This window comes from Streptomyces albipurpureus (assembly GCF_023701525.1).
GTDB lineage: Bacteria > Actinomycetota > Actinomycetes > Streptomycetales > Streptomycetaceae > Streptomyces > Streptomyces albipurpureus.
Genome location: NZ_JAMQAW010000008.1, coordinates 99,957 through 195,070 on the forward strand (window position 1 = coordinate 99,957; position 95,114 = coordinate 195,070).

Consider the following 95,114-nt stretch of genomic DNA (forward strand, 5'->3'; position numbering starts at 1 on the left):
CTTTCACGAGACCTTGACGCTCCAACGCCCCCGCGACCGGCTGCGGGTCCTGTTCGAAGGGCGGGCCCGCGCTCGGTCCACCCCAACGGCAGTCCCGTGCCTCCGGCATCGCTGATCAGCGGATAGAGACGGTCCTACGGATACCGGGCGGCGAAATCCCGTACGCGGGCTAGATCCACAAGGTCCAACCGGCGTAGTTCCACCTCGGCGCCGGGCAGCCGCGGCGAATCCGCTCCACCGCCACCGCGCGGCGTTCCGCACTGCGGCAGGCGAGCACCCACCCGCGCACCCCTGCCGGCGAACGCCACTGCGGGCCGAGCCCGATTCCGCTGCTGGCGCTGGTCACCACGGTCGTACGCCCCCACTGATCCGATGTGTCTCCCGTGCTCCAGCCCGCCGACGGCTCGCCGCCCTCCGAGACCGTGCGTACCCCGGGACAAGGGGCACACCCCGGCTAGTCGGCCGAGGGACCGCCCCGGTGATCAGCCAGCCGTGCGGCAGGGGGTCGGGTAATGTGGCGCTTCCGCGTCAGGAACGCACTGAGGAGGTGAGACGCATTACCGCCGTCGTCACTCGGGTGCTCTCATTCCCTCGGTCCTGCGTCCGTCGACCCGGGCTCGGCTGAGCCGCAGAGCGCCCTTCGGTATCCCGAAAGGCCCTCATGCCCTCTCCGCTGTTTCCTTCCCTCGAAGAGATCGCCCACAGACTCCGTACCGCCGGATGTGTCTTCGCCGAGGACGAGGCGGAACTCCTGCTCTCCGCCGCGCCTGGGCTCGATGAACTCGCCGCCATGGTCGAGGGTCGGATCGCGGGCCGCCCACTGGAACACGTCGTCGGCTGGGCCGACTTCGCCGGGCTGCGCGTCTGGGTGGACTCCGGGGTCTTCGTCCCCCGTCGCCGATCCGAGTTCCTGGTCCGGCAGGCCGCCGCGCTCGCCGGCCCCGACACCGTCGTCGTCGATCTGTGCTGTGGCTCCGGAGCGCTCGGAGCCGCGCTCTCCCACGGCGGGGAGCGGATAGAACTGCATGCCGCCGATATCGACCCGCTGGCGGTGCGCTGTGCCCGACGCAATGTGACGGCGGTTGGTGGCCGGACCTACACGGGCGATCTCTATGAGCCCCTGCCGACCACCCTCAGGGGGCGGATCGGTGTGCTGCTGGCCAATGTGCCCTATGTACCGACCGACGAGATCGAACTGCTACCCGCCGAGGCCAGGGTCCATGAGGCACGGGTCGCGCTCGATGGGGGTGCGGACGGTCTCGATGTGCTGCGCAGGGTCACGGCCGCAGCCCCCGGCTGGTTGGCGCCCGGTGGCTCCCTGCTCTTCGAGACGAGCGAGCGGCAGGCGCCGACGGCGGTTCGGATCGCGGCGACCAGCGGTCTGGAACCCCAGCTGGCCAGATCCCATGAACTCGCGGCGACCGTGGTCATCGGCACCCGCAAGGAGTGAACCGGGGGCCATCCCAGCCGCAGGGCCCCGGTGCGCCCTGGCACGTGATGGGTGGACGGCGCACCCGTCTCCTCCATAGGGTCGCAACTCGTGCCCGACATATCGCTGACCAGCCTTGTCCTGCTCTGCCTCGCCGCCGCCGCGGCCGGTTGGATCGACGCTGTGGTGGGCGGCGGCGGGTTGCTTCTGCTCCCCGCGCTACTGCTGGGGCTGCCCCAGGCCTCGGCCGCCCATGTACTGGGCACCAACAAGGCCATCGCCATCGTCGGCACATCCGGCGCCGCGATCACCTATGTCCGCAAGGCCCCCGTCCCGGTGAAGACGGCGGTACGGATCGGTCTGGCCGCGCTGCTGGGGTCGATGGGCGGTGCGTTCTTCGCGGCGGGGATCAGCAGTGATGTGCTACGCCCGGTGATCATGGTGGTGCTGCTGGCCGTGGCCGCCTTCGTCCTGCTGAGGCCCGGCTTTGGGACCGCGTCGGGCGGCGTCGCGTCGCGGTCGGTGACCCGGACCCGCACCATCACCGCGATCCTCCTCGTGGGCGGTGGCATCGGCTTCTACGACGGACTGTTCGGGCCGGGCACGGGCACCTTTCTGGTACTCGCGCTGACCGCCGTCCTCCATCTCGATCTGCTGACCGCTTCGGCCACCGCCAAGATCGTCAACGTATGCACCAACGGTGGAGCGCTGGCCATGTTCGCCTACCAGGGCACGGTGCTCTGGAAGTTGGCCGCGCTGCTGGCCGTCTTCAATCTGGCGGGCGGGATGCTGGGGGCGCGCATGGCGCTGCGCAAGGGCAGTGAGTTCGTCCGCGGGGTGCTGCTCACCGTCGTCCTCACACTGGTCGCGAAGCTCGCCTTTGACCAGTGGAGCGGCTGAGGACAGGGGCTTCACCTACGCCGCTGGCTCCGGTGGTGCCGGAGCGGGTGCGTCTGGACCGGTTGGGGGATTCGGCGCGTCAGACGCGGTCGGGGGCCTGGTGCTAGGCCGGACGTACGCCGATGAGATGGGCGAAGGCCACCGCATTCCCCTGGTAGCCGGTCTTCTCGCTGAATCCGCCGCCGCAGGTGATCACCCGTAGCTCGGCCCGGCCCTTCGCTCCGTACACCTTCTGGTCCGGGAACGCGTCGGCCTCGTACACCTCGATGGCGTCGATGGTGAAGACGGCGGTGCGGCCGTCCGCGCGGGACACCTCGATGCGGTGTCCCTTCTTCAGTGCGCCAAGGCTGTAGAAGACGGCGGGCCCCTTGGCGTTGTCCACATGGCCGGCGACCACGGCGGTGCCGTCAGCGCCCGGGGAGGTGCCGCCGCCGTACCAGCCGGCCAGATTGCGGTCGGCCGCCGGCGGCACCTCAAGGCCACCCCGCCCGTCCAGGCCGAGCCGCATCAGCGGGGTGTCCACCTCGATGTCGGGGATGCTCAGCCGCAGCGGTGCGGACGGTGGCAGCGGATCGGCGGCGGCGTCGGTGTGCGCCCGGGGCCCGGCTGCGAACGCCTGCGCCGCGGAGGGCACGGGCGGGGTCAGGTCATGGGAGCCGTTCTGCACCAGCCAGACACCGGCGCAGACGGCGGCGGCCAGGGCCCAGCCCTTGGCCTTGGCGCTCATGGGACCTCCCGGGTGCCCTGGTCGCGGCTGTGTCCTGGTCGTGGCCGGGCCCGGCAGGCAGGAAGCCTGCCGGGCCCGGGGCGCGGGTCCTCCTCCGGCGATGCGGCCCGGGCCGCATCCGCTGGCTGTCCCTAGGTGCCGCTCGCCCGGCGCCGTAGGAACAGTGCCCCGCAGACGGCGGCAGCGGTGAGTACGGCCGCTCCTGCCGCGATCTGTGCGGTGTCGGGACCTACGCTGCCTCCGATACCGGTTCTGACATGGCCACTCGGCTGCTGGGTGTGGTGCTGCCCGCTCGACTGGTCGTCCCCGCGGTGCTGCACGGTGACATCACCGGTGGCCCGCTTGCCGTTCTTGCAGCGCACACTGATGCCGTAGGTCCCGGACCCGGTCCGCTCGGGGATGCGGAACTGGCCGACCACGGCCTCCTTGTGCGTCCCGGGGGAGAGATGGAACTCACCCGCACCGAGCGAGCGGGCATCGCCCACGGCGTGGCCGTTTCGGCCGCAGGCGGTGGTGTTCACGGTGACGGTGGCGCCCGGTTCGGCGGTGGCCGGGAAGACCTCCAGGGACTCGTAGTCCCCGGCGTGCGCGATGGGGCCACCGACGCATATGACGGCGGCTGCCAGTGAGGCACTGGTCAGCAGGCGGGCGGTCGTACGCATGGTGGTCCTCCGGGGAAACGCGGTGGTGAAGTCGTCTCCACCGACGAAAGCCGGAGTGCGTGCCGGGTGCCTGCTGATGATCCATCAGATCAAGTCGGCAGGTTCGGCGTGTCGCGCTGGACAGAATGGAAAGGTACAGGTCAAGGCGATTCTTCAGGTCGTCGGTGTCGTTCGTGGGTGGGCACTCTAAACGGGTGAGGGCCGGGTCGGGCGTGGTGAGGGGCGCTGTGCGGGGCCTGGTGCGGGGCGTTTGGCGGCTGGAGGGTTCGTCGGGTGCTCGGTGGAGTGGGGTGCTTCTCGTGCTGGGCGGTGCTGGTGCCGCGCTTCCCGCCGGGGCCTTCTGAGTACCGGCGTTTCCGCCGCTGGGTACGGGGTCGCCGGCCCGGATGGTCGTCACTCCCGCCCCGGTGGGTTCGTCAACCGACTCCGGGGCGGGGAAGCCCCCGGGGAGTGAGGCGGTGATCACTCGTCTGCGGTGCGGAAGGGTCTTGACCTCAACTGAACTTGAGGTATCACCCTCATCTTCATGGATCTCATCACTCGTGAAGACGCACAGGTCTCCACCCCCCTGAAGACACCGCTCAAGCTGGTCGTCATCCTCGCCAGCAATCGCGAAGGTCGGTTCGGTCCAGTCATTTCCGACTGGTTCTTGGAACAGACCGTGCAACGGCTGGACTTCTCCGTTGAACTGATCGATCTCCGGGCCGCGGACCTCGGCACCCACTTGGGCGCCAACCCCGCGCCCGAGGTGGGGGCGGCGCTCGCCGAGATCACCCCCAAGCTCGACGAGGCCGATTCCTTTGTCGTCATCACCCCCGAGTACAACCACTCCTTCCCCGCCTCCATCAAGAGCCTCATCGACTGGCACTTCAGCGAGTGGCGGGGGAAGCCCGTGGGCTTTGTCTCCTACGGCGGAATGTCCGGCGGGCTGCGGGCCGTGGAGCAACTGCGGCTCGTCTTCGCCGAGATGCACGCCGTGACCATCCGCAACACCGTCTCCTTCCACAACGCCCAGGCCCACTTCACCGACGAGGGCAGGCACAAGGACCCCGCCGCCTGCGACGCGGCTGCCACCGCGATGCTCGATCAGCTCGCCTGGTGGGCGCAGACCCTCAAGGACGCCAAGGTGGGACGGCCCTACGTCGGCTAGCGGCAACTCCCGTCGCCCCCGACGAGGCCAGCCGTTGGCCGGGCTCGGGGTGGGAGGGCGATGCCCGGATGAAGGCCGGGTTGCTGGAGGCGTAGCGCAGCAGCCCGGCATCACGGCATCACGGCATCACGGCGAGGGAAGCCGGTCAGGGCGGTGCCTTGGAGTGGCGCCCTGCCCATGAGAGGTTCGGCGAGGAGACGCCGTCGGCCGCCGACTGTTCGCTGACGCCGGTTCCGGTCGGCTCGCGCACGGTGATGCGTTCGGGCTACCCCCTCTGGGCGGTGGTGCGCCGCCCAGAGGGGCTGGCTGATGTCGTCGGTGCGCGGTACGACACTGGCGAACATCCTGGACTTCAGGCGCGGCGCCCCAGGAGTGCCAGCAACCTCGTCTGAGGACTATCGCCCGGGGGCGGCTCGACCGGCGGGGCGAAGAGGCCCGTCTGCGAGAGCGCCGACGCATACGGAGTGACTTCCTCCAGCGCGAAGTGCACCAAGGCGGCCGGCAGCCGTTCGGGTGCGCCGACGGCGCGCGACAGGTCCCAGCTGTGCACCACGGCATCCGTGATCATCTGTGTGCAGTAGGACACGGCCGGGGTCTCCCCGTACGAGAGCCAGACCGTACGTTGCAACGCACCAGGCTCGGCGAAAGCCTTCTTCGCGGCCCGTGAGGCGGCGTCCCAGGCGGCACGCGGGCGGGTGCCGAGCACATCGCCGTCGTAGGCATCGCCGACTTCCGCGATGGTGGCGCCCTCGGTCACCAGTTCAGGCACCCAGAGTTGTTCCGATGTCAGATGGTTCACGAGATCGCGGACGGACCACTCGGTGCAAGGTGTTGGGTCGTCCCACTGCTCAGCGCGTACCGCGTGCACTCGCTCGGTGAAGAGGGCGAGCGCCTCGGAGTGGCGAGTCAGGAGCGTTGCCACGTCGATTTCCATGCGCTCACTGTCGCGTCCCGCGGGAGGCTATGCGAGCCTTCCAGCGCGTGTCCCGACCACCTGTGACCCGACCTCCTGCGGCAGGGAGCGCGGAGCGTGCGCCGGGGCCGGGCGGGAAGGCGGATCGGTCATCGTGGGTCGGTCTCGGCACAGACCACCGACGGTCGATTCACGGGCCGATCGGGGCCAGCGCTTCCTGGACGCCTTTCTCCTTGGCGCCCAGGAACTGCGGGTCCGGTTCGAGTGCCACATCCAACGCGGCCTTGCCCGCCGCGAGCATCTCCCGCGCTCCGCCGTAGTACCACGTCGCGTCGCGCGGTTCGGCTACCCCGATGCCATAGGAATCGACGCCGGCCGAGCGGCAGAGCGTCAGGGCACGCCGGATATGGAAGCCCTGGGTCACCAGCACCGCCCGGTCGACCCCGAATATCTTCTTCGCCCGTACACAGGAGTCCCAGGTGTCAAAGCCCGCGTAGTCGCTGACTATCCGCCCGTCGGGGACACCGCGCTTGGTCAGATAGGTCCGCATGGCGTCGGGCTCGTCGTACTCGACCCTGCTGTTGTCCCCGGTCACCAGCACGACCTTGACCTTGCCCGTCCGGTAGAGCTCTGCCGCCGCGTCCAAGCGGTGGGCGAGATAGGCCGTCGGCCTGCCCTGCCAGAGACCCGCCCCGAACACCACGGCAACCTCCTGCGCCGGGACTTGGGCGACGGTGGTGACACGGCTGTCGGCGACCATATGCATCCAGGTCGCCGGAGCGAGAGCGATCACCGAAGCGACCATCGTCGCCTGCACCAGCCGGCGCTGGGACCGCCGGGAGCGTGGCAGGCCCGGCCGCGGCAAGCCGCGCGGTCCGGACAGCTTGAGCCAGCCGGGCGCGCGCAGCAGGATTCGTGGTCGCTTCATACCTGGTCAGACGACCGATGACGGGAAATGGTTCACCGACCTCCCGGGCCCGGGGGATCGGCCGCAGTCGGGTGGGCATCGGTCGACCAGGCCGCTGGTAGCAGGGATCGGACGGCGGCCGAGACATAGGTCGCGGCGGCCAGCCAGGCCGTGGCGAACCCGTCAGGGTCCGCCGGGAGCAGCCTGCCGAGCGCATCGTGGCGGCGCTCGGCCGCCGCCCCCAGCAGCGCCCGGGCACACAGTGCCCCTGTCGCGAGGCCCACTGACTCCAGCCGACGTGGGAGCTCGCCGTCGGCTGAGGCCGCGGTGACGCCCCGGCCGCCGGCGACCGCCCGATCCACAGTGCGCCTCAGGAGGTCCAGTTCGATCGGTAGCGCGGGTGGGGCGGACGAGAGGGAACCCGGGCGGCCAACGGGCGGGACGCAAGGGGTGCTCCCCACGGGTGGCTCTTCGAGTCCCGGTGCCGATGCGGGCGGTGGCGGGGGTTTCGGCGTTGTCCCGCTCGCGGGCCCCGTGGTCAGTGGGGGCCCGAGCGGTTGTTCCGAGGCGGGTAGCGGGTCGGACTCGGCGATCGTCACTCGGCCCTGATGGCCTTCCGGTTCGGGTGAGCCGCCCGGTCGGCCGACAGAGGTGTCGGACCGGTCCTCGCCCGGGGCGGGTCGGCCGACGACTCCACGCCCATCAGGCGGCTTGGGGGCGGGGATGTGCGAGCGATTGAGCCTACGCAGCCCCAGATCCGCCCGGAACCGCTCACCGTCGTGCCCGGTCCAGGAGGCTGCCAGGGCCTGGATCGAGCCCGGACGGTCGGGCACCACCCGGGCGATCAAGCGCAGTTCCAGCCCGGTGCGGGAGAGCAGCAGCCTGATGTTGTCCGCGTAGGCCAACTCCGAACGCTCATCCGGTGCGATCAGCTGTATCTGCGGACCGCCGGTGATCCGCAATCCCTCCTGGGTGACGGTCCCCGTCAGAAAGAGCAGATCGCCGCCGGCCGGGCGGATATCAGCGGGGTGCTCCAACCAGTCGAGGGCTCGGGCGAGCTGGTCGGCCGGCGGTCCCTGCCAGAGCGCGTCAAGAGGTGGCTGGTGCCAGGTGGCCCCCGCTGCCCGCACCGACCGTACTCGGGAGCCGCCGCCCACCCGGCCGTCAGCTGAGACGGTCGGGCCGGTCAGGATCACCGAGCCGCCGTTTCCCCACTCGCGCAGGGAGAGCGCGCAGCCACCGGGTACGGGTGCTTGGGCTGCCTGGATGGCTCGTTGGGGGTCGCCCGGAGCCACGTCGGAGATCGTCAGCAGGGTGCCGTCCGGCGCGAGCCCATAGGCGATCGCTCCTGCGTAGCCGGACGCCGTGACGATCGGTTCGGTGAAGAGCCCGTACAGCCTGAGTGGCCCGGCGGGCTGATAGGCACGACGGGCGGGGGTGACCGCATCCGCCGGTCCCTGGATGAGACCGAGCAGTCCGGCCAACTCCGCCGACAGTTCGGGTAGCCGGAACGAAGGCGCGTCCGAGCGGGCTTCATCGAGGCGCCGGGCGATCCGTACGGCCGCGGCGGCGGGCAGATGCAGTCCGGCGAGCCGCCCTGAGTGGGCGGCGTGCAGTAGCTCCGCCCGCTGCACGGCACCGGCTCCGCTGACCCCGCTGACCAGCACGGCTGTTGCCGCGGTACGGAGCGAAGCCAGGGCGGTGAGTTGGGGGTGGGTCAGCACGGGTGAGGCTGCGTCTTCGCTGTTCTCATCACAGGGCCGCGGACCTGTCGTACTCCCGGTTCTGTGCCGGGCGCTGGTTGCTCCTTTCCCTGGCAGGGTTGGTCCTTCACACGCCGAGTCCTGGATGGCCGGGTGTGCTGGAGGGCCCGCCGCGCTCTCTGCGGCCCGCGCGGTGGCCGCTGCCCCCGGAACTCCCTTGGGTGGGGGCGGTGCCTCGGTCCGGGCGGGTTCATCGACTTCCTCAGCCGGATCGGCCTGCTCCTGCGCGAGAGGGGCGCTCGAAAGAACCGCGGCCCGATGGAGACAGGCCGGGGCCAGCAGACAACTGCACACCGCGTCATCGGCGCGGGCCACGATCCCTGCGGTGACCTTCAAGGTCACCGAGGTGTCCTCGTCCACCACGATCCGGGCACCGTCGGGTGTTGTCTCCACCGGCCAGCCGGAGACCTTCCCCATCGCCCCATCGACGCGCTTGCGGAGTCGGGCCGGCAGCAGGTCCAGCGCCGCTGCCGCCACGGTTGGGGAAACCGGCGGCAGCCCTGGTGATGCTGTGGTCATCGGTGCGTACCTCCCACGCGTTCGCCGACCCAACGGGCCAGTTCCAGGGGACTCAGGGCGGCCACCGGCATTCCCGCGGCCACCAGTTGACCCGCGACCCCGGTCGAATACCGGGGTCTGCCCTCGTCATCGAGCGAGGCACAGCCCAGGACATGGCAGCCCGCGTCGACCAGCGTGCGCACCTCGGACAGCAACGGACCGATCGGGCCGCCCTCCTCGAAGTCACTGACCAGGACGACCAGCGTCCGCGAGGGCACGGTCACCAGTTCGCGCGCGTGGCGCAGCCCGCGTGCGATGTTCGTGCCACCCCCGACGCGGACTTCCAGCAGCAGGGCCAGCGGATCGTCGACATGATCGGTGAGGTCGAGCACCTCGGTGGAGAAGGCGACGAAATGCGTGCTGAGGGCGGGCACCCCGGCGAGAACCGATGCGGTGAGCGCCGACCAGATAGTGGAGGCTTCCATCGATCCGGACACGTCCACGACCAGGACCAGCCGCCAGTCGGTCGATCTACGGGCACGCGTACGGAAGACGGGACGCTCCGGAAGGACCGTCACCACACCGGTGTCCGGGTCCCGCCTGGCCGTGGTGAGGTTGGCCCGGAGGGTACGCGGTAGATCCAATGGACCGCCCGGGCGCCGGGTGGGGCGGGGATGGGCCAGCCCGGTGAGCGCGGGGCGCAGCCGGTTGGCGAGCGCATCCGTCAACTCCTTCACGAGTCGGGCCACCAGGGGCCGCAACCGGGCCAACTGCTGCTCCGGTAGCCCTCCGGCGAACGACAGGACCGTCCGCAACAACTCCACCGAAGGACGGGCGGCCGCCGGGTCCAGTGCGAGTGCCGCGTCGAGTCGCCCCGAGTCGGCTGCGGCGGCCAGCACCTCCTCCCGCACCCCTGGCCCGAACAGCGCGGCCAACTCGTCCGACCAGGCCCGTACATCCGGGTACGAGGCGTCCGTGCCGCCGCCCTGCCCATAGCCGTCCGCGCCGCGGGAGCCTTCGCCGCGCCCGCTGCCGTACAACTCATCGAGTGCGGTGGCATAGCGCAGTGCCGTGCCGCTCAACGCCTTGCCGCGTCCGAGGAGCAGTCGCCACCGCTCTCCCGCGGAGAGGGCGTGGGCTGCCCCGGATGTCGCACTGCTCCCCTCGGGCGCAGCGCCGACCGCCACGGCATCGTCTCGCCCGGTGGCTTCCGACACCGCGCGTCGGCGTCGGTCCGCTTCGGCGGCACCGGGCCGCGAAGAAGGCGCTGGGCCCTGTCCGCCCATTCCTCGCGCGGAGCCGGTACCGAGCGACGCCCATCGGACCGGATCCACCTGAAGTCCCCTGGACGCCAGGGCCTCCCCGCCGGCGAGATCCGCCATGGCCAGCCGAGCCGACATCGTCGGGTCGGTGATCCCACCCGACAGGGTGCCAGCCGCCGTGCCCGTACGGTCCTCGACCACTGTCAGCAGCCGTGCACGAGCCGCCGGGGACAGTACGTCGAAGCCCGCCCTCAGCGCCGGTAGCCGAGCCAGGAACGCTCGATCGGCCAGGGACTCCACCCGATCCACCAGAGGGTCCAGGGCGCGACCGGTCTCCAGGAGGGGACCGGCCGCCAGCAGTGCGCCGCGCAGGAATTCGGCCAACTGAACGCGGAGCTCGGGCGTGGCCGCGCCATCCGCACGCGATGCCAGACCCGTCCCGAAGGCGGCCGGGTCCCGTTGGCCCAGCAGCACGCGTGCCGCACCTGCGGCACCCCGCATCAGCGGTGTCGCCTGCGCCTCCAGCCTGCCGAGGGCGTCGGCCAGCCGCAGCCCACCGCCTGCCTGGGCCGCCTGTTCGGCCAAGGAGACCAGGGCATGGGCGTCGGCGGGTTCGGTCGAGCCGGCGAGCCCATCGAGGGCCCGGACTCCCGCAGCGGCCAACTCCTCCTCGGCGGCGGTCACCGCCGCCCGCTCCCACCCGGCGTCCAACCCCGGCACATGACCGGAGCGGATACGGTCCAGCAAGGCCATGCCGGAGAGCAGTTCGGGCAGGGTGCCGGTCGCGGGAAGCAGTTCGGCGGCCTCCACCAGCCGCTCCACGGCCAACGCCGGCAGCACACAGCGGGTCGCCTCCGCCAGGCCTGCGAGCGCCTCCTGCGCCGAGGGGCCGCCGCGCCGCCGCTCCTCGGTACGCCGCTGCCGTAGAAAGCCCTCGGTGGCCTGTTCGAGGGTCACTCCGTGCAGACCCGCCACATCGAGCATCGCGGCCGTCGACGGTGACCACCCGACGACCCAACGGGTCGTCAGAGCGGCCGCGTCGCCGACTCCGGCGACGCTGGACTCCTCACCGTAGGGGATGCGACAGACCGCGAGCCGCCGCAGCGTGATCTCCCGCCGCCGGTCCAGATCCGTACGGAGCATGTCCAGACGCAGCTCACGGCGATCCGCCTCCTCGGGCCGTGGCAGCTTCAACTCGGTCAACAGCGCCTCCACCGCCGGCCCGAGACCCGATCGGGGTGTTGTCGGTGCCAGCCGCCCCCGCCGCGCGCCGACCAGTACCCGCTCCATCGCGGCGGCCACCACCCGACCTCGGCCCAGCAGCCTGCCCTGAGTCAGCACCGTCTGTGCGGCCTCGGCCAACTCGCCGCGCCCGGGAGCGGGCAGTCCGCGCAGCGCCGCCAGGTCCCGGGCCATCCGGACCACTTCCCGTGCGTCGGCCGGTCCACTGGGATGCCCCGCGTCCCGGACCGCGGCACAGATCCGCACGGCGGTGGCGGTGAGTAGGTCGTCCAGCAGCCGTGGGTCCCCTGCCGCGGTGAAGACGCCGTGCTGCCACTCGGGGTCGCGGATTCCGGCCGGGTAGCCCGAACGCTCATCGAGGAGGGGGTAGGAGTACGGCACCAGGGAGGTGATGATGTCGCCGGTCACCTCGGCGGGTGCTTCATCGGACGGGGCGAGCTCATCCCAGCCCCGTAGCGCCGGTGCGTGGAAGGAGCCGATCACGGCCGCGGTCCTGCGGCCCCGGTAGCTGGCCAGCCTGCGCCGCATATGGGCCTCGCGCCGCAGGTCGTACTCGCTCACCGCACCCGAGTCCGCGCGCAGGGCCCAGCCGACGAGCAGCGCGGCCCGCCGCAGCGCCTCGGGTTCGCAGCCGGGCGCGGATGCCTCCACCAACCGGTCCCAGAGGTCGTCCCCGGCGCGGCCATGGGCGCGGGCGTGCAGGGCCGCGGTGAGTGCGCCGGACGGGGCACCGGACCCGTCCGGTTGACGCTCCTGTCCCCGCTCGGTACGTGCTCCGAGCGGGAGATCGAACGGCACCACCTCGACGCCTGCCTGCCGCGCCCAGCGGATCGCCGCCAGCTCCGGTGAGAAGTCCGCGAACGGCAGGAACACCAGCCCGCCGCCACTGCCCGCCAACGCGACGGGCGGTACGGTCGCCGGGTCGCCCAGATGGTCGAGCCAGGGCGCGAACTCCTCCGGCAGTTCGATCAACACGACCTCGGGGTCCGCCGCCGCCAGCAGCGCCGGAACGGCGGCGGCCAACGCGGGGGAGTGGTGCCGCACCCCGATCAGATACGGATCACGGCACCCCGCCAGCGCCGTCATCGCCGCCTCGGGCTCCGCGGCGCCCTCCAGCGCCTCGGCGGCGACGGCGACAGGGCCGAGGACTCCGGTGTCCGGGGCTCCCTCAGGGGCGATTGCTCCCCGAGGCGGTTCACGCCAGTTCATCACGGAGCTCCCACAGAGTCCGCCAGAGCGGCGCGCCGTTCTCGGCCCTCCGGCGTACCGGACCGTCCCAGTAGCCCAGCAGCCGGGCGTGGTCAGCCGGGTCGTCCTTGCGGACCGTGCCCAGCAGATGGCCGGGCAGCGTCCGCACCACATCGCGGCCGTCGCTGAGATAGGCCGCTCCCAGTCCCATCGACGAAGCGACGTGCACCGCTTCGGCCGTGGACATCACCGTGGAGGGGCGCTCCACCTCCCAGCCCTCGGCGCTGCGCCCGGATCGTAGGTCCCTGAACGCGGTGACCAGTGCCTCCAGCACCGCGTCATCGACTCCGAAAGCAGCCCCCGAGCGAGTCAGCGCCGCCGTGGCCTGGCTACGGACCAGGGCCACCTCCGCGTCGAGATCGGCGATCGGGCTGACTTCCTCGAAGTTGAACCTGCGCTTCAGCGCCGCGGACATCTCCGACACACCGCGGTCGCGCAGGTTGGCGGTGGCGATCAGGGTGAAGCCCGGCACGGCGTGCACCGTCCCGTCGGCGCCTTCGCCGGCGAGCTCGGGCACCGACATCCGGCGCTCGGAGAGCAGCGATACCAGTGCGTCCTGCACCTCGGGCAGACAGCGGGTGACTTCCTCGACCCGGGCCACCGCGCCCCTGGTCATCGCCGTCAGCACGGGCGACGGAACCAGCGCCTCCCGGCTGGGGCCCTTCGCCAGCAGCATCGCGTAGTTCCAGCCGTAACGCAGCTGGTCCTCGGTGGTGCCCGCGCTGCCCTGCACGGTCAGGGTGCTGCTGCCGCACACCGCTGCCGACAGCAGCTCCGACAGCATCGACTTGGCCGTGCCGGGCTCGCCGACGAGCAGCAGCCCACGCTCACCCGCGAGGGTCACCACACACCGCTCGACCAAGGCCCGATCGCCCACGAACTTCCGTGGCACCACCAGCTGCCGGCCGTCCGCGGTCCGCAACGGCTCTTGGCCCGAACCGCAGATGAACAGCACGACCGAGCGGGGTGTCAGGCGCCAACCCGGAGGCCGGGGACCGTTGTCGTAGCCGATGAGGAAGGCCAGCTCCTCCTGGTAGCGGTCCTCCGGAAGCTCCAGCTGCCGGTGCTCGCGGGCCGTCTCGTCATCTCGCTCGTACCCGCTCATCGCGAACCTCCCCTGGCATTGCGCCCCTTGAACTCCTCGAACCCCGGCGCGTCGCCGTTCACGACCCGCTGCCATGCCGCGGTGAACAGTTCTCCCACCGGCCGGTCCGGCGCCAGGAAACCGTCCTCGTGGTCGGGTAGCAGCGCCGTCTTCCAGCTCTCCAGCGGCAGCCTCGGCGCCTTGTGCTCCAGCCAGCCGCCAGGCAGGAAGAGGGAACGCCCGGCCCTGGCCCGCTTGCCCTCCACGACCAGATCGGTCGCCGCCACCTCAGCGCGGGCCTTCTTGAGCCGTGCGGGCTTCCAACCCGTCCACTCCGCCTGGTTCTTGTCGGTCGGATCGGGCAGCGCGAGCATCATCAGGTACAGCGTCGCCGCGTCCTCGGAGATCCCGAGCCGCTCCGCCGCCAGCGGCACCAACTCCGGTGCGCTCCGGGCGGGGCACTGGGCGGCGCCCGCCGGTCCATCGTGGGTCAGCAGCGCCATGAGCTCCGCGCCGAGCACCAGACGCAGGGCGACCAGGGCGTCCGATTCTCCCGCTATCCCCGCCAGCAGTTTGAGATCCGGATGATCGGGCCCCGCGGCCTCTCCCGTGACCAGAGGAGCTGACCTGACCCACACCGAGTCCCACTGCGGGCGGTACTTCATCGGCGTGAGCACAAGGGTGTCCGACACCTCGCACCCCCCGTCCTTGGCAGCGCTGCCGCGCGGACCGTGGCCGTGCGCCTCGCGCAACCGGACGGAGGTCGCCTTGCCCTGGTCATCCCAGTCCAACCCGAGGTCGAGCAGCAGCCCCGGGTCGGCGAGCCTGGTCCGCAGCATCCGCAAGGTGATGGGCAGGATCTCCCGGAGGGGATCACCGAGCGGCAGCCGATAGGCGAGCCAGCGCAGCATCCGCACATAGGAGACCAGCGTCTGCCCGGTGAGCAGCTTCTCTCGTTCGACCGGTGACACACCGTCGGAGCCGATCCGCTGCTCGGTGGTGCCGGTCAGTTCGGGTTGGGCTTCTGGGTTCAGCGCCGAATCGAGTTCCGTCCCCGGTCCGGTTTCGGCGATCGCCTTGCTGACCAACCAGGAGGGCGCGACCCGGCGCTTGCCACGTGCTGCCACCCAGGCCTCGATCAGTGGTTCAGCGGCGAACCCATCCGTCCACAACGCGTCCACGCGCGCGGGCTCCAGCGGCAGGAGCAATCCGGTGAACCGTTGCCGATCCCGCGCGGACAGCACTTCCAGGTGGGCGCGACCGGCCTTGGCGTCCGCGCTCTTGAGGCCCAGCGGCGCCAGGTACTGCGCTGACAGCAGCCCGTCGCGGCCATAGGAGTCCAGGCCGGGCAATCCCAACTGGAGCAGGGCGCCGACCACCGGGCTCGCTCCGACCCGATCGGCGAACTCCTGCGCCTGCTGCGGGTAATAGGGCAGCGGCCCCCGCTTCCGAGTGGTGTCGATCAGCCGTCGCACGGCGGCGGCCCGGATGGGGTCGTCCGCCGAACCCAGCACATCCGAGGCGATCTCGCTGTACCCCTCCCAAGGCCCGAATGTCCCGGCCGGGTCGTACTCGACACACGACCACACCGCGTGGTCGTCCTCCACCTCGGTGTTGGAGATCACCAGCAGTCGACGTGCTCCCGAGTGCCGAACCGTGCCGAGCATCTCCTCGGTGTCCACATCGGCTGACAGGTCCCACGGGGACTTCAACTCAACGATCCGCAGCCGTCCGCGCGGGTCGATCAGGACCGCCTCGCCGTCCGCCGAAACCGCGAGGGCGGCGTCGAGGAACTCCAGCAGCGCGTTCCTGTCCGCCTCCGAGGTCACCGGGGACGCGGCACGCACCGCGGCCGCGGCCAACCCCAGGCCCGACAGCGACAGCCAGTTCACCCCTGGCTCGTCGAAGCTCAGCTTCGCGTCGCCGCTACCGGGCTCCAGCAGGCTCCGTAGCGCCGCCAGCTGACCCATCACCGTGTTACCGCTCTCATCCCAGGACGAGTACCACCGACCGTAGAATCGGGCGCTGCTCAGCAGGCTGTTCAGAGCTTCCCGCAGCGGCCCGTCGTGTGCGTACCGCACGGTGGGACGGGCATCGGGCTCCGCTTGGGCGGCCCGCTCCGACAGGGTGGCGATCTGACCGGCCTGACGCGCCGCCTCGCCGACCAGAGCGGCCACACCGGCCACCAGGCCCGGGTGGGTGATGCCCGGCAGCAGCTCGCGTACCGCTTCCGCCGGCTGTCGGCCGTCCACCACCGTCTTGAGCAGCTCCGCGGCCAACTCGTCGGTGACCGCCCGCAGGACGAGGGAACCTCGCTCATCGCGCGGACGCAGCGCATGCCAGTACCCGAGCGGTGGGATCAGCGGAGTGCCGCCCGCGTACACCTCACTCTCCTCGCCCTGGGTCACCGTGGCGAGGCGCACCCCATCGGCGTCGAAGAAATCGAACCGGGACTGGTAGCTGCGGGACTCGCGTGGATGCAGCACCGCGCCACCGGGCAGTCGCATCGGCGGGAGCGGAACATGGGTGTTCAGATGCTCGGGTTTGGCGGCACCCGCCACCTCGACCGGCAGGCTGCGGGTCCCGTCGGTGGAACAGGCGGTGAGCGTACGGGCCGTGGGGTCGAACCGCACCCACCAGCCGACCACCCCGTGTGCGCTGCCGAACGGCGAGGACTCAAGCCCCGCTCGCGCGGGCAGCAGTTGGCAGTAGCGCTCCAGCAGGACCGCCCCGGTGCCCTCGGAGAGCGCCGAGTCAAAGAACGCGGGGACGGTGAGCCGGCCCCGGCGGGCCGACTGCGGGTCGTAGTCCCACCACTGGTGCTCATGCAGCACCCACAGGGAGATCCCGTCCGACGCGACCGGTCGGCACACGTCATCGAACGACGTATCGCCCGCGTGCACCGGCCGGCCGCCGAACGTACGGCTGCCATCGGGCAGTTCCAACGACGGAGTCCGGTGCGAGAGGTAGTTCTCCGTCGGTGTCCCGTCCGGTGTGAAGGCATCCGCGCCCCGGCCTGACCACCGGCCCCGGCACTCATCCCCGTACCCGTTGATGGTGAGCCACTGGCCGCCGACATAGCGGACGACCGGAGTGGACCAGGACCGGTTGGGTTGGCTGCTGGGGAAGGTGAGCGGCTGGCTGTCCACCACGGCTTCGGGACCCACCGCGGCAGCCTGACTGCCGCGCCGGACCACCAGCGCGGGCCAGGCGTCGGACAGCTTGACCTCTTCGTCGTCCCTCCTCCTGGCGGACTTGGCGGACTTGGCAGGCTTCGGGACCACCTTGCCCAACTTCGCCAGCGCCTCGTCGAAGGCGGCCCAACCCAGCTCATCCCAGACGCCCGAGCGCAGGGTCCGTGCCAGCGCCCCAGCAGGGGAGAACGCGGTGATGCGGGCGAGCGCGTCGGGCGCCGTGGACAGCGCGGGTCGGGAGGCGAACCCCGAAAGCCGCTGGAGGAGTTCGCTCAGAGCGGGAAGGCCGATCGAGCGGGTGAGCTCCTCGGCCCGGTCGGTCAGCCAAGCCGCGATCACCGTACACAGCGCCGGGTACCCGGTAGCCGGGAGGAGCCGCTGCGCCGCCGAGTCGCCGGTGCCCGCCAGCCGTTCGACCCCACTGCGCAGAATCTGGGCGAACCGGGGATCGGCGACCAGCGCCGCCAGGTCCCTACGCCCCTCACTCCGGTCGGAGAGCCAGCCGTCCAACTCCAGGCCCGCCATGTCGTACTCCGGAGGCTCGACCGGGATGCCCAGCGAGAGACAGAGGTCAAGGACATCCAGATCGACGGAGGTGCGCCAGCCACCGCGGAGCAACTTCACCGGTGTGCCATCGGCCTTCAGCCGGTCCGCCAGCCGTGCCACCAGGTCGAGTTCAACGTCGAGCCGCTTCATGCCACGCCAACCGCGATGCCGGTGAGCACTCCACGCGGTGAGCCAGTCCGCCACCGGGACGGTCCCGTCCAGCAGCAGCTCAAAGGCTCCACAGGCCTCAAGCAGCGACAGCCAGGACCGGTCGAACTCCTCCGTGTGGTCGCCACTGGTCTCCGGCAGCAGATTCAGCAGCCGCTCACGGATGGCCGCGTCTTCGGCGGCGACCACGGTGAGTGCTGGTAGCGCCGACTTCCAGAAGCTCCCCGCCGCGCGGTTCATCGCTCCCGTATGGACGATCTCCTTGAGCAGGGAGCGCTCCTCCGCCGCCGCGTCCAGCCCCGCACCGCGGGCGAGCCGCCGTAGATCCTCCAGCATGCCCGCGTAGGGAGTGAGCCCGGCGGAGCAGCGCTGCGATGAGACCACTCGGAACTCCGTGTACGCCTGCGAGGGGGGCAGCCGCTCGCCCAGCCCCTTCGCGTACTCCCGCAGTGCCTTGCCGCTGAGCGCCCCCGCGCCCGCGAACTCCAGGAACACATCCCGCAGCCGCTCCTCGTCCACCGGCAACGCGTGCCGCTGCTCGGCGGCGCGGGCCTTACCGAAGAACACCGATGCCTGCTGCTGTGCTTCAACGGCCAGGAACAGCCGCCCCACCTGCTCGTAGAACGTGGGCAGGAACTGCGGAACGGAACGGTCCAGCCGCTGCCCGATCTCGTCGAAGCCCTCCTTGGCCAGTCCCGGCTTGGTCCCCACCAGCCGGGTCAGCCGCTCCATCTCCTTCACCACGGCCAGGGCGTGATGGCCATGCTGGGGATCGTGCACCAAGGCCCAGGCGGGGAAGCCCAGCGACTGCGGCTTCACCCGTCCCACCGCGACCGACTCGCCACCGGAGAAGCCCAGATACTCCAGCGCCAGATCCTCGGCGGGACCGATCGCCTCCGGAACCAGCCGCACCACCGTGCGCTCCTCAAGCGCCGGATGGCCATACGACCGGGCCGTCAGCGCCACGCTCCGGTCCTTGTCACCAATGTCCGACCCTGGCTCGGGGGCGGTGGCCGCATGCAGGGGCAGTACCGCCCCGGCCTCCAGCATCGCCTGAGGCCCCCCAAAACCGTAGGCCGCCCCGTGTCCCTCGCGCCCGTTCACAGATTCCCCCACCGTGCTGTTCCCTTCGCTGCTGTGCACGCTGCTCATCGCAGTGCGTCCGCCTCGTCTTCCGCGACCTTGCCCGCGTACACCAGGGCGGCCATGCGCTCGCCCTCGGACCAGGCGACCGGTCCCACCTCGTCCAACGCCAGCCCGCGGCCGTTCTTGTCGCGCCACTCCAGCGAACCGGTCAGTGCCTCGGCGTCCGGGTAGTCAGCGCCCAGCCAGTACGTCGCCTCAAGCGCCCGGCCGCCCTCCACCAACGGGCACAGCACCTGGCCGCCCCGAACCCGATAGCCCAGCGACACCGCACGCGACGTCGCATGGCGCAGCTGCTTGAACTTCCCCTTGGCGTACTTCTGCGAGGTGTGGCCGCTGATCTCCGGGGGCCGCCGCCACACCTCGCGAAACAGCTGCTCCACCCGCTGCTCCACACCCAGCTCGACCGCGAATTCCCGCAGGTCGTCGAGGTCTTCGAGCAGGACCGGATGCGGAATCAACACGCTCTCGCACTCCAGCCACACCGAATCACCATCCAGATCCACCAGCCCCACCCCCCGCTCGGGGCTGACGTCCCGGAGCAAGCCGGCCCGCGCCATATCGGCCCCGCCGTCCGCTCCCACCGGCGCGATCACCAGATCGCGCAGGGCGGCCTGCCAGGCCGTGTCCGGCCAGACCCGGGCCAGCACCTCCACCGGCACCGGCAGCGAGCGCACCAGCCAGGTGTCCACCTGCTCCCGGCACTCGCGCTCATGCCGCTCAAGCCATTCGGACAACTGCCGCAGCCGCACCACGACAGCGTCATCCCGCAGTTTCGACGGCACCTGCTTCAGCTCACGCCCCGCCGCATTCCTACAGCGCAGGTTGTTGCCGTCCAATGTCACGGCGTAACTGCCGCCGTCTGTCTCGATCCAGCCCATGGCAAGACCGCCTCCCCGACGTACCGGTTTCGATGTCGATCACAGTAGGTGAGGGGTGTGACAACGTGCTTTTACGCCCCGAAACCTGTGGACAACCCCTACCCGGCCCGTCCCCGTCCCAGGGCCCCGCCGCCCTCCCCGACCGGTGTTCACCCCGGTTCCTGAGCGCCCCGCCCATCGTTGCACCGCCCCTGACCTGCACGATCAGCCCGAGTCCCGGAACCGGCCGAGTGCGATGGCCCGCACCCCGGCCCGTCGTACCCCCGGCGACTCGGCACCAGAACCCCGGCCGTCACCCGCACCGACCCCGACCGGGGGACCTCCCCGCGACACCCGCTTCCGCGCCCGGGGGACACCCCGCCGCGCCCTCCGCTTCCCCGGCGAGAAGTCGCCCCCAGCCCCTGGCGGTCCCCGCCCGTCCCCCACTCCGGCTACCTTCGGTGCATGGCAGGCACGACCAGCACCACCTCATCCGGGGCCACTACCCCCGACCTCTCCGGCATCGCCGGACCAAGCGGCGCCGACAGCGACCGGTACGACGACGCGGCCACCGCTCGCTGGGCCCCCGAGCCCGACAAGCGCCCCGGCCGCACCGCGTTCCAACGCGACCGCGCCCGCGTACTGCACTCCTCCGCGCTGCGCCGACTCGCCGGAAAGACCCAGGTCGTCACCCCAGGCACCCGCAACCAGGCCTGGGACGCCAGCCCCCGCACCCGACTCACCCACTCCCTGGAGTGCGCCCAGGTCGGCCGCGAACTCGGCGCCGCCCTCGGCTGCGACCCCGATCTCGTCGAGGCCGCCTGCCTCGCCCACGACATGGGCCATCCGCCCTTCGGGCACAACGGCGAAGCCGCACTCAACGACTTCGCCAAGGACTGCGGCGGCTTCGAGGGCAACGCCCAGTCGCTGCGCCTGCTCACCCGCATCGAACCGAAGCGGTTCATCCACAATGAGCACGGTGACCTGGTCAGCGTCGGCCTCAACCTCACCCGGGCCACCCTCGACGCCGCCACCAAGTACCCCTGGCCACGCGGCGAACACCCCACCGCGCCCGAATCGGTCAAATTCGGTGTGTACGAGGATGACCTGCCCGTCTTCGCCTGGGTCCGCGAAGGCGCACCGGGACACCGCACCTGCTTCGAGGCCCAGGTCATGGACTGGGCCGACGATGTCGCCTACTCCGTGCACGACATCGAAGACGGGCTGCACGCCGGACACATCGACCCCAATCTCCTGCTCGCCGAACCGGAGCGCGCTGAGATATGGCGGGTCGCGATCGGCCGCTACGTGCCGGTGGACACCGATCCCGAGGAACTGTCCGAGGCCCTGGACCGTCTCATCGGCGAGGAGTGGTGGCCCCACCACTACGACGGTTCCGCCCCCGCGCAGGCCCGGCTCAAGGACGCCACCAGCCAGCTCATCGGCCGGTTCTGTCTCGCAGCCGAGGGAGCGACCCGCCAGGCGTACGGCACCGGCAGGCTCACCCGGTACGCGGCCGAGCTGGTCGTCCCCAGGGAGGCCCGGCTGGAGTGCGCCGTCCTCAAGGCCGTCGCCGACTGCTATGTGATGCAGCGCGCCGAGCAGGAGACCCTGCGGGCCGATCAGCGCATTGTGCTCGCGGAGCTCGCGGAGGCGCTCACCGCGCGGGCACCCGACAGCCTGGACCCCCAGTTCCGCGCGCTCTTCCACGTGGCGAAGGACGACCGGGCGCGCGGTCGGGTGATTGTGGATCAGCTCGCCTCACTCACCGACGCCTCCGCCCGCACCCTGCACGCCCAGCTCACGGCCCGACGCTGAGCCCCCGAAAAGACACCGAAAGACGGCCCCGCGAGGACACGCCAGAACCACTGCCTCTTCCGCCGGCACGGTCCGTGCGGGACGCTCCCTAGGGCTACGCGGCACAGAGACGGTGGGAGAGCCCGCGCGTACCACCGTCAGCTACGCAGCGATGAGGCAGTACAGGCACACAAGAGGAGGCATCAAGTGGTCGACGGACATCGAACATTCGTCATCATCGGCGGCGGTCTCGCCGGGGCCAAGGCCGCAGAGACCCTCCGCGCCGAGGGGTTCACCGGGCGAGTGATCCTCATCGGCGACGAGAACGACCACCCCTATGAGCGCCCACCCCTGTCCAAGGGCTACCTCACCGGAAAGGAGAAGCGCGACAGCGTCTTCGTCCATGAACCCGCGTGGTACGCCGCGGCCGATGTCGAGCTGCATCTCGGCCAGACCGTGGTCTCCATCGACCGCGGGGAGAAAGCGGTCCACCTCGGTGACGGCACCGTCCTCCACTACGACAAGCTGCTCCTGGCCACCGGCGCCGAACCGCGTCGACTGGAGGTCCCGGGCACCGAGCTGGCGGGGGTCCACCATCTGCGCCGGCTCGCCCACGCCGACCGACTGAGCCGCGTGCTCGGCTCCCTCGGCCGGGACAACGGCACCCTGGTGATCGCCGGCGCCGGCTGGATCGGCCTGGAGGTCGCCGCCGCCGCGCGCGGGTACGGCGCCGAGGTCACCGTCATCGAACCGGAAGCCACCCCGCTGCACCAGGTCATCGGCCCTGAGCTGGGACAGGTCTTCGCCGAACTGCACCGCGACCGCGGCGTCCGCTTCCACTTCGGAGCCCGCCTCACCGAGATCATCGGCCACGAGGGCGCCGTCCTCGCGGTGCGCACCGACGACGGCGAGGAGCACCCCGCCCACGACGTCCTCGCCGCGATCGGTGCCGCCCCACGCACCGCCCTCGCCGAATCCGCCGATCTGGAGCTGGCCGAGCGGGCACACGGCGGCGGCATCAGCGTCGACGCGGCCCTGCGCACCTCCGACCCCGATATCTACGCCGCTGGCGATGTCGCCGCCGCCTTCCACCCCCTCCTCGGCATCCGGCTGCGGGTGGAGCACTGGGCGAACGCCCTCAACGGCGGCCCCGCCGCCGCGCGCTCCATGCTCGGCCAGGAGATCGCCTACGACCGGGTGCCGTACTTCTTCTCCGACCAGTACGACCTGGGCCTTGAGTACTCGGGTTGGGCGCCGGCCGGTTCCTATGACCAGGTGGTGCTGCGTGGGGACGTCGGCAAGCGGGAGTTCATCGCCTTCTGGCTGAAGGAGGGAAGGGTGCTCGCGGGGATGAATGTGAATGTGTGGGATGTCACCGCCCCGATCCAGGATCTGATTCGCTCGGGGGCGCGGATCGACTCCGAGACGCTCGGTGACCCCTCCGTACCCCTTGCCTCGCTCGGCAAGTGACCCTCCGGCGCTCCTGAACCGCCGCAGCAGGCACCCCACCAGGGACCGGGCGAAAGCCCCGTACAGCGGTACGTACGTGATCGGGGCGCCTTGCTGCGGCGGGAGTTGTCCACAGGGAGCAGGAGGTGTGAGCGGGCGGCCGTAGAATCCCTCACGTGGCAGGCAGGATCAACGATGACGACGTCAAGGCGGTTCGGGACGCGGTCCCGATCGACGCCGTCGTATCCGACTACCTCCAGCTGCGCGGCGCGGGTGGCGGCAATCTGAAGGGGCTCTGCCCCTTCCACGACGAGCAGACCCCATCCTTCCAGGTCAGCCCCAGCAAGGGCCTCTTCCACTGCTTTGGCTGCCAGGAAGGCGGCGACACGATCGCCTTCGTGATGAAGATCGACCACCTCACCTTCTCCGAGACGGTCGAGCGGCTGGCGGCCACCGCCGGAATCACCCTCCGCTACGAAGAGGGCGGGTACAACCCCAGCCACCAGCGGGGCGAGCGCATCCGTCTGGTCGAGGCGCACAAGGTCGCCGCCCAGTTCTACATCGATCAGCTGGAGAACAGCCCGGAGGCGGAGACCGGCCGCGCGTTCCTCGCCGACCGCGGCTTCGACCAAGCCGCGGCCCAGCACTTCAGCGTCGGCTACAGCCCCCAGGGCTGGGACCACCTCACCCGCTTTCTGCGCGGCAAGGGCTTCAGCGACAAGGAGCTCACCCTCTCCGGGCTCTCCCAGGAGGGCCGCCGGGGTCCCATCGACCGCTTCCGCGGCCGGCTGATGTGGCCGATCCGGGACATCTCCGGCGATGTCGTCGGCTTCGGAGCCCGCAAGCTGTACGAGAGCGACAACGGCCCCAAGTACCTCAACACCCCCGAGACCGGGATCTACAAGAAGTCCCAGGTGCTCTACGGCATCGACCTCGCCAAGAAGGAGATCGCCAAATCCAGGCGGGCCGTCGTCGTCGAGGGATACACGGATGTGATGGCCTGCCATCTGGCCGGCATCACCACCGCCATCGCCACCTGTGGCACGGCCTTCGGCGGCGATCACATCAAGATCCTGCGTCGGCTGCTGATGGACAATGCCACCGCCGAGGTGATCTTCACCTTCGATGGGGACGCGGCCGGTCAGAAGGCCGCGCTGCGAGCCTTCGAAGACGATCAGAAGTTCGCCGCCGAGACCTCGATCGCCATCACACCGGACGGTATGGACCCCTGTGACCTGCGCCTCGCCCAGGGTGATGACGCGGTCCAGAAGCTGGTCGAGACGCGCACCCCGCTCTTCGAGTTCGCGATCCGGCAGATCGTGCTCCGCCACAACCTGGAGACCCCCGCCGGTCGGGCCGCCGCGCTCGATGAGGCCGCGCCCATTGTCGCGGGCATCAAGAACGGGGCGATCCAGCATGAGTCGGCCGTGCAGCTGGCCGGGGTCGTCGGCATTCTCGACACCCAGTTCGTGGTCAAGCGCGTGGCCCAGCTGGCCCGTTGGGCACGGGATCGCGGCGGCCGGGGCCCGGCTCCCTCGCGCGCCAGCGCGAAACGGGACCAGATGCAGGCCGCCCCGACCTCCTCGTCCGGCCCCGCGCTCAATCTGCGCAGCCCGGCCCATCGCACGGAGCGCGAGCTCCTCAAGCTCGCCCTCCAGCGCCCCGAGCTGATCACCCCGGCCTTCGACGCCTATGGAGTGGACGAGTTCACCGCCCCTCCGTACGCGGCCGTCCGCCAGACCATCGCCGAATCCGGCGGCACCGAGCAGAGCCTGATCGATGCCTCCGGCTATCTCATTCGGGTTCGTGAGACCGCACCGGACGACACGGTCCGCGCGCTGGTCACGGAGCTCGCGGTCGAGGCCATTCACGCCAAGACGGTCGATGAGACCTATGCGGGCATGCAGCTGGTCCACGTCCGACTCCGAGCCGTGGACCGGCGTATCGCGGAGGTCCAGGGTTCCCTGTCCCGCCTGGGCCCCCATGCCGACCCCGAGCATCTCGCGGCCGTGCAGAACGAACTCTGGGTCCTCCAGCAGTACGGCCAGTCCCTGCGCAACCACGGGGCAGCAGCCCTCTAGCGCCCCCTTCCGACCCGGCCCTTACGCCGTTCGGGCACCCCACCGCGCCCGCGGTATCAGCCGTTCCGGCAGCCTCACCGCGCCCGCCGGGGGCATCGCGGCCAGTCCGCTCCGAGTGGAGCCTCTCCGTCCGCCTTGTCCCGACCCGCCCGGGCACGTCCCTGTTCATTCCCGCGCGGCCCGGCCCGATGGCGTACCGGGCGGTCGGATTTCAGCCGCACTCGGCAGCTGACGTCTTCGACCCGAAGAGCGTCCCCGACCTGCCTGAACGCCATTTCGGTAACCACTCGGTCACGCACGGGACGCAGAAAGTCACCGCACGCCCCTCGTGGCGGCTATGTGTCGTACCCCACACTGGGGGCGGTGCCTGAGTCTTCGGAGCGCGGCCGGCCCACCGATGGTGGGCCTCTCACCCCCGCGGATCCGCTCATCGTGTACGGGACGAATGGCGGCCCGGCCGCTCCCGTCCCCCTGCCGCACGCCCTTGACCCGGCAGCGATCACCCTGGAGGTCGCCCCCGTGCAGACCCAGACCCTCTCCGAGAGCCTGACTGAACCACCGACCGACTCCAAGTCCCCGGCCAAACCGAGCCCCCAGGGCAAGACCCTCGCCAGCGTTCCGGCTCAGGGTCCGCCCGCCCACCATCCCGAAGCAGCGCCCGACGAGATCCGGGATACGGCCCCGGACGAGTCGGCGAGCAGTGCCGCGATCGCCGGGCCCGCGCTGGTGGACGACGAAGAACCGCCCGCTCCAGAAAGAGAGGCCCGGGCCCCGCACGCCCCACCCGTCCCGCCCGAACCGGGATCAGGCGCTGCTGTCGGCAGGGTCTCCTATGACCAGATCCCCGACGACCCGATCGAGGACTCACCCGACCGCAGCCCCGCCGCCCGAGCCGAGAGCGGCGGACCCTCCTCCGATCTCTTCCGTCAGTATCTACGGGAGATCGGCAGGATTCCCCTGCTCAGCGCGGTAGAAGAGGTGGAGTTGGCCCGCCGGGTCGAGGCCGGGCTCTTCGCCGAGGAGAAGTTGAGCAACACCCCCGACATCAACAACTCCCGGCTCGCCGTCGACCTCGATCGGCTCGTCGTGATGGGCCGGATGGCCAAACGCAGACTGATCGAGGCGAACCTACGGCTCGTGGTCTCCGTGGCCAAGCGGTATGTCGGCCGTGGACTGACCATGCTCGATCTCGTTCAAGAAGGAAACCTCGGCCTGATCAGGGCCGTGGAAAAGTTCGACTACGCCCGCGGTTACAAGTTCTCCACCTACGCCACCTGGTGGATTCGCCAAGCCATGTCCCGTGCGCTCGCGGACCAGGCGCGCACCATCCGCGTCCCTGTCCATGTCGTCGAGCTGATCAACCGGGTCGTACGGGTGCAGCGCCGGTTGCTTCAGGAACGCGGCTACGAACCCACCCCGAGCGAGGTCGCCGGTCAGCTCGACCTGCCACCGGAGCGGGTCAGCGAAGTGCTGCGACTGGCCCAGGAACCGGTCTCCCTCCACGCGCCGGTGGGCGAGGAGGACGATGTCGCACTCGGTGATCTCATCGAGGACGGTGACGCGGCTTCACCGGTGGAGTCCGCGGCCTTCCTGCTGCTGCGCGAACATCTGGAAGCGGTTCTCTCCACCCTCGGGGAGCGGGAGCGCAAGGTGGTGCAGTTGCGCTACGGCCTCGCGGACGGCAGGCCACGCACGCTGGAGGAGATCGGCCGCATCTTCGGCGTGACGCGTGAACGCATCCGTCAGATCGAGTCCAAGACCCTCAACAAACTGCGGGACCACGCCTTCGCCGACCAGCTGCGCGGCTATCTGGACTGATCAGATCAGCTGCGGACTGGACTGGACCGGAACCGACTGGACCGGACTGGCCTGAAGTGAAGTGAAGTGAACTGAACGGAATCGATCCGGGCAGCGGTCGGGTCGCGCTCCCCGCCCACCCGATTGACGAACCGCCTCCCTCACCGCCCCACCCAACCGGCTGACACATCCGCGACACCAGCCCCCACCACACCAGTACCCGCAGGCAGAGCACAGAGCGGTCGGGAACCAGGGGGGTGCTGTGCCTTACCGCCCCTGGTCCCCCTACCGCCGTCACCGCATGTGCGCTGACGGCGGTCTCCGTACGGACGTCACCGCGTATGGGGTGACCTCTCCCCGCGCCCGAGCCCTCAGTCCACCTCGACGACCGCCTCCGCGAACTGTGCCGAGTACAACCGGGCATAGGCACCCCTGGCCGCCAACAGCGCGTCATGTGTGCCCTGTTCGACGATGGAGCCGTTCTCCATCACCAGGATCACATCCGCGTCCCGGATGGTGGAGAGCCGGTGGGCGATCACAAAGCTGGTACGCCCATGGGCCAGCCGGGCCATCGCCTTCTGGATCAGCACCTCGGTACGGGTGTCCACCGAGCTGGTGGCCTCGTCCAGCACCAGGATGACCGGATCGGAGAGGAACGCCCGTGCGATCGTGATCAACTGCTTCTCGCCGGCGCTCACCCCGGCGCCATCGGCCCCGTCGTCGGAGAGGACCGTGTCATAGCCCTCGGGCAGCGTCCGGATGAAACGATCGGCGTGCGCGGCGCGTGCCGCTGCTTCGATCTCTTCCCTGGTCACCGCGTGGGAGGCCCCGTAGGCGATGTTGTCGGCGATGGTTCCGCCGAACAGCCAGGTGTCCTGGAGGACCATGCCGATCACCGATCGCAGGTCTTCCCGTGACATCTTCGCGACATCGACCCCGTCGAGGCTGATGCGTCCAGCCGTGACCTCGTAGAACCGCATCAGCAGATTGACCAGCGTGGTCTTCCCGGCCCCGGTCGGACCGACGATCGCGACCGTCTGCCCCGGTTCGACGCTCAACGACAGATTCTCGATCAACGGCTTCTCCGGGGCGTACCGGAAGGAGACGTTCTCCATCGAGACCTGTCCCGCCGGCCGCTCCAGGTGCTCCACCGAGGGGCTGTCCGGCTCCTGCTCCTCGGCGTCCAGCAGCTCAAAGACCCGCTCGGCCGATGCCACGCCCGACTGGACCAGGTTCGCCATCGACGCGACCTGGGTCAGCGGCATGGAGAACTGCCGCGAGTACTGGATGAACGCCTGCACATCGCCGATCGACAGCGCGCCCGACGCCACCCGCAGCCCGCCGACCACCGCCACCAGCACATAGTTGAGGTTGGAGACGAAGAACATCAGCGGCTGCATGATCCCGCTGTTGAACTGGGCCTTGAAGCCGGCCTCGTACAGCGCTTCGTTCTGCTCGGCGAACTCCTGCGCCGACTCGTCCTGCCGCCCGAAGACCTTCACCAGCGCATGACCGGTGTACATCTCCTCGATATGGGCGTTGAGCTTCCCGGTCGACTTCCACTGCTGCACGAAGTGGGGCTGGGAACGCTTGCCGACCTTCGTCGCCACGAGCACCGACAGCGGGACCGTCACCAGCGCGACCAGGGCCAGCAGCGGTGAGATCCAGAGCATCATCGCCAGTACGCCCACGATCGTCAGCAGCGAGTTCACCAGCTGCCCCATCGTCTGCTGGAGGGTCTGCGAGATGTTGTCGATGTCATTGGTCACGCGGCTGAGGACCTCACCGCGCTTGGCCTTGTCGAAGTAGGACAGCGGCAGCCGTTCCAGCTTGGCCTGCACATCCGCACGCATCCGAGACACGGTCTGGTTGATCACTCGGATCGACAGCCGCGAGGAGATCAGGGCCAGGAACCCCGCGACGATGTAGAGCGCCAACGCCACCAGCAGCACCTGGCCGACCGCGCTGAAATCGATGCCCTGCCCGGGGGTGAACCCGACGGTCGAGAGCATATCGGCGAGTCCGTCCTCGCCCTTGGCCCGCAGCGACTCGATCGCCTGCGCCTTGGTGGTGCCCGCGGTCATCTCCCGGCCGACGACACCGGCGAAGATCAGGTCGGTCGCCCGCCCCAGCACCAGCGGCCCCACCGCGGAGAACGCCACACTCAGCACGCCTCCCGCCAGCATGGCCCACAGCAGCGCCCGATCCGGCGCCAGCTGCCGCAGCAGCCGCTTGCTTGAGCCCTTGAAGTCCATGGAGCGCTCGCCGCCGGCCATCATCCGCCCGGCCGGGCCGCCCATCGGGGGAGCTCCCCCCGGTCGTCTCTCGCTGCTCTGCCCGTTCTGCCCGCTCATGCGGCCTCCGCCTCCGTCAGCTGCGAGAGCACGATCTCCCGATAGGTCTCATTGGCCTCCATCAGCTCGCGGTGGTTGCCCATCCCCACGACCCGGCCCTCATCGAGAACCACGATCCGGTCGGCGTCACGGATGGTGGAGACCCGCTGGGCGACGATCACCACGGTCGCGCTGGCCGTCTCGGCCATCAGCGCCGCTCGTAGCGCGGCGTCCGTCGCGTAGTCGAGCGCGGAGAACGAGTCGTCGAAGAGATAGATCTCCGGCTGCTGCACCAGCGTCCTGGCGATGGCCAGTCGCTGTCGCTGCCCACCGGAGACATTGGTACCGCCCTGGGCGATGGGGGCGTCGAGACCGTCATCGAGCTCCCGTACGAAGTCGGCCGCCTGCGCCACCTCCAAGGCCCGCCACAGCTCCTCCTCGCTGGCGTCCGGCCGTCCGTACCGCAGATTGCTGGCGATCGTGCCGGAGAAGAGATACGGCTTCTGGGGCACGAGCCCCACGGTTCGCGCCATCAGCGCCGGATCGAGCTCGCGCACATTGACGCCGTCGACGAGCACCTCGCCGCCCGTGGCGTCGAACAGCCGGGGCACCAGACCGAGCAGGGTCGATTTGCCGCTGCCCGTCGAACCGATGATCGCGGTCGTCTCACCGGGGTGGGCCATCAGGGTGACCTCCCGGAGCACCGGCTCCTCCGCGCCCGGATACCGGAACTCCACATCCCGGATCTCCAGATGCCCGTGCTGCGGCACCTCGTACACGGGGCTCAGCGGCGGCACCACACTGGAGTCGGTCCCCAGCAACTCCTCGATCCGCTCGGCGCACACCTCGGCACGCGGCACCATCATGAACATGAAGGTGGCCATCATGACGGCCATCACGATCTGCATCAGATAGGCGAGGAACGCGGTCAGCGCGCCGATCTGGATCGCCCCGCTGTCCACCCGCTGGGCGCCGAACCAGACCACGGCGACCGACGAGACGTTCACGACCGTCAGCACGATCGGGAACATCAGCGCCATCAGCCGCCCGGTGGCCAGCGATACGCCGGTGAGGTCGGCGTTTGCCGCACCGAAGCGGTCCCGCTCATAGGAGTCACGGACGAAGGCGCGAATGACGCGGTTGCCGGTGATCTGTTCCCTCAGCACCCGGTTCACGGTGTCCAGCCGCTCCTGCATGGTCCGAAACAGCGGGCGCATCCGGATGACCAGCACGGTCACCGAGACACCGAGGACCGGGACGACGGCCAGCAGCACCGCGGAGAGTGTCACGTCCTGGCCCAGCGCCATGATGATGCCGCCGATACACATGATCGGCGCCGAGACCATCAGGGTGAACGCCATCAGCGCCAGCATCTGAACCTGCTGGACATCGTTGGTCGTGCGAGTGATCAGTGAAGGCGCCCCGAAGTGGCCGACCTCACGCGCCGAGAAGCTCTGCACCCGGTCGAAGACCGCGGCCCGCACATCACGGCCGAGGGCGGCGGCGGTCCGCGCGCCGAAGTAGACGGCACCGATGCTGCAGAAGACCTGCACCACGCTGATGGCGAGCATCAACACGCCGAGCCGGACGATGTAGCCGGTGTCCCCCTTGACCACACCGTTGTCGATGATGTCGGCGTTCAGGGTGGGTAGGTAGAGCGTGGCACTGGTCTGGAGCAGTTGTAGCAGTACCAGCAGGGCGATCGGTCTTTTGTACGGACGCAGGTATGTCCGCAGCAGTCGTATCAGCACGCGCGGTCTCTCGGGTTCGGCAGCTTTGGCGGGGGCGACGTCTATGGGAGACGGGAATGCCATCTTCCGTCACCCGCTCCCCGAACCCCAGGTGATTTCTCCAAGCTGGAGTCAAGAGATCCCCACACGAACCGAAACTCGGGATGCGCGCCGGGCCCGACCGGCACGGTTTCTCTGCCGGACTACCGCACGGTCTCCCCGGCACTCGGCCACCGAGCCGAGCAGGTCAGCGCAAGCTTCCCCGCAGGTGGTTCTCCCAGCCAGCCGAGAACTGCCCGGCTGCCGCAGACAGCGCAGCCGAGCACCCTCGTGGACCTCTTGATCCGCCAGGACCAGGTCGTCAGCGGCCAGGAACCGGTCGCTGGTCAGCCGGCTCCACCCGAGAAGGCTCCTGGGTGCAGCTGATCCCGCGTCGCCCCGTACTGCTGGCGCACCGCCTGGCCCACGGCGAGCTCATCGCCTGCGTCCAGCAGCTGCACCGCCGCGTCCTGCCAGATCGGCGGCGCGGTCGGCGACAGCGTTCCCTGCGAGACCCCGAGCGCCCATGCCGCCTGCCGGGCGGCACCGAGCGCCGCGTAGTCCGCGGGCTGCGGTACGACCACCTGAGCCCCGAAGATCGCGGGGGCCGCAGCCTGCACAGCGGGCAACCCGGCCGTCGCGCCCAGCAGAAACACCCGCCGTACCTCGACCCCGCGCCCGCGCAGCACATCGAGCGCGTCGGCCAGCGAGCAGAGCATCCCCTCGAAGGCGGCACGAGCGAGATGCTCGGGCTTCATGGACTCGCGACGAAGACCGCTGAGCGTGCCCGCGGTATGGGGCAGCCTAGGCGTCCGCTCCCCCTCCAGGTAGGGCAGCAGCACGAGCCCGCAAGCGCCCGGGGTGGACTTCATCGCCAGGTCGGAGAGGGAATCAAGATCATCGAGCCCCAGCATCTCGGCGGTGCCGCGCAGCGCCCGTACGGCGTTGTTGGTGTGCACGACCGGCAGATGCATCCCGGTGGCGTCCGCATACGAGGTGATCATCCCGCTGGGATCGGCCAATGCCTCATGGTGCACGGCCATCACCGAACCGGAGGCCCCCAGCGAGACGACCGCGTCCCCGACGGCGACCCCGAGCCCGAAGGCGGCGGCCATGGTCTCGCCGGTTCCCGCGGAGATCAGCAGCCCCTCGGGTGTGGTCCCGGCGGAGTCGGCGGGGCCGAGCACCTCGGGCAGCGCACAGCGGTGCCCGAGCGCCAGCTCCACCAGATCGGGCCGGTAGCTGCCCGAACCCGCGGACCAGTACCCGGTGCCGGACGCGCTGCCACGGTCGGTGGTCCGACGCGCGGGCCGACCGAGCAGCTGCCACACCAGCCAGTCATGCGGCTGGAGCACGCTCACCACCCGCTGCGCCACCTCGGGCTCCGCCCGCGCCAACCAGCGCAGCTTCGCCACCGGGTGGGTCGCCTGCGGTACGGAACCGACCGCCTCGGCCCAGGCCTGCCGCCCTCCCAGTGCGTCAATCAGATCGGCCGCGGAGACCTGCGCTCGCTTGTCATTGCCGAGGAGCGCAGGCCGCACGAGATTGCCCTGATGATCTAGCGGTACGAGTCCGTGCTGCTGCGCGGAGACCCCAATGGCCTGCACCCCTTCGAGCAGCCCACCGCCGGCCGCCTCGCCGAGCGAGAGCAGCCAGGCCTGTGGATCTATCTCGGTGGCCTTCGCGTCGACAGGGTGCGCGGCATACCCCTGCCGCAGCACGGCACCCGTGTCCGTGTCACAGACCACGATCTGTGTGAGCGCAGACGAACTGTCCAAGCCGGCGACTATCCCCATGGGGGAGATTCTGCCCCACCGGCCGTTCGGCGTCGTCAGGTGTTGCTGGTTCCCCAGTCATCCTCGCCACTCGCGCCGCGTTCCCGTAGGGATCGCACCCGCTCGGCCAGGGACTCCGGCATCCGATCGCCGACCTTCTCGCTGACGACGTGGAACGCCTTGCCCGCTACCTGTCGACCATTGCTCGCGGCCGACTCGGCCGCGTTGCGCACGGCGGGGTTCTGGGAGAACTCCCGCACGCTCTTCCGCAACTGTTCGTAGCGCTCGCGGCCGGCCCGCGTTCCGATCACATAGCCGACGGCGAGCCCGGCGATGAACGTGAGCTTGTACCGCATGGGCTGCCACCCTTCCTTTGCGTACGTTGGGTGCTGCCCGTCTACCCGGCATCGCCCGTGATCACCCCGGGCCATACCGATTGGCGGAGCACCCCCCTGCTTGCGCTAATGTATGTGTCGCAGCGAGCACACGCCCTCCGGGACGCCCCGGCCAGGTACGTTCGGTGCAGATGCAGCAATCCCCTGTAGCTCAATTGGCAGAGCAGCCGGCTGTTAACCGGCAGGTTACTGGTTCGAGTCCAGTCGGGGGAGCGCGATCCCCTGTAGCTCAATTGGCAGAGCATTCGGCTGTTAACCGGAGGGTTGCTGGTTCGAGTCCAGCCGGGGGAGCAGAGCGCGAAACGGGACCCCAAGGGGTCCTTTTTCGTGTGTTCTGACAGACATGTGGAACCGCGTAGAGGACAGCGGTGTCTCCATGGTCGAGCGTTGCCGACCATCCGAGGCAGGAGATCGTATGAGCGGCTATGCTGCGGCAGACGGCGCGCACATTTGTGCGCGACGCGCCGTTAGGGGCGGTAGCTCAGCCGGTTAGAGCAGCGGACTCATAATCCGTCGGCCGTGGGTTCGAGTCCCACCCGCCCCACCGGAGCGTTCTTCTGATGAATCGTTCCCACCAGCCTTGGAGTGCCCCCACTGGTCTACACCAGTACGGGGGTGCTTCGCTGTTTGAGGGGCTGTGCGTGCGTGAGCGGGCGTCCTGGACGTCCCGCTCTGGTCGACGGGCGCTCGCCCTGTGGTTCAGCGCGGTGACCGCTCTGATCGGACTGCTCCGCTGAACTGCCCGCTGTCCGGCCTCCACGGGGTCGGGCAGGGGCAGTCTTCGGTGTCCGGCAGCCACCGCTCAGGACTCAGGCGCGGTGTGTTGCCCGCGCTCTCCCCGGCCCCGGGCTGTCTGAGGCTGGCGATCAGCGGTCACAGGATGTTCCAGGGCTTGGCGTTTCCGGTGCAGACCGCCGCGGAATCGGCGAAAGCAGGGTTGCCGCCCGAGGTGTTGCTGGAGTTGCCCCCCGAGTTGATGGTGGCCTGTGGTGCGGCAGGCCAATCGGCGTCCCCGTTGTAGTCCCAGAGAGTAGCTTTCACCGACAGGTTGTTTCTGTAGGAGACGATGCCGGACCACGGGGGTCCACTCAGGTTGTACTGCCACAGCCACCAGCAGTTGCTGACGCTGCCGGTGGAGAATTCCATCGTCCGGTAGAGGGTGCTCCGGTAGAGGCAGAGCTTGTCTGACGCACAGGGCTCGTCGGCTGCGGCGGGTGGGGCGGCGAGGACGCCGCCGCCGATCGTCATGGCGAGTGCCGAGATGGTTACGGCTGTCTTGCGGCGCAGATTCATACGGTTTCCTCCTGGCGGGGCGGACACGGCATGTACTGGCGACCTGTCAGGGCCATATCGCTAGCCGGGACCGGAATCGACCCTTCCTGATCGGTATCAGAACATACGCGCTAACAATCCGTCAGAACAGATGTGGTGCGCATATTTATCCGGCTATGCACCCACATAGGGCGAAGCGGGATCGGCGGCTCATGTGCCGGGGGCGCGTCGGGTGAGCCGATCGCGCCCGGTGCGGAGGTATTCGTGGTCGTAGTCAGCGAGGGCCAAGGCGGCCAGGAGAGGCCCGTGCCATCCCGTTGAGCATCCCGGGGAAGTAGAGGAAAGTCGGTCGAAGCTCCGCTATACAGGGGTATGGCCCTACTCTCGGCGCTCGAAGCCCCAGTCGAGTGCGGGCAGCCATGGACGTTCCCGCGCGGGGCAGACGAGCCCGAGCAAGGAGCCCATGGCCCTCGCCGCCAAGGGGTACGGCGGTGCTCGCGGTGGCCGCAGTTCGCGGCTGAGGGAGTCGCCGGCCGCCTTCGGGGGTGGCTTTGGTAGATGTCTGGGGGTGCTGACTGATGGCGTGATTGAGTACCTGTGAGACCAGTGAAAAGAGATAAGCCTGAGGTCAGAACCGTCTAGGGGATGTGATGGATGCGTTGGCATCGCCCTATGTTGGCGCGATCGTTTCGATGAAAGGATCGCCGGAGCTGGCTTCATGATCCGTCTGCACGAAGGAGGCCGCTCATGGCCCAACCCATGTCCGCCGCCGCGTTTGTCGATGCGTTGCGTGATGAGGGATTGAAGGTTGTCCAGGTCGGCAACTGGCGTAGTAACAGTCGTAGCCACAAGGGGCCTTGGGGGCCCGTGCACGGTGTGATGGTCCATCACACCGTGACCAAGGGCACGGCGAACAGCGTGGCCCTGTGTCGGGACGGGCATAGTGCGCTGCCTGGCCCGCTCTGCCACGGGGTGATCGACAAGCAGGGCGTGGTGCATCTGGTCGGCTACGGTCGAACGAACCATGCCGGACTGGGTGATGACGATGTGCTGCGGGCCGTCATCGCCGAGAAGGCCCTACCGCGTGACAACGAGGCGACCACCGACGGGAATCGGCACTTCTACGGGTTTGAGTGCATCAACCTCGGCGATGGCAAGGACCCCTGGCCCGCGGTCCAGTTGGAGGCGATCGAGAAGGCGTCGGCCGCGCTCTGCCGGGTGCACGGCTGGTCGGCGAGATCGGTCCTGGGGCATCTGGAGTGGCAGCCAGGGAAGATCGATCCCCGTGGGTTCACCATGGAGTCCATGCGGCAAAGGGTCGAGGTGCGGCTGAAGGGGGAGAAGCCGACCGCCCCGCCGACCAAGCCTCCGGTGAAGAAGCCCCCGACCAAGCCCGCCTATGAGCCGTTCCCTGGTGCGGCCTGGTTTGTGATGGGACGCAAGTCCCCGATCATTGCGGCCATGCGCAAGCGGCTCATCGCCGTGGGCTGCAATCGCTATCAATCGTCGGCCAACCCGGATGTGCTGGGCTCGGGTGACAAGGCGTCGTACGAGGCGTGGCAGCGAAAATGCGGTTACACCGGAGCCGCTGCCAAGTGGCCGCCAGGCAAGAAGACATGGGATCTCTTGAAGGTCCCGAACGTCTGACCCCGGCCCGGGCCCGCTGCTGCGGGAAACGCCTTGTGAGCGCGCGGGTCCGACCGCTCAGAGGCGTCACGGCCGAACGGGTTGCACACTGAATCCCCGAGGTCATCCCCGGTGAGTCCGAGGTCATCGCGTTGGGCCGCTCCAAGGCCGGGATGGTTCAACGTGATGACCAGCCCGCCGGTATGGCGGAGCGGACTCTTCACCCTGCGACGAGGGCCGGCCTGCGCCACCAGGTTCTCCCGCCCGGACTATGACACCTCGGATGTCATCGATCTCGCGGTGGGTATCGGTGGATTTCTGATCAAGGTGCCCACCGCCGAGGAACTCGCCCTGGTCCATGAACTCCTGGCCGCCCGTCAGACCTCACCAAAGTCCAGACCCGAGACCGAGGGTGATACGCCGGGCTATGCCTTCCGACCGCGGAGCCGGGTCACCACCTGGGCCTTTGGGGCGTACGCCAACGGCAGTCGCAGGCCCGAGACCAGTGCCTCCAGCACCTGTTCCTCCGCCTGGTGGTAATCCGCCGCGTCGGCGAGCAGACCGGCCGCCGACTCCGGCCTCAAGACGACCACTCCACCGTCATCCAGCAGCACGGGGTCACCATCCGCCACCGACACCCCGCTGATCTCCACCTGGCCGCCGATCTCCGCGACATGAATCTCCGTGCTCGGGCCCGCCGTGGCCTCAGCGGATGCCCAGATACGGAGCGATAGATTCTCCAGTGCCGTCACATCGCGGACACTGCCTTCCACCAGCGCACCCACCGCCCCTCGGGCGAGGGCCGCCGTCGTCAGGATCTCGCCCCAGACCGCGCCCGGCACACAGTCGGCACCCGCGATGACCAGGACCTGCCCGGCCAGGTTCTCCCCGAGTAGCGCCCGCAGGGGCCCCAGGCCATGGCTGCCAGGACCCGGTGCCATCCGGATGGTGCGGGCGGCGCCCAGCGCGGGCGCGGCCGGGCCGCGTTGGAACGGGCGCAGCGGAGGGGTCAGCCAGCCGTTTCGGCCGTGGAGTTGGAGTACGTCGGCGAGTGCCGCCGTCGCCGGTAGCCGCTCCGGAACCGGAAAGGAGAAGAGCTGGGCCGGTGATGTCGTCATGTCCCGGGCCTCTCGGAGAGTTTGAACTTGCGGATCTTCCCGACGGAGGTGCGCGGTAGCTCGGCCACCTGCTCGAAGCGCACCGGACGCTTGGACTTGGCCAGCCGTGCCGTGCACCACTCCGGCAGATCGTCGAGCGCCCCGGGGGGCGCTGCCGGCGTCCGGACCACATAGGCGACCGGAACCTCATCGCGTACCGGATCGGGTTCGCCGACCACGGCCGCCTCCAGTACCGCCGGGTGTTGCGCGAGGACGGCCTCGATCTCGACCAGTGACACGTTCTCGCCGGAGACCTTCAGCACATCGCCGCGTCGGCCGGCGAAGAAGAACCGTCCCTGCGGGTCGACGCTCGCCCGGTCACCGGTGGCGAACCAACCGTCGTCGAAGGGGAAGGAGTCGGCCGTGGCTTTCGGGGCGTCGAGATAGCCGGCGAACAGGGTGGACCCCGGCTCTCCGGCGACGAAGACCTCGCCTTCATCCCCGGTGGCCAGGGCAGCTCCGGTCTTCGGGTCCCGTATCTCCACCCGGCAGCCCAGCGTCGGCTGCCCCATGGACGCGGGCTCCGGGACGATCGCGCGGTTGGTGAGCACCGCGGGTACGGTCTCCGTCATTCCGTAGAGCTGGCGGGGGCGGCAGCCGATGAGCTCGGCGAACCGCTCGTACTGCTCATCGGTGATGTTCTGCGCGTACCAGCAGTGGACGATCCGCAGCCCCGGCACCGGTGTGGCGCCCCGGGCGAGAACCATGCGGATCGGCGCGGCGAAAAGACTGAGATGGGTCACCTCATGCCGGGCCGCCTGGGTGAGCAGTCCGCTCGCGGAGAAGGCGGGCATCAGGACGACGCTCGCCCCGGCGGTGATGGCCGGGGCGAAGGAGTAGTACTGCGCGTTGGCGTGGAACAGGGGCAGCACCACGAACTGGCGGTCGGCCGCCCGCAGCGCCGCCGCCGATGCCATCACCTCGCCCGCGAAGGCGTAGTTCGCCTGGGTGACCATCACGCACTTGGGCTCCGCCGTGGTGCCCGATGTGAACATCAGGCCGGCCAGATCCGCTGGTTGAGCGTCCACCGCCGTTACCGCACTCGCCCCGCGCAGAGCCGTGAAACCGGTGTCGGTGAGCTCCACCTCCACCACTTCGGTACCGGTCCGAGCGGCGGCGGCCCGGTACTCGGCTGCCTGGTCCGGTCCGCAGAAGCCGAGGGAGGCACGGGTGCGCCGTAGCTGGGCGGTGAACTCCGGGGCGCGGGCCGATGGGTCCGAGCAGACCATGGCCGCCCCGAGCCGGGTCAGCGCCAGCCAGATCGCCACAAAGGCCGGGCAGTTGGGCAGGGCGATGCCTACCCGGGAACCCCGGGACACCCCGCGCTCGCGCAGCCCGCCCGCGATCCGCGCGACCACCTCGTCGAACGCGCCGTAGGTCCACCGGGTCACCACCCCGTCGGGCGCCTCCCAGATGAGGAACGGCCGCTCGGGGGCGGCGGCGACGGTGTCGGCCCAGCGGGCCGCGAAGGTGGGCAGGGGGTTCGCCATGTCCTGGCCTCCGGAGGCAAAGGGGTACGGATACTGGTCGAGCGTTGTGGCGAGTGCGGTGGGTCGAATCCACCGTGGAAGGACCACGGGTGCCCCGGTACGACCTCATCGGTCGCACCGGGGCTCTTCGCGGCGGTCGCTGTCCACCGCGGAGCACTGTTCAGCCTCCGACTGGCACGGCCTTCTCGGCCTCCGCGGCCACCGGCTCGCCGTAGCCGCCGCCGCCCGGGAGTTCCAGCCGTACGACATCGCCGGGCTGGAGCGTGATCCGTGCCTGGGTGCGCACCGGCTCGCCGTTGACGAGGAAGCGGCCCGTCGCGCCAGCGCCGCCGCCGAAGACTCCCAGCGGTCCCCGGGCGAGTCGGCTGGTCACCGCGTTGAGCACCCAGGGCGAGGGGGAATCGACCGTGAACTCGATGGTCTGCCCCATACCGCCGTCCTGCGCGCCCTTGCCGCCCGAACCCCGACGCAGTTCCTTGCGCAGGAACCGGATGGGCGCGGACGCCTCCACGACCTCCAGCGGTACGGCGGAGACACCCGTGGGGTACGAGGTGGTGGACAGGCCGGGCTTGGTGGCCCGTGCGCCCACTCCGCCCGCGTAGGTGAACATCGCCGTGATGAACGGCTTGCCCTCCGCGTCATGGCCGCTGACCTGCATGGTCCATACGGCCGCCGACCCCTCGGCCATCACGGCCTCCGGGAGCGCCTGCGACATCGCCTGGAGGAGCGGCATCGGGAGGAACATGCCCACCACATGGCGTGCGGTGCAGGGCGACGGTGCCACCGCGTTGACGATGCTGCCCTCCGGCGCCTCCACCAGGATCGGCCCCAGCGATCCCGCGTTGTTGGGAACCTCCGGATTGAGCAGGCTGCGCAGGGTGAACGTCGTATACGCGTGGGTGTAGTTCTTCACCACATTGATGCCGAACGGGCTCGGGCCCGACGATCCCGCGTAGTCGACGAGGATCTCGCCCTTCTCGGAGTCGATGGTCACCGCCACATTGATGGTGATCTCCGAGCCGTCCGCCAGGTCCAGGATCGAGGACGCGCGGTAGGTGCCACCGGGCAGCTCGCGGATCGCGCGCCGGGTGGCCTCCTCCGAGCGGCGGATCACCTCGTCGGCGAGGTCTTCGATGTCGTCCAGATCGTAGGAGTCCATCAGGGCCTGGAGGCGACCCGCGCCGACCTCGCCCGAGGCCATCTGGGCGTGCAGGTCACCGGCCATGTGGGTGGGCTGGCGCACATTGGCGAGGATGAAGTCCCACACCGGCTCATTGCGCCCGTTGGCCGTGGTCAGCTTGCTGATCGGAATCCACAGGCCCTCCTCGAAGACATCGCGGGCGCCCGCGCCGATGCCGTAGCCGCCGACGTCGGTGTGGTGGATCGTCGAGCCGAAGAACGCGATCACCCGGCCACCGCGCCACACCGGCACCAGCACGGTGACGTCCAGCAGCTGACCAGCGGTCTGGTACGGGTCGTTGGTGATCAGTACGTCGCCGGGCTCCAGCGAGTCCACCGGGTGGCGGTCGAGGATGTTCTTGCAGGCGATGGCGAGGGAGTTGATGTGTCCCGGCGTTCCGGTGACGGCCTGGGCGACCATCCGGCCGCGCTGGTCGAAGAGGGCGTTGGCGAGGTCGCCCGCCTCGCGCACGATCGGGCTGAACGCCGACCGCTGGAGCGCCTTGGCCTGCTCGTTGACGGTGGCGATGAGCGAGCCCCACAGGACTTCCAACTCGATCGCGTCAAAGGTGCGGGTCACTTGGAGTCCTCCTTGGCGGTGGCGGTGACTGCCGTGGCGACGATCGAGCCGTCGGGTGCGACCTCGCAGCTCCAGCCGTCGGGGATGACGGAGGTGGTCTCCCGCTCCTCGACGAGGGCGGGACCTTCGAAGCGGTCGCCGGCGCCGAGTTCGGCACGGCGGTAGACGGGTACGGACACGGCGTCCGCACCGCGGTGGAAGCGGGCGTCCCGGTGGCGGTTGGGCACCGGGGTGCCGCTGCCCGCGGCGACGGCCGGTACCTCGAAGCCCGGCGCGTCCGACCAGGCGGCGACCCGCCAGGTCACGACCTCGACCCCGACATCGGGGATGCGCAGACCGTAGATCTTCTCGTACTCGGTGTGGAAGAGCTCCAGCGTCTCCTCCAGGGTCGCGGGCCAGGAGGCGCCCTCACCGACCCAGAGGGTGATCTCGTTGCCCTGGCCGTCGTAGCGGGCGTCCAGGCCGTAGCGGTACTGCACATCGCCGGCCGCCGCGCCCGCCGCCGCCAGAATGCGGCGGCCTTCCTGGCGCATGTCCTCAAGGAGGAGATCCCGATCGGCGGAGACCCCGTCGTTCAGGGAGCGCACCATGGACCGGGCCAGGTCGATACGGACCGGGCTGACCAGGGTGCCGAACGCGGAGAGCACACTCGCGTTCACCGGGAAGATCACCCGGGGGGCTTCCAGGATCGTCGCCACACCACAGGCGTGTACGGGGCCCGCGCCGCCGAAGGCGATCAGCGCCACACCGCGGAGGTCGATACCGCGTTCCACGGCGTGCATCCGGGCGGACGCGGCCATGTTCTGGTTGATCACCTCGTAGACGCCGACGGCGGTGTCATCGGTGCTGGCGCCCAGCTTCTCGCCGAGCGGTGCGAACGCCGCCCGCGCCCGGTCCAGGTCGAGCGGCATCTCGCCGCCGAGGAAGTACGCCGGGTCCAGCAGGCCCATCACCAGGTCAGCGTCGGTGGTGGCGGGAATGGTGCCGCCACGGGCATAGCTGACCGGGCCGGGGTCGGCACCGGCCGAGTCGGGTCCTGCCTTCAGCAGACCGAGGTCATCGACCCGGGCCAGGCTGCCGCCGCCCGCGCCGATCTCGACCAGGTCGACCGAGGGAATGGAGCAGGGGTAGCCGGAGCCCTTCTTGAACCGGTAGACCCGGGCGACCTCGAACTCGTTGGTCAGCTCGGGCTGGTAGTTCTCGATCAAGCAGGACTTCGCGGTCGTACCGCCCATGTCAAAGCAGAACAGCCGCTCCTCGCCGAGTCGCTGGGCGTACCAGACCCCGGCCAGCGCACCCGCCGCGGGACCGGACTCCACCAGCCGGATCGGCACCTTGCGGGCGTCGTCGGCGGAGACCACACCGCCGTTGGAGAGCATCATCAGCACCGAGGCGCCGAAGCCGGTGGCCGTCAGCCACTCCTGGAGCTCCTGGAGGTAGGGGCCGATGACGGGCATGGTGGCCGCGTTGCAGACCGTGGTGATCATCCGGGGGTACTCACGGATCTGCGGGGTCACCTCGTGTGAGGCGCACACCGGGATGCCGAGCCGCTTGGCGAGCCCCTCGGTGACGAGCCGCTCGTTCTCCGCGTTGGCGTAGGAGTTGAGCAGGCAGACCGCCACGGCCTCCACATCGTGCTGCCGCAGTTCCTCGGCGAGCGCGTCCAGGCCGGCCTCGGTGGGGCGGGTGCGGACATCGCCGTTGGCGGTGGTCCGCTCATTGATCTCAAAGACCAGATCGCGGGGGATCGGCGGCGCCGGGAACTCGATCTGGAGGTCGTACATGTCGTAGCGGTGCTCGCTACGGATCTCCAGGGTGTCGCCGAAGCCATCGGTGGTGACCAGCGCGGCGCGTCCGGTCTTGCCCTCGATCAGGGCGTTGGTGATGAGGGTGGTCGCGTGGACGATGGGCCGGATGATGTCGCCGGGGGAGATCCCGGCCTTGTCCAGCGCGGAGAGCACTCCGGTGCGTACCCCGCCGAGCGGCGCCGAGGGGGTGGTGAGCGTCTTCTCGACAACGACACGGCCGCTGTCTGCATCCAGCAGGACAACATCGGTGAAGGTGCCGCCGATGTCCACGGCAAGGCGCCAATCAGTCACGTCTGGCCTCTTCTCTGGTTGGGGTGGTTCGGGTGTACGGGCGCCGGTTGCGCGGGTGCACGGTGAGGTGTGCGAGCTGCCTGGGCGGAGAGGGGAACCGCCCGTTGGGGCGGCGAAGTTGCCGGAGCGGAGGTGGGAACCGCCCCGGGGTGGCGTGGGGTTGGGTATCGAGGGGTGGCCATGGGTCAGGCCGATCCGGTGCGGGCCGGGAGCTTGAGCACATCGGGGTGGTCGTCCACAGGGCCGGCGTCCGGCTCGTCCTCGCGGCCCGCGGTCACCGCGGTGGCGGCATCGAGGTGCCAGAGCCACTCGGTGGGCAGGGTGTCGGCGGGGTAGATCGCCTCCACCGGGCAGACCGGCTCGCAGGCCCCGCAGTCGACGCATTCGTCCGGGTGGATGTAGAGCATCCGCTCGCCCTCGTAGATGCAGTCCACGGGGCATTCGGCGATACAGGTGCGGTCTTTGACGTCGACGCAGTTCGTACCGATCACATAGGTCATGGGCACCTCCCGGGCGGGTTGCGGTCGGGGTGGGGACGGGCGGGCATCAGACGGTCCAGTGGTCGCGTCCGGCCAGCAGCGCGTCCAGATCGCCGGGGCCCGAGGCCTGCACGGCCTGTTCCAACTGCTCGGCTACCTGGCGGTCGTAGGACGGTCGGGCGACCGAGCGGAAGACACCGATCGGGGTGGGGCCGCCGTTCTCGGGCAATCGGGAGAGGGCGAAGGCCAGGGCGGGGTCGGCGGCGTGGGCGTCATGGATGACCTCGGCGTCCGAGCCCTCCGTGGCACCCGCTTCGGCGGCGGGCCGTAGCGAACCGGCCGCATCGCGCACGATGGTGTGTTCGCCGTCCGACCCGTAGCGCAGTGGCTGACCCTGTTCGAGCCGGAGCAGATGGTCGTCCCGGGTGGCCGGGTTCTTCAGTACCTCGAACGCGCCGTCGTTGAAGATGTTGCAGTTCTGGTAGATCTCGACCAGCGCGGTGCCCTCGTACTCGGCGGCCGCGCGCAGCACCGATGTGAGGTGCTTGCGGTCGGAGTCGACGGTACGGGCGACAAAGCCCGCGCCCGCCCCCACCGCCAGGCTCACCGGGTTGAACGGGGTGTCCAACGAACCCATCGGGGTGGACTTGGTGATCTTCCCCGGCTCGCTGGTGGGGCTGTACTGCCCCTTGGTGAGGCCGTAGATCCGGTTGTTGAAGAGCAGGATCTTGAGGTTCACATTGCGGCGCAGGGCGTGGATGAGGTGGTTGCCGCCGATGGAGAGGGCGTCTCCGTCGCCGGTGATCACCCAGACCGAGAGATCCGGGCGGGAGACCGAGAGCCCGGTGGCGATGGCCGGGGCACGGCCGTGGATGGAGTGCATCCCGTAGGTGTTCATGTAGTACGGGAAGCGGGAGGAGCAGCCGATGCCCGAGACGAAGACGATGTTCTCCCGGCGCAGCCCGAGTTCGGGCAGAAAACCCTGGACGGCGGCGAGGATGGCGTAGTCCCCGCAGCCGGGGCACCAGCGGACCTCCTCGGCGGAGCGGAAGTCCTTCGCGCTCTGCTTGACCGGGCCCTCGCTGGGGTTGGTGATCAGGGGCAGCGGGACTCGTCGGGGTCCGGGGCCCGTCAGGGGCGGGGAGAGCAGGGATTCAGACATCGGAGATCACCTTCTCGATGGCGTTCCGCAGGTCGCTGGACTTGAACGGGGTGCCGCGCACCTGGGTGTGGGAGATGGCGTCGACCAGATAGCGACCGCGGATCAGCAGCGCGAGTTGGCCCAGGTTCATCTCCGGGACGAGTACGCGGTCATAGGCCGCGAGGATCTCCCCGAGATCGTTCGGGAAGGGGTTGAGGTGCCGTAGATGTACCCGTGCCACCGAACCTCCGGCGGCGCGTACCTCCGCACAGGCGGCGGCGATCGGTCCCGCGGTGGAGCCCCAGCCGAGCACCAGCACCCTGGCGTCCCCGGTGGGATCGTCGACGACGGTCGGGGGCAGGTCGTTGGCGATGCCGTCCACCTTGGCCTGCCGGACGCGGACCATGAACTCGTGGTTGTCGGCGTCGTAGGAGATGTCGCCCGTGCCGTCGGCCTTCTCCAGCCCGCCGATACGGTGTTCCAGGCCGGGTGTGCCGGGTACGGCCCAGGGCCTGGCCAGCGTCTGCGGATCGCGGAGATAGGGCAGGAAGCGGGGTGTGCCGTCGGCCGCGACCCCATTGGGTCCGCTGGCGAACTCGACCCTGAGATCGGGCAGTGCGGCCGACTGGGGGACCCGCCAGGGCTCGGAGCCGTTGGCGAGGTAGCCGTCCGAGAGCAGCACCACCGGGGTGCGGTACTTGAGCGCGATCCGCACGGCTTCCAGCGTGGCGTCGAAGCAGTCGCCCGGCGAACTCGCGGACACCACGGGTACGGGGGACTCGCCGTTGCGGCCGTGCAGCACCTGGAGCAGGTCGGCCTGCTCGGTCTTGGTGGGGAGCCCGGTGGAGGGGCCGCCGCGCTGGATGTTGACCACGATCAGGGGTAGTTCCAGGGTGACGGCGAGTCCCACGGCCTCGGCTTTGAGCGCGATGCCCGGGCCGGAGGTGGTGGTGACGCCGATCGAGCCGCCGAAGGACGCTCCGAGCGCCGCGCTGACCGCCGCGATCTCGTCCTCGGCCTGGAAGGTGGTCACACCGAAGTTCTTGTGCCGGCTGAGCTCATGGAGGATGTCGGAGGCCGGGGTGATCGGATACGACCCGAGGAACAGGGGCAGCCCGGCCCGCTCGGCACCGGCCACCAGACCGTAGGCGAGGGCCAGATTGCCGGTGATGTTCCGGTATGTACCGGCCGGCGCGGGAGCGGGGGCCACCACATAGGAGACGGCGAACGCCTCGGTCGTCTCACCGAAGTTCCAACCGGCGTGGAAGGCCGCGATATTGGCCCGCATGATGGCCGGCTTCTTGGCGAACTTCGTCGTCAGATGGGCGATGGTGTTCTCGGTGGGCCGCTGGTACATCCAGGAGAGCAGCCCGAGCGCGAACATGTTCTTCGACCGCTCGGCGTCCTTGCGGCTCAGCCCGAAGTCCTTGAGCGCACCGACCGTCAGCGTGGTCAGCGGCACCGGCTGGACGGTGTACGCCTCCAGCGAGCCGTCTTCCAACGGGTTGGCCGCATAACCGGCCTTGGTCAGATTGCGCTTGGTGAACTGGTCGGAGTCCGCGATGATCTGCGCCGCGGGCCGCAGATGCTCCAGGTTGGCCTTGAGCGCGGCCGGGTTCATCGCGATCAGCACATCGGCGCTGTCACCCGGAGTCGCCACCGAATGGTCGGCGAAGTGCAACTGGAAGGCGGAGACCCCGGGCAGGGTGCCCTGGGGGGCCCGGATCTCGGCGGGGAAGTCGGGCAGCGTGGCCAGGTCATTGCCGAACGTCGCGGTCTGCGCGGTGAACCGATCGCCGGTGAGCTGGATACCGTCGCCGGAGTCTCCGGCGAACCGGATCACCACTCCGGGGACGGCAAGGACCTGCTTGGCAAGGACCTGCTTGGACATGATCGCGACTCCTGATCGCAGGGACGACTCGGGAAGACGGCTCGGAAGGACGCTGGGGCTCCTGGGGCGGTCGTCCTGGGGACGGCTCATGGGACGTGCCTGCTGCCGGGGCTGCCGGGTTCGGCAGCGAGGTGTCTGCGGGCGACTGCCCGCAGCGGGTCACACGGAGACCGGGCCCGGCCGTTGGGCCGGATAGGGCCGGTCTGGAAGGCGGTGTCGTGACGGAGGTACCGGGAAGGACGCCGGGGGAGTGTGCACCACATGGCGTTCGGACCGGGGTCCGGGGCACCGCTGGCGTTCCGGCTGCGCGACGGGGTCGGCTGGGGGAACGAGCGATCGGTAGAGGCTCGATGGAAGCGGGCTGGTCGGCGGTCGGACCGGGGGTCACCCCCCGGGCCGCACGTGCGGTGTGCGGACCCGGGGGACGACCGGCGTGCGGGCCGGGAAGGCAGGTCCCGGCCAGGGGGCTAGCTGCCGTGGACCGCCTCGCGCAGTCGCGCGACCAGCTTCTCCGGCTGCGGCGAGCCCCACACATTGCGGCCGAAGGCGACACCCGCGCCACCGGCCGCGACGACGCCCTTGGCGAGCGCCACCACATCGTCCTCGCTCTCGGACTTGGGGCCACCGAGCGCCACCACCGGCACCGGGCACGCCGCGATGACCTCGGCGAACTCCTCGGTCGGCCCCGGACACACGGTCTTGACGATGTCCGCGCCCAACTCGGCGCCGATACGGGCGGCCCGGGCCACGTTCTGCATGGTCCACGGCACCGCGCGACCCCAGCCACCGGGGATCATCTCGGCCATCACCGGCAGACCGAGCTGCTCGCACTCGGAGGTGAGCCGCGCCAGCCGCTTCAGCGACAGGTCCTCGTCGGGTGCGCCGGGGAAGGCGAGCACCACCAGACAGTCAGCGCCGATCCGCAGCGCCTGCTCCGGCAGGTGCATGATGTCGTTGACATCGCTCTGGGGCATGTCGCCCAGCTCGGACGAGCCACCGTCGACCCGAAGGACCAGTCCGGCCGAGGCGAAGACATCGGCGTAGGCGCGGGCCAGATGCCAGGTGGCGAGCACGGCGTCCGGCTTGCCGGACGCGATCTGGCTCATCGGCTCGCCGAGCGGCGGGCCCTCGCCCATGTAGGCGGCGTGGTCGATGGCGACGAAGACGGCGCGTCCGTCCGCCGCGAACATGCGGCGCATCCGTCGGAGCTTGCCCCCTCCGAGGGCCGAATAGGTCTGCACAGTGATTCCTTTCATCGCTGGCTAGGCAGCTGTTCTGGGGCCGGCACCGGTGGTCCGACTGGTCTGCTGTGCCTCGTGTGCGGCGGTCATCGGCGCCACCGCCGTTGTGCGGTGGTCTGCTGGTGGAAGGCTCCGCTGTCCCAGTAGTCGACGCGGTGCGCGACCCTGCCGTCCTTGACCCGGAACCGGAAGACGCCTCGGATACTGATCTCCGGACGGTGTGCGGCCCCGGCCCAGGTGAAGGACATCCGATAGGCGAGCGCCGCCCGGTCGCCGTCCACCAGGAGGTCTTCGATCTCGTAGTTCAGACCCTGGAACTCGGCGAGGAAGCCGGCCAGCCGCTCCCGGTAGGCCTGCCTGCCGTGCAGGCCCTTCCCCAGGGTCGAGGTGTGCTCGTTGTGGAAGTCCTCGGTCACCCGCTCGGCGATCTGGTCGGGATCACCGCCGTTGAGCGCTTCGAGATAGCTCGTCACCGCCGACCGGGTGCCGGACTCCGTACGGGCGGTCACTGCTCCGCCCCGGCACCCCAGAGGGTGCGAACCTCCTCGAAGACCTGCTGGTTGTGGGAGATCTCGATGACATTCCCGTCGGGGTCGTTCAGGGCGCAGATATAGCCGACCGGGGCGGGCAGCTCCATCGGCTCCCAGTGCAGACAGCCGGCCTCGCGGGCCCGGGCCGCGGTGTTGTCGACGTCCTCCCGGTTCGGTACCTCCATCCCGAGGTGGGCGAACGGGGTCAGCTGGGGCTGCTTCTTGCCCTTGTCCTTGTTGAAGCCGACGAGGACCAGCACGAACGGGGTCTCAACCTGGCCCTGGTTGGACAGCCAGGCGTTGGCGCCATCGGCGTCGCTGTGCCGGGCCACGACGACCAGCGGGGTGAACGAGGTGTAGAACTCCACCGCCGCTTCGAGGTCGTTCGTCGGCAGCGCGATATGCGTCCAACGGGCCTCGGTGAGCTTCTTGTCGAGCACGGATGCTCTCCTCTCCTACGAATCGTCGGCGATCAGGCGACCAGGCGACCGGCCCATCCGGCGATCAATCGTTCAGTCGATACGGTGTCGATCGTTCAGTCGATGGGGCCGGCGAACTCGTCCGGCGCGAGTGGCGTGGCCACGTCTTCACGGATCTGCCGCATCATGTGCCGGGCCCGACCCTCCCAGGTGCTGGAGGGGCCGACGCGGTAGAAGGGCGAGCGGAGGTTCTCCATCAGGACGGTCACCATGTCGGTGTCCTCCTTGTTGGTCAGTTCGAGATTGACCAGCTCGCGTTCCTGGAGCTCGATGTCCTCGGTCAGCCCGTAGATCCGGGAGACCAGCCGGGTCTTGTCGGGGGCGATCGGATCGGCCCTGACCATGATCAGCTGTGAGGCGTAGGGCAGCGGAGTCAGATTCGGGTAGATGAACTCCGCGTAGCTGCCGCGCAGATCGTCTTCGTCCAGGTCGGTCCGGCCGAGGGAGAAGTCAAAGCTCTCGCTGTGGGGCTTGTAGCCGCTGGTGGTGCGCCCTTCGAAGCGCACGATGGTGTCCATCTGCTTGCGCACCTTGTTCAGCCGGCGGTGCACGAAGCGGACGTGGTAGTCGTCGTTGGAGTTCTCGACGAAGACCTTCCAGTTCATCGGGAACGTCTCGTCCAGCTCACGGTGGTAGCGGTGGTAGTTCCCGATCTTGTACGCCTCGTACCGGGGCAGCAGCGGTGCGATCCACTCCTCGAAGGAGGGGGCCTTGTGCGACAGACAGGCGAACACCAGCTTGTCGAACGCGATGTGCACCCGGATCGGAACCAGCCCGTAGCTCTGCATCGGGAAGTCCGGCCCGTACATCCGCTCCTTGTCCGGGATGGACAGCAGCTTGCCGTCGAGGCCGTACGTCCACGCGTGGTACGGGCAGGCAAAGGCCTTGCCGCAGTTTCCGGCCGGGTCAAAGGCCACGCCCGACGCGCGGTGCCGGCAGTTGTTCAGGAACCCCTTGACCGAGCCGTCGCGCTGCTTGACGATCAGCACCGACTGGGTCCCGATCTTGCCGGTGATGAAATCGCCGGGCTTGACCAGGTCCTCGGTGTCCCCGAGCCAGACCCACGAGCGGCCGAAGACCCGGATCATTTCCAGATCGAACAGGTCCTGACTCCATACTTCCCAGGGCTGGAGCATGTCGCTGGGCAGCGGCGACTCGACGAGTCCATCGCTCTCCCGGCCCCTGGCGGCGCCGGCCTCGGCGACCACCCCCTCGTGGAGGGCGAGTTCCGAAGCGTTCATCCGGTCCAGCACAGCTTCCTCCCCAACACCTTCGATGCTTTGCGATGTGCTTGAAGGTAGGTCGGGGGCGTACGGGGACGATATGTGCTTGAGGCACGAACATCGGCCCTCCGCGCTGCCCCCCGGCCACATCGGTGCACCACGGCGGGCGTGTAAGTCTCGGGCGATGGACTATGTGAACCTCGGCGGAACCGGCCTACGAGTCAGCCGTCTCGCCCTCGGCACGATGATGTTCGGGGCGTGGGGCAATCAGGATCACGACGCATGCGTGGAGATGGTCCACGCGGCCCTCGACGCGGGCGTCAACTTCATCGACACCGCGGATGTGTACGCCTTCGGAGAGACGGAGGAGATCCTCGGCCGGGCACTCAAGGGCCGGCGGGACTCCGTTGTGCTGGCCACCAAGTTCGGCGAGCAGATGAACCACGACGAGCCGCTGAGCCGCGGTGCGTCCCGACGCTGGATCACGCGCGCGGTGGAGGGCAGCCTGCGCCGCCTCGGCACCGACCACATCGATCTCTACCAGCTGCACCGACCGGACCCCGGCACGGATCTGGACGAGACCCTGGGCGCGCTGACCGATCTCATCCGTCAGGGCAAGGTCCGGGCGATCGGCTCATCGGCCTTCACCGCCGAACAGCTCACCGAAGGCCAGTGGACGGCCGAACGCCGAGGTCGGGAGCGGTTCACCGTCGAGCAGCTGGCGTACTCGGCCTTCGCCCGGCACGCCGAGGCCGGCACCCTGCCCGTCTGCCAGCGCTACGACCTCGGGGTGATGGTCTACAGCCCGCTCAACGGCGGCTGGCTCACCGGCAAGTACCGCGCGGGCGCCGCGGCCCCCGCCGACTCCCGGGCCGTACGGAACGCGGAGCACTTCGACCACGCCCAGGAAGCGGTAAGGGACCGGAAGTACGCCCTGGTCGAGGAGATCGCCACCCTCGCCGCCGACACCGGCCACACCATGATCGAACTCGCCATCGGCTTTGTGCTCGCCCACCCGGCCGTCAGCTCGGCGATCATCGGCCCGCGGACCATGGAGCAGCTCACCGCCCAGCTGGGCGCGGCCGAGGTACGGCTGGGCCCGGAGGTGATGGACCGGCTGGACGCCCTGGTGGCCCCGGGCACCGATGTGAACCCCGCGGACTGCCCGTACGCCCCACCCGCTCTCGCGGACCCCGCACTGCGGCGCCGGGACCACGCCCGGGGGGTGGGACAGGGGTAGGGGTTTGAGGAAGATCGGAACGAGAACCGTCGCTCAGCCCTGGCGGTGCTTCGGAAGCCCTTGACCTGGTCTTCTGTGGCAGCGGAGCCTTCGGTAGTCGTTGTTGACCGACGGTCTGGACCGGCTGCGCCGGGGCCGGTGCGGGTGCCCGGGCCGTAGAAGCAGTGGTTTCTGGAGCGGGCGGGGGAGGTGTGCCGCGCGCGGGCCCGGGTTCGGGGCGGTTCTTGGTACGGCGGGATTCGGAGGGCTCGTCGGGGGTGCGGGTCAGCCTCGGACTGCGTCGACGAGGGCGAGTGAGACGTCCCAAAGGCGCCGGGCGGCGTCCTGGTCGAGGGCCCACGCGCGTACGCCGTGCAGTCCGTCGATGATCTCTTCGACGGGTTCGGCCTCGTTGCAGTCGTCGAAGTAGCGGCCGCTGACGCCTCGGAGCCGGGGGGAGGCGGCCAGGAGCACGCTGGTGGCTGCTCCCTGCTGGAGGGTCTTTCCCGGGAAAGCGGCCTGGAGCCGTGCTCGCCGGTCCGGGTCCCAGTGGCGTTGCAGGTTGGTCCAGACGCCGCCGGGCATCAGGGCGTTGGCGGTGATGCCGTGGTGGGCCCAGCGGCGGGTGGCTTCCACTGCGAAGAGGATCTGGGCGGTCTTGGACTGTCCGTACGCCTGGCCGGGGTCGTAGGGGCGGCGGCGGAAGAACAGGTCGTCGAAGCGGACGGGTGAACTGCCGTGGCCGCTGGAGCTGACGGCGACGATACGTGCCTCACCGGTGGCTGTTGCCGCTTCGGTGAGGGCGCTCTGAAGGGCCAGGGTCAGGGCGAAGTGCCCCAGATGGTTGGTGGCGAACTGGAGTTCCCAACCGTGGCGGGTGTACGTCTGAGGGGTCTCCATGACGCCGGCGTTGTGGATCAGGGCGTGCAGCGGGCCGTTCCACTCGGTGCTGAATGCGCCGATGGACCCCAGGTCGGTGAGGTCGAGTCGGCGGACGCTGACGCGATCGTTGCCGGTGGTGGCCGCGATGGTGTCGGCGGTTCGCTGTCCGGCGTCCATGTCGCGGACAGCGAGTGTGACCTGTGCTCCGCGAGCGGCGAGGGCGCGGGCGGTTTCGACCCCGATGCCCGAAGAGGCACCGGTGACGATCATTGCCCGGCCGGTGAGGTCGACGCCGGTGGTGACGTCCATGGCGGTGCTTGAGGCGGTGAAGGGTGTCGACATGAGCATGCTGGGATCCAGGTGAGTGACATCCGAGGGTGGGGAAGGAGCGGTCCGGTCCGCAGCGGCGGACCGGACCGGGCTGCGGTGCCGTCAGTCGCTGATGACCCGCAGCGGTTCGCCGTTGAGGAAGATGACGTGCGTGTTGAAGAAGGCGTCCAGGCCCTCGGGGCCGAGTTCACGGCCGTAGCCGGACTGCTTGACGCCGCCGAAGGGCACACCGATGTCGACGGTGATGCCGTTGTTCAGGTTCACGGTGCCAGCGTGGATCCGCTGCGCGATGCGCAGGGCGCGCTCGGTGTCGGTGCTGTAGACGGCGCCGGACAGCCCGAACTCGGTGTGGTTGGCGATGCGGACGGCTTCTTCCTCGTCCCGGTAGGTCAGGACGGTGAGCACGGGGCCGAAGATCTCCTCTTGTGCGGCCTTCGCGTCCGGTGACAGGCCGGTGATGATCGTGGGAGCGATGTAGTAGCCCACGTCGTGGCCGGGGGCCCGGCCGCCGCCGACGGCGAAGGTGCCGCCCTCCTCCTTCGCGGAGGCGAGATAGCCCAGGACCCGTTCGTAGTGCTTGCGGGTCACCATCGCCCCCACATCCGTGGCCGCGTCGCGCGGGTCGCCGACGGTGAGCTTCGCGAACGCCTCGGCAAGGGCACCGACGATCTCGTCGTGACGGTGCTCGGGCACGATCAGCCTGCTGGGGTTGGTGCAGCTCTCCCCGTTGTTCCCGCAGACCCCGGGTACCAGGGTCTCCACGACGCGCGGCAGGTCGGCGTCGTCCAGCACGAGCGCCGGCGACTTCCCCCCGAGCTCCAGCGTCAGCTGCTTGAGGGTATCGGCGGCAGCGGCGGCGATGCGTCGCCCGACCACGGTGCTGCCCGTGAAAGTGATCTTGTCGACGCCGGGGTGGCGCACCAGGTGGTCGGCGCTCGCGGGCAGGGCGTTGACGATGTTCAGTACGCCGGTCGGCAGCCCCGCCCGCAGCGCGGCGTCGGCGAGGTAGCCCGCGCTCAGCGGGGTGTCCTCGGACGGTTTCATGATGACAGTGCAGCCGGCCAGCAGGGCCTGGGGCAGCTTGAACGCGGCGAGCGCGAGCGGGGCGTTCCAAGGGACGATGGCCGCCACGACGCCCACCGGCCGCTTCTCGATGCGGGCGCTGACGCCCGACACACCGGTGCGCAGCTCGGTCAGCTCCGTGTCGTCCGCCAGCGAGGCGTAGTAGCGCAGCAGGCCCGGCATGGTCAGGGCCCCGCCGCGGCTCTGCCCGACCGGCAGACCGGTCTCGGCGATCAGCACCTCGGTGACCGGATCGGTGTCCCTCTCCAGTTCCCCGGCGAATCTCGTCAGGATCTCGGCACGCTCGTGCAGGGTCAGCCGCGGCCAGGGGCCCGAGTCGAACGCGGTACGGGCCGCGGCGACGGCCGTGTCGACGTCTTCGAAGGTGGCTGCGGCAGCCGATCCGATCTCCTTCTCGGTCGCGGGGTCGACAACCCGGATGCGCTCACCCGAGGAGCCGGGGAGCCAGGTGTCGTTGATGAACAAGTCCCGCTCGAACACGGGTGACGAGGGCGAGGGCGTACTCATGGCATACCTTCCATCACGTTCAGTAATACAAATAACTGGATGGTTACTATCTAGGCATCGGGTTCGGTGTTTGTCAATAACCGGTTGGTTACCTTAGGGTGGTGCCATGGCCTACGACTCTGCGGCGACCCGCGCAAAGCTCCTCGTGGCGGCGATCGAGGAGTTCAGCACCTACGGCTTCGCCGGCGCTCGCATCGACCGCATCGCTGAGTCCGCGGACGCCAACAAGCGCTCCATCTACGTGTACTACACCAACAAGGAGCTCCTGTTCGCGGCCGCCCTGCACAAGGTCATCAGCGAACTGAACGACGCGGTGCCGCTCACCGAGGACGACCTGCCGGGGTACGCGGGCCGCATGTTCGACTACCTGACGCAACACCCCGCCGCACTGCGCATGCACCTGTGGCGCCAGTTGGAACGGCCCGAGCTGGGCCCCGACGCGGCGGACGTCTACAGCGAGAAAATGGCTCGTATGACCGCGGGCCCGGCCGCCGGGCACCTCCCGTCGACCGATTTGCTGGTCCTCATCACCGGGCTCACACAGAGCTGGGTCCTCGCACCGCGAGACCTCCTCACGGCCGCCGACGGCGACGACCCCTACCGGCCGCAACGGCTGGCCGAGCACCGGGCCGTCATCGTCGAAGCCGCCCGCCGCCTCTGCGCACCCGCCCCGTAAGCCGCAGTGGGCTCGACGTAGGGACGCGGTCGTCGCCTCGGCCCGCTACCGGGACTGATCGCAGTGCGCCGGGTTGTGGCCAGGTGACGCCGAGGACCGGGCCCGCGCGGCAGTCGAGGCGATGGCCGTCGAGCGCGGGGAGTTACCGGTCCGGCGCCCCGGCATGGAGGAACCGGATCGGCGCCCGCGGGCTCGTCCCGAACGCCCTGGTGCTTTTCGACACGACGTACAACATGGCCGCCGTCACCCAACTGGTCGCCGACGGCTTCGATGTCGGCGACCAGGACGTCGCCCAACTCCGCAGGCCGGCGTTGGGAAAGGGGCTGCGAGGGGGCGTCGGCCACCTGGTCAGGAGGGGGAAGGCGGCGAGATTTGCTGCATGAGGCTGATCATGTCCGGGGCCACCCACTCCTCCGCGATCCTCTCGTTCTCGACGCGGTAGAGCTCGATGCTGCGGAAACTGACCGGCTGGTGCGTCGCGGCCACGCCCTGGAAGGTGCCCTGGTGCGTACCGCGGAAGTGGACGCGTACCGCCACCTTGTCGCCGTCGCCGAACATGTCCTCGACGGTGATCTGGAGGTCGGGAAAGCCTTCGAGCATGGCCTGAGTGCCCAGCTTCCAGATCTCCGGCCCGTGCAAGGGGTCGGGTACGCCGGGGAGGTTGGCGATGAAGTCCTCCGCCAGCAGAGCGACGCATGCGTCGAGGTCGCGGCTCCGCAGGTGCTGGTAGGCGGTGCGCAGCAGGGCCATGTTCTTCTCGGGGGCGGTGTTCATCAGCCGTCCTCTCTCACGGGGATTCGGGTGGGCGCGGGCGGGCGCAGGGTTTCGGCCAGGGCTCTCGGGTCGTCGGCGTGGAAGCGGATGGTTCGTGCTTCTCCTGTGCGGCCGAGGGGGCGGGTGAAGACGAGGGGACGGTTGAGTTCCAGGGTCACTGTGGTCTGGCCGGCCACGATCAGATCGAGCACGCCCTCCTCGGAGAGCGTCATGAGCCTGCCGTGGGGGTAGCGGCGGTCGACCCGGGCGGAGGCGATCGTCTCCGCGGGGACGGTGAGGTCGAAGAGTGCTCCGTAGCGGATCCGCAAGGAGCCGTCGGGGTGCACCACATGCGGCCGGGTGACGCAGGCGGCGTGCAGGCCCAGCACCTGAAGGACCCCGTACACGTCGAGAACGAGCATGACGTAGTGGACAACGGGCCAGGGGATCAGATAGGCCAGAGCGACCGTCTCGATCACCGCGACGAAGAGCAGTCCGTACAGGAGCGCTGTCTGCGGTCCGGTGTAGCCGGCGGCGTGGTCCCCGGGGCCGACGCCGTGCTTCCGGCGCACGGCCCACAGGCCGAGTGAGACAGTGGCACGCACCTCGTGCGCCAGGAGTTGGCGCATCTGTACGGGGACCAGCGCATGGGCAGCGGCCCGAAGGGCGGCCGCCGGCTCAAGACCCCGGCCCCGCTGGTGTGCGTACAGCGAGCGCAGCACCCACGCCTGTAGTGCGAAGGCCGTGAGGGCCACGGCCCCGGCGGTCGCGGTGGCCCACCCTGGGGGACGTATCCCCGAGGCCAGGCACACCAACCATGCCAGCTCCCCCGGTACGACGGCCCCGGCCGTGATCCGCGACGCCCGCACTCCGCGAACCCTCCCGTCCCCGCTCATCGTCGACTCCTGTGCGCAAACGCCTTCATGACCTTGCGGATGACTGCCGCCTGCGCCGGGGCGTACTCAGCGAGCAACGCCTCCTGGAATCCCGTCGCGACCTGTCCCTCGGCGGGGATCGCGGTGAACACCTCGTCGGGGACGGCCGCCACCAGGTCGGCGGCGAGGGCCGGGATCCGCGGATCGTCCGTCGAGGCTTCGGCGAGCGCGTCGAGGCGTTCGTACAGCGCGAGCACTCCCGGGTCGGACGCCAACGGCCCCAGCGCGGCGAACGCTTCCTGGCCGGGGGAGCCCAGGGCGTCGAGCAGCATCAGGTGCTCGCGGTCCTTGGCGGCGGCGGGCGAGGCGGTGGGCGGCGCCTTCGCGAGGAGCGCGGCGAGCGCGGGGGACAGCGGTTGGTCCTGACCCGTCCCGGCGGCCAGCAGCACCGTGAGCCGCCGCCGGCGCTCCGCGATCTCGGCCTCCTGCCGGGCGAGGTCGGCGTCCAGCTCCTCCAGTACCTCGGTCAGGTCGCGTCCCGCGTCGTCCGCGAGGACGTCGCGGACCTCGTCGAGGCTGAGTCCGAGCTCGGTCAGCTGGCGTACGCGGGCCAGCAGGACGGCGTCGCGAAAACCGTAGGCCCGGTACCCGTTGGGGCGCCGCTCCGGTTCCGGGAGCAGCTCGACATGGTGGTAGTGCCGGATCGCCCGGGTCGTGACCCCGACGAGCGCGGCGATCTCTCCGATCCGCATGGCCTCAGTAGAAACCCTGCCGTCGCGACAAGGTCAAGCCCGTTGCGGTCGCGTGTTCAGCGGCGGGTGTCGCCGGGAGCGAGGAGGCTGGTCAGCTCGGCGATCGCCCCGGGGGGAGTCTTGACGTACCGGCGCCGTCAGCTCCCACCAGGGCCGACGGAGCTCAGCGCCGGATTTCGCTCCGATGTTCCAAGTGCCGCCAATTGCAGCAGACGCGAATTCGCGACGGTATGCGTATCGGCCCTCGGGCGGCCCCGCACCCGGCGAGGGGAGCCGAGGTTGGTCTCAGAAGGCCTGGCGCGGCTGCCCCGCCCGTAGCTTGCGGGCGAGCAGGCCGAGCAGCACGGCGTTGACCAGCCCGGCCAGGGCAGTCCCCGTGGAGAAGACCACCGGGGTCAGCCAGTCGAGAGAGGAGTCCCACTCGGGGGTCGGCACCAGCAGGGCGAGGACGCTGAGCGGTGCCGTGGTCATCAGCGGCCAGATCCCGGCGAACCCTGGGTCCCGCGCCACATACACCGCGTACAGGAAGAATCCCAGCGAGGCCGCGACCATCGCGAGGTATCCGCGTGCGAGCCAGTTGTCCACCGCGGGCGCCAGCAGGGCCCGAACCCTCCGCGGGCGGGGGTGTGCAGAACGTGCCATGTCCGTTCGTACCTTTCCGTTCGAGGGTGCTGCGAGTGCTGAGTGGGGGTGCGGGGAGGTCTGAGCGCCGACGCGGGAGGGGGTCACACAGGTCGGGCGGTGCGGCTGTCGCGGACGTGATGGGCGAGGGAGCCCAGTACGGCGGCGTTGACCAGTGCGCTCAACAGGAGCCAGCCGACGGAGAAGGCGATGGCGACCGCCTCGACCACCCCACCGCCCTCGGTGCCGGGACCGAAGGGGAGAGCCATGCCCAGGACGGACAGGGGCGCCGTGAGCAGCAGAGGAGCCATGGCGTAGGTGCTCTCCGGGGAGAAGAACGCGATCGGTAGGGAGGCGGCGAAGGCTGCCAGATAGCCCCGGGCGAGCCAGTTGTCCATGGCGAGCACAAGGAACTGGCGCAGACGTGGGAGGCGTCGCGGACGGGTGGCGTTCGACATCGCGGGTCCCTCGGTTCGGTTCGTGGGTGCTGATCTCCACGGTGGACCGCGGGACGCGTGTGGACATGAGTACGAGTACTCAACGCTGTATGGGTGGTTTTCGGCGGCGCCGACGCGGTGGATGCCGGGCACCGGGGCGTACGGCCTTTCTGGAAACGGTCTGAGGGTGGCTTCGTTGACGCAGGTCAGACAGCCTTTCTAGATCCCTGCCGACTTCTCCGCACCCCCCAGGGCAGCTGCGGCGTCGGGCACGCGCCTGGGTAGGCTCGGTATCCCCGGACCGAGGAGAGCCGACGTGTCGATGGACGTGGTGATGGCGCGGGCCACCCTTGATGACGAGGGAAGGGCGGGGGAGTTGGCGCGCGGCGCGGTGGATCGCAGGCTGGCGGCGTGCGCGCATATCGACCCTGCCTTCACGGCGGTCTACCGCTGGCAGGGTGCGGTGCAGTCGGAGCGGGAGTGGCGGATCTCGTACAAGACGACTCGGGATCGCCTGCCTCGGCTGGCCGAGTGGGTCGCGGCCAACCACGGTTACGACGTTCCGGAGTGGATCGTGCTCCCGGTGGAAGGCGGCTCGGAAGCGTATCTGGCGTGGGTGGTGGCTCAGACCGCTGAGGCGTAGCCCGCCTGGCTGGTCGGTTCGGCCTCAGTCCGGCCCAGGACCTGCCGAGCTCGCGTTGGTGGTGGAGGTGTCGGGCCGCCTCGTTCGCTCAGCTGTGGCTTCAGTCGGGGGACGGGTGCCGGGCCCACACCGCTGGCTGGTTCACACTCTCGGCAAGGGGACCGGGGGCGTCTATCCTGCCCCCTGGCAGGTGGGGGCGGCACCAAGAGGGGGGTCAGCGTGGCCGGCATTTTACTGTTCGTCGCTGCGGTTCTGAGCATCATCGGTGTGACGACGGACCGGGGCACGTTCACCGAAGTGAGCTGGATCCTCTGGGTCCTGGGCATCCTGCTCCTGGTCAGCGGGGCCCTGCGCCGCAGACGGCGGGTGTCGGTCGATGAACTGAGAGTCGGCGCGGCGGGGGGCGACCCGGGGGCACTGCGCGGCCTGGCGATGATGGCCAAGATCCAGGGCGACTTCGATGAGGCGGAGCGTCTGCTGCGCATGGCCGTCGACAACGGCGATGTCGAGTCGATGTGGGAGATGGGCAGACTCGTCGAGCAGCGCGACGGACTTGAGGAGTCGGAGCCCTGGTTCCGTATGGCGGCCGAGCGAGGCCACTTCGTCGCCAAGCGGTTCTTCCGCCCGGGGAACCCGCTCAACAGGGACGGCAGCAATCCTCTCTAGGACCCGCCCTGAAGGAGGTTCAGTGCTCCGCATCGGGCCCGGGCCGTTGCCCTGGTGAGCCCGATGCGCCGGGCACTGACTGATTGTCAGATCATGCTGGCCGATCGTCAGCGGGGCATCGAGTGTCATCACGTCGTGTTGGGCTCCGTCCCTGGCCGTACGTCTCCAGGGCGGCCTCACGGAGGTGGCTGCCGTCGGCGCGTAGATCCCTGGGTACGCCGATGGGCCCGGGGTGAGCGGTATCGGTCGTCCTCTAGTCCTGGAGCAGCGACAGCACCTGAGGCCAGCTGTCGGAGCGTGCGTGGGCGTCTGCGGCCGGTGTGCCGCCCATGTGGTAGGTGACACCGTTCAGCGGGTGCTTGAAGGATCTGGCGAGAGCGGTGTACGGGGGTGTGCTGACGCCGTGCCCGGCCTGGGGATAGATCAGCGCCCGGTGTCGGCCACCCGAGGCCCCCTTCTGTTTGCCGATCTCCTCGGCCGAAGGCGCCGCCGGCCACAGCCCGTCTGCCCCACCCGCGATGGCCAGCACGGTGCCGCGCACCCGCTGGAGGGGAATGGGCGCGTGCTTGACCGCCTTGCCGTCTTTCGTCCAGGCCGCGTCGTTGCGGGGAAAGCCCGTGTTGGTCTTGTGGCTCGGGGCATAGGCGACGACGTCCTGGACCAGGTCCGGGTAGTAGTGGGCGAGGAGTTGCGCGGCCTCGCTGCCGCGTGAGGCGCCGATGACGTGGGGGCGCTGCGATCCGCTGCCGTGCTCGCGGTTCAGCAGCCGGGCAGCGGTGGCGAAGTACTCCAGTTTGATCCCCGACAGGGTCTTGGGGCGCTCATCGCAGCCGAAGTAGCACAGGGCGAGCACGGGGTGTCCCCGGGAGGCCAGCAGCGCGGGGGAGAACTTGTCGCCGAGGCCGCCTTCCGAACCGCCGAAGCTGAGCACCGGCGGGCGGCGTGCGGCGCCGGTGGGCGGCAGATACAGCGAGCCCCGCACCCCGTCCTCGGCCATGGTCAGCGGTCGATGGGTGACACCCTCACGCATCCAGGTGCGGGTCAACCGGTGGGCCGCGATCTGCTTGCCGTCGGCGTTGACCGCCAGGTGCACCTCGTAACCTGGCTGGTGCTCCGGCGGCTTCGCGATGAACCAAGACTGGTCGGCTACCCCGCTCTCCGGCTTCATCGACCAGAACAGACCCATGCCGTCGGCCTTCTGATACGTCCCCGAACGCGGCCGGTCACGGGTCAGGTCCACCGCCCCCGTTCTGTCCGCCGTGAACGTCGCCTGCCCGTTCCACTGCTGATCCCTGTAGTCCGCGGCCTGTGCGGTGACCGTCACCTCCTGACCCGCATCCAGGCCCGTGACCTGGATGCGCACCGGCTCATCGGCCAGGGCCACCGGCTTGTCGACCCGGAGCTCCACTTCAGCGCCGCCCTTGTCGCCCCCGGTGCCTCCGCTGCACCCGGCCAAGAGCAGTAACGCGAGTCCGCTGGAAGCAGCAGCTATCCGTAATCCCGATTTCATCGTCCCCGCCCCCGATTCATCCGCAGTCATGTCACATGCGGAACTCCGCGGACCATCACGATGGTTCCAAGGGGGCCGCCCGGGGCCGGAACAGGCTGCCCACCTTCCTTCACCGGCCAAGCCGGCGAGGGAGACACGGCACTTTGCGCCGACGCCCTCTCCGATCACCTCGGTCGCGGATAGGCGCCGCCCGCGAAGCCCGCAAGGAGGGTCAGGTGGGCAGAGTCCAGCTCGGCCCGTCGGGGGTGTCAAGGCGTACCCGCTGTTCAGTGGGGGTGACGGTAAGGGTGAAGGCGGTCTGGGGAGGTGAGCCCGCTGCCTTCCAGGCATCGATGGCGGCTTCGACGTCATCCCAGAGCCGGTGGGGGCCGCCCTGGCGTACACGGAACCCGTAACCGCTGTCGTCGTTGGGGACCAGGGTGGCGAGGGAGCCGTCACCGATGTCGATGGCGTGGACCAGCCAGGGCCCCCCTTCCACTCTGGTGCCGATCTCCAGAACGCGGGCGCCGTCCTTCGGGTCCAGGTCCTCCAGCATCCGTACGACGAGACCGGGGAGATTGGACGAGTCGAGCCGGACGACGGGAACCCGCCGCTCGTTCAGCTCGGTGATCACCCAGTCGGCCGTGGGGTCGGCCAGCTCCGTGAGTACCACCACCGGGCGGTGAGTACTCATGCTCAAGAGCGGTCCTCGGCTTCGTCCTGCTCCGTCTTCTGGTCGTGGTCATCGTCACTGACGCTGGGACCGGCGCCGTCGCCCGGGTTCGTGGTGGTCGCGGTCTCCACCCCGCGGTGGGTCGAGTGCCTGCCCATCTCCAGTCGGCGGCCCTCCGAGTCCTGGTAGACCGCGGTCTGCGTGTCAGGGGCCAGTCCCACGAGCGTTGCGGTCTGCCTGCTCAGCGTCGGATAGGGTTCCATCCGCGTCAGGCCTCATGGCACTACGGTGTATCGGTTCATTCTTCTCCTCGAAGCATGGCTAGCCGGGGTCGCGCAATCTCCATGTGCGCCACGGCAACCGGTAGGACATAGGGGCGTTTTTAGTCGCCACCTATCGGCGGCCAGGCATCAAGCCGCACTCTTCAAGCGGGCGTACTCGTCCAGTCGCTCGACGGCATCCCTGGCGGAGACGGCATCGACTGGTCGGAGTGCCTCGGTCACCTCGGCAAGTCGTCGCATGACGCGACCGGACTCGACCTCGTCCAGGTGCTCCAACGTTTGCACCGCGTAGGTAGCGCCCTCTTCGATCTCTCCGGCCTTCACCAGGGTGCTGGCGAGCATCAGTCGGTACAACGCCCGGTTGCGGCCGTAGCTGCTCCTCTGGTGGGCCAGAGCAGCGCGGAAGAAGGGGACGGCGGCCTGGTGGTTGCCGAGTTCGTTGTAGAGGAGCCCTTGGCAGTACTCCACCTCCGTTGGCCCGTGGAAGGCGGCCCATTCAGAGGAGGGGTACCCGCGTCCCTTGTGGTCGAGAAGGCGCATGGCATCGGCAAGACGGCGGCCTGCCGTCTTGCCATCGGCCATCCCGGACAGAGCGCGAGTCTCCCGGCAGGCGATGATGGACTGGAGCACCGGCGAGCTGAGGCGGGTGGCGCGTTCTTGGGCGGCGTGTGCCAGGTCAAGGCCGTCCCGCGCTCGGCCTTCACATGACGCCTGCAAGCTCATCTGGGAGAAGACCTGAATCTCAAGGTTGGTGTCCCCGAGCGTGGCCGCCGTGGTCAGGGCCTCACGCCAGTATCGAAGGGCGGTGTCCTGGTCGGTGGCGTCGTAGTGCAGCCATCCGCACCATCCGGTGATCTCCCCGGAGAGGATCTTGAGCTGTCGGCCGATGGTGTCCGGGTATTTGCTGGTCTCGATGACCCGGCGCACCCGGCGCAGATGCCGGATGGCCAACGAGCGGACGGCCGCACCGCCGTAGGCATCGTCGAGTTGGAAGAGGGAGTGCAAACCCGCGCGGAGTTCGAGGAGATGGGTAGTGCCGACCGAGCCGGATTTGCCTGGTGGGGTGAGTGGCCGAAGGTGGGCTGGTAAGCCCACGGTAGCTGCCGCCCCTAGGGAGTCTGCGAGGAACGCGCGACGGTCCACGGAAGTGCCTCTCTGTGTGTGAAGAGGTTCACCTCCCAAGGTGACACCTGGCGGCGGCCCAGGGAACCCGAGTTCGGTCGGACAGATTCCGAACATGGCGTGCAGAATTCGCCAGGCGCGCCGCCGTGGCGCGGGAGGCGCGGGCTGACGCCACCGGCGTAACTGGCGGTCGGTCAGCGCGGCCGACTCATGCAGGACGTCCGCTGTGGCCTGGAAGGCCCGAAGGAAGTCTGCTGGCTTTGCCCACCCTTGCAGCAGACAGGCGTGTTCGAAGGACGTCAGATCAGACACCTCATCACCTTCCGTGGTTCGGTCGAACACAGAAGGTAGCGGGTTCGGGCGGATAGGAAAGTCCGTTTACGGTGAAAAGTCCGGCGAGAACGTCGTTTCTGGCTTCCGACGCCCGTCGCCTCAGGGGAGTTGACTCGTATGTGAGCAAGCCACTGAGGGGAGCCCGGTCCGTGAGCAGTCAGCAGAGCCCCGACAGCAGAGGGATGACGATCGACGCGCCCGTGGCCGAAGCCTCAGCCACAGGAAGGACCGTCTACACCGAGTCCCTGCGGAGGGCGCCCGAGTCCGTTCGATCCGCACGGCGCCTGGTCTCCTCGGCGCTACGAGCGTGGGGGCTGGAGCGGCTTGAGGACACTGCGTGGATCGTGGTCACGGAGCTCATGTCGAACGCTGTTGTGCATGCGCGCCTGAGCACGGTGCGGGTGACGGTGACGCGGCGGGACCAATGCGTGGTGCGGATCGCCGTGGTGGACCGGTCGCGACGGGTGCCGCAGTCGCAGGCGGCCGACCTCGATGACGAGTCCGGGCGGGGGCTGGCGATAGTGGCTGCGTTGTGCTCCGGCCGATGGGGCGCCGTCCCTCTGCGGCGGGGCAAATGCGTCTGGGCTGAGGTGGAGTTGGCGTGAGCGCTGCGACTACCGCCGCCGATTGCCGGAGCGACCACGTTGGCGATCCGCTTGGAAACGGTGCGTGACCGATGACCAACCCCGCAGATCCCACCTATCGCGCTGAGGCGATCGTGGAGGTGCCGCAGGGCGGCCCGGGTCAGACCGAGTCGGCTCAGTTGGTACTGGGGAGGTTCACCACTCCCTATGCAGGGCGCGCCTTGCGGTGGACCTGTGTTCAGGCGTCCCGTATCGCCAATGGTCTGGACCCGGACCCCGATGTGCCCTGGTCCAGCACCTTGATCTGCATGAGCCCGGATGACTGGCTGGACCTTGGGGACGCGCCCACCCGGTTGCGGAACTGGGTCGCGGATGAGGAGTCCCGGCTCGCCGCCTATCGGCAGTTGCGGGGCGGCGCTCCGTTCGCACTCACCGCGTCGGACTGGTCGGGCCGCTACGTGTTGACCGTATCGCCGGTGAACAGCGACTGACGTGACGACGCCGTCTCTCCCCAGATGTCCACCCCCTGAATACCCGGCCAAGGCAACGCAGCGGGACTATCAAGCGGGGTGGCGAAGAAGGTCCGTCCGGCCGTGCTCGGTACGACGGTCGGGCGGACCGCAGCGGAGAAGAGGGGCTGGACCGGTGCGCCACTTGGGCCGCGGGAGATGGCTGAAGCGCTGGACGCTCTCTCCTCGGACGGCGAAAGGTCGCTCGATGACCGGCTTCGACACTCGCCGGACCGGGCGTTGTCACATGCGCGTGGGAGAGCTCCGCTTCTTCCCGGATCTCCAAGCAGCGGGCGGCACGGGCGGCTGACCTCATCGACGTCGCCATAGGTGAGTCTCTGGGTAGGCTCGGTATTCCCGGATGGAGGAGTGTTGTGGTGCCTACGGATGTGGTGATTGCGCAGACCACTATCGATGACGAGGGGAGGGCGGGGGAGTTGGCGCGGGGCGCGGTGGATCGCAGGCTGGCGGCGTGTGCGCATATCGACCCTGCCTTCACGGCGGTCTACCGCTGGCAGGGTGCGGTGCAGACGGAGCGGGAGTGGCGGATCTCGTACAAGACGACTCGGGACCGCTTGCCGCAGCTGGCCGAGTGGGTCGCGGCCGCTCACAGCTATGAGGTGCCGGAGTGGATCGTGCTCCCGGTGGAAGGCGGCTCGGAAGCGTATCTGGCGTGGGTGGTCGCGGAGAGCACCGAGGCGTAGTCACCTCGCCGAGCGAGCTCGGTTGTGCGGGCGCGCAGCCTTATGAGGCGAGGTCGCGCAGGTGCTCGGCAAGGTCTTGCTCCTTGGCCGGAAGCCTCGCGATGATCGCCTGTGCGCGATCACGGCCCATGGTGTTGGGACGGGCGGTCGCCGCGGCACCGAACTCGCGTGCGACGTAGACGCCTTGATCAAGGTCTCCACCTTGGAGCAGGGCCGCAGCGATGTCGCCAAGGATGACGACACCCGCGTCCGACCGTTCACTCCCGAGCTGCTGTGCTGCGGTATGGGCGGCGTCGGTCAAGTCTGGATGTGAGAGGCGTCCGTAGGCGGACAGGACAAGCGCATCCAGTCTGGCAGGGCTCATGAACCGGGTCCACGCGTGTTCGGTGGTGTGGTCCGCGTAGTCGTAGGCGGTTCGGGCCCGATCGAGAGCACGCAGCGTGCTGGTGGTCTTGCCGGGTTCACCAGTTCTGGCCGCTTCCTCCGCGTGCCGGGCGTGGACCCACGCGGCGGCGGTGGCGGCACCTGGGCCTCGCACGTCGTGGGCCGCCTGGATGAGCAGATCGATCGCCTGGGTCGGGTCGGCCGTGCCGTAGCTCGCGTAGGTCAGGGCAAGGGCGCGGAGCGGGGGGTGGCCAGCCGCGATGGCGCAGTCGGCGGTGACGCGGTAGTAGGCGCGGGCGGCGAGATGGTCTCCGAGGTCCCAGGCCAGCCATCCCGCGAGGGCGGCGGTCTCTCCGGCGGCCACGATGAGAGCTCGCTCGTGCTCGCCAGCGTGAGCGAGTGCCGCGGTGAGGGTGTCGAGATGGGCTGCGACATGGCCTCGGAGCTGGTGGGCGCTCAGGTGCAACTCACTGATGTGCAGGGCTTCCGCGCGCTGGATGAGGCTATGGGCGGCCTCCGCGTCGATACGGCCACCGCGCCCGAGTGCATGGGCCAGGCGCCCCCACGGTTCCGCTGCCGCCGTGGCGCCGATGATCGCACCTTCTATCAAGTTCCTTCGTCTCATGCCGTCCTGCTCCTCATCCTCCCGATGATCCCCACTGTGGCGTCGAGCACGGGCGGCTGTGGCTTCCCTCTGGAGCTGCTTGGGCGGTACTCCGCAGGCGACAGCGATCTGCGCGACCGTGTGGTTCGTCGGGATGTTCCGGTTGTTCTCGTATCGGCTGATCTCCCTGCGAGTCAGCGTCTCCCGACCGGTGACCGCGTTGACTGCCTCGGCTTGCTCTTCCTGTGTACGCCCGGCTTCGCACCGGAGCCTGTACAGCAGGTGGCCGAATGACTCGTCGGCTGCTGACATGAGTGTGCCCTCTCGTCCGTGGACGTGGGTCCATCCTGACGCTCGGGCTCCCCCTCGATTTCCCCCTCGACAGAATTCTCCCCCCTACGATTCCCCTGGGACCGGCTCGTTGACGGCGATCTGATTGCCTCATGAGCGAGGAACAAGGCCCTCAGCCGGGTGAGCCGTCGATCCGCTCGGCTCTGCTGCGAGCGGCGGGAACCCATGGAGAGTCGGAGCCTCCGAAATCGCATGGATGTCTGCCGGCCCTGGAAGACGCGCAGTACCGCGCGCAGGAGGCCGAGCGCCAAGACCAGCAGTGCAGTCCGTACGGCGCGCGGCAAGAGGTTCCGGCCGTCACGAACGACCTGACGACCGGAGCCGAACGGCGACTCGCCGTCGCGCACTGGTTGCTTGCGGCGGCGGCTGAGCCCAGTCGGGCCCGTTTCGAATGGGCCACGTACGGTGTGGCGCTTCTGCGCTGCGGTGGCTTGTTCACCGCGGTCCGTATCCCCGGCGCCCTTGTGCGCGCTGCCGCGGACACCGAGGAACCGGAGGCCCTCGCGGAGTTCCTGGCCGAAGCCCTCCATGGCGGTCCGGTGTTCCACGACCCGCGGAGCCGTCAGTACTACGTGCTCACCCCGGCGAGCACTGCTCGCCGCTGGAGTCTCCAGGATGCCGACTGCCTTGGGTCGAACACCTTCCTCGGGGTGCCCGCGACCGACCGTGTGGAGCCGGACCTGAGCTATGGCGCGTACTGGGTGGTGCCCATGGACAGCCCGGGCGTGCTGTGCGCGGGCCAGGACGCCGCGAACTTGGCCGACTTCGCCCGGGTCATGGTCGCGAAGAGGCAGGAGGAGGAAGACGGCTGTCCTCGCGCCGAAGGGGAGGGTCGGGACTGATGGTTGATCCCGTGGGGCCCATCTACCGTGCCGAGGCGATCGTGGAGGTGCCGCAGGGCGGCTCGGAGGGAGCTGAGTCGGCTCAGCTGGTGCTGGGGAGGTTCGCCACCCCCTATGCAGGGCGCGCCTTGCGGTGGACCTGTGTTCAGGCGTCCCGTATCGCCAATGGTCTGGACCCGGACCCCGATGTGCCCTGGTCCAGCACCTTGATCTGCATGGACCCGGATGACTGGCTGGACCTTGGGGACGCGCCCACCCAGATACGGAACTGGGTCGCGGACCAGGAGTCCCGGCTCGCCGCCTATCGGCAGTTGCTGGACGGCGCTCCGTTCACACTCACCGCGTCGGACTGGTCGGGCCGCTACGTGTTGACCGTATCGCCAGTGCACAGCGACCGACCCGACGACGCCGTCTCTCCCCAGACGTCCACCCCCTGAATACCCGGCCAAGGCAACGCAGCGGGATCATCAAGCGGGGTGGCGAGGAAGGTCCGTCCGGCCGTGCTCGGTACGACGGTCGGGCGGACCACCCCATGACTGGCGCACGGCGTCACTGATGGTCCAAGGGGTCGAAGGCTCCGTCCGACTCATGACCGCCATCAGCCCCCGGCGGCCAGGGCGGTTTCTCGATCAACGCGTCGTCATCCACCTCCCCGGCACCTGGCCTCCGGCGCGGTGGCACCGGGGAGTCGTGGCGGGGGAGGGAGGGCAGGGACGCGGAGCCTACCGCTGGGCTCAGACCCCCTCCGGGGCCAATGGACCCACCGGTGACAACCACCGCCATCAACAGGTTCGAGCCCTGGCCGGGCAGCGCCCCAACGCACAACACCCGGCCGGAAACCCCCGGCCGAGTGTTGTGCTGCATGTACTGCCCACTGCCCGATCGGCACCACCACTCGTGCCGATCACACCGAGAAACCACCTGGTGCCGACAGCTGTACGCCCCGCCCGTCAGCTGGACGCTTCGTCGTCCTTGCCGCTCGCCTCATCCGCGTCAGGCGCGCGCCACATCACGATCTGGTTCCCCCACGGGTCGAGGAACGAGGCGTGGTGGCCGTTGAACTCCTTCCAGAAGCTCTGCTCCCACAGTGCGGTGGCACCGAGCAGCACGGCCTTGTTGAGGTAGTCGCCGGGAGGGCCGTCCACCAGGATGTAGACGCGGGTGTGCAGGCCCGAGCGCGGCTGCTGGGCGGGCAGGGGGGCCGGGTCGGGGTACTGCTCGGTCTCGCTGAAGATGCCCAGGTGGAGGCCCTCACCGGGGACCACCTGGTGGAAGACGCCCTGCGGCCGGGGGTTGATGGTCCAGCCGAACAGCTCCCGGTAGAACTCCGTCGATGCCTCGACGTCGGGGGTGGGCAGGTCAACGAAGATAAGGGTGTTGGTCATCGCGGTTCCTCGGGGTTTCTCGGTGGTGCCTGGTGATGCCTGGTGGTTCGGTCACACCGCGGCGAGCGCGGCCCGTCGCGGCCGGGGGCCTACGCCTCGGGGGCGTGGCCGCTCTTGAAGTAGGTGCCCTTGTCGCGCCAGAGCACGACCTCATTGCCCCAGGGGTCGCGGAAGGCCGCGTACCGGGCCTCGAACTCCTCCCAGGGCTTCTCCTCCCAGATCACCGAAGCGCCGTTGGCCACGGCCTTCTCCAGATAGGCGGGGGGCTCGTCGACCATGACGTAGATCCGGGGCACCGGGCCGCCGGTCGAGGGGCGCTCGTCCAGATGGATGCCGAGGTTGGGCTTGACTCCCGGCAGTACCTCGGAGAACTTCCCGGCCGGGCGCCGGTTGAAGGTCCAGTCGAAGAGGTCCGCGTAGAAGAGGGAGGTGGCCTCGACATCCGGTGTCGGCAGATCCATGAAGATCACGGGGTTGGGCATATCGGCTCCAGGGTTGTGCTGTGTTCGGTCATCGCGCGGGCTGCGCTGTGTTACGCGGCGATGTCTGTCGGGGTGTTGGGGGAGGTGGTTCGCGCGGCGCGTTCCTGGCGTTCGGTCACTCGGGCCACGCCCGCGTCCCCGAGCGCGAGGAACTGCCGTAGCCCGTCCTCGTACACCGGGTCGGGCTCGGGCTCGATCAGCGTCATCGTCGGCCTCGGCCAGTCGCCGCCTCGCCCGGCACCCGGTACGGGCCACCAGCCCGCGCCCGCACCCGCTGCGAGTGCGGCGCCGTAGGCGGCCACATCGACCGGTTCGGGCACCTCGACCGGTACACCGAGGACCGAGGCCTTGACCGAGCACCACAGTCGGCTGAGTGCCGGGGAACCGGCGCAGACCAGGGTGTGGATGGGGGCCTGTTTGGCGGCCAGCTCCATGGCGATGTGGGCCAGTCCGTAGGCGGCGCCCTCCAGTGCGGCCCGAGTGATCTCACCGGGACCGGCGGACGCGGACAGGCCGTGGATCTCGCTGCGTAGGGCGCGGTTCCAGCGGGGTGCGCGCTCGCCCTCCAGATAGGGGATGACACTGACGCCCCGGGCGCCCGCGGGCACCCCGTCGGCCAGCGCCAGCAGTTCGGGCACCTTTCGCCCGGTCAGTCCGCTCAGCCACTCCAGCATCAGACCGTGGGCCGCGACGGGCCCGCCGACGATGTCGAGTCCCGGAACGGCACTGGGCAGGGCGTAGTGATCGGCGGCGGGCGATCCGGCGGCCACCGCGACGGCCAGGCCGCCGGTGCGTCCGCCCGGGTCCATCGCGCGCCCCGGCTGATCGAGGCCGCCCGCCCAGAACGCCAGATACGCGTCCTGGGCCCCGGCTACCAGCGGCGTACCGCTGGGCAGACCGCGGGCGCCGCTGGCCCTGCCCACCACCGAACCGGTCGGGGCAGCGGGGCCGTAGCCGGTCAGCAGCGGGTCCCCGGGCCAGCGGGACTGGTGCCGATCCGCGCCCAACTCGGCCATCACCCAGTCGTACAGCTGCCAGATCACGGCGTCGGAGCCGTACTCCTGGGCCAGCAGCGCGCTCTGGGCGTGGTGCTGCTCCACCGGTGAGCCGGTGGCGCCGGCCGGGTGGCGGCAGGTCAGCGCCGTCGATCGGGTGGGGTGAGTCGCGACCGTGGTGGGGCTCTGGCCACCGAAGGACAGCGCGACGGGTGCGGCTGCAGCGGGCAGTTGTGCCGCCAGCCGGTGTACGGCATCGGTGGCGCCGGCGAGCCAGCCCGCCGGGTCTGCGTGGCCGGGCCGCCAGGAGTCCGAGCCCGGGTAGCCGGCGGTGGCGCTGCCCAGGGTGCGGCCGTCGGGGTCGAGGGCCAGTGCGCGGGCGGAGTTGCTTCCCAGGTCGACCCCGACGACGACCGGAGCGGACGCGGGCGACACGGTCAGCCGCCCACGAGGACTCGATAGACCGGTGACTTCGCGGCCAGCCGCAGTGCCTCATCCACCTCGGCGAGCGGGAACTCGGCCGTGACCAGGGCGTCCAGATCGGTGGCGAGTCGACCGGAGGCGATCAGGGCCGCCGCCTCGGTCCAGTCCTGGGGCTCATGGCTGAAGACACCGAGGACGGTCAGCTCATGGTGGTGGATCGCGTCCGGGCTGATTCCGGCGGACAGGTCCTTGGGGAAGGCGCCGAACAGGACGACCGTACCGCCGTCGTCACACATGGCCACCGCGGTCTCCAACGCGTCGGGAGCGCCCGCGGTGACGAACACCAGATCCTGCTTGCCGCCCTTGGCGACGGCCTCGGCGGGGGTGCTGGTCCAGTCGGCGCCGGCCTCCCGTGCCTCGGTCAACCGCTCCTCGCTGATGTCGATCAGACCGACCGATGCCGCACCGCGCAGTTTGGCCAGCGCGAGGTGGAGCCGGCCCATGTAACCGGCGCCGACGACGGCCACCCGGTCGCCGGCGCGCAGTCCGCCGAGGCGTGCGGAGTGGGTGACACAGGCGAGCGGTTCGCCCATGGCGGCGTGCCGCAGCGGCGCGGAGCCGGTGCCGAACGCCTGCCGTGCGGGAACCTTCACCAACTGGGCGAGGCCCGCGCCCATCGAGATGGTTCCGTCCGAGAGCGCACCGCCCTGCGGCTGCTTGCAGAGCGCGCTCCGGCCTCGGCGACAGGAGGTGCAGCTGCCGCAGCGGGTGAGCAGATCGAGGGTGACGGTGTCACCGACCCGGGGTACGCCGGGCAGCACGGCGGCCTTGGCGCCGACCGCGATGACCTCGCCGGCGACCTCATGACCCGCGGCGACGGGGTAGATGGGCTTGGTGCCCAGGTAGAGGCGGCGCTCCATGGTGCACAGACCGCAGGCGCCGATCCTGACCAGCACGTCCTCGGGACCCGGTACCGGATCCGGCTCCTCGCGCAGTCCGACCTGCTCGGCGGCGGTGATGACGGCGATCTTCATACGGGGACTCCCGGAGGATAGAGGGGCGGTACGGCGTTGGTGGGCGGGTGGGTCACTGCGCCGGTATGACCGGCCAACTGGAGCGGGCCGGTACCCCGGATCTGGTCAGCAGATCGGTGGCGGCCTGGGCGGCGTCGGTGTGGAGGGCGGTCTCATCGACGGTGGTGCACAAGTGGTCGCGGACCACGGCCCGACCGCCGACCAGCACATCCCGCACCGAGCGGCCATCGGATGACCACACCAGTTGATGGGCGATGTCTCCGCGGGGCGCCCACTGGGGGCCGGTGGTGGAGTGGACCACCAGATCCGCGTACTTGCCCGGTTCGAGGGAGCCGATCCGATCGGCCATGCCGATGGCCTCGGCGCCGCGAATGGTGGCCAACTCCAGCGCGCCCGCGGCGCCGAGCCCGACCGTGGGATCGACGCGCATGTCCTTCGCCAGACCCGCCGCGAGTGCGGCGGTACGGAGGATGTCGGAGCTGTCGCCGGCGTTCCCGGAGTCGGTACCGAGCGCGAGTCGACCGCCGCGCTCGAAGATCTCGGCGTGACGGCCCGCTCGGGTCACTCCCTGGCCCAGCCGGAGGTAGGCCCAGGGGCAGTAGGCGACGGCGGTACGGCTGCGAAGGAGAGCATCGGTCTCGGTGTCGTCCAGCCAGACGGCGTGGGCCAGCAGTAGATGCGGTCCCAGCACACCGAGGTGTTCCAGATGGGTGACCGGCCGGCGGCCGGTGGTCTTGAGGTAGTGCTCGGGATCGGACTGGGAGGGGGAGAGGTGCATGGTCATCGGGGCGCCGGTGGAACGAGCCAACTCGGCAGCGCCCATCAGTAGTTCATCGGATGCCAGGCCGTGGCCGACGAGGGTGACCCAGCCCTCGACCTGGCCGCCTGCCGGATAGGTCTCGATCAACTCGCAGATCCGGTCCAGGACCTGGGGCGCGGGAGCGGCGAAGGGCGCTCCGGGGACATCCCAGCCCCAGGTGCCGATGGTGCCCCGGATGCCTGCCGTGTGCATGGCGTGGGCGACCCGGTGGGGGTGGGCGACCGTACCGGCCTCAACGAGGGTGGTCACCCCGTTGCGCAGGTTCTCCACGCAGGTCAGCAGTGCGGAGAGTGCGTCGTCCGCAGCGGTGTGGGCGGCGTGCAGGGGGATGGCCCAGGTGTCGATGGAGGCGCCGGGCGGTAGGTCGTCGGGTATCTGGGCACGGGCCAGCGGGTCACCGGTCTGGTGCTGATGGGCGTTGATCATCCCGGGGGTGACCACACAGCCCCGGGCGTCGAGTTCGGGGGTGCCGGGCCAGCGGTTCCGAAGCTCCGAGGTGGCTCCGACGTCGAGGACGCGATCGCCCGCGATGGCGACGGCTCCGCCCGCGAGGACCTCACGGCGGGCGTTCATGGTGACCACATCGCCACCCGTGACCAGGAGGTCGGGGCGCAGTCCCGGACCGAATCCATGGAGGCCGACGGCTTCCGGTCCTGCGGCGGACCCATGGAGACCGGAGGCCTCCGGGTCCGTTCCGCTGGCCGCGTCGCTTCTGCCGTGCGGTCCCGTTGTGCCCGGGGACCACAGCGGAGCATCCGGGCTGCCCGCGTCCGTCCGGGCGCTCGGCTCGCTTGAGTCGGCGTCTCTCACCATGACCAGGGACATTAGGTCGCCGACGCCCGGAGAACATCGTGGCCGGGAGCACAATCAACGGGCCGCTGTCCATGCCGGGAACACGATGCGGCTGCCTCCCGCGGGCGTCAACCTGACACGAATTCATCAGAAGCGTCCAGGTAGTGAGAGGGAGAAGCCGCGATGTGTGCCGCGACGTCCGAACAGGGCCCCGACGACAGCGCTGGCGCTGAGCCCAGGCTCCAGCCGGGCTGGCTCAGCACCGAGCCCTATCCACAGCTCATCGGGGGCAAGGAGGCCACCGACGGCACACCGCAGCCGATCACCGACCCTTCCACCGGCCAGCAGCCGGCCCGCTTCCTCGCCGCAACCGAGCAGGAGGTGGACGCGGCCATCGGCGCCGCTCGCAGCAGCTTCGACAGTGGTGTCTGGCGGCGGATGCCGGGGCCGCGCAAGGCCGAGGTGCTGGAGGCGGCAGCGGCGGCCATCCGCGCGAACGCGCCGAGGCTCGCCGCTCTGGAGGCCCTGGACACCGGCAAGGGGGTGTCCGGGGCGCTTGTCAACGATGTGTACGAGGCCGCCAACGCGTTCTCCTACGCCGCTGCCGTGACCCGTACCGCCCATGGTGACGCCCGGCGGGCCACCTTCCCGCCGGAGCTGCTGCCGGGCGGTGGCCCGGAGATCCTGACCGTACGGCAGCCTGAGCCGGCCGGTGTGGTGGTGGAGCTGCTGCCGTGGAACGGGCCGCTGATGACCGGTAGCCAGCGGATCGCCTCCGCACTGGCCGCTGGCTGCTCGATCGTGGCGAAGCCGCCCATCGACGCGGTGATCACCCTGGTGGAGCTGGGCCGTATCCTCACCGCGGCCGGGCTGCCCGCCGGGGTGCTCAATGTGGTGCTCGGCCCCGGTGGCAGGGTGGGCGAGCAGCTGATCACCGATCCGCGGGTCGATCTGATCAGTCTGACCGGTGGCACCGAGACCGGCCGTCATGTGATGGCCGCGGCCGCCCGCAATCTGACCCCGGTCCATCTGGAACTGGGGGGCAAGTCCCCGGTCGTGGTGTTCGCCGACTCCGATCTGGAGCAGGCAGTGGGCTGGGCGATGATGGCGGCCTTTGTGAACATGGGCGAGGTCTGTGTCGCCGGCAGCCGGCTGCTGATCGAGGAGTCCGTGTACGACGAGGTGATCCACGGGGTCGCCGAGGCGGCGGCCTCACTGCCAATCGGGGACGCGCTCGACCCCTCGACCTTCATCGGCCCGCTGATCAATGAGCGGCACGCCGAGCGGGTGCGCGGCTATGTCGAGCGGGCCGTCGGCGCGGGGGACGCCAAGCTGATCGGCTCGCCCTCGGTGCCCTCCGGTCTCGGTTCGGCCTTTGTGGCGCCGACCGTACTCGGTGGGGTGCGGCGCGGCTGTGAGCTGGAGCAGCAGGAGGTCTTCGGTCCTGTGCTGGCGGCGATGCCGTTCAGCTCGGAGGCCGAGGCGGTGGAGCTCGCCAACGGCACCAGCTACGGCCTCAACGGCACGGTCTTCACCTCGAACCTGGAGCGCGCCTTCCGGTTCGCGGATGCCCTGGACTGCGGTGAAGTCAATGTCAACTGCCATTTTGCGCCAGATATGAACGGCGGCCGAGGTGAACCGCGTAAGTCCAGCGGTTTCTCCCGTACCGGAGTCGATGCGTACACCCGGATCAAGGCCGTGAACGTTCAGGTGCACAGCGGCTGAATCCGTCCTTTGTGCTCCAGAAACAAAGACCCAAATGGTCTGGCATCCCTACCTTCTGAATGTCAGACCATCAGTCCGAAAGTCCGAAAGGAGCTGTTGGCGATGGCGATCACAGGCATGAACCACGCGGTCCTCTATGTGCGGGACGCCCGCAAGACCGCGGCTTTCTATCACGATGTGCTCGGGTTCGAGACCATCATCGAGGGCCCCCCGGGCAGCTTCGTCTTTATGCGTGCCCCCGCCTCCGAGAACCACCACGACATCGCGTTCTTCACCATCGGTGAGAAGGCCAAGGCCTCCGAAGCCGGGGCGAAGACGGTGGGGATGTACCACATCGCCTGGGAAGTGCCCACGCTTGAGGCGCTGGCCGGGGTACGGGAGCGGCTGCTGAAGGCGGGCGCCCTCAAGGGCGCCAGCGACCACGGCGCCAACAAGAGCCTCTACGCGCTCGACCCCGATGGGTTGGAGTTCGAGGTGATGTGGCTGGTGCCGCCCGAGCACTGGGGAGACGAGGCCCACCAGGCCATCGTCCGCCCGTTGGACCTGGACGCCGAGATACGGCGCTTCGCCGTCGTGAGCGGCTCCTGACGGCCATGGACCCCATCCAGTTCGCTCCCGTCTCCCGCTCCACGGTCTCGGAGAAGGTCCGTGACTCGCTGCTGGAGAGCATCCGGGACGGCGCGCTCGCCCCGGGCGCGCGGTTCCCCGCGGAGCGGACGCTGTGCGAACAGTTCGGTGTCGCGCGGACATCGGTGCGGGAGGCGGTGCAGGGACTGGTCTTCCTGGGCTGTGTCATCAAGCGCGGCAACCGCTTCTTCGTCGCCGAAACCCTGCCCGATGTCCCGCTGGGAGTGGATGACCGGCGCAAGCGCAATGTCTCGGAGCTCTTCGAGGTACGGCAGGTGACCGAGGTCGCCATCGCCAAGCTGGCCGCCCTACGGGCCAGTGACGTCGAACGGGCCCAGATAGCGGCGCTGGCGGCGGAGTTCGGCCCCGGACTGCGACTGGAGGAGTTCCGAGACCTCGACCGGAGGTTCCATCTGGCGCTGGCCCGCGCCTGTGGCAACCCCACCCTGCACGAGCTGTACCGCAAGGCGCTGGACGCGGTGTTCGCCTCCGAGGACTTCTCCTCGCTGCTGGACGCCGAGAACAACGCCGCCGCGGTACGGGAAGTGATCGCTGAGGCGTCGATCGCCCATGTACGCATCGCCGACGCGGTCACCGGCGGCGATCCCAAGGCCGCGGCCCTGGCCGCCGCCGATCATCTGGGCGAGGTCGAGAAGCACATGATCGCCCGCATGTTCTAGAGCCGGTGATCGCACGTCCTGGTCGCCGCTCCCACCGCGAGGGGTGGGAGAACGACAGGACCGCGGGCCGGTAGCCGGGCAGCCGGCACAACAGAGAGGACCGATCCACCCGTGAGCGACGAAGAGCACGTCTGGCCGTTCGACGATTCCGAGTTCAAAGAGGTCAAGCCGGGCTTCCGTAGACGCGTCTACACCGGGGACGACATGATGGTGACCTTCTGGCGCATCGCCGAGGGCCGCGGACCCACCCCCTACGACAACCACCCCGACAACGAGCAGTGGGGCATTGTCATCAAGGGCAAGTTGGACTTCCGGATCGGCTCGGACGAGCGCAGGGTACTGGGCCCCGGCGATGTCTACTGGGCGCCCAAGGGCCATGACCACGGGGACAGCCTCTTCATCGGCGACCCCGAGCACGGCGAGACCTGGATCATCGATGTCTTCACCCCGCCCAGGGATGAGTACCGCAACGGCTGACCAGCCGCCTTCCGGCCCGGGGACCCGCACCGCGCCCCACGGTAGCCCCGTCGCACCTTCCCGGTCCGCTGCTCGCCGCCACCACCACGGCAGCAGCGACGACCCCGCGGCGACGCATCCACACCGTGCCCGCCCGAGCGCGCAGAACCCATGGCCGCGCCATACCACCGCCTTTCGCCGGCAGCCTCTCCCATCCGCTGCCTTCGCCCCTTCTCGCTCACTCGTCTCCGTCCCATCCCTGGACTCGGGGATGGGAGACCCCTTCACCACATCGGAGGAATCCCGTGAACATCGGCAGCCTGCTCATCGGTTCGAGCAACGTCGAGCAGATGAAGTCCTGGTACCGCGCCGCGTTCTCCGTCACGGAGAACGACGGTGGCGCATTCGCCTTCGGTGCCGTTCAGCTCTTCATCGAGGAGCACAGCGAGGTCTCCGGCCCGAACAACGACGCCGCGCGGATCATCATCAACCTCGATGTGGACGACTGCCGCGCCCTGGAGGCGCACCTGCTGACCCAGGACGTCACCTGGGTGCGCAAGGTCGAGCAGATGCCCTTCGGACTGATCGGCACCCTCGCCGACCCCGACGGCAACTACGTACAGATCATCCAGTGGGGCGCCAACCCCGAGTCCCACCAGGACTGACGGCTGTTGGCCCGTCGCACTCCCTGTCCCCGGTGCCGCCTCGCAGGCGGCACCACCGTGCACCACCGGTAGAGCGGTACCAGTAATTCTGGGCCGCGGACCTCCGTGGATCCGACGGATTCCGCTGCTCCCCCCACTCCTGCAACTCCCGCAGCACCCACGTACGACCGAAGGACCGATGGACCACCGGCCGGGCCGGCGCCGTCCACACCCTCATCCGCTCCGTCGCCGACGGCGGAGCGACCCGGTCCACAGCCGCCGTACGAGATGCCCTATCCGCGCCGAGTCGTCTGGAGACCATGCAATGAAGAGAATGCTGAGAGCCGTTGCGGGACTGGTCGTCGTACCAGGACTGATGTTGACCGCCTGTGGAGACCCGCAGACCGACGACCCCAAGAAGCCCGCCACCAAGGCCACCACCGAGAAGGGCACGGACGCCACCACCGGCACCCAGGCGGGCGGCACGCTCCCCAAGGGCGAACCCGATGTCAACGGTGACGGCAAGGTCGTCATCGGTGTCATGAGCCCCGGTGACACCAAGGACAAGGGCTACTACCAGAGCTTCGTCGACGAATCGCAGAAGTACGCTGATGAGAACGGCTGGAAGCTCACCATCGTCGACAAGATCAACCCGGCCGCCGCGGTGCAGCAGGCGCGCAACCTCTGCCGCCAGCGCGTCGACATGGTCGCGATCGGCGCCAGTGAACTGAAAGACGCGCTCTCCGCCTCGACCGAGCCCCAGTGCAAGGGCGTCACCTGGTACATCAGCGGTGGCATGGGCGTGAAGCAGACTCCGGAGTTCACCCAGTCCCTCGACTTCATCAACGAGAGCCTGTACGCCGCCGGATACGCGGCCGGCCTCGTCCTCAAGGACAACGGCGGCAAGAAGGCCGGCTACATCACCGGCCCCGACCTGGACTTCGCCCGCGCTGTCGCCAAGGCGTTCAAGGCCGGCATCAAGGCCGTCGTCCCCGACGCCGAACTCGTCGAGAACTACACCGGCGACTTCAATGACTCCGGCAAGGCCAACGAGGCCGCCAACGCCCAGCTCTCCCAGGGCGTCAAGGTGATCTACCCCTATCTCGGCGGGGCCACCGACTCGGTCACCCGGATCGCCAACAAGAAGGGCGTCCCGGCCCTCACCCCCGGCACCGACCGCTGCGGCGACGCGAGCGGAGTGAAGTACGCGATCTCCGTCGTCTTCAGCCCCGGCGCCTACTTCGCCGGAGCGCTCAAGGACTTCAAGGCAGGCACCCTGCGCATGGGCGTCGCCCGTGAATGGCACCTCGGCAAGGACCCGGTCCCCTACGTCAAGCTCTGTGACCCGAAGGGCGATCAGGAGGCTCAGCTCAAGAAGCTCACGGAGGACATCGGATCCGGAAAGCTGAACGTCGATGACGCCGTCGCCGGCAAGCAGTAGTCCGCTCGCACCGGGCACAGCGCCGGTGACCGCTGGGGAGGCTGATGCCCCGGCCCTCCAGATGGTAGGCATCAGCAAGCACTTCGGTCCGGTCTGCGCCTGCGGCGATGTCGATCTCAGTGTCGCGGCCGGAGAGATCCACGGCCTGCTCGGGGAGAACGGCGCGGGCAAGAGCACCCTGATGAAGGTGCTGCTCGGTCTGGTCACCCCGGATTCCGGGCAGATCCTGCTGCGCGGCAAGCCCGAGACGATCTCCGACCCGCTCACCGCGGCGGCCCGCGGTATCGCCATGGTCCACCAGCACTTCAGCCTGGTGGGCAGGCTCACCGTCTGGGAGAACATCGCCCTCGGTGACCGTGGCCGCGTCGACCGGGAACACATCCGTACCGTGGTGCGCGAGGTCGGCGAACGCTACGGCCTCGCCGTCGACCCGGACGCCCGGGTGGAGGACCTCTCCACCGGAGAGCGCCAGCGGGTGGAGATCGTCAAATGCCTCCGCAGGGACCCGGATGTCCTGGTCCTGGACGAGCCGACGTCGGTACTCACCCTGGAGGAGTCGCGGGACCTGTTCACCGTGCTCCGCCGAGTCGTCGCCGACGAGGGCAAGGCGGTGATCCTCATCAGCCACAAGCTCGATGAGATCATCCACGCCACCGACAAGGTCACCATCATGCGGCAGGGCCGGGTGGTGGGGCGGCGGATCACCGCCGAGACCGATGAGCGGGCCCTCGCCCGCGAAATGGTCGGGCGCGAACTCTCCAAGTGGACCGCGGCCACCGCGGTCGGCGTCATGGACGCACTGATCGAGCCGGGCCAGACGGAGCCGGCGAGCGGTCCGCAACTCGAAGTGGCGGAGGAGCCGACGACTGCCGATGAGCCGTCGGCACAGGAAGTCTCGACACCTGAGGGGTCCGTGGCGGCGGACCCCTCGGGGGCCACCCCTTCGGCGGCGGCCCCGACCGTGACCGAGGCAACCACCGGCGTACTCCTGCGGATCAAGGACGCCCACGCCATCAGCCCCGAGAAGATCCCGCTGCTGCGCGGTCTGACCCTGGAGCTGCGCGCGGGCGAGATCCTGGGCATCGCCGGAGTCGAGGGCAACGGCCAGTCCGCGGTGGGAGACCTCTTCTCCAGCCTGCTGCCACTGACCTCCGGAACCGTCGAAGTCGATGGCAAGACCATCGCCGCCGGCCGTCCCGGAGCCATGCACGCGGCCGGAATCGGAGTGATCCCCGAGGATCGCCATGCCTCCGGCTGCGTACTGGACATGAGCGTCGCCGAGAACCTGGTCCTCGCCGACCTCGGAGGCATCAGCAAGCGCGGTCTGCTCAGTCGGAGCCGACTCAATGAGCGGGCCCGCGCCCTCATCGAAGAGTTCGAGATCGCCACCCCCTCGCCCGACACCCCGATGCGGCTGCTCTCCGGCGGCAACCAGCAGAAGGTCGTACTCGCCCGCGAACTCTCCGCCCGACCGCGCGTCCTGGTCGCGGCCCAGCCCACCCGCGGCCTCGACATCGGCGCCATCGAATACATGACCCTGCGGCTCCACGAAGCGGCCAAGAGCGGTATCGCCGTGCTGCTGCTCTCCACCGAACTCAGCGAAATCCTCACCCTTTCCCAGCGGATAGCGGTCATCCACCGCGGAACGATCGTCGGCGAGATGGACCGCGCGGATGTCGACGTCGAGCGCCTCGGCATGATGATGGGAGGCCAGACCGCATGACCAAGCTCCTTGAGGCCCCGCATGCCGCCCGCCCCGCGGGGCCCCCGGGCCCCGCGGCCCCGCGGACCGGAGCGCCGATCACCCAGCGGCTACGGACCCCGGGCCTGTACGCACTCTCCCTCTCCCTGGCGTTCGCCATCGCCGGACTCCTCGTCGCCGTCGTCGGCAAGTCCCCCTGGGACGCGGCCGTCGCGATGTACGAGGGCAGCCTCGGCAGCGGTTCCTCCATCGGGCAGAGCATCGACCAGGCGGCCCCGCTGCTGATGGTCGCCATCGGTTCGGTGATCGCCGCACGGGCGGGCATCTTCAACATCGGCCAGGAGGGGCAGCTGATCATCGGGGCGGCCGTGGGCGCCTCGGTCGGGCTCTTCATGCCCGGCCCCGGCTGGTTCGTCCTGCTGATGATCCTGCTCTGCGCCGCGATCGGCGGCGCACTCTGGGCCAGCATCGCCGCCATCCTCTACTACTGGCGCGGCGTCGACGTGGTGATCGCGACCCTGCTGCTGATCTTCGTCGCCAACCAGGTGGTCTCCTTCGCCGTCAACCGGCCCTATCTCCTGCGGGAGCAGGCGGTGCCCGGCCAGACCACCGCCTCGCAGTCCGACATGCTCCGCGAGTCGGTCTGGCTGCCCCGGTTCGGTGAGTACCCCGGCTTCAACATCGGCGCCGGCATCTTCATCGCGGCCCTGCTCGCCGTCGGCGTCTACTTCGCCCTCACCCGCAGCCGCTGGGGCTTTCGCATCCGCCTTCTCGGGCTGAACGCCAAGACCGCCCACCGGGCCGGCGTCGGTGCCGTGGTCGTCGGCGGAGGAGCGCTCCTGGCCTCCGGTGCCTTCGCCGGACTCGCCGGCGGCGCCATGCTCACCGGCAGCGGCTACCGCATCCAGGACGGCTTCGCCGACAACGTCGGCTTCGACGGACTGCTCGTCGCCCTGGTCGCCAAGGACAACCCGGTCCGCGCCATCCCCGTCGCGCTCTTCTTCGGCGCACTGCGCGCCGGTGGCGGATTCCTCGCCTCCACCGGCATCCCCCGCTACATCGTCGCCGTGGTCACGGCCCTACTCGTCCTCGCCGTCGTCTTCCCGACGGCCTTCGCCGAGATCCAGCGGCGCCGAGTCGCCCGCACCACGGACGCCTGAGGAGGCATCATGATCGACGAGGCATCCGTGATCCTCGCCAGCGCCGTACGGCTCACCGTGCCCCTGGCCTTCGCGGCCTGCGGTGAGTACATCGCCGAGCGAGCAGGCACCATCAACATCTCCGTCGAGGCCATGATGCTCGGCGGTGCCTTCAGCGCCGTACTGGGCGCCACCATCACCGGCTCGGCATCCACCGGACTGATCTTCGGCATGGTGGCCGGCCTGATCATCGGCTTTGTCCACGCCCAGTTCAGCCATCGGCTCGGCGTCAACACCTATGTCGTGGGACTCGTCCTGAGCGCGCTGATCCTCGGGCTCACCAGCTTCCTGCTCGACTCGGTCAAGCTGGACACCAACAACCAGGTCAACGCCGTCAACATCCCCTACATCTCCGATATCCCACTCCTCGGGCCCGTCCTCTTCTCCCACCGCTGGCCGGTCTACCTCCTGATCGTGCTCATCCCGTTCGTCTGGTGGCTGGTCCAGCGCAGCCGGTTCGGTCTTGAGCTGCGCGCCGCGGGTGAGAACCCGCAGTCGGCCGATGTCACCGGCATCGACGTGCGCAAGCGCCGCCGCCAGGCACTGCTGATCTGCGGGCTGCTCTCCGGACTCGGCGGCGCCTATCTCGCCGTCGGTGAGGTCGGCATGTTCAACCAGAACATGACCGCGGGCCGTGGCTTCGTCGTCATCGCCGCCGTCATCTTCGGCGGCTGGACCCTGCGCGGCACCATCGCCGGCTGCCTGGTCTTCGGAGCCGCCGACGCCATGCGACTGGCCCTGCCCGCGCTCGGTGTCCAACTGAACGCCCAATTCCTTATCGCCGCGCCCTATCTGCTGGCGCTGCTCGCGATGATGTTCCTTGCCAAGACGCACCGGGCGCCCGGCGCGCTGGGTATTCCATTTGTTCGGGGGACCGCGTGAAAGCCGTCGTCAACACCCGCCACGGCGGGCCCGAGACCCTTGAGTACCGCGATCTGGCCGACCCCGAGCCGGGCCCGGGCGAGGTTCTGATCGCGGTACGGGCGGCCGGAGTCAACCGTCTCGACCTGCTTCAGCGGCGTGGACCGGGCGTACTGCCCGGCTTCAGCCTGCCGCACATCCCGGGCATGGACATCTCCGGCGATATCGTCGCCACCGGCCCGGGTGTCGAAGGGCGCCGCCTCGGCGATCGGGTCGTCGTCAACCCCGCTGTGGCCTGCGGCCACTGCCAGGAGTGCCGTATCGGTCAGGACGCCTACTGCGCCGACGTCCAGATCATCGGCGGCAACCGGCCGGGCGGCTACGCCGAACTCGTCGCGGTCCCCGCCACCCACACCCATGTCCTGCCCCCGGGCACCGCCCATATCGCCGCCGCCGCACTGCCCACCGCCTACGGAATGGCCTGGCAGGCCCTGGTCGTCCGTGGTGAACTGCGCGCCGACGAGACCGTACTGGTCCACGGCGGCGGCAGCGGAGTGAGCATGGCCGCGGTCCATATCGCCCGCCGGATCGGCGCCCGGGTCATCGTCAGCTCAAGCACCGACGAGAAGTCGGCCCATATGGCCACGGTCGGCGCCCACGCGACGATCAACAACCGCAGGGAGGACGTCGCCGCCCGCGCCCGTGAACTCAACCACGGCGTCGGCGTCGATCTCGTCCTGGACCATGTCGGCCCGGCACTCTTCCAGGCCTCGCTCCACTCCCTGAGACTGCGCGGGCGGCTGGTGTTCTGCGGCGATACGTCCGGTACGACGGCCGCTTTCCATCTACCGCACGCCTTCCACTGCGGGATCACCCTGCTCGGGGCCGGCTCCTGTGGATACGCCGACTTCGGCGCGATGATCGACTTCTGCTTCGGGGACGGCAGCGGGATCGAGGGTGAACTCGAACCGATCGTGGACACCCTGCTCCCGCTCTCGGAAGCAGCCGTGGCACACCACCGGATGGAGAGCGGGCAGACGATGGGCAAGGTCGTGCTGCTCCCGGGGGCAGCGCTGCCCCGGCCCGTGAAGCAGCGCACCACCCAGGGCTCCCGAGCCCCCCAGAGCGATGCCGCGCAGTCATCGAAGGGACCCTCAGGGAAGGCATCCGCCGCCCACCCGGCCGACCAGGCACCCGCCCCGGCACCCCGCCCCTCCTCCGCCAAGCCGCGCACCGGGACAGCCGTGGTGTCGAGTGTGTCCGACGTGTCGACCGCTTCGGCTGTTTCGGCCGGGTCGTCGGTGTCGGCCGGGTCGTCGAGGGTGTCGACGCGCTCGTGACCGCCCTGGAGATCGCCCTTGTGCTGGCTGCGGGACTCGCGGCCGGCACGCTCAACACCGTCGTCGGATCGGGCTCGCTCCTCACCTTCCCCGTCCTGGTCGCCCTCGGCTATCCGCCCGTCGTCGCCAATGTCTCCAACACCGTGGGGCTGACACCCGGGTCGATCAGCGGCGCGCTGGGCTGCCGTCGTGAACTCGCAGTCCAGAAACACCGGTTGCTGCCCCTGTCGGTCGCCGCCGTACTCGGCGGGCTGACGGGTGCGCTGCTGCTGCTCAGTCTCTCGGCGGACTCCTTCCGCTCGGTGGTGCCGCTGCTGGTGCTGCTGGCCGCGCTTCTGATGGCACTTCAGCCCTGGCTCACCCGGCTGGTCAGCGAGCGCCGAAACCGCGCGCCCCAGGGCCCCGGCGCACCCCAGCCCACCGGGGGCGGCACCGCCACAGCCGCCCCGACCGCCGCGCGCACGGTCGGCCGGACGCTCCCGCTCGCCGTCTTCGCCGTGAGCGTGTACGGCGGATACTTCGGCGCCGCACAGGGCGTTCTGCTGCTGGCCCTGCTCGCGATCGTCCTCGATGACGATCTCCGTCTGCTCAACGGCCTCAAAAACCTTCTCCAGGCACTGGTCAACCTCATCGCGGCGGCGCTCTTCGCGCTCACCGCGGATGTGGCCTGGCTGCCGGTGCTACTGGTCGCCCTGGGATCGATACCGGGCGGTCTGCTCGGTGCCGCGCTCGGGCGCCGGGTGCCCGCGTCCGTACTGCGCGCCGTGGTGGTCACGGTGGGCATGGTGGCGGGGGTGGCACTGCTGCTGACCTGAACGAGCACCCGGCGTGCGTACCGGCAGAGCCAGGACCTGGCCTGACCGGGCTCACCCGCGCGGGTACGGGCAGGCAAGAGCGGTCCGGAGAGGGAAAGTGCGGATGTACGACGACGAAAGGCGAAGAACATGCTGCGTTGGCTGACTGCGGGCGAGTCCCATGGACCCGCGCTCACCGCGGTGCTGGAAGGAATGCCCGCCGGAGTGGAGATTTCCACCAAGGACCTGGCGGACGCCCTGGCCAGACGCCGTCTCGGTAAGGGGCGCGGGGCGCGTATGTTGCTCGAACGCGACCAGGTGGAGATCAACGGAGGCGTACGGCACGGGCGGACCATGGGCGGTCCCGTCGCGGTGCGGATCGCCAACACCGAGTGGTCCAAGTGGTCCGAGGTGATGGCCCCCGATCCGGCCGATGAGACCGGCCGCTCCTACGACGAACCGGGCCGCTTCCCGGACCGCGGCCGAGCCGCGTCCCTGACCCGCCCGCGCCCCGGGCACGCCGATCTGGCGGGCATGCAGAAGTACGACTTCGAGGACATCCGCCCGGTACTTGAGCGGGCCAGCGCCCGTGAGACCGCGGCCAGGGTGAGCCTGGGCGAGGTGGCCCGGGCGTTCCTGACCCAGGTGCTCGACGTCGAGGTGATCAGCCATGTCGTACGCATCGGGTCGGTGGCCCTGCCCGATGGCCTGGTTCCGGTGCGCGGCTCCCGGGACGCGGTGGACGCCGACCCCGTGCGCTGCCTGGACCCCGCCACCTCGGCCGCCATGGACCAGGAGATCGACGACGCCCACGCGGACGCCGACACCCTGGGCGGGGTCGTCGAGGTCGTGGTCTACGGACTGCCCCCGGGCCTTGGCAGCCATGTCCACTGGGACCGTCGGCTGGACTCCCGGCTGGCCGCCTCGATGATGGGCATCCAGGCGATCAAGGGCGTCGAGGTCGGCGACGGTTTCACCACCGCCGCCCGACGCGGTTCGGTCGCCCACGATGAGATCGAGGGCGTCGGCGGAACACCGGGGCGGCTCGAAGTCCGAAGGATCACCGAGCGGACGGGCGGCATCGAGGGGGGTATGACGACCGGCGAAGTGCTGCGCGTCCGCGCGGCGATGAAGCCGATCTCGACCCTGTCCCGCGCGCTGTCGACCGTCGACGTACGCACCGGAGAGGCGGCGAAGGCGATCGCCCAGCGCAGCGATGTCTGCGCGGTCCCGGCGACCGGAGTGGTCGCGGAAGCCATGGTCGCCCTGGTGCTCGCGGATGCCGTGCTGGAGAAGTTCGGCGGGGACAGCGTCGGGGAGACCCGGCGCAATGTCCAGGCCTACCTCGCGGCCGCCCGAGTGGTGACCGCGGACTCCTCGGCGCGGTCGGATGACGCGGACCCCTCGCCGCGTACGGACGCGCAGCCGGGACCGGAGCGGAGCTCCTGACCGTCGTGGTCCACGGCGGTACGCCGACGACGGCGGCGCGCGACCAGCGCGCCGCCCCTTCGGCTTGCGGCAACGCCGCCACCGGGAAAGGTCGTTGGCCTACGGCACGGCCCCATCCCGTTGGCGTGGTGCCCGATCAACAACCGCTCCGCGGTGGGGTCCTGTCGGTCTGCGCGGGGCCCCACCCGCCCGGGACGTCACCGGGCGCACCCGGCATCAGACGGTCCGACGCTTCGTCACAGAGCGAGCAGCCGTCCCCGGGCCGCTACGTCAAGGGCCATGTCCACCGCGGTCCACGCCATGGCCAACCCGCCTTCCAGCAAGGCCCGATCGGCCTCCGGCCGTGCAGCGTAGGCCGCGAACTCCGCCTGATGCAGACCCGCCGTACCCGATCCGATCGACACCAGCGGCTGGATGGAAGGGACGGCCAGCGACACATTGGCCATATCGGTGGAGCCCGCTTGCCGATCATCGGCGGGTCCCACCGGTGGGAAGGAACGCCCGAGCGCGAGTGCGTTGCGTTCATAGGCGGCGAGCAGCTGGGAATCGTGGCGGAAGTGCGAGTACGTGGGCGAGTCGGAACCGATCGTCAGCCGGGTGCGGGTCGCCACCGCGCCCGCCTCAAAACACTCCCGCACCCTGGCCTCCAACTCATGAAGTGCCGGGAGGGTGGCCGCCCGCACGTAGTACGCCGCCTCGGTCAACTCGGGGATCACATTGGGTACCTGTCCACCGGTCGTGATGATGCCGTGCACCCGCTGATCCGGAGTCATGTGCTGACGCAGCAGCCCCAGCGCCACCTGAGCGACCGTCAGGGCGTCGGCCGCGTTGAGCCCGTCCTCGGGGCAGGCGGAGGCGTGAGCCGCCCGTCCCTCATAGCGGATGCTCAGCTGCGCCCTGGCCAGACAGAACGGATCGAGCCGTTCACTCGGCGCCGGATGCACCATCATCGCCGCGTGGACGCCGGCGAACGCGCCACGCTCCAGCATCAGCACCTTGCCACCGCCGTTCTCCTCGGCGGGGGTGCCCAGGACGCGTACCGTCACACCCAGCTCATCGGCGACCTCGCCCAGAGCCAGGGCGGCGGTGACGGCCGCGGAGGCGATGACATTGTGTCCGCAGGCGTGGCCGATACCGGGGAGGGCGTCGTACTCGGCGCAGATCCCGATGACCAGCGGACCGCTGCCCCGCTCGGCGACGAATGCCGTGGGCAGATCACAGACCCCGGTGGTCACCGTAAAACCATGTGCGGTGAGCATGTCACCCAGCCATCCGCAGGCCCGTTCCTCCTCGAAGCCGAGTTCGGGGTGGGCGTGCAACCGATGGCTGAGCGCCACCAGCTCCGGGGTCGCCCGATCCACCACCGCACGGGCGGCGGCCTTCACCGCGGCCCCTGCGATGGAGATCTGACCGGGGTCCTCCAGCGCGGTACGGGACGAGGCTGGAACACCCTGATCATGAGATATCGCGTTATCAGCGCACATTTCGCGATCGTGTCATGGCGGGGTAGCGGACCGCGATACCCCTACTGCCACCACTTTGAGAACTATGCGGCGGGGGAGCTGTCCACCCAGGCCCCGGCAACAGCCGCCCTTCACTTAATTCAGGAGCTAAAGGGCGTAGCGCAGACGTTCGCGACGGGATACGTTCCCGATACCGACAACTCCGAATCGGGGATTCCGGCGATTACGGACATCACCAGCGGGCTTGGAAACCGTCGCCACCAGCCGGATGAACCGTTTACCGAGCAGTGCGGAGCACCATGAACCAGTCCGTTGTCAGACCAGCTCGCCCCAGCCCGCCGCCCGTAGCGGCCAAGCCCCTGACGCCGGCCGCGGCCGAGGCGTTCGAGCGCAAGCTCAACAGCCTGGCCCTCTCCGGCGACGGCTGGCTCGCCGTGCTGCGCGCCGTCACCCACCACACCGGCCGCCCCGCCCGTCTGGTGGGCGTGCACGGCGGAGTGCTCGCCGCGACCGATGACGGCACCACGGCGATGACCCCCGTGAGCGTCGCCCAGGTGTTCGCCAAGGACGGGCCGGCCACGGTGATCTGCGAGCCGGGCTGGAGCGCCACCGCCCGCGCGGTCCGGGCGGGTGAACGCCGGGTGGGCCTGCTGCTGCTCGGCGGCGCCGAGCGGCGCGCCGACCTGGACGACGACGATGTGCTGCTGCGGGCCGCCTCCACCGCCATCGCCATCGAGGCGATCCGGCGGGACGCCGTGGCCGCCGCCTCCACCGAGACCGCCGGCCGGCTCATCGACGAGCTTCGCTTCGGCGCACTGCGCAACCACGCGGAGGTGCTGCGGACCGCGGCCCGATTCGGCCTGAGGCTCGACCAGCCGCACGCCGCCGTGGTCTTCGCCTACGGCGGGCCCAACCAGCGCACCTGGTCAACGGCCCTTTCCTGGTTGGAGATGCCGGTACGACAGGACGGACAGTTCGGCCTCGCCGTGCTGGAGGGCGATATCGACCGGGAGATATCCCGGATCAGGGTCCGCCTCCAGGGCATGGTCGGCGATGAGTTGGTGCTCGCCGCCGCCGGTCCTGTGGTCTCCGATGTCCGAGAGACCTCCCGCTCCTTCCGGGACGCCGAGACCGTCCTCGGCCTTCTGCGCCGTCGCCCGGGTGAGGTCGAGTTGATGTTCTCCTCGCTCGGTCTGGCCCAGTTGCTGTTCGGGGTGTCCCCGGAGCGCCTCCAGGCGTTCGTCGAACAACACCTCGGCCCGATCCTGGAGCGCGAGGAGTGGGTGACCACCCTGAGTGCCTGGCTCGCGACCAAGGGCAGCCGGGCCGCCGTGGCGGAACTCCTCCATCTCCACCGCAACTCCGTGGGCTACCGAGTGGGCCAGATCCGTGAACTCCTCGACGCCAACCCACTCGACCCCGAGGTGACCCTGCGCCTCCAGGCCGCACTCACGGCGCGCGAACTGCTCTCGGTGCTGGGCGAGGACAAGGGCTGCCGCAGGGGAAACGATTCTGCGCAGCATCCCGGGTGATCTCACCCGGCTTGGGCAGCCGCAGCCGTAGCCGCAGCCGCAGCCGGGGCCGGGGCCGGGGACTCCGGGCGATGGCGTCCATCCCCTGATCACCTGCTTCGCTGCTCTCCTCGCCCAGACAACGCCGTTCGGCTCCGGCGTCACCCGTGGAGGCAATCCGCAGGCTCATCCGGCACGGCGTACGCACCGTCCTCATCCGGGGAGGCCGATCCCGATCCGGGGAGGCCGATCCCGTCATGTCCCCGGTGAGAAGGCGAGCGACCCGCTCCTCCTCGACTGGATCGTGACCCCCGGGGGTGCGTAGCGCCCACCGAGCCAGGGCGCCGCGGATCTCGTCCGGCCCGGCGTCCTCCACGTCCCTGGTGGACTCGGCGACCAACTCGGGCTCCAGCGCGTCACGGATGGTGCGGAGGGTCGCGGGCGGTTCGACCCGACGGCCGTTGATCCTGGTGCTGGAGTCTTCGCCGACTCCGGTTCCTCCCTGTTGCGGCTGCGGGGGCTCCACCGGGATCACTGTCCACCGCCTCCGAGCCCCGTCCCCGGACCGTGAGGCCTCGCGCGGGTACTCCGGGCGGGACGGCGAATGCCCGTGGGTGTCGTGAAATCAAGCCAGCTGTCGAGTGTCTTGCCCTGCCTCACCCATCGCTGGCCCACCCCTGCGCAAGAGATAGACCACTGAGCCGGCGGATAAGCTCTGGGTCTCGCATATGCGGCTCTATAGGTAGGGCAACCTTGTAAATGCATGTCCAATCGGCCTACGGTGTCGCATATGCAGTCCTACACCATTGGTCAGGCCGCCCGGCTCCTCGGAGTCAGCCCCGATACCGCCCGACGCTGGGCCGACGCCGGCAAGGTGGCCACCCATCGCGATGAGAACGGTCGGCGACTCATCGATGGCCGAGACCTTGCGGCTTTCTCCATCGAGGTCGCCCAGACCAGCGGCGAGGAAGAGGAGTCGTACACCTCCGCCCGCAACGCCTTCCCGGGCATCGTCACCGCCGTCAAGCTCGGTGATGTCGCGGCGCAGGTCGAGATCCAGGCCGGGCCGCACCGACTGGTCTCGCTGCTGACGCGAGAGGCCGTGGAGGAGTTGGGGCTGGAAGTCGGGATGCAGGCAACCGCCCGGGTGAAGTCGACCAATGTGCATATCGACCGGCTCTGAGCGGCTACGCCAGCAGACCCGACAGCCCACCCCGCCCCACCCTCACCAAGGAGCCACACCCATGCCCGCTACCGCCGCCCGCCGCCGGGTCCTCGCGCTCGCCCTCACCGCTGCCGTGCTCGTTCCGCTCACGGCCTGCGGCGACGAGGAGCCCGCCAAGGACAGGAAGGCCGGGGCGGCGGGCACCACTCCCGCTGCCGATCTCACCGTGCTGGCCGCGTCCTCGCTGACCGATGTCTTCAAGACGGCCGGCGCCGCCTATGAGAAGGACCATCCGGGCACCAAGGTGACCTTCTCCTTCGCCGGCTCGCAGGAGTTGGCCGCCCAGGTCCGACAAGGCGCCCCCGCCGACGCGCTGGTCACCGCCGACACCAAGACCATGGACACCCTGGCGTCGGATACCGGCACACCCACCATCATTGCCAAGAACCGCCTGGTCATCGCCACCACCGAGGGCAATCCCCATAAGATCGACGACCTCAAGGACCTCGCGGACACCAAGCTCAAGGTGGTGCTCGCCGCTCCCCAGGTACCGGTCGGCCGCTACAGCAAGAAGGTTCTCGGCGCCCAGCAGGTCAAGGTCAAGCCGGTCTCCGAGGAACCCAATGTCCGCGCGGTCCTGAGCAAGGTCGAACTCGGCGAGGCCGATGCGGGGCTCGTCTACCAGACCGACGCCTCATCCGCCGATGACAAGGTCGACGCCGTCACCATCCCCGATGCCCAGAACGCCATCGCCGACTATCCGGCCGCGACCCTGAAGACTTCGAAGAACTCCAAGGCCGCCGCCGCGTTCGTGGCCTGGTTGAGCACCCCGGCGGCCCAGAAGATCCTCCGGGACGCGGGCTTCCAGCAGCCGTAGCCCCACCGTCCCAACGCGGCCGCTGCCCGGCGCGGGGAGTCGGACAGCGGGGCGCCGAGCGGGTACACCTCGTACACCAGCCGTCCTTCGCATCGCCGTCCCACCGACACAGGAACCCCGATGAACCGCCGCTCCCGCACCCCCGGCGCCCGTGCACCTCTCGCACTCGCCCTCCCCGCGCTGCTCGCCATCGCCTTTCTGCTCCTGCCCCTGGTCGGCATCCTCGCCCGTACCGAATGGGCGGCGCTCGGTACGCATCTGACCAGCCCGGGGGTCACCGAGGCGCTACGTCTCTCGCTGTTCGTCTCCTTCTGGGCGCTGGGTCTGTCCCTGGTGCTCGGGGTGCCGCTGGCCTGGCTGCTGGCCCGGGTCCACTTCCCGGGCAAGACCCTCGTACGCTCCTTGGTGATGCTGCCGATGGTGCTGCCGCCGACGGTCGGAGGCGTCGCACTCCTCCTTGGCTTCGGCCGTCGCGGACTGCTCGGACCCTGGCTCGAAGACACCTTCGGGATCGTTCTGCCGTTCCACACCTCCGGCGCGATCGTCGCCGCGACCTTTGTCGCCATGCCCTTTCTGGTCATCAGCCTCGAAGGCGCGCTGCGCGGGCTGCGGCCGAGCTATGAGGAGACCGCGGCCTCGCTGGGGGCCTCTCCGGTACGGGTGTTCCTCACCGTCACCCTGCCGATGGCCGCGCCCGGGCTGGTCGCGGGGGCCGCGCTCACCTGGGCCCGGGCACTGGGTGAGTTCGGGGCGACCATCACCTTCGCCGGCAATCTGCCGGGAGCCACGCAAACCCTTCCGCTCCAGGTCTATCTGCTGCTCCAGGACGAACCGGCGGCGGCCACCTCGGTGTCGCTGCTGCTGCTGGCCATCGCCATGGTGGTGCTGATCGCGCTGAGGGGGCGCTGGACCCAGGGAGCGGCGGGAGGCGGCGCGGGGACCGAGGCGGCCGTTAGAGTCGTACGCGATGACCATGCTGACGACCCCGCTCCACCGGTTGCCGACCTCGCTCAACCGGTCGCCGAGCCCATCGAGCCCATCAAGACCACAGCCCCGGGCGAAGCCGAGCGCTTCTCCCTCGACGCGGACCTCACCGGCTTCACCCGGCTCACTCTCGCCGCCGACCCGGGTACCACCATCGCGGTCGTCGGCCCCAACGGCGCAGGGAAGACCACCCTGCTGCGAGCCCTCCTGGGGCTGACCCCGCGCGCCCACGCCGTGCTCCGGCTGGGCGGTACCGATGTGACAGCGCTGCCTCCACACCGCCGTGGTGTGGCCTGGGTTCCGCAGAGCGGTGCGCTCTTCCCCCATCTGAGCGCCCTGGGCAACACCGCCTACGGGCTGCGCAGTCACGGTGTGGCGCGTGCCGAGGCCCGGCGCACCGCCCAACTCTGGCTCGACCGGCTGGGGGTGGGGCACCTGGCCCAGCGCAAACCGGGTCAGCTCTCCGGGGGACAGGCCCAACGGGTCGCCCTGGCGCGGGCGCTGGCCGCGCGGCCTCGGCTGCTGCTGCTCGATGAGCCGCTGGCCGCTCTCGATCAGACGACCCGGGCGCGGGTGCGCCACACGCTGCGCGGCCATCTCGCCGGCTTCGGCGGTGTGTGTCTGATCGTCACCCATGACCCGGTCGAGGCGGTCTCCCTCGCCGACCGCGTCCTGGTTCTCGACGAGGGGCGTGCCGTGCAGGACGCACCGCCCACGGAGGTCACTCGCCATCCGCGTTCCCCTTGGGTCGCCCGGATGCTGGGCCGCAACGCCTGGCCGGGTACGGCCACCGAGGAGGGGCTCGCCCTCGTCGGCGACGGTCGATTGATCGTCGCCGAGCCGCTGCCTCCGGGCACCGACGCGCTGGCGATCATTGCTCCCGAGGCCGTCTCCGTACACCGCGAGCGGCCCGGTGGCAGTCCTCGAAACGTCTGGCCCGGCACGGTCAGGGAAATCACGGCTTCGGGGAGTCGGTTGCGCATTCTGATGAGCTCCGCTCAGGCGCCGGATCTGGTCGCTGAGATCACTCCGGCGGCCGCTGTGGAGTTGGGACTCGTGGATGGCAGCGCCGTATGGATGAGCGTTAAGGCCACCGAAGCCGAGTTGGTCGCCCTTTGAGTCGACTGCGCTGACTGTGCGCAGTTGGGGGCGGGTGAACGGCCCCTCACCAGTAACCCCGTTGACATGCCATCGATCCGGGATGAGTGTTCGAAAAATTATGTTCGAACGACCCTGTTCGAGTTGCTGTGACCCTGGGTAAATCGGTCAACTGCGAGCAAGAGTGACGTGCTCGATTTCCATTCCAGGACCCAGTGATTAGCGGCGAGTTGGTGACTCTTGTTCCCGCCAGACGGTTGTGCGAGGGTGAGCTTCCCCGCGTCCGAACACGGTCGTTTCTGTTCAGTCGTATGAATGGGTGGCGGTATGGACCACATGCTCGCACTCCTTTTTCGACAAGCTGTGAACTCAATGACCACAACGAACTCAATAACCGAAAACACAGTTCCCCCTGACCAGGTCCGGACGGCACTGCCCAACCCCCCACTGCAATGCCAAGGATGGAATGACGTTTTATGCAGAAACCCCGAACTCAGAGCCCCGTCACGCCCACTCGTACCGGCCTTGACTCCGCCGCGTCCGATGAAGGGCTGGCAGCGGCACTACGTGCCAATGACGGTAAGGACGAGGCTCGTTCAGTGGCCGTGCTGATCGCACGGCACTGGGACGCTGTCTTCGACTACGCCTCGATCGGCACTCCATCGGAGAAAGCCGCGGCGATGTTGACCACGGCGGCATTCAGCAAAGCACTGGAGAACTTGCGGCAAGTGCGTTCAAGCGCCGCAATCCGTCCGATGCTCTTGATGCATGCCCGCCGTATCGCCGAGGGATGGGCTACCGATGAACGCGTAGCTGCGCTACCCGAACTCCGGAATCCGCAGACCGGACAGTTGATTCCGGCCGATATGTTTAGGGTCGCCGAGAACCGTATCCTCGTGGCACGGGCATTCCAGGCATTGCCGGGGCCCGCGCAATGCCTGCTGTGGCATGTGGACGTCGAAGCCGAAGAGATTTCCGTACCGGCCGGTTTACTTGCCATGGATGAACGCGGCGGACCAGCTCAGCTCGAACAAGCGCGGAAAATGCTCCGAGCGGGCATCCTGCGCTTCCACCTCGAACTCGCACCCGAGGCGGAGTGCCGGCACTACAACCGGCTCATCGATGTGTCCATGCGTCGAGGTGGCGCGCTGATACCCGACATCAAGGCACATCTGGCGCACTGCGAGCACTGCCAGTTCGCCGCCGAACAGTTGGATCACGGAGATGGCCGACTCGCGCTGTTGGTGGCCGAGGGGCTCCTCGGTTGGGCGGCGCAGCCCTACCTCGACTCCCGGCCCGGTCGAGGTGAGGAGGGACATCAAGCCAGGGACACGGTCTGGCGGGGGCCCACCAGCCGTGCGGGGCGACGCCTGCTCGGTGGCCGGGGAGGACCACCGTCCGGCGGCCGCCGGCGCGGTCGTTCCGAGCGTCGCCGTACGGCCGTCGTCGCCGGTCTGGGGATCGTCACCGGTCTGGTGGTGGTCGCCACCGTGGCCACCGAACCGTGGGCCGGCGGGGGCGGAATGGCCGGCTACGCGGTCCCGGGGGGACCCATCTCGGCGGAGCCGCTTCCGGGTGCCAAGCCACCCCCCGGACCCCAACCCTCCACCACATCCGCCGGGGGCCATCCACCGGGGCCACTGACCACTCGATTGCGCAACACCACATCAGGACTGTGTCTTGATGTCGGTAGTCAACGCGCGTTGATCGGCGCCGATGTGGTCCTCTCGCTCTGCGGTACCTCCGTGACCCAGCGGTGGATCTACGAGGAGGACGGGCGGGTGCGCAGCTCTGCGGCGCCCGAACTCTGCGTCAACTCACGTGCGGTGGACGGGGTCTCCGTGCTGAGCCGTTGCTCGGGGACCACGGCCACCGACGCCGCGCATGTCCGGTACGACCTGACGGTCCATGGCCAGATGGTCCCCCGTTGGAACGAGGGGCTCGCCGTCGCCCCCTCCGCTCCGCGGGCCGGTGCCACCGTGGTGGTCAAGGTTCGGGACAGCTCCGATGACCAGCGCTGGGCAACGGACCGGAGCACTGCGGTCGCCCCCAAGATCAGGCCAGGCAACGCCCATGTGGGAACCGTCCGGGAGGCCGGCGCCGCCCCGGTGCCCGCCCACTCCACGGGCTCGGCCGGCGTACCGCCGGCAGGGCACCACGGCGCCCCAGGGGCCTGGCTCCCGGCCCCGGCCACTGCCGCGACCCAGGACCTCGCGGCAACCGTCCCCGCCGAAGCCCTGGAGATCGCCACGACTGTGGTGCCCGACGGTCAGCGGCTGTTCCGGATGGTGTCGGGACGGGAGTTGATGTACACGGCGTCCTGAGAGGCACCTGACAATCCGCCCACGTGGGCGGGGAACGCGGCGGC

General features: G+C 69.5%; 77 protein-coding genes, 3 tRNA genes and 1 pseudogene. 37 read left to right on the top strand and 44 right to left on the bottom strand.

What is annotated here, in order from left to right; genetic code table 11:
* The first annotated feature begins 661 nt into the window (after positions 1-661).
* Positions 662-1,450: a putative protein N(5)-glutamine methyltransferase gene (locus NBG84_RS09530; RefSeq protein WP_250918888.1), complete on the top strand. Its 789-nt coding sequence runs from the start codon at positions 662-664 to the stop codon at positions 1,448-1,450.
* A gap of 90 nt (positions 1,451-1,540) precedes the next feature.
* A complete protein-coding gene (locus NBG84_RS09535; RefSeq protein WP_250918889.1) occupies positions 1,541-2,329 on the top strand; it encodes a sulfite exporter TauE/SafE family protein in 789 nt (262 codons plus the stop codon).
* A 103-nt stretch (positions 2,330-2,432) separates the two neighbouring features.
* Here the strand turns inward: NBG84_RS09535 and NBG84_RS09540 are convergent, their stop codons facing one another.
* Positions 2,433-3,056 (bottom strand): class F sortase, encoded by a 624-nt coding sequence (locus NBG84_RS09540; RefSeq protein ID WP_250918890.1) that lies wholly within the window; start codon positions 3,054-3,056, stop codon positions 2,433-2,435.
* Between the two features lie 131 nt (positions 3,057-3,187).
* Positions 3,188-3,718, bottom strand: a complete 531-nt coding sequence (locus NBG84_RS09545) for a hypothetical protein (protein ID WP_250918891.1) — start codon at positions 3,716-3,718, stop codon at positions 3,188-3,190.
* Between the two features lie 526 nt (positions 3,719-4,244).
* On the opposite strand from NBG84_RS09545, the gene NBG84_RS09550 reads away from it, so the two are divergent.
* On the top strand, positions 4,245-4,868 hold the full coding sequence (locus tag NBG84_RS09550) for an NADPH-dependent FMN reductase (RefSeq protein WP_250918892.1): 624 nt from the start codon (positions 4,245-4,247) through the stop codon (positions 4,866-4,868).
* Between the two features lie 352 nt (positions 4,869-5,220).
* On the opposite strand, the gene NBG84_RS09555 is transcribed toward NBG84_RS09550, so the two are convergent.
* The 7 genes from NBG84_RS09555 to NBG84_RS09585 all read right to left on the bottom strand — a co-directional run bounded on the left by NBG84_RS09555 (position 5,221) and on the right by NBG84_RS09585 (position 19,717).
* Entirely contained in the window at positions 5,221-5,802 is a 582-nt protein-coding gene (locus NBG84_RS09555) for a TIGR03086 family metal-binding protein (protein ID WP_250918893.1), read from the bottom strand.
* Positions 5,803-5,971: 169 nt separating this feature from the next.
* Complete coding sequence (locus tag NBG84_RS09560) at positions 5,972-6,709, bottom strand: SanA/YdcF family protein (protein WP_308312038.1); 738 nt, start codon at positions 6,707-6,709, stop codon at positions 5,972-5,974.
* Between the two features lie 32 nt (positions 6,710-6,741).
* Positions 6,742-8,970, bottom strand: coding sequence for a serine/threonine-protein kinase (locus tag NBG84_RS09565; RefSeq protein WP_250918894.1), 2,229 nt, complete (start codon positions 8,968-8,970; stop codon positions 6,742-6,744).
* Entirely contained in the window at positions 8,967-12,662 is a 3,696-nt protein-coding gene (locus tag NBG84_RS09570) for a DUF5682 family protein (protein ID WP_425608600.1), read from the bottom strand. Before NBG84_RS09570 ends, NBG84_RS09565 begins: the two co-directional genes overlap by 4 nt.
* The gene (locus tag NBG84_RS09575; protein ID WP_250918895.1) at positions 12,649-13,806 is read right to left on the bottom strand and encodes an ATP-binding protein; all 1,158 of its coding nucleotides are present in this window, start codon (positions 13,804-13,806) and stop codon (positions 12,649-12,651) included. Before NBG84_RS09575 ends, NBG84_RS09570 begins: the two co-directional genes overlap by 14 nt.
* Positions 13,803-18,809 carry a hypothetical protein gene (locus NBG84_RS09580; RefSeq protein WP_250918896.1) on the bottom strand — a complete coding sequence of 1,669 codons (5,007 nt, stop codon included), beginning with the start codon at positions 18,807-18,809 and terminating at the stop codon, positions 13,803-13,805. The genes NBG84_RS09575 and NBG84_RS09580 overlap by 4 nt, the downstream gene beginning before the upstream one ends.
* A 32-nt stretch (positions 18,810-18,841) precedes the next feature.
* The gene (locus NBG84_RS09585; RefSeq protein WP_250918897.1) at positions 18,842-19,717 is read right to left on the bottom strand and encodes a DUF4132 domain-containing protein; all 876 of its coding nucleotides are present in this window, start codon (positions 19,715-19,717) and stop codon (positions 18,842-18,844) included.
* A gap of 444 nt (positions 19,718-20,161) precedes the next feature.
* On the opposite strand from NBG84_RS09585, the gene NBG84_RS09590 reads away from it, so the two are divergent.
* The 4 genes from NBG84_RS09590 (at position 20,162) to NBG84_RS09605 (ending at position 26,841) form a co-directional block, all read left to right on the top strand.
* Complete coding sequence (locus NBG84_RS09590) at positions 20,162-21,514, top strand: deoxyguanosinetriphosphate triphosphohydrolase (RefSeq protein WP_250918898.1); 1,353 nt, start codon at positions 20,162-20,164, stop codon at positions 21,512-21,514.
* 186 nt (positions 21,515-21,700) lie between these two features.
* Complete coding sequence (locus tag NBG84_RS09595) at positions 21,701-22,963, top strand: NAD(P)/FAD-dependent oxidoreductase (RefSeq protein ID WP_250918899.1); 1,263 nt, start codon at positions 21,701-21,703, stop codon at positions 22,961-22,963.
* Positions 22,964-23,118: 155 nt separating this feature from the next.
* Entirely contained in the window at positions 23,119-25,023 is a 1,905-nt protein-coding gene (dnaG, locus tag NBG84_RS09600; protein WP_250918900.1) for a DNA primase, read from the top strand.
* 363 nt (positions 25,024-25,386) lie between these two features.
* The gene (locus NBG84_RS09605) at positions 25,387-26,841 is read left to right on the top strand and encodes an RNA polymerase sigma factor (protein WP_250918901.1); all 1,455 of its coding nucleotides are present in this window, start codon (positions 25,387-25,389) and stop codon (positions 26,839-26,841) included.
* A 350-nt stretch (positions 26,842-27,191) separates the two neighbouring features.
* Here NBG84_RS09605 and NBG84_RS09610 read toward each other — a convergent pair whose 3' ends face one another.
* The 4 genes from NBG84_RS09610 to NBG84_RS09625 form a co-directional block, all read right to left on the bottom strand.
* Positions 27,192-29,120, bottom strand: a complete 1,929-nt coding sequence (locus NBG84_RS09610; RefSeq protein ID WP_250919154.1) for an ABC transporter ATP-binding protein — start codon at positions 29,118-29,120, stop codon at positions 27,192-27,194.
* A 50-nt stretch (positions 29,121-29,170) separates the two neighbouring features.
* On the bottom strand, positions 29,171-30,904 hold the full coding sequence (locus NBG84_RS09615) for an ABC transporter ATP-binding protein (protein WP_250919155.1): 1,734 nt from the start codon (positions 30,902-30,904) through the stop codon (positions 29,171-29,173).
* A gap of 365 nt (positions 30,905-31,269) precedes the next feature.
* Positions 31,270-32,718: an FGGY family carbohydrate kinase gene (locus NBG84_RS09620; protein WP_250918902.1), complete on the bottom strand. Its 1,449-nt coding sequence runs from the start codon at positions 32,716-32,718 to the stop codon at positions 31,270-31,272.
* A gap of 35 nt (positions 32,719-32,753) precedes the next feature.
* The gene (locus NBG84_RS09625; protein ID WP_250918903.1) at positions 32,754-33,053 is read right to left on the bottom strand and encodes a YtxH domain-containing protein; all 300 of its coding nucleotides are present in this window, start codon (positions 33,051-33,053) and stop codon (positions 32,754-32,756) included.
* Positions 33,054-33,232: 179 nt separating this feature from the next.
* Here NBG84_RS09625 and NBG84_RS09630 point away from each other — a divergent pair.
* The 3 genes from NBG84_RS09630 (at position 33,233) to NBG84_RS09640 (ending at position 33,636) form a co-directional block, all read left to right on the top strand.
* Positions 33,233-33,305: transfer RNA gene (locus tag NBG84_RS09630), tRNA-Asn, on the top strand.
* Positions 33,306-33,310: 5 nt separating this feature from the next.
* Positions 33,311-33,383, top strand: a tRNA-Asn gene (locus tag NBG84_RS09635).
* 179 nt (positions 33,384-33,562) lie between these two features.
* A tRNA-Ile gene (locus NBG84_RS09640) sits at positions 33,563-33,636 on the top strand.
* A gap of 329 nt (positions 33,637-33,965) precedes the next feature.
* On the opposite strand, the gene NBG84_RS09645 is transcribed toward NBG84_RS09640, so the two are convergent.
* Positions 33,966-34,385, bottom strand: a complete 420-nt coding sequence (locus NBG84_RS09645; protein WP_250918904.1) for a peptidase inhibitor — start codon at positions 34,383-34,385, stop codon at positions 33,966-33,968.
* Between the two features lie 726 nt (positions 34,386-35,111).
* Between NBG84_RS09645 and NBG84_RS09650 the strand changes: the two genes are divergently transcribed.
* The gene (locus tag NBG84_RS09650) at positions 35,112-36,011 is read left to right on the top strand and encodes a peptidoglycan-binding protein (RefSeq protein ID WP_250918905.1); all 900 of its coding nucleotides are present in this window, start codon (positions 35,112-35,114) and stop codon (positions 36,009-36,011) included.
* 404 nt (positions 36,012-36,415) lie between these two features.
* Here NBG84_RS09650 and NBG84_RS09655 read toward each other — a convergent pair whose 3' ends face one another.
* From NBG84_RS09655 to NBG84_RS09705, 11 genes are all read right to left on the bottom strand, one after another.
* On the bottom strand, positions 36,416-37,108 hold the full coding sequence (locus NBG84_RS09655) for an RraA family protein (RefSeq protein WP_250918906.1): 693 nt from the start codon (positions 37,106-37,108) through the stop codon (positions 36,416-36,418).
* Positions 37,105-38,724 carry a class I adenylate-forming enzyme family protein gene (locus NBG84_RS09660; RefSeq protein ID WP_250918907.1) on the bottom strand — a complete coding sequence of 540 codons (1,620 nt, stop codon included), beginning with the start codon at positions 38,722-38,724 and terminating at the stop codon, positions 37,105-37,107. Before NBG84_RS09660 ends, NBG84_RS09655 begins: the two co-directional genes overlap by 4 nt.
* A 73-nt stretch (positions 38,725-38,797) precedes the next feature.
* Positions 38,798-40,396 (bottom strand): hydantoinase B/oxoprolinase family protein, encoded by a 1,599-nt coding sequence (locus tag NBG84_RS09665; RefSeq protein ID WP_250918908.1) that lies wholly within the window; start codon positions 40,394-40,396, stop codon positions 38,798-38,800.
* The gene (locus tag NBG84_RS09670; protein ID WP_250918909.1) at positions 40,393-42,495 is read right to left on the bottom strand and encodes a hydantoinase/oxoprolinase family protein; all 2,103 of its coding nucleotides are present in this window, start codon (positions 42,493-42,495) and stop codon (positions 40,393-40,395) included. The genes NBG84_RS09665 and NBG84_RS09670 overlap by 4 nt, the downstream gene beginning before the upstream one ends.
* Before the next feature lie 185 nt (positions 42,496-42,680).
* Positions 42,681-42,995 (bottom strand): ferredoxin, encoded by a 315-nt coding sequence (gene fdxA, locus NBG84_RS41375; protein WP_250918910.1) that lies wholly within the window; start codon positions 42,993-42,995, stop codon positions 42,681-42,683.
* Between the two features lie 46 nt (positions 42,996-43,041).
* Positions 43,042-44,136: a 2-oxoacid:ferredoxin oxidoreductase subunit beta gene (locus tag NBG84_RS09680; protein ID WP_250918911.1), complete on the bottom strand. Its 1,095-nt coding sequence runs from the start codon at positions 44,134-44,136 to the stop codon at positions 43,042-43,044.
* Positions 44,129-46,006, bottom strand: coding sequence for a 2-oxoacid:acceptor oxidoreductase subunit alpha (locus NBG84_RS09685; RefSeq protein ID WP_250918912.1), 1,878 nt, complete (start codon positions 46,004-46,006; stop codon positions 44,129-44,131). The genes NBG84_RS09680 and NBG84_RS09685 overlap by 8 nt, the downstream gene beginning before the upstream one ends.
* Positions 46,007-46,473: 467 nt before the next feature.
* Positions 46,474-47,247 (bottom strand): class I fructose-bisphosphate aldolase, encoded by a 774-nt coding sequence (locus NBG84_RS09690; RefSeq protein ID WP_250918913.1) that lies wholly within the window; start codon positions 47,245-47,247, stop codon positions 46,474-46,476.
* A gap of 86 nt (positions 47,248-47,333) precedes the next feature.
* Complete coding sequence (locus NBG84_RS09695; RefSeq protein WP_250918914.1) at positions 47,334-47,756, bottom strand: ester cyclase; 423 nt, start codon at positions 47,754-47,756, stop codon at positions 47,334-47,336.
* Positions 47,753-48,217 carry a VOC family protein gene (locus tag NBG84_RS09700; protein WP_250918915.1) on the bottom strand — a complete coding sequence of 155 codons (465 nt, stop codon included), beginning with the start codon at positions 48,215-48,217 and terminating at the stop codon, positions 47,753-47,755. The genes NBG84_RS09695 and NBG84_RS09700 overlap by 4 nt, the downstream gene beginning before the upstream one ends.
* Positions 48,218-48,312: 95 nt before the next feature.
* The gene (locus NBG84_RS09705) at positions 48,313-49,497 is read right to left on the bottom strand and encodes an aromatic ring-hydroxylating oxygenase subunit alpha (RefSeq protein ID WP_250918916.1); all 1,185 of its coding nucleotides are present in this window, start codon (positions 49,495-49,497) and stop codon (positions 48,313-48,315) included.
* A gap of 166 nt (positions 49,498-49,663) precedes the next feature.
* Here NBG84_RS09705 and NBG84_RS09710 point away from each other — a divergent pair, with 166 nt between their 5' ends.
* Complete coding sequence (locus NBG84_RS09710; protein ID WP_250918917.1) at positions 49,664-50,719, top strand: aldo/keto reductase; 1,056 nt, start codon at positions 49,664-49,666, stop codon at positions 50,717-50,719.
* Positions 50,720-50,983: 264 nt separating this feature from the next.
* On the opposite strand, the gene NBG84_RS09715 is transcribed toward NBG84_RS09710, so the two are convergent.
* Positions 50,984-51,922: an SDR family NAD(P)-dependent oxidoreductase gene (locus NBG84_RS09715; protein WP_250918918.1), complete on the bottom strand. Its 939-nt coding sequence runs from the start codon at positions 51,920-51,922 to the stop codon at positions 50,984-50,986.
* Positions 51,923-52,012: 90 nt separating this feature from the next.
* On the bottom strand, positions 52,013-53,500 hold the full coding sequence (locus NBG84_RS09720) for an aldehyde dehydrogenase (RefSeq protein WP_250918919.1): 1,488 nt from the start codon (positions 53,498-53,500) through the stop codon (positions 52,013-52,015).
* Between the two features lie 106 nt (positions 53,501-53,606).
* On the opposite strand from NBG84_RS09720, the gene NBG84_RS09725 reads away from it, so the two are divergent.
* Positions 53,607-54,176: a TetR/AcrR family transcriptional regulator gene (locus NBG84_RS09725; RefSeq protein WP_250918920.1), complete on the top strand. Its 570-nt coding sequence runs from the start codon at positions 53,607-53,609 to the stop codon at positions 54,174-54,176.
* 348 nt (positions 54,177-54,524) lie between these two features.
* On the opposite strand, the gene NBG84_RS09730 is transcribed toward NBG84_RS09725, so the two are convergent.
* The 5 genes from NBG84_RS09730 to NBG84_RS09750 all read right to left on the bottom strand — a co-directional run bounded on the left by NBG84_RS09730 (position 54,525) and on the right by NBG84_RS09750 (position 57,635).
* Positions 54,525-54,950 carry an ester cyclase gene (locus tag NBG84_RS09730; protein WP_250918921.1) on the bottom strand — a complete coding sequence of 142 codons (426 nt, stop codon included), beginning with the start codon at positions 54,948-54,950 and terminating at the stop codon, positions 54,525-54,527.
* Complete coding sequence (locus tag NBG84_RS09735; protein ID WP_250918922.1) at positions 54,950-55,825, bottom strand: hypothetical protein; 876 nt, start codon at positions 55,823-55,825, stop codon at positions 54,950-54,952. Before NBG84_RS09735 ends, NBG84_RS09730 begins: the two co-directional genes overlap by 1 nt.
* The gene (locus NBG84_RS09740; RefSeq protein WP_250918923.1) at positions 55,822-56,556 is read right to left on the bottom strand and encodes a MerR family transcriptional regulator; all 735 of its coding nucleotides are present in this window, start codon (positions 56,554-56,556) and stop codon (positions 55,822-55,824) included. Before NBG84_RS09740 ends, NBG84_RS09735 begins: the two co-directional genes overlap by 4 nt.
* A gap of 285 nt (positions 56,557-56,841) precedes the next feature.
* Positions 56,842-57,198, bottom strand: a complete 357-nt coding sequence (locus NBG84_RS09745) for an SCO4225 family membrane protein (protein ID WP_250918924.1) — start codon at positions 57,196-57,198, stop codon at positions 56,842-56,844.
* An 83-nt stretch (positions 57,199-57,281) separates the two neighbouring features.
* A complete protein-coding gene (locus tag NBG84_RS09750) occupies positions 57,282-57,635 on the bottom strand; it encodes an SCO4225 family membrane protein (RefSeq protein ID WP_250918925.1) in 354 nt (117 codons plus the stop codon).
* A 301-nt stretch (positions 57,636-57,936) separates the two neighbouring features.
* Here NBG84_RS09750 and cutA (NBG84_RS09755) point away from each other — a divergent pair, with 301 nt between their 5' ends.
* Positions 57,937-58,257: a divalent-cation tolerance protein CutA gene (gene cutA / locus NBG84_RS09755; protein WP_285366573.1), complete on the top strand. Its 321-nt coding sequence runs from the start codon at positions 57,937-57,939 to the stop codon at positions 58,255-58,257.
* 219 nt (positions 58,258-58,476) lie between these two features.
* Complete coding sequence (locus NBG84_RS09760; RefSeq protein ID WP_250918927.1) at positions 58,477-58,923, top strand: tetratricopeptide repeat protein; 447 nt, start codon at positions 58,477-58,479, stop codon at positions 58,921-58,923.
* 253 nt (positions 58,924-59,176) lie between these two features.
* Here NBG84_RS09760 and NBG84_RS09765 read toward each other — a convergent pair whose 3' ends face one another.
* The 4 genes from NBG84_RS09765 to NBG84_RS09780 all read right to left on the bottom strand — a co-directional run bounded on the left by NBG84_RS09765 (position 59,177) and on the right by NBG84_RS09780 (position 62,830).
* Entirely contained in the window at positions 59,177-60,463 is a 1,287-nt protein-coding gene (locus NBG84_RS09765) for an acyl-CoA thioesterase/bile acid-CoA:amino acid N-acyltransferase family protein (protein ID WP_250918928.1), read from the bottom strand.
* 181 nt (positions 60,464-60,644) lie between these two features.
* Positions 60,645-61,106 (bottom strand): methyltransferase domain-containing protein, encoded by a 462-nt coding sequence (locus tag NBG84_RS09770; RefSeq protein WP_250918929.1) that lies wholly within the window; start codon positions 61,104-61,106, stop codon positions 60,645-60,647.
* Positions 61,107-61,108: 2 nt separating this feature from the next.
* A complete protein-coding gene (gene tgmA, locus NBG84_RS09775; protein ID WP_250918930.1) occupies positions 61,109-61,348 on the bottom strand; it encodes a putative ATP-grasp-modified RiPP in 240 nt (79 codons plus the stop codon).
* Between the two features lie 147 nt (positions 61,349-61,495).
* Entirely contained in the window at positions 61,496-62,830 is a 1,335-nt protein-coding gene (locus NBG84_RS09780) for a tetratricopeptide repeat protein (protein ID WP_486679372.1), read from the bottom strand.
* 140 nt (positions 62,831-62,970) lie between these two features.
* Between NBG84_RS09780 and NBG84_RS09785 the strand changes: the two genes are divergently transcribed.
* The 3 genes from NBG84_RS09785 to cutA (NBG84_RS09795) all read left to right on the top strand — a co-directional run bounded on the left by NBG84_RS09785 (position 62,971) and on the right by cutA (NBG84_RS09795) (position 64,618).
* The gene (locus NBG84_RS09785) at positions 62,971-63,426 is read left to right on the top strand and encodes an ATP-binding protein (RefSeq protein ID WP_250918932.1); all 456 of its coding nucleotides are present in this window, start codon (positions 62,971-62,973) and stop codon (positions 63,424-63,426) included.
* A 71-nt stretch (positions 63,427-63,497) separates the two neighbouring features.
* Positions 63,498-63,896, top strand: a complete 399-nt coding sequence (locus NBG84_RS09790) for a hypothetical protein (protein WP_250918933.1) — start codon at positions 63,498-63,500, stop codon at positions 63,894-63,896.
* Positions 63,897-64,291: 395 nt separating this feature from the next.
* Positions 64,292-64,618, top strand: a complete 327-nt coding sequence (gene cutA / locus NBG84_RS09795; RefSeq protein WP_250918934.1) for a divalent-cation tolerance protein CutA — start codon at positions 64,292-64,294, stop codon at positions 64,616-64,618.
* A gap of 40 nt (positions 64,619-64,658) precedes the next feature.
* Here the strand turns inward: cutA (NBG84_RS09795) and NBG84_RS09800 are convergent, their stop codons facing one another.
* Positions 64,659-65,918, bottom strand: a complete 1,260-nt coding sequence (locus NBG84_RS09800; RefSeq protein ID WP_250918935.1) for a helix-turn-helix domain-containing protein — start codon at positions 65,916-65,918, stop codon at positions 64,659-64,661.
* 131 nt (positions 65,919-66,049) lie between these two features.
* On the opposite strand from NBG84_RS09800, the gene NBG84_RS09805 reads away from it, so the two are divergent.
* A complete protein-coding gene (locus NBG84_RS09805; RefSeq protein WP_250918936.1) occupies positions 66,050-66,799 on the top strand; it encodes a hypothetical protein in 750 nt (249 codons plus the stop codon).
* Positions 66,799-67,236, top strand: a complete 438-nt coding sequence (locus NBG84_RS09810; protein WP_250918937.1) for a hypothetical protein — start codon at positions 66,799-66,801, stop codon at positions 67,234-67,236. The genes NBG84_RS09805 and NBG84_RS09810 overlap by 1 nt, the downstream gene beginning before the upstream one ends.
* A 513-nt stretch (positions 67,237-67,749) precedes the next feature.
* On the opposite strand, the gene NBG84_RS09815 is transcribed toward NBG84_RS09810, so the two are convergent.
* The 5 genes from NBG84_RS09815 to NBG84_RS09835 all read right to left on the bottom strand — a co-directional run bounded on the left by NBG84_RS09815 (position 67,750) and on the right by NBG84_RS09835 (position 72,751).
* On the bottom strand, positions 67,750-68,184 hold the full coding sequence (locus NBG84_RS09815) for a VOC family protein (RefSeq protein WP_250918938.1): 435 nt from the start codon (positions 68,182-68,184) through the stop codon (positions 67,750-67,752).
* A gap of 89 nt (positions 68,185-68,273) precedes the next feature.
* Positions 68,274-68,666, bottom strand: a complete 393-nt coding sequence (locus NBG84_RS09820; RefSeq protein ID WP_250918939.1) for a VOC family protein — start codon at positions 68,664-68,666, stop codon at positions 68,274-68,276.
* A 50-nt stretch (positions 68,667-68,716) separates the two neighbouring features.
* Positions 68,717-70,096: an FGGY-family carbohydrate kinase gene (locus NBG84_RS41060; RefSeq protein ID WP_250918940.1), complete on the bottom strand. Its 1,380-nt coding sequence runs from the start codon at positions 70,094-70,096 to the stop codon at positions 68,717-68,719.
* Between the two features lie 2 nt (positions 70,097-70,098).
* The gene (locus NBG84_RS09830) at positions 70,099-71,118 is read right to left on the bottom strand and encodes a zinc-dependent alcohol dehydrogenase (RefSeq protein WP_250918941.1); all 1,020 of its coding nucleotides are present in this window, start codon (positions 71,116-71,118) and stop codon (positions 70,099-70,101) included.
* A 52-nt stretch (positions 71,119-71,170) separates the two neighbouring features.
* Positions 71,171-72,751 carry an amidohydrolase family protein gene (locus tag NBG84_RS09835; RefSeq protein ID WP_250918942.1) on the bottom strand — a complete coding sequence of 527 codons (1,581 nt, stop codon included), beginning with the start codon at positions 72,749-72,751 and terminating at the stop codon, positions 71,171-71,173.
* A 162-nt stretch (positions 72,752-72,913) separates the two neighbouring features.
* Between NBG84_RS09835 and NBG84_RS09840 the strand changes: the two genes are divergently transcribed.
* From NBG84_RS09840 to aroC, 12 genes and pseudogenes are all read left to right on the top strand, one after another.
* On the top strand, positions 72,914-74,455 hold the full coding sequence (locus NBG84_RS09840; protein WP_250918943.1) for an aldehyde dehydrogenase family protein: 1,542 nt from the start codon (positions 72,914-72,916) through the stop codon (positions 74,453-74,455).
* Positions 74,456-74,557: 102 nt separating this feature from the next.
* Positions 74,558-75,043 (top strand): VOC family protein, encoded by a 486-nt coding sequence (locus NBG84_RS09845; protein WP_250918944.1) that lies wholly within the window; start codon positions 74,558-74,560, stop codon positions 75,041-75,043.
* Positions 75,044-75,048: 5 nt separating this feature from the next.
* Entirely contained in the window at positions 75,049-75,762 is a 714-nt protein-coding gene (locus NBG84_RS09850; RefSeq protein ID WP_250918945.1) for a FadR/GntR family transcriptional regulator, read from the top strand.
* A 111-nt stretch (positions 75,763-75,873) separates the two neighbouring features.
* Positions 75,874-76,239, top strand: coding sequence for a cupin domain-containing protein (locus tag NBG84_RS09855; protein ID WP_250918946.1), 366 nt, complete (start codon positions 75,874-75,876; stop codon positions 76,237-76,239).
* Positions 76,240-76,523: 284 nt separating this feature from the next.
* A complete protein-coding gene (locus NBG84_RS09860; RefSeq protein WP_250918947.1) occupies positions 76,524-76,883 on the top strand; it encodes a VOC family protein in 360 nt (119 codons plus the stop codon).
* 313 nt (positions 76,884-77,196) lie between these two features.
* Positions 77,197-78,303, top strand: coding sequence for a BMP family ABC transporter substrate-binding protein (locus NBG84_RS09865; protein ID WP_250918948.1), 1,107 nt, complete (start codon positions 77,197-77,199; stop codon positions 78,301-78,303).
* A gap of 25 nt (positions 78,304-78,328) precedes the next feature.
* The gene (locus NBG84_RS09870) at positions 78,329-80,026 is read left to right on the top strand and encodes an ABC transporter ATP-binding protein (protein ID WP_250918949.1); all 1,698 of its coding nucleotides are present in this window, start codon (positions 78,329-78,331) and stop codon (positions 80,024-80,026) included.
* Positions 80,023-81,165, top strand: a complete 1,143-nt coding sequence (locus tag NBG84_RS09875; RefSeq protein WP_250918950.1) for an ABC transporter permease — start codon at positions 80,023-80,025, stop codon at positions 81,163-81,165. Before NBG84_RS09870 ends, NBG84_RS09875 begins: the two co-directional genes overlap by 4 nt.
* Before the next feature lie 9 nt (positions 81,166-81,174).
* On the top strand, positions 81,175-82,086 hold the full coding sequence (locus NBG84_RS09880) for an ABC transporter permease (protein WP_250918951.1): 912 nt from the start codon (positions 81,175-81,177) through the stop codon (positions 82,084-82,086).
* The gene (locus NBG84_RS09885; protein ID WP_250918952.1) at positions 82,083-83,405 is read left to right on the top strand and encodes an alcohol dehydrogenase catalytic domain-containing protein; all 1,323 of its coding nucleotides are present in this window, start codon (positions 82,083-82,085) and stop codon (positions 83,403-83,405) included. The genes NBG84_RS09880 and NBG84_RS09885 overlap by 4 nt, the downstream gene beginning before the upstream one ends.
* Positions 83,402-84,220, top strand: a complete 819-nt coding sequence (locus NBG84_RS09890; RefSeq protein ID WP_250918953.1) for a sulfite exporter TauE/SafE family protein — start codon at positions 83,402-83,404, stop codon at positions 84,218-84,220. The genes NBG84_RS09885 and NBG84_RS09890 overlap by 4 nt, the downstream gene beginning before the upstream one ends.
* Before the next feature lie 129 nt (positions 84,221-84,349).
* Positions 84,350-85,546: pseudogene (gene aroC / locus NBG84_RS09895) on the top strand (chorismate synthase); the annotation flags it as partial.
* A gap of 338 nt (positions 85,547-85,884) precedes the next feature.
* Here the strand turns inward: aroC and NBG84_RS09900 are convergent.
* The gene (locus NBG84_RS09900) at positions 85,885-87,132 is read right to left on the bottom strand and encodes a M20 family metallopeptidase (RefSeq protein WP_250918955.1); all 1,248 of its coding nucleotides are present in this window, start codon (positions 87,130-87,132) and stop codon (positions 85,885-85,887) included.
* A gap of 278 nt (positions 87,133-87,410) precedes the next feature.
* Here NBG84_RS09900 and NBG84_RS09905 point away from each other — a divergent pair, with 278 nt between their 5' ends.
* Positions 87,411-88,643: a PucR family transcriptional regulator gene (locus NBG84_RS09905; RefSeq protein WP_250918956.1), complete on the top strand. Its 1,233-nt coding sequence runs from the start codon at positions 87,411-87,413 to the stop codon at positions 88,641-88,643.
* Here the strand turns inward: NBG84_RS09905 and NBG84_RS09910 are convergent.
* Positions 88,561-89,148, bottom strand: a complete 588-nt coding sequence (locus tag NBG84_RS09910; protein ID WP_250918957.1) for a hypothetical protein — start codon at positions 89,146-89,148, stop codon at positions 88,561-88,563. The two genes, NBG84_RS09905 and NBG84_RS09910, sit on opposite strands and share 83 nt — an antisense overlap.
* Before the next feature lie 264 nt (positions 89,149-89,412).
* Between NBG84_RS09910 and NBG84_RS09915 the strand changes: the two genes are divergently transcribed.
* From NBG84_RS09915 to NBG84_RS09930, 4 genes are all read left to right on the top strand, one after another.
* Entirely contained in the window at positions 89,413-89,805 is a 393-nt protein-coding gene (locus NBG84_RS09915) for a TOBE domain-containing protein (protein ID WP_250918958.1), read from the top strand.
* A 61-nt stretch (positions 89,806-89,866) separates the two neighbouring features.
* Entirely contained in the window at positions 89,867-90,664 is a 798-nt protein-coding gene (gene modA, locus NBG84_RS09920) for a molybdate ABC transporter substrate-binding protein (RefSeq protein ID WP_250918959.1), read from the top strand.
* 120 nt (positions 90,665-90,784) lie between these two features.
* Positions 90,785-92,767 carry an ABC transporter permease gene (locus NBG84_RS09925; RefSeq protein ID WP_250918960.1) on the top strand — a complete coding sequence of 661 codons (1,983 nt, stop codon included), beginning with the start codon at positions 90,785-90,787 and terminating at the stop codon, positions 92,765-92,767.
* Between the two features lie 455 nt (positions 92,768-93,222).
* Entirely contained in the window at positions 93,223-95,070 is a 1,848-nt protein-coding gene (locus NBG84_RS09930) for an RICIN domain-containing protein (RefSeq protein ID WP_250918961.1), read from the top strand.
* Positions 95,071-95,114: the final 44 nt, after the last annotated feature.

Excerpts from the sequence above, each read along its gene's own strand:
- NBG84_RS09925 (WP_250918960.1), top strand. The coding sequence starts at position 90,785 with ATGAACCGCCGCTCCCGCACCCCCGGCGCCCGTGCACCTCTCGCACTC.
- NBG84_RS09840 (WP_250918943.1), top strand. The coding sequence starts at position 72,914 with ATGTGTGCCGCGACGTCCGAACAGGGCCCCGACGACAGCGCTGGCGCT.
- NBG84_RS09680 (WP_250918911.1), bottom strand. The coding sequence starts at position 44,136 with ATGTCTGAATCCCTGCTCTCCCCGCCCCTGACGGGCCCCGGACCCCGA.
- NBG84_RS09735 (WP_250918922.1), bottom strand. The coding sequence starts at position 55,825 with ATGAGCGGGGACGGGAGGGTTCGCGGAGTGCGGGCGTCGCGGATCACG.
- NBG84_RS09905 (WP_250918956.1), top strand. The coding sequence starts at position 87,411 with ATGAACCAGTCCGTTGTCAGACCAGCTCGCCCCAGCCCGCCGCCCGTA.
- NBG84_RS09915 (WP_250918958.1), top strand. The coding sequence starts at position 89,413 with ATGCAGTCCTACACCATTGGTCAGGCCGCCCGGCTCCTCGGAGTCAGC.
- NBG84_RS09740 (WP_250918923.1), bottom strand. The coding sequence starts at position 56,556 with ATGCGGATCGGAGAGATCGCCGCGCTCGTCGGGGTCACGACCCGGGCG.
- NBG84_RS09710 (WP_250918917.1), top strand. The coding sequence starts at position 49,664 with ATGGACTATGTGAACCTCGGCGGAACCGGCCTACGAGTCAGCCGTCTC.
- NBG84_RS09865 (WP_250918948.1), top strand. The coding sequence starts at position 77,197 with ATGCTGAGAGCCGTTGCGGGACTGGTCGTCGTACCAGGACTGATGTTG.
- NBG84_RS09530 (WP_250918888.1), top strand. The coding sequence starts at position 662 with ATGCCCTCTCCGCTGTTTCCTTCCCTCGAAGAGATCGCCCACAGACTC.
- NBG84_RS09900 (WP_250918955.1), bottom strand. The coding sequence starts at position 87,132 with ATGTGCGCTGATAACGCGATATCTCATGATCAGGGTGTTCCAGCCTCG.
- NBG84_RS09765 (WP_250918928.1), bottom strand. The coding sequence starts at position 60,463 with ATGACTGCGGATGAATCGGGGGCGGGGACGATGAAATCGGGATTACGG.
- NBG84_RS09570 (WP_425608600.1), bottom strand. The coding sequence starts at position 12,662 with ATGAACTGGCGTGAACCGCCTCGGGGAGCAATCGCCCCTGAGGGAGCC.
- tgmA (WP_250918930.1), bottom strand. The coding sequence starts at position 61,348 with ATGGAACCCTATCCGACGCTGAGCAGGCAGACCGCAACGCTCGTGGGA.
- NBG84_RS09650 (WP_250918905.1), top strand. The coding sequence starts at position 35,112 with ATGGCCCAACCCATGTCCGCCGCCGCGTTTGTCGATGCGTTGCGTGAT.
- NBG84_RS09850 (WP_250918945.1), top strand. The coding sequence starts at position 75,049 with ATGGACCCCATCCAGTTCGCTCCCGTCTCCCGCTCCACGGTCTCGGAG.
- NBG84_RS09830 (WP_250918941.1), bottom strand. The coding sequence starts at position 71,118 with ATGAAGATCGCCGTCATCACCGCCGCCGAGCAGGTCGGACTGCGCGAG.
- NBG84_RS09645 (WP_250918904.1), bottom strand. The coding sequence starts at position 34,385 with ATGAATCTGCGCCGCAAGACAGCCGTAACCATCTCGGCACTCGCCATG.
- NBG84_RS09750 (WP_250918925.1), bottom strand. The coding sequence starts at position 57,635 with ATGTCGAACGCCACCCGTCCGCGACGCCTCCCACGTCTGCGCCAGTTC.
- NBG84_RS09800 (WP_250918935.1), bottom strand. The coding sequence starts at position 65,918 with ATGTCAGCAGCCGACGAGTCATTCGGCCACCTGCTGTACAGGCTCCGG.
- NBG84_RS09725 (WP_250918920.1), top strand. The coding sequence starts at position 53,607 with ATGGCCTACGACTCTGCGGCGACCCGCGCAAAGCTCCTCGTGGCGGCG.
- NBG84_RS09790 (WP_250918933.1), top strand. The coding sequence starts at position 63,498 with ATGACCAACCCCGCAGATCCCACCTATCGCGCTGAGGCGATCGTGGAG.
- NBG84_RS09610 (WP_250919154.1), bottom strand. The coding sequence starts at position 29,120 with ATGGGCGGCCCGGCCGGGCGGATGATGGCCGGCGGCGAGCGCTCCATG.
- NBG84_RS09565 (WP_250918894.1), bottom strand. The coding sequence starts at position 8,970 with ATGACCACAGCATCACCAGGGCTGCCGCCGGTTTCCCCAACCGTGGCG.
- NBG84_RS09845 (WP_250918944.1), top strand. The coding sequence starts at position 74,558 with ATGGCGATCACAGGCATGAACCACGCGGTCCTCTATGTGCGGGACGCC.
- modA (WP_250918959.1), top strand. The coding sequence starts at position 89,867 with ATGCCCGCTACCGCCGCCCGCCGCCGGGTCCTCGCGCTCGCCCTCACC.
- NBG84_RS09545 (WP_250918891.1), bottom strand. The coding sequence starts at position 3,718 with ATGCGTACGACCGCCCGCCTGCTGACCAGTGCCTCACTGGCAGCCGCC.
- fdxA (WP_250918910.1), bottom strand. The coding sequence starts at position 42,995 with ATGACCTATGTGATCGGTACGAACTGCGTCGACGTCAAAGACCGCACC.
- NBG84_RS09625 (WP_250918903.1), bottom strand. The coding sequence starts at position 33,053 with ATGCGGTACAAGCTCACGTTCATCGCCGGGCTCGCCGTCGGCTATGTG.
- NBG84_RS09815 (WP_250918938.1), bottom strand. The coding sequence starts at position 68,184 with ATGACCAACACCCTTATCTTCGTTGACCTGCCCACCCCCGACGTCGAG.
- NBG84_RS09745 (WP_250918924.1), bottom strand. The coding sequence starts at position 57,198 with ATGGCACGTTCTGCACACCCCCGCCCGCGGAGGGTTCGGGCCCTGCTG.
- NBG84_RS09705 (WP_250918916.1), bottom strand. The coding sequence starts at position 49,497 with ATGAACGCTTCGGAACTCGCCCTCCACGAGGGGGTGGTCGCCGAGGCC.
- NBG84_RS09835 (WP_250918942.1), bottom strand. The coding sequence starts at position 72,751 with ATGGTGAGAGACGCCGACTCAAGCGAGCCGAGCGCCCGGACGGACGCG.
- NBG84_RS09810 (WP_250918937.1), top strand. The coding sequence starts at position 66,799 with ATGGTTGATCCCGTGGGGCCCATCTACCGTGCCGAGGCGATCGTGGAG.
- NBG84_RS09715 (WP_250918918.1), bottom strand. The coding sequence starts at position 51,922 with ATGTCGACACCCTTCACCGCCTCAAGCACCGCCATGGACGTCACCACC.
- NBG84_RS09930 (WP_250918961.1), top strand. The coding sequence starts at position 93,223 with ATGCAGAAACCCCGAACTCAGAGCCCCGTCACGCCCACTCGTACCGGC.
- cutA (WP_285366573.1), top strand. The coding sequence starts at position 57,937 with ATGGACGTGGTGATGGCGCGGGCCACCCTTGATGACGAGGGAAGGGCG.
- NBG84_RS09820 (WP_250918939.1), bottom strand. The coding sequence starts at position 68,666 with ATGCCCAACCCCGTGATCTTCATGGATCTGCCGACACCGGATGTCGAG.
- NBG84_RS09655 (WP_250918906.1), bottom strand. The coding sequence starts at position 37,108 with ATGACGACATCACCGGCCCAGCTCTTCTCCTTTCCGGTTCCGGAGCGG.
- NBG84_RS09730 (WP_250918921.1), bottom strand. The coding sequence starts at position 54,950 with ATGAACACCGCCCCCGAGAAGAACATGGCCCTGCTGCGCACCGCCTAC.
- NBG84_RS09540 (WP_250918890.1), bottom strand. The coding sequence starts at position 3,056 with ATGAGCGCCAAGGCCAAGGGCTGGGCCCTGGCCGCCGCCGTCTGCGCC.
- NBG84_RS09720 (WP_250918919.1), bottom strand. The coding sequence starts at position 53,500 with ATGAGTACGCCCTCGCCCTCGTCACCCGTGTTCGAGCGGGACTTGTTC.
- NBG84_RS09590 (WP_250918898.1), top strand. The coding sequence starts at position 20,162 with ATGGCAGGCACGACCAGCACCACCTCATCCGGGGCCACTACCCCCGAC.
- NBG84_RS09550 (WP_250918892.1), top strand. The coding sequence starts at position 4,245 with ATGGATCTCATCACTCGTGAAGACGCACAGGTCTCCACCCCCCTGAAG.
- NBG84_RS09880 (WP_250918951.1), top strand. The coding sequence starts at position 81,175 with ATGATCGACGAGGCATCCGTGATCCTCGCCAGCGCCGTACGGCTCACC.
- NBG84_RS09560 (WP_308312038.1), bottom strand. The coding sequence starts at position 6,709 with ATGAAGCGACCACGAATCCTGCTGCGCGCGCCCGGCTGGCTCAAGCTG.
- NBG84_RS09620 (WP_250918902.1), bottom strand. The coding sequence starts at position 32,718 with ATGGGGATAGTCGCCGGCTTGGACAGTTCGTCTGCGCTCACACAGATC.
- NBG84_RS09575 (WP_250918895.1), bottom strand. The coding sequence starts at position 13,806 with ATGAGCGGGTACGAGCGAGATGACGAGACGGCCCGCGAGCACCGGCAG.
- NBG84_RS09805 (WP_250918936.1), top strand. The coding sequence starts at position 66,050 with ATGAGCGAGGAACAAGGCCCTCAGCCGGGTGAGCCGTCGATCCGCTCG.
- NBG84_RS09875 (WP_250918950.1), top strand. The coding sequence starts at position 80,023 with ATGACCAAGCTCCTTGAGGCCCCGCATGCCGCCCGCCCCGCGGGGCCC.
- NBG84_RS09685 (WP_250918912.1), bottom strand. The coding sequence starts at position 46,006 with ATGTCCAAGCAGGTCCTTGCCAAGCAGGTCCTTGCCGTCCCCGGAGTG.
- NBG84_RS09585 (WP_250918897.1), bottom strand. The coding sequence starts at position 19,717 with ATGGGCTGGATCGAGACAGACGGCGGCAGTTACGCCGTGACATTGGAC.
- NBG84_RS09555 (WP_250918893.1), bottom strand. The coding sequence starts at position 5,802 with ATGGAAATCGACGTGGCAACGCTCCTGACTCGCCACTCCGAGGCGCTC.
- NBG84_RS09770 (WP_250918929.1), bottom strand. The coding sequence starts at position 61,106 with ATGAGTACTCACCGCCCGGTGGTGGTACTCACGGAGCTGGCCGACCCC.